General features: G+C 41.5%; 70 protein-coding genes and 1 tRNA gene (1 of these 71 only partly in view). 42 read left to right on the top strand and 29 right to left on the bottom strand.

Annotated elements, in window-relative coordinates:
- From KG118_RS06840 to KG118_RS06815, 6 genes are all read left to right on the top strand, one after another.
- Window positions 1–1133, top strand: a 1133-nt coding sequence (locus KG118_RS06840; RefSeq protein WP_213388388.1) for a fimbrillin family protein, incomplete at its 5' end; no start/stop codon positions are given.
- Window positions 1134–1376: 243 nt separating this feature from the next.
- Entirely contained in the window at window positions 1377–3707 is a 2331-nt protein-coding gene (locus KG118_RS06835) for a fimbrillin family protein (protein ID WP_117713271.1), read from the top strand.
- Between the two features lie 20 nt (window positions 3708–3727).
- Entirely contained in the window at window positions 3728–4549 is an 822-nt protein-coding gene (locus KG118_RS06830; RefSeq protein ID WP_117713270.1) for a hypothetical protein, read from the top strand.
- Between the two features lie 592 nt (window positions 4550–5141).
- The gene (locus KG118_RS06825; protein WP_117713269.1) at window positions 5142–7094 is read left to right on the top strand and encodes a site-specific DNA-methyltransferase; all 1953 of its coding nucleotides are present in this window, start codon (window positions 5142–5144) and stop codon (window positions 7092–7094) included.
- A gap of 2 nt (window positions 7095–7096) precedes the next feature.
- Window positions 7097–9970 (top strand): restriction endonuclease, encoded by a 2874-nt coding sequence (locus tag KG118_RS06820; RefSeq protein ID WP_117713268.1) that lies wholly within the window; start codon window positions 7097–7099, stop codon window positions 9968–9970.
- Window positions 9960–10868, top strand: a complete 909-nt coding sequence (locus tag KG118_RS06815) for a hypothetical protein (protein ID WP_213388387.1) — start codon at window positions 9960–9962, stop codon at window positions 10866–10868. Before KG118_RS06820 ends, KG118_RS06815 begins: the two co-directional genes overlap by 11 nt.
- A gap of 194 nt (window positions 10869–11062) precedes the next feature.
- On the opposite strand, the gene hepB is transcribed toward KG118_RS06815, so the two are convergent.
- The 9 genes from hepB to purU all read right to left on the bottom strand — a co-directional run bounded on the left by hepB (window position 11063) and on the right by purU (window position 20716).
- Window positions 11063–13405, bottom strand: a complete 2343-nt coding sequence (gene hepB / locus KG118_RS06810) for a heparin/heparin-sulfate lyase HepB (protein WP_117713266.1) — start codon at window positions 13403–13405, stop codon at window positions 11063–11065.
- Between the two features lie 290 nt (window positions 13406–13695).
- Window positions 13696–14856: a diaminopimelate decarboxylase gene (gene lysA, locus KG118_RS06805; protein WP_117713265.1), complete on the bottom strand. Its 1161-nt coding sequence runs from the start codon at window positions 14854–14856 to the stop codon at window positions 13696–13698.
- A gap of 88 nt (window positions 14857–14944) precedes the next feature.
- A complete protein-coding gene (locus KG118_RS06800) occupies window positions 14945–16261 on the bottom strand; it encodes an aspartate kinase (protein ID WP_117713264.1) in 1317 nt (438 codons plus the stop codon).
- 35 nt (window positions 16262–16296) lie between these two features.
- Window positions 16297–17004 (bottom strand): cell division ATP-binding protein FtsE, encoded by a 708-nt coding sequence (locus KG118_RS06795; RefSeq protein WP_117713263.1) that lies wholly within the window; start codon window positions 17002–17004, stop codon window positions 16297–16299.
- 6 nt (window positions 17005–17010) lie between these two features.
- On the bottom strand, window positions 17011–17619 hold the full coding sequence (gene hisIE / locus KG118_RS06790) for a bifunctional phosphoribosyl-AMP cyclohydrolase/phosphoribosyl-ATP diphosphatase HisIE (protein ID WP_117713262.1): 609 nt from the start codon (window positions 17617–17619) through the stop codon (window positions 17011–17013).
- Window positions 17620–17690: 71 nt separating this feature from the next.
- Window positions 17691–18449, bottom strand: a complete 759-nt coding sequence (gene hisF, locus KG118_RS06785; protein ID WP_117713261.1) for an imidazole glycerol phosphate synthase subunit HisF — start codon at window positions 18447–18449, stop codon at window positions 17691–17693.
- A 42-nt stretch (window positions 18450–18491) separates the two neighbouring features.
- The gene (hisA, locus tag KG118_RS06780) at window positions 18492–19214 is read right to left on the bottom strand and encodes a 1-(5-phosphoribosyl)-5-[(5-phosphoribosylamino)methylideneamino]imidazole-4-carboxamide isomerase (protein WP_117713260.1); all 723 of its coding nucleotides are present in this window, start codon (window positions 19212–19214) and stop codon (window positions 18492–18494) included.
- 47 nt (window positions 19215–19261) lie between these two features.
- The gene (gene hisH / locus KG118_RS06775; RefSeq protein WP_117713259.1) at window positions 19262–19852 is read right to left on the bottom strand and encodes an imidazole glycerol phosphate synthase subunit HisH; all 591 of its coding nucleotides are present in this window, start codon (window positions 19850–19852) and stop codon (window positions 19262–19264) included.
- Window positions 19853–19858: 6 nt separating this feature from the next.
- The gene (purU, locus tag KG118_RS06770; RefSeq protein ID WP_004289958.1) at window positions 19859–20716 is read right to left on the bottom strand and encodes a formyltetrahydrofolate deformylase; all 858 of its coding nucleotides are present in this window, start codon (window positions 20714–20716) and stop codon (window positions 19859–19861) included.
- Between the two features lie 393 nt (window positions 20717–21109).
- Between purU and KG118_RS06765 the strand changes: the two genes are divergently transcribed.
- The 3 genes from KG118_RS06765 to KG118_RS06755 all read left to right on the top strand — a co-directional run bounded on the left by KG118_RS06765 (window position 21110) and on the right by KG118_RS06755 (window position 23462).
- A tRNA-Asp gene (locus KG118_RS06765) sits at window positions 21110–21183 on the top strand.
- Window positions 21184–21647: 464 nt separating this feature from the next.
- Window positions 21648–22547, top strand: coding sequence for a helix-turn-helix domain-containing protein (locus KG118_RS06760; protein WP_117713257.1), 900 nt, complete (start codon window positions 21648–21650; stop codon window positions 22545–22547).
- A gap of 18 nt (window positions 22548–22565) precedes the next feature.
- Complete coding sequence (locus tag KG118_RS06755) at window positions 22566–23462, top strand: helix-turn-helix domain-containing protein (protein ID WP_117713256.1); 897 nt, start codon at window positions 22566–22568, stop codon at window positions 23460–23462.
- Window positions 23463–23477: 15 nt separating this feature from the next.
- On the opposite strand, the gene KG118_RS06750 is transcribed toward KG118_RS06755, so the two are convergent.
- Window positions 23478–23996: a hypothetical protein gene (locus KG118_RS06750; RefSeq protein ID WP_117713255.1), complete on the bottom strand. Its 519-nt coding sequence runs from the start codon at window positions 23994–23996 to the stop codon at window positions 23478–23480.
- Between the two features lie 268 nt (window positions 23997–24264).
- Between KG118_RS06750 and KG118_RS06745 the strand changes: the two genes are divergently transcribed.
- The gene (locus KG118_RS06745; RefSeq protein WP_117713254.1) at window positions 24265–25143 is read left to right on the top strand and encodes a PfkB family carbohydrate kinase; all 879 of its coding nucleotides are present in this window, start codon (window positions 24265–24267) and stop codon (window positions 25141–25143) included.
- A gap of 65 nt (window positions 25144–25208) precedes the next feature.
- Here KG118_RS06745 and KG118_RS06740 read toward each other — a convergent pair whose 3' ends face one another.
- Window positions 25209–29204, bottom strand: a complete 3996-nt coding sequence (locus KG118_RS06740; RefSeq protein WP_233514933.1) for a hybrid sensor histidine kinase/response regulator transcription factor — start codon at window positions 29202–29204, stop codon at window positions 25209–25211.
- A 279-nt stretch (window positions 29205–29483) separates the two neighbouring features.
- Between KG118_RS06740 and KG118_RS06735 the strand changes: the two genes are divergently transcribed.
- On the top strand, window positions 29484–32495 hold the full coding sequence (locus KG118_RS06735) for a glycosyl hydrolase 115 family protein (protein WP_233514932.1): 3012 nt from the start codon (window positions 29484–29486) through the stop codon (window positions 32493–32495).
- Between the two features lie 116 nt (window positions 32496–32611).
- Here KG118_RS06735 and hcp read toward each other — a convergent pair whose 3' ends face one another.
- Window positions 32612–34267: a hydroxylamine reductase gene (gene hcp / locus KG118_RS06730; RefSeq protein WP_117713273.1), complete on the bottom strand. Its 1656-nt coding sequence runs from the start codon at window positions 34265–34267 to the stop codon at window positions 32612–32614.
- Window positions 34268–34431: 164 nt separating this feature from the next.
- Between hcp and KG118_RS06725 the strand changes: the two genes are divergently transcribed.
- On the top strand, window positions 34432–35070 hold the full coding sequence (locus tag KG118_RS06725; protein WP_117713253.1) for a Crp/Fnr family transcriptional regulator: 639 nt from the start codon (window positions 34432–34434) through the stop codon (window positions 35068–35070).
- Between the two features lie 53 nt (window positions 35071–35123).
- A complete protein-coding gene (locus tag KG118_RS06720; protein WP_117713252.1) occupies window positions 35124–35813 on the top strand; it encodes a Crp/Fnr family transcriptional regulator in 690 nt (229 codons plus the stop codon).
- A gap of 1 nt (window position 35814) precedes the next feature.
- On the opposite strand, the gene KG118_RS06715 is transcribed toward KG118_RS06720, so the two are convergent.
- The 11 genes from KG118_RS06715 to KG118_RS06665 all read right to left on the bottom strand — a co-directional run bounded on the left by KG118_RS06715 (window position 35815) and on the right by KG118_RS06665 (window position 48420).
- Complete coding sequence (locus tag KG118_RS06715) at window positions 35815–37089, bottom strand: alginate export family protein (protein WP_117713251.1); 1275 nt, start codon at window positions 37087–37089, stop codon at window positions 35815–35817.
- Between the two features lie 6 nt (window positions 37090–37095).
- Entirely contained in the window at window positions 37096–37887 is a 792-nt protein-coding gene (ccsA, locus tag KG118_RS06710) for a cytochrome c biogenesis protein CcsA (RefSeq protein WP_117713250.1), read from the bottom strand.
- Window positions 37884–39197, bottom strand: coding sequence for a cytochrome c biogenesis protein ResB (locus KG118_RS06705; RefSeq protein WP_117713249.1), 1314 nt, complete (start codon window positions 39195–39197; stop codon window positions 37884–37886). The genes ccsA and KG118_RS06705 overlap by 4 nt, the downstream gene beginning before the upstream one ends.
- A 15-nt stretch (window positions 39198–39212) precedes the next feature.
- A complete protein-coding gene (gene nrfA / locus KG118_RS06700; RefSeq protein ID WP_117713248.1) occupies window positions 39213–40694 on the bottom strand; it encodes an ammonia-forming cytochrome c nitrite reductase in 1482 nt (493 codons plus the stop codon).
- 21 nt (window positions 40695–40715) lie between these two features.
- Window positions 40716–41306, bottom strand: coding sequence for a cytochrome c nitrite reductase small subunit (nrfH, locus tag KG118_RS06695; RefSeq protein WP_117713247.1), 591 nt, complete (start codon window positions 41304–41306; stop codon window positions 40716–40718).
- Between the two features lie 119 nt (window positions 41307–41425).
- A complete protein-coding gene (locus tag KG118_RS06690) occupies window positions 41426–42580 on the bottom strand; it encodes a PepSY-associated TM helix domain-containing protein (RefSeq protein WP_117713246.1) in 1155 nt (384 codons plus the stop codon).
- A gap of 5 nt (window positions 42581–42585) precedes the next feature.
- On the bottom strand, window positions 42586–43986 hold the full coding sequence (locus KG118_RS06685) for a DUF4374 domain-containing protein (protein ID WP_213388386.1): 1401 nt from the start codon (window positions 43984–43986) through the stop codon (window positions 42586–42588).
- Between the two features lie 52 nt (window positions 43987–44038).
- Window positions 44039–46336 (bottom strand): TonB-dependent receptor, encoded by a 2298-nt coding sequence (locus tag KG118_RS06680; protein WP_117713245.1) that lies wholly within the window; start codon window positions 46334–46336, stop codon window positions 44039–44041.
- A gap of 236 nt (window positions 46337–46572) precedes the next feature.
- A complete protein-coding gene (queF, locus tag KG118_RS06675; RefSeq protein WP_117713244.1) occupies window positions 46573–47028 on the bottom strand; it encodes a preQ(1) synthase in 456 nt (151 codons plus the stop codon).
- Window positions 47029–47032: 4 nt separating this feature from the next.
- Window positions 47033–47692, bottom strand: coding sequence for a 7-cyano-7-deazaguanine synthase QueC (gene queC, locus KG118_RS06670; RefSeq protein ID WP_117713243.1), 660 nt, complete (start codon window positions 47690–47692; stop codon window positions 47033–47035).
- A gap of 47 nt (window positions 47693–47739) precedes the next feature.
- Complete coding sequence (locus KG118_RS06665) at window positions 47740–48420, bottom strand: queuosine precursor transporter (RefSeq protein ID WP_117713242.1); 681 nt, start codon at window positions 48418–48420, stop codon at window positions 47740–47742.
- A 175-nt stretch (window positions 48421–48595) separates the two neighbouring features.
- Here KG118_RS06665 and KG118_RS06660 point away from each other — a divergent pair, with 175 nt between their 5' ends.
- Complete coding sequence (locus tag KG118_RS06660; protein WP_117713241.1) at window positions 48596–49879, top strand: DcaP family trimeric outer membrane transporter; 1284 nt, start codon at window positions 48596–48598, stop codon at window positions 49877–49879.
- 81 nt (window positions 49880–49960) lie between these two features.
- Here KG118_RS06660 and KG118_RS06655 read toward each other — a convergent pair whose 3' ends face one another.
- A complete protein-coding gene (locus tag KG118_RS06655; protein ID WP_117713240.1) occupies window positions 49961–51352 on the bottom strand; it encodes an OmpP1/FadL family transporter in 1392 nt (463 codons plus the stop codon).
- Window positions 51353–51758: 406 nt separating this feature from the next.
- Here KG118_RS06655 and KG118_RS06650 point away from each other — a divergent pair, with 406 nt between their 5' ends.
- The 15 genes from KG118_RS06650 (at window position 51759) to KG118_RS06580 (ending at window position 69259) form a co-directional block, all read left to right on the top strand.
- Window positions 51759–52760 carry a 2-hydroxyacid dehydrogenase gene (locus KG118_RS06650; protein WP_117713239.1) on the top strand — a complete coding sequence of 334 codons (1002 nt, stop codon included), beginning with the start codon at window positions 51759–51761 and terminating at the stop codon, window positions 52758–52760.
- A 96-nt stretch (window positions 52761–52856) separates the two neighbouring features.
- On the top strand, window positions 52857–53561 hold the full coding sequence (locus KG118_RS06645) for a pirin family protein (RefSeq protein ID WP_117713238.1): 705 nt from the start codon (window positions 52857–52859) through the stop codon (window positions 53559–53561).
- A gap of 80 nt (window positions 53562–53641) precedes the next feature.
- A complete protein-coding gene (locus KG118_RS06640) occupies window positions 53642–54373 on the top strand; it encodes an MBL fold metallo-hydrolase (RefSeq protein WP_117713237.1) in 732 nt (243 codons plus the stop codon).
- A gap of 11 nt (window positions 54374–54384) precedes the next feature.
- Entirely contained in the window at window positions 54385–55482 is a 1098-nt protein-coding gene (locus tag KG118_RS06635) for a DUF4468 domain-containing protein (RefSeq protein WP_117713236.1), read from the top strand.
- Between the two features lie 32 nt (window positions 55483–55514).
- Window positions 55515–55892, top strand: coding sequence for a VOC family protein (locus KG118_RS06630; protein ID WP_117713235.1), 378 nt, complete (start codon window positions 55515–55517; stop codon window positions 55890–55892).
- 57 nt (window positions 55893–55949) lie between these two features.
- Window positions 55950–56138: a hypothetical protein gene (locus KG118_RS06625; RefSeq protein WP_117713234.1), complete on the top strand. Its 189-nt coding sequence runs from the start codon at window positions 55950–55952 to the stop codon at window positions 56136–56138.
- 243 nt (window positions 56139–56381) lie between these two features.
- Window positions 56382–57659 (top strand): DUF3575 domain-containing protein, encoded by a 1278-nt coding sequence (locus KG118_RS06620; protein ID WP_213388385.1) that lies wholly within the window; start codon window positions 56382–56384, stop codon window positions 57657–57659.
- Window positions 57656–58810, top strand: coding sequence for a DUF5119 domain-containing protein (locus KG118_RS06615; RefSeq protein WP_117713232.1), 1155 nt, complete (start codon window positions 57656–57658; stop codon window positions 58808–58810). The genes KG118_RS06620 and KG118_RS06615 overlap by 4 nt, the downstream gene beginning before the upstream one ends.
- A gap of 10 nt (window positions 58811–58820) precedes the next feature.
- Entirely contained in the window at window positions 58821–60161 is a 1341-nt protein-coding gene (locus tag KG118_RS06610) for a fimbrillin family protein (protein ID WP_117713231.1), read from the top strand.
- A 53-nt stretch (window positions 60162–60214) separates the two neighbouring features.
- Window positions 60215–61777, top strand: a complete 1563-nt coding sequence (locus tag KG118_RS06605) for a hypothetical protein (RefSeq protein ID WP_158561017.1) — start codon at window positions 60215–60217, stop codon at window positions 61775–61777.
- A 246-nt stretch (window positions 61778–62023) separates the two neighbouring features.
- Entirely contained in the window at window positions 62024–63418 is a 1395-nt protein-coding gene (locus KG118_RS06600) for a fimbrillin family protein (protein ID WP_213388383.1), read from the top strand.
- A 27-nt stretch (window positions 63419–63445) separates the two neighbouring features.
- Window positions 63446–64486, top strand: a complete 1041-nt coding sequence (locus tag KG118_RS06595) for a fimbrillin family protein (protein ID WP_117711451.1) — start codon at window positions 63446–63448, stop codon at window positions 64484–64486.
- A gap of 9 nt (window positions 64487–64495) precedes the next feature.
- Window positions 64496–65071 (top strand): DUF3575 domain-containing protein, encoded by a 576-nt coding sequence (locus tag KG118_RS06590; protein ID WP_117711450.1) that lies wholly within the window; start codon window positions 64496–64498, stop codon window positions 65069–65071.
- Window positions 65072–65082: 11 nt separating this feature from the next.
- Entirely contained in the window at window positions 65083–67389 is a 2307-nt protein-coding gene (locus KG118_RS06585) for a hypothetical protein (protein ID WP_233514881.1), read from the top strand.
- 37 nt (window positions 67390–67426) lie between these two features.
- Window positions 67427–69259, top strand: coding sequence for an outer membrane insertion protein (locus KG118_RS06580; protein WP_117711483.1), 1833 nt, complete (start codon window positions 67427–67429; stop codon window positions 69257–69259).
- Window positions 69260–69272: 13 nt separating this feature from the next.
- Here KG118_RS06580 and KG118_RS06575 read toward each other — a convergent pair whose 3' ends face one another.
- Together KG118_RS06575 and KG118_RS06570 are read right to left on the bottom strand one after the other, a co-directional pair.
- Entirely contained in the window at window positions 69273–69806 is a 534-nt protein-coding gene (locus tag KG118_RS06575; protein WP_117711448.1) for a TlpA family protein disulfide reductase, read from the bottom strand.
- A 130-nt stretch (window positions 69807–69936) separates the two neighbouring features.
- On the bottom strand, window positions 69937–71370 hold the full coding sequence (locus KG118_RS06570) for an aspartate ammonia-lyase (RefSeq protein ID WP_117711447.1): 1434 nt from the start codon (window positions 71368–71370) through the stop codon (window positions 69937–69939).
- A gap of 332 nt (window positions 71371–71702) precedes the next feature.
- Between KG118_RS06570 and KG118_RS06565 the strand changes: the two genes are divergently transcribed.
- The 3 genes from KG118_RS06565 to KG118_RS06555 are packed head-to-tail and all read left to right on the top strand — an operon-like array spanning window position 71703 to window position 75319.
- Window positions 71703–73013: an anaerobic C4-dicarboxylate transporter family protein gene (locus KG118_RS06565; RefSeq protein WP_117711446.1), complete on the top strand. Its 1311-nt coding sequence runs from the start codon at window positions 71703–71705 to the stop codon at window positions 73011–73013.
- A gap of 44 nt (window positions 73014–73057) precedes the next feature.
- Window positions 73058–74119, top strand: coding sequence for an L-asparaginase 2 (gene ansB, locus KG118_RS06560; protein ID WP_117711445.1), 1062 nt, complete (start codon window positions 73058–73060; stop codon window positions 74117–74119).
- A gap of 15 nt (window positions 74120–74134) precedes the next feature.
- A complete protein-coding gene (locus tag KG118_RS06555) occupies window positions 74135–75319 on the top strand; it encodes a porin (protein WP_117711482.1) in 1185 nt (394 codons plus the stop codon).
- Window positions 75320–76190: 871 nt separating this feature from the next.
- Here KG118_RS06555 and KG118_RS06550 read toward each other — a convergent pair.
- From KG118_RS06550 to KG118_RS06540, 3 genes are read right to left on the bottom strand one after another with little or no spacing between them, the layout of a single operon-like run.
- Window positions 76191–77183, bottom strand: coding sequence for a response regulator transcription factor (locus KG118_RS06550; protein ID WP_016267084.1), 993 nt, complete (start codon window positions 77181–77183; stop codon window positions 76191–76193).
- Complete coding sequence (locus tag KG118_RS06545; protein ID WP_016267083.1) at window positions 77173–78630, bottom strand: GHKL domain-containing protein; 1458 nt, start codon at window positions 78628–78630, stop codon at window positions 77173–77175. Before KG118_RS06545 ends, KG118_RS06550 begins: the two co-directional genes overlap by 11 nt.
- A gap of 47 nt (window positions 78631–78677) precedes the next feature.
- Window positions 78678–79022 (bottom strand): hypothetical protein, encoded by a 345-nt coding sequence (locus KG118_RS06540; RefSeq protein WP_016267082.1) that lies wholly within the window; start codon window positions 79020–79022, stop codon window positions 78678–78680.
- 510 nt (window positions 79023–79532) lie between these two features.
- Between KG118_RS06540 and KG118_RS06535 the strand changes: the two genes are divergently transcribed.
- From KG118_RS06535 to KG118_RS06490, 10 genes are all read left to right on the top strand, one after another.
- Window positions 79533–80879, top strand: coding sequence for a site-specific integrase (locus KG118_RS06535; RefSeq protein ID WP_016267081.1), 1347 nt, complete (start codon window positions 79533–79535; stop codon window positions 80877–80879).
- Window positions 80880–80942: 63 nt separating this feature from the next.
- A complete protein-coding gene (locus tag KG118_RS06530) occupies window positions 80943–82010 on the top strand; it encodes a hypothetical protein (protein WP_016267080.1) in 1068 nt (355 codons plus the stop codon).
- Between the two features lie 277 nt (window positions 82011–82287).
- The gene (locus tag KG118_RS06525; protein ID WP_016267079.1) at window positions 82288–82605 is read left to right on the top strand and encodes a helix-turn-helix domain-containing protein; all 318 of its coding nucleotides are present in this window, start codon (window positions 82288–82290) and stop codon (window positions 82603–82605) included.
- Window positions 82595–84067, top strand: a complete 1473-nt coding sequence (locus KG118_RS06520) for a DNA primase family protein (RefSeq protein ID WP_032577546.1) — start codon at window positions 82595–82597, stop codon at window positions 84065–84067. The genes KG118_RS06525 and KG118_RS06520 overlap by 11 nt, the downstream gene beginning before the upstream one ends.
- A 78-nt stretch (window positions 84068–84145) precedes the next feature.
- Complete coding sequence (locus KG118_RS06515; protein ID WP_147331368.1) at window positions 84146–85141, top strand: DUF6371 domain-containing protein; 996 nt, start codon at window positions 84146–84148, stop codon at window positions 85139–85141.
- 668 nt (window positions 85142–85809) lie between these two features.
- Window positions 85810–86823 (top strand): hypothetical protein, encoded by a 1014-nt coding sequence (locus tag KG118_RS06510; RefSeq protein ID WP_117711444.1) that lies wholly within the window; start codon window positions 85810–85812, stop codon window positions 86821–86823.
- A 256-nt stretch (window positions 86824–87079) separates the two neighbouring features.
- The gene (locus KG118_RS06505; RefSeq protein WP_021936434.1) at window positions 87080–87379 is read left to right on the top strand and encodes a DUF4406 domain-containing protein; all 300 of its coding nucleotides are present in this window, start codon (window positions 87080–87082) and stop codon (window positions 87377–87379) included.
- Between the two features lie 48 nt (window positions 87380–87427).
- Entirely contained in the window at window positions 87428–87739 is a 312-nt protein-coding gene (locus KG118_RS06500) for an HU family DNA-binding protein (protein ID WP_021936435.1), read from the top strand.
- Window positions 87740–87886: 147 nt separating this feature from the next.
- Window positions 87887–88447, top strand: coding sequence for a metallophosphoesterase (locus KG118_RS06495; protein ID WP_021936436.1), 561 nt, complete (start codon window positions 87887–87889; stop codon window positions 88445–88447).
- Between the two features lie 149 nt (window positions 88448–88596).
- Window positions 88597–88847: the start of a helix-turn-helix transcriptional regulator gene (locus tag KG118_RS06490; protein WP_233514880.1), read on the top strand. It continues 559 nt past the right edge of the window; the window shows 251 of its 810 coding nt (coding positions 1–251); its start codon is at window positions 88597–88599; its stop codon lies off the right edge, out of view.

Raw genomic sequence — 88847 nt, 5'->3', positions numbered from 1 at the left:
TCTTGCTGACCATTACCATGCTGGCACTGGCAGCGTGTTCGGAAAACGAGATTACCGAACAAAACCCCGAGGTGAACAAGCCAATCGGATTTGATACGTATGCAAGCGTGCAGACACGCAGGCAAGAAACGGACATCGAGTTCATAAAGCAGCATGGGCTCGGAGTTATGGCATATAAGACAACCGGAGATTACAGTACAACCGGAGCCAAAGAAGAATTCATGAAAACCCAGAGAGTGACATGGGATAAGACCAACAGCAAATGGGAATATAGCCCCGTAAAATTCTGGCCTGCAGGAACCGATGAGAAAGTTTCGTTCTTCGCCTATGCACCATATACCTACGGTGGTCCTACCTACAACACCACACTGACATCCGCCGATGCAAGCAACAACCCTAAAGTAAACTTGACTTTACAAACCTTCCAATACTATCTGCATGACTTGGTAGTATCCAACCCCGATGATGCGACCAACGGAACAATGAATATGAGTTCGGGAACAGTAAACTTCAAGTTCCAGCATCCACTGACCAGAGTAGCTATGGAAGCCAAGACAGGCACGGACATCAGCAAAAACACTGATACAAAGGTATTCATCACAGGCGTATCGCTGATACACAACAACATACTGAACAGCAAGGGAACGCTCGACATGAAAACCCTGACATGGGCAGATAATAAAACGGACTACATAAAATCTCCGTATGTATTGCAAGCATTTAGCGATACGACCCCCGATTGCGGTTGCTTGAATCTGACGAAGGCTAATTTCGCAGGCTACAAAGAACTTTCCCTCGACATCTCCGCCGGAGGAACAAACACTACATCACTGTTCATTAAAAGTGTAGGCAAAGACTTTTACCTGTTCCTCCTCCCAGTAAACAATGGAACAGGAACAGCCAATGCCGGTGACGTAAAAATAAAAATCGCATACGACATCGTGAACTGGACAAGCACCACCACCCACATCAAATCTTCAGTCGAAAAGACAGTGGACCTGCCCGCCGGTGTCTTTAAGAAAGGCGCAGCCCACAGATTCATATTCACCATCGGTCTGAATGCTATCACATTCGATGTAGACACAGATATGGGCTGGGGAACAGTAACTGATAATGACATAACTATCCAATAACCAATCCTGTCAGAAGTGAAACAATCGCCCCTGTCAGAGGTGCCCCCCTTGTCAGGAGTGAGACACCCACTCCTGTCATGCAGAGCGCAGCGAAGCATCTCTTCTCCTTACATACAAGAGAAGAGATGTTTCTGAGCGAAACCAATGAAACGCCAATCAAAGTATTGACACACGCCCGAAGAAGGTTGAATGTCTTTCTTCGGGCACACAAAAAACTCTTTCTAATAAAAAAAGCAAGCAATAATGAGAAGAATAAAAGGTACATACATCCTCATTCCACTATTCTGCACCCTACTGTGCATCGGTTGTGACAACGAAGACACAACCCTAATGCCAACACAGCCCATCGGCTTCTCAACATCAGTAGACGACAGCAATACCCGTGCCGACAGCGATACCGATGCCGCCACCCGTGCCGAAGCCACCACAGCCAACCTCACGGAAATAGGCGTATTTGCATACAATACAGGCACAAGCTACATGGCCTCCACAGGTTTTGCCCCCAATCTCCTATGCAACCAATCGGTGAAGAAAGTAAACGGCACATGGACGTACAGCCCCGTAAAATATTGGCCCGCCAACCCCAACGATAAAGTCTCATTCTTTGCATATGCACCACACAGCGCCTCTGTGCCTTCCGGTGGTGACCAAATATCAGCAGCTCCCACCTCTGTCACCACAAATGGCAGCCCCGCCATCATATATGCACCCGTAAAAGGCGAACTCGACATCCTATACTCTTTAGGCGAACTGAATTGCACCAACAATCATGGCACCGTTCGGTTCACCATGAAGCACGCTACGACCAAAGTAATCTTTAAAGTGAAAGTGGAAGGCGGCGGGTCAAAGACGATAACCGGAGTCAGCACCGAGTGTGTCTATGCTACGGGAATCAAATTTAATGGTAGCGACACCGGAATCACTGTGAGAACTCTATCTAAAAATAGAACCACTTGCACCGCCACCAACCTCAACATCAACGCAGGCAGCACAGCAACAACCGTCAAAGAATTCTTCCTGCCGCCCGACCACATGACAGACACCAAAGTATCACTCACCTACCTCGACGGCAGTACTACCAAAACCATAGAAACCACCCTCCCCAATGCCGACGACTGGACACCGGGCAAAGCCATCGGCTACACCTTCACTATAAAGGACAACCAAATCATCTCCATCGCAGTAGATGCAGACATGGCATGGGATGCACAGGAAAAGCCCAAACCCAAATATGAGGGCTACGACTATGTCATAGCCACCGCCGAAGACCTTGCCAATTTCCGTGACGATGTAAACAACGGCAAAGCCACAAATAAGAACGCCATACAAATAGCCGACATCAACTTGCAAGACCTCGCGAGCAGCAGCAACAGCAGCCATACCACAGACGCCAATGACTGGTTTCCGATAGGAATAGCCGAAAAGCCTTTTAGTGGAACCTATAACGGGAATGGCCACACCATAAGTAATTTGAATTTGGGAGGTGCGAGATACCGTACTACCGCCGGTCTTTTCGGTGGTAGCAATGGCACCTTGATAGGCATACATCTACGCGCTGTAAATATTACACCTCTCGCAATCCTGCAATATACAGGGGCATTAGTAGGATATGCCAGCGGAGGAAATATAGCGGCTTGTTCCGCCAGCGGAAGCATAAATAAAGTTTCTTGCTATAATGTAATAAATGATGGCAAGGTATACGCAACAGGCGGATTAATAGGAAGTGCAGCCAATACCACCATATCCTTCTGTCGTTCTGATGTTAATATAGGAGAAAACGGAATTATCACCGATAGAGCAAGTACTGCACCTTACCTCTGTTATGTAGGAGGATTCATAGGAAAGATATCCGTATGCAACATCCTATCCTGCCGATCTTCGGGCTACATAAAATTGGGAACTTTTAATGCACCAAACCAACATATTATCAGGGTGGGAGGCTTCATAGGCAGTGATACTGATGGTAGTATTGGCAACGAGATTTACGGTTCTTATTCTTCTACTACGGGAGCAATAGAAGTCTCTTTCACAGGGGATTCCGGCTCCTCTTCCGGTTCAGTCCAAGAATTGCTCATAGGCGGTTTTATTGGTTATACCGGCTCTGCCGGCTCTAATACCTACAATTGTAGAGCTTGCTACAGCTATAGTCCTATCACTTTAATACATCCCCAATTAGAGAACAGCAGTACTCTTATGAGCAATTTCCGTATTGGCGGTTTTGTCGCTAAAATAGAAACTACCAGCAGAATAATAAGCTGTTATTACGGTCTAGACCTAAAAGAACTGAAGTCTGGGGTTTTTCAAAATGCTTTAACCGCTTACTTTTTCGCGCCCAGCAGCTCATATGTACAAAGTTGCTATTATGTCAGCCAAGGAAAAATAGCACAAAACATCATGTGGAATGGCGGTACATCAAACACAAGATTCAACTTCATAAAGTATGCCCCCGCCACCAATTCATATTTTACGGATTACATAACCAAGCCGTGGAATTCTCGAAAATTCTGGAAAGAAACCCCGGCCAATACAGCATATCCCGAAATAAACTACGATGAATTGAACATTACCCCCTAACCTGAAAAAACAGCATAACAATGAAAAAGTATATCCTACACACCCTGTACAGTGCGCTCGGCATATGCGGCATGAGCCTATTAGTACTCTGTGCCGCCTGCACGGAACAAGACGGGCTACCCTCTGCCGACCCGCAGCCCCTCACCCTCGCCATAGGCGAGACCATCCCCTTTGTGAAAGCAACAGGAGGTACCCACACCCGCGTCGCAGATTCGGGCACAGCCTTAACGTGGGAGAACGGCGACAAGATATATCTTGCCGCAACAATCACCGCAAGCGGAGGAGCCACTACGTATGCCTACTCCACCGCCACATACACCATCAGCGGCAGCACCGGCACTTGGAGCGACCCCGACCCGGCACTCTCCGCCCCGTCAGGCGCCACCGTCAATATAGAAGCCATCTATGCCAAAGGCACTCTGTCCGGCAATATCCTGACCCCCACCGCAAATAGCGTCATAATGAAAGCCACCGCCACGGGCATCACAGTTAACGCCTCTACCGCCGCCATTCCGTTAAAATTCAAAAGCGAACTGGTGCGGTTGGAGGTAACCGGAATAGTCGACGCTTCCAATACCGTTACTGCCAGTTCTTTCAATATTCCCCAAAGCATAGACACACAGCCCGCCAACGGCAGTTTCACCATCACTCCCACCGCCGCATCAAACACTCTCACGCAAAATGGAGTGTATTATGCACTCCCCGGAGACATATCCCTTACCACCCTTAATAAAAAAACCATAGACCTCGCAGCCGCCGATGTCAAAGCCAACCAGTCCTATCCCATCGATATGAGTTCTGAAAACGGCACCATACGTCCCGACGGCGAGCCTTTTGTATAGCTGACATAGGATATTGAAAAACAGAATCATAAAAAAGGGTTGTGTCAAAATGTAAAAGTCCTATCACTCTGTCATTCAGAGGAGCTTGCGACGAAGAATCTCCTCTCTTATGTATGCAGAGAGTAGATTCTTCGCTACGCTCTGAATGACAGACTATACCTTAGCGTAAAAATCAAAAGATGTTTTGAGCGAAGCTAATGTCACTAATGGCGCATATGATATAAATTTAATTTAAAAAGAAGATTAGTTTCCATAAGAATTTCGTAATCATCCCAGACAAGCGGATTTTAAAATCTATAAAATAGTCAAACTAACCCTCTTACCTAATCCTTCAAAGATACGAAAAAGAATGGAACTTGATTCGCAACGTTTACTATTGGCTCGTGAGATTCTCACCACAGACAATACTGAATTATTGCAAGAGATGACAAGAGCCTATAAATGTATCAAACACCGTTTGTCACAGCAAAGGATACCAAAAGCGGAATGTGAAGAGGATGCTACATGATTCTCCTCCATAGATATGTTCAGTTTTGCTTGGTGAGTTTTCACTTTTTGCTTAGTTTTGCACATGAAGTAACTATCATACCCTATGGATAAGCTTAGAATGCAAACGAATAATCAGGCTGATGTCAATTTTCGCAAACTCGCCGAATTATTTCCCAATATTGTAACTGAAACGATTGATGAGAATGGCAAAACAGTACGTGCCATTGACAAGGATTTACTGATGCAAGAGATTTCAACTGCTGTAGTTGAAGGTCGTGAAGAGCGCTACCAGTTTACATGGCCTGACAAACGTAAAGCAATTCTTGCAGCCAATGCACCCAGTACCAACACACTCCGCCCCTGCGAAAAAGAGAGTTTTGGAGAGTTCAATACTACCGAGAACCTCTATATTGAAGGAGATAATCTGGAGGTCTTAAAACTACTTCAAGAAAATTACCTTGAGACTATAAAGCTTATATACATAGACCCTCCCTACAACACAGGTAAGGAATTTGTATATCCGGATAAGTTTTCCCAAACCACCGCCGAATATATGGAGCGTTCCGGCCAATTAGATGAAGAAGGCTACATTCTGTCCCCCAATATGGAGTCCAACGGTCGTTTTCATACCGATTGGTTGAATATGATGTATCCAAGACTGAAGATAGCCCGTAATCTCCTTACCAAAGACGGTGTTATCTTCATCAGTATCGACCAGAACGAGGTGGAGAACCTGAAAAAGATATGTTGTGAATTATATGGCACCGGAAATTTTGTCGGTGAAATTATATGGCAATCGGCAACAGACAATAATCCCCGACAGATTTCAACAGAGCATGAATATATATTGTGCTTCGCAAAAGACATAAACAGCCTGAATCCATGGCTCATAGAATCCGATAAGGCGCAGGAAATTATTACACAGTACAAGCTCATCAAGCATCAAACTAATGACATTCAGGAGCAACAAAAACTGTTGCGCCAATGGATAAAAAGACATGAAAGCGAATTAAAAGGAGTGGCCCACTACAATAATGTTGATGCACGTGGAGTATATAGCAACTCTACCAACTCTTCGAATACCAAACCCGGAGGTTACACTTTCGACATTATTCATCCCACAACAGGAAAACCATGTGTGAAGCCTGTATTCGGCTGGAGGTGGACAGAAAGAACATTTTGGGATTACGATAAAAACGGAGATATAGAATGGGGTAAAGACGAAACCACGCAACCCCACGTCAAGAAGCGTATTGAGACTGTTAAGGAGCAATTTAAAAGCATCTATTATGAAGACGGACGTGCTTCTACCAAACAGCTTGAGCAACTTTTAGACGGAAAGAAGATTTTCGATAATCCCAAATCCGTACAACTGCTAAGCCGCATTATCAGTTTTGCAACCCAAGATGACGACTGCACCATTCTTGACTTTTTCTCAGGAACGGCAACAACCGCCCATGCGGTAATGGAAATGAACGCCAAAAACGGAACGCATAAGAAGTTTATAATGGTACAAATCCAAGAACCGACAGACGCGAAAAGCGAAGCCTACAAAGCCGGATTCAAGAATATTTGTGAGATTGGCAAGGAACGTATCCGTAAAGCGGCCGCATTGATAAAGAAGACATACCCTGGAGCAAGCTTCGACTCAGGTTTTCGCGTTCTCAAACTCGATACAAGCAATATGCAACAAGTGTGGTACACCCCCACCGAATATGTTGCCAAAGACCTTTTTGAACTAACAGTGGACAATATAAAGCCCGACCGCACCGATGGCGATTTACTCTTCCAGACAATGTTAGAACTCGACTGCCCTCTTTCGAGCCGGCTTGAGTCCTTTACGATAAATGAGAAAAAGGTTTATTCAATAGCCGACGGCTATATAATGGCTTGTTTTGAAACAGGCGTTACAGATGAAACCATATCAAAGATAGCACAAAAGAGACCCCGCTTCTTCGTTATGCGTGATAGCTCCATGGCGAATGACAGTATAGCTGTCAACTTTGAACAACTGTTCAAATCATACAGTCCGGACACTCACTTAAAAGTGTATTGATAATGAAGTTTAATTTTAAGATACAATCATATCAGACAGACGCAGTAGATAGTATAATTAGAGTATTTGCAGGCCAATCCAAAGACGACAAGGACTGTGAATACACGCGTAATGCCGACATTATTCTGTCGGACGAACAGCTGATGAGAAACATCAATAAGGTGCAAGCCCGGCAAAACATCCACCTGTCTACAAAGCTGTCATGCGATATGGGTCGTTGCGCTTTGGATGTAGAGATGGAAACCGGTACGGGCAAAACATATGTTTATATCAAAACAATGTTTGAGCTGAACAAGCAATATGGCTGGAGCAAGTTCATTGTGGTTGTCCCCAGTATAGCCATCCGGGAAGGTGTTAAGAAATCAATGGAAATGACCGTTGAACACTTCATGGAACATTATGGGAAAAAAGCCCGTTTCTTCATTTATAACGGCAAAGAGCTCAGCGCACTTGATAAGTTCTCCAATGACCCCGGCATCAATATTATGATTATCAACACCCAAGCCTTCGCCACTTCAATGAAAGAAGGCGCAAAGAACAGGGAAAGTCGTATTATTTACTCCATGCGGGATGACTTTAACAGCCGTCGCCCCATTGATGTGATTAAAGCCAGTCGCCCCATTGTCATACTCGACGAACCGCAAAAGATGGGAGGAGCCGCCACACAGACCGGCATCAGGAACTTTAATCCCCTCTTCACCATCAACTACTCGGCAACCCACAAGAACCATCACAACGAAGTGTATGTGCTCGATGCACTTGACGCATACAACAAAAAGCTCGTCAAGAAAATACAAGTCAAAGGATTTGAGGTGCATAATCTAAGAGGCACCGATCGGTATATGTTTCTTGAAAAGATTATGATTTCCAGCAACAAGCCTCCTATGGCGAGACTTGAAATAGAAGTCCGTCAAGCGAACGGAATCGTCAGAAAAACCAAGACCTTTGAAGTTGGCAACAGCCTGTTCCTTGCCTCCAACGGACTTCAACAATATAAAGATGGATATACCATTAATAATATAGACCCCGTATCCGCCACTATTGAGTTTGTCAATGGCAAGGTGATGCACACAGGAGAGGTGGTGGGCGATATCTCAGAAAAAGATATGCGCCGCATTCAAATTCGCGAAACAATTCAGTCACACTTTGAGAAAGAAGAAACATTATTTCGACAGGGTATAAAGACTTTATCCCTATTTTTTATTGATGAAGTTTCAAAGTACCGGCTTTATAATGATGCCGGCGAAGAACTTATTGGTGAATATGGCAGGATTTTTGAAGAAGAATATAATATCATTCTTAAAGAATACCTCCAACTGTTTGGAGCGGATGGCAGGTCTGGCGAGGAAGACGAATATCAAAAATATCTCCGCAAGTTCGATACGCGCAATATACATAAAGGGTACTTCAGCATTGACAAAAAAGGACACAGCATAAACAGTGAAATAAAAAGAGGTTCGGACATCTCGGATGATATTTCCGCTTATGACCTGATTCTAAAAAACAAAGAACGCTTGCTTAGTTTTGACGAGCCTACGAGGTTTATCTTTTCACACTCGGCTCTTCGTGAAGGTTGGGATAACCCTAATATCTTCCAAATATGCACATTGAAGCACTCTGATAATGCGATAGCCAAGCGTCAGGAAGTGGGCCGCGGACTTCGGCTTGCCGTAAATGGTTCCGGTACTCGCATGGATGCCCAGACAATCGGTGAAGATCTTGTACACGAGATTAACAAGCTGACCGTAATTGCCAGCGAAAGCTATGCCACCTTCGTTTCCGATTTACAACGTGAGATTTGTGATGTCTTGTACGACCGACCGACTAAAACAAGTATCTTTTCATACCTTAGTGACAATGGCTATATTGACGCCGACGGCTCGCATATCTTGGATAGCATGATTGAGAACGGGCATAAAACTATGGTTCAAAAGAATTCTTTAAACGAAAACTTCAAAAAGAAAGAGTTTCAGGAACTATGGAAAAGAATCAACCATAAATATGCCTATACTGTAAACTTCGATAGCGAAGAATTAATAAAAAAATCTTTTGAAGCCATCAATAAGGAACTTCATGTTTCCCAAATCCGCTATAATATCACATCGGGGCAGCAAGAGGATACGATTACCCAATCCCAACTCCAAAACGGCAGCACGTTTGAAAAGGTAACATCGCATTCTCAGAACCTGCGCAACGCACATGCGTGTACCTCCCCATACGACCTGATTGGAGATATAGCCAAAGGTGCACTTCTCACACGTCGTACCGCCGGCAAGATTCTAAGTAAACTAACCGCTGAAAAAAAGATGATGTTTGCGATAAATCCGGAAGAATTTATCACTAAGGTCATCAATATCATTAAAAGCCAAAAAGCAATAATGATTGTGGAGCACATATCATACAACCAAATTGAGGGAGAATATGACAGCGCCATTTTTACATCTGAAAAGCATAGTACAGGCTTTGACAGGGCAATACGTGCCAAACGGCATATAACCGATTATGTCTTTACTGACGGAACTGCCGGACAAAGCATTGAAAGAACTTTTTGTGAAAGGCTTGAAACGGCCGATGAAGTGGAAGTGTATGCCAAACTTCCGAAAAGTTTCCATATCCCTACCCCTGTGGGCAACTACTCTCCGGACTGGGCCATTGCGTTCAAGAAAGACGTTGCCAAGAACCGCTTTTATCTCATAGAAACAAATGGTTCAATGAATTCCATACAGTATCGTGAGATAGAGCAAGCAAAAATCAACTGCGCTTCTAAATTGTTTAATGAGATTTCTACGGAAAACGTTCGTTATTACAATGTGGATAGTTACGACGAACTCCTGAATATAATACAAGATACAAATCCGCAGAGCCATGATATTTAAGAATTATCGTAAAGAAACTTCCGAGCGAAGCGATGCCGGCAATTGGGCAAAGAAACTCCTTGCCGAAAAGACAGGGCTTTTCTTTGATTCTATTGAAGGCTGTAATGAAAACAACCGGAATATTGTTACTCATTTAATGGAACGTGCACGAGTTGATGCAACAGATGGCGAGTCTTCCGATGCAGATGTCTTGGCGGCTATCACTGCATTGGAAAGTACCGATGTACTCCAACGCAAGATTAATTTTGCAAAGGCATTCCGACTTCCCCTTACCTATGTGCTCTACTGTGATGAGATGCAATCTGTATGGGTATATACCATTACGGATGTAACGTCCTGTATCTTTAAGGCTTCTTATAACAGCTATCAAGCCTTCTCTGATTGGATTGCAGCTATCAAAGGATGGAAGTCTTCCAAGCCCTACCGGGAACAAGAGGACTTGCCTTTTTTTGATAAAGCATTAAGACGTGCCGGCACAGCTTGGCCTACAAATATAGATTGCTTTGTATCGACCAAACTGTTACAGCCTATAGGTATCATTGAATTTCAAAACGCAAAAAATACAGGGGTTGAGCGTCACTGTAACAATGAGTTCTTTTTAGGGAAATATGCTCGCACCAACCCTCAAGGATACACCTTGTATGATAATGACATCCGCAGGTGGCAGTCACAGGAGATACTCAGGCTTCAATCCGGATTGCGCTTGTTTATCATAACTTGGTCCCAAAAATCCAAGGATTTTATTTTAAAAGAAATAGACGTAATAACATTCCCCAATTTACCTTTCAGCTCTGATTTGAAGAAGCACAATGAGTATCAGCTGCTAATGCACAAGTATGCCAACTCGCGCGATAAAAAGGTTGCAGCTATTATAGCCTCCCCAATTCAGTACTTATAAACTTACATACTCTCCACCGCAAATGAGAAAAGATATTCAAAAACCTCCTCTTTGTGGCAGAGACAAGACATTCCCTCTTATTTATTATCGTTACAAGAAATTAGAACAAGGTCACGAAGACCGTCTTCCTGTCTTGTTTATGGATTTATTATCACGTACTTAACTCAAGCAATATATTTCTTCATTGACGGTTATTATCGGCAAAACCTGTAATAGCCCGCCTTACCCTCAAAAGTAAGGACACCATCAGACGCCTGCACTTCAGCCAGCGGAATAAAGATACGACCATCTTTCTTTACCTGCCAGTTGCCCTCTTTAAGGTCAGTGATGACAAACTTAAACACACCCGCACCTTTGACGGTAAGGGTAAAATCCTGAGATAGCTGTTCACTATTTCTGGCAAAAGTCACAACACGGTCGGCTAATTGAGCACCTACTATCTGTGCATTCTCAATACGCTGTACATCGTTCAGCTTATCACACCTGTCATCGGCAACCTGTATCACATTCAAGAAATTATCGGTAACGGCAGAGGCTGCAGGTGATACCTCTACTCTCCAGGCTCCACGCTCGTTGGCATTGTCAAGATAAGGGGCTACGGCATCATTGGGATAGTTAGTACCGAACACCCAGTTTTCCTTACCGGGGCCGCCAACCTTATCAATATGTATATTGTCTGCCCGAGGCAGAAGAACGGTATTATGCAGCATACCGCTGTCACCGTCTTTAGTACGTCGCACAGTAAAAGTATTACCCTCAAGCGTAGGCTCTTCAATACTATGCAGTAACCAGTATTTACGAAAATCGGGATTGGAAGCCGATACTTTATCATAAACTATAAGTGCGGCAGGTACCTTTTCAGACTTCAAATTAAGAAAAACGAAAGAACGCTTGGCTTCTTTTACTTTCCGGGTATATGCTTGAGTTATATCACCCTTCAAATAAGAATAGTCGGGAGTTTGCGCATCAGGGCCAAATCCATGAGCCAAAACTTTACCTACCGTATACTCTTCGGATAAAAGACTGTCAAGCGAGTTACAAGTTTTCCAACCGTCACCGCACATACGCTGCCCACCGTCATTGGATGCAAATCTGGTCTTTCCGCCACCACCATAGTTCCAACAGCCGAACTTTTCGTCAGGGTCGTATACCAATAAGGAATTATGGGCAATGGTACGTTTAAAATAGTTCTTGTTGTTGGGACTGTTATAACCGCCCGAACTACCGCTGTAAGCGCCGGCATCAATAGCCAAAGGGCCCTTATGGTAGATTTGGAAGCTGCCACCGTCCATATGTTGGTGGTTTCCCACAAACTGTTCGTTGATTTTCATCTCAGCAATCACACTGTTGGCATCCCAACCGGTACGGGCAATCATCCACCCATAAGGAGTACCGGAATAACGTGTCAACGGCAGGTCATCGGGAGCTTTACCTTTCAGATCATAGTCGCGCCACAACAATTCGTATATCAGGCAGTGGTTCATAGACTCATTGCCTGATTTATTCAAGTGAGGATTACGCTCAAACTCATAGGCCAGATATTCATCTTTATAATAACTGGAAGCTAAAAACATAGGCACAGGCATAGTGAGCAATGCGGGACGGTTCTGTGGATAATCATCTCCCGAAGGCAGCAACACTCCATCGGGCCGACGACGATAAACGATATCATAGAGCACAAATCTCGCCGAAGAATCGTAAATACTGCCGGCCCCCATTTTATCCAAAATCCACAAAGGGAATAGATCGCAGGCAAAACGGACATGCACATAATTCGTCCCCTGATGATAGTTCTGCCCTTCATAGAAATAGTTACGTGCCGGAATATAATCACGATAGAGCATCGTAATGACGTGGTTGTACATATCGGGATATTCGTCATAAATGGCAATACCGGCGGACAGCATATCACGCATAATCATCCACTCTGACGGATGCCCGGCTATGGGTTGATTATTACGTGGCGGATAACCGCATTCCATACTCTTTGCCAAGCGAATGAACTCTTTGATATAAGCTTGTTTTTCGGAACTCTTCATTTGGTCATAGCACCAATCATATACCATAGCACCCGTAATCAGCATCGCACCACTGGCTCGCGACAAGTCGGAACGGGTACCAAAAGTGGCACGCTGCAACGTATCAAGCATAGCGGTGATGGCACGGCGTGCCAAACGCTTGTCACCATCCAGCAAATAGTCGAGAGCCTGTAACTGTACTCTCGATGTAACACCACGCATCTCGTAATAGTAACGAAAGCCGCGATTTGTAACGGCAGCTTCTTCGGCGGGAGTACGGTCTTTGCTCAACTCTTTCATGAGAGAAAGTGTCTGTTGCGCTTGAGGCGTTTTCATACGCTCCTTCAATGCAGGCAAATCGGATGAACGAACGTACAAACGGGGGTGCGTTTGAGGTGGAATCGGTACATTAACTCCTTCTACTTCCTGCCAAACTACGTCTTTCGGTAACTCCTGCGCTGAGAGACAAAATAAGTTAAGTATCAGACTGATTGAAAAGAGAATCGTTTTGTGTTTCATTATGAAGTTTATATCAGATGTTAATGCCGTAAAAGTACAATAAAAAAATCAAGTAGCCATAAAAAACAAGAGGTTGTATCAAAATATAAAAGCCCTATCACTCTGTCATTCTGAACGTAGTGAAGAATCTCTTCTCTGCATACATAAGAGAGGAGATTCTTCGTCGCAAGCTCCTCTGAATGACAGACTATACCTTAGCGTAAAAATCAAAAGATGTTTTGAGCGAAGCTAATGATAGGGCTTTTATATTTTGACATATCCCCTTAATAATTCTTTATATATCCGTATACCTATACCAGTTCGTCCGATGTATAACCTTGCGGCAACTCTCGACAGTTATAGCCCGAGGCCATAATTTCACCGTAGGCTCCGGCAGAGCGAAGGGCTATAAGGTCACCACGCTTCACACCGTTCAAGTCGACAGCTTTACCAAAGACATCTGATGACTCGCAAATAGGACCTACCACATCGTAGGTCTGCTGTGGAGCATCTGAAGTAATATTTTCTATCTTATGGAATGCCTGGTAGAGTGCAGGACGAATCAAGTCTGTCATACCTGCATCCAGAATAGCGAACTGTTTGTTAGTACCTTGCTTTACGTACAACACCTTTGAAATGAGCGAACCGCACTGTCCCACTACCGAACGTCCCAATTCAAAATGGAGCGTCTGATAAGAACGAAGCTTCAGGCAGTTGTCATAAGTTTCAAAGTAGCGTTTGAAATCGGGTACCGGCTGACGGTTAGGATGTCCGTAATCAATACCGAGACCACCGCCGACATTGACGTGTTCAATACGTATCTGACGGGCTTCAAGCTTATCCAGCAATTCGTTGACACGATTGCACAGAGCCACAAAATCACCCATATCCAATATCTGAGACCCGATGTGGAAGTGCAGTCCGATGAACCTGACATTCTTCATCCCCTGCGCTACGTCTATCACACTATCCATATCCTCCATACTGATACCGAATTTGTTTTCCGCCAACCCGGTAGTGATATTGGCATGAGTATGCGCGCCTACGTTGGGGTTTATACGGAAAGCAACACTGGCTACCTTGCCCTTCGCCTCAGCAAGTTCATTGATAATTTCCAATTCGGGAACAGACTCTACATTAAAGCAAAAGATGTTATAGTCCAGTCCGAGGTTTATCTCCCAGTCGGCTTTGCCCACACCGGCAAATACAATCTTATCGGCAGGGAAGCCGGCCTTGATGGCCGCACGGATTTCACCGCCGCTGACACAGTCGGCTCCCATCCCGCTTTCACGGATAATAGTAAGGACTTTAGGATTGGCATTGGCCTTTACCGCATAATGCACCGAATAGTTATCGTATCGCGATGCTTCGGCACGGATACAGGTAAGGGTATCACGCAGAATCTTCGTATCGTAATAATAAAACGGAGTACGCAGTTCGCGGAATTTATCAATAGGAAATATTCCTTTCATATGATTATTATGGATTATATCTTTGTTTAGTTAAAAAGAGCGCTTTTATCAGGAAGGTAAAAGCGCTCATATCTATTGTATACTTTCATTATTCATTGAACAACGCATCACTAAGCGATTGTAAAGCCTGTTTCTTATCACATTCGCGGATAAGGAAAGAGATGTTATAGTTGCTGCCGCCGAAAGAAATCATACGCACCGGTATGTCACGCATAGCATCAAGGGCTTTGGCTTCAAAACCGACATTTTCCCATTCGAGGTCTCCTACCACGCAGATGATACACATATCCTTATCTACCGTTACCGTACCGTATTTTTTCAAGTCGTCCAAAATCTCATTGAGATGTTTGGTATTGTCGATAGAGACAGACACACCTACCTCTGAAGTACAGATCATGTCGATAGAAGTCTGATAGCTTTCGAAGATTTCAAACACTTTGCGCAGGAAACCATGGGCCAGCAACATACGGCTGGACTTAATTTTGATAGCCGTAATATTCTCCTTGGCGGCTACTGCCTTGATTTTACCCTTCTCCGTATCGTTGGAAATGAGTGTACCCGGAGCTGTTGGGTCCATTGTATTGAGCAAGCGTACAGGAATGTTAGCGTACTTGGCAGGCTGAATACAGGTAGGATGCAGAATCTTCGCACCGAAATATGCCAACTCAGCCGCCTCTTCAAAGTGGAGATGGCGTACCGGAGAAGTCTTATCTACAATACGAGGGTCATTGTTGTGCATACCGTCAATATCCGTCCAAATCTGAATTTCAGAAGCCTTGACAGCCGCACCTATCAATGAAGCGGTATAGTCGCTACCACCGCGTTGCAGATTATCTACCTCGCCATAGGCATTGCGACAGATGAAACCTTGTGTGATATAAATTTCGGCATCGGGATGCAATTCGAGCTGAACGTTAAGTTTATCTTTAATATAAACCGGATCGGGCTCTGCATTCTTGTCCGTACGCATATATTCTAAAGCCGGAAGCAGAACAGACTTCACGCCACATTCCTGCAGATAGTAGTTCATCATGGCGGTAGAAATCAACTCACCCTGTGCCAACACTACTTTCTCCTCGAACAGTGTAAAGAGGTCTTTGGTATAAGAACGGATATAGTCGAAATGAGATTTGATAAGTTCCAATCCCTTCTCTTTATATTCAGGAGTAGCATAAAGTTCATCAATATGCTGGCGGTATTTCGCTTCCAGTCTGTTGATAATCTCATTAGCACCTTCCGGATTTTTCTTGTACAGATAGTCCGAAATTTCAACCAATGTGTTTGTAGTTCCCGACATGGCGGAAAGAACTACAATCTTACGTTCACCATCGGTAATCAATTTGGCTACTTCCTTAATTCTCTGAGCCGAACCTACTGAAGTACCTCCAAACTTTAAAACTTTCATTTTCGTTCCTGTATTAAAATGTTATATAATCTTGTTTACTTTTCTTCTGCTGGCTCCGGAACAGAATACTGCTCCGTTACATCCGTTATCAAATGGTCGGCACAACGATATACGCGTCCCGGATATTCCCAAAGCAACTGCATATTGTGCGTAGTCATAATAACAAGCGAACCTGCCTCACTAATATTATGTAGAAGCTGGGTTATAGCAAAACCTGTCTCCACATCCAAGTTTCCCGTAGGCTCATCGGCAAGGATAATTTCCGGAGAGTTGAGTACGGCACGGGCTATCACGATACGTTGCTGTTCACCACCCGACAATTCGTTAGGATATTTATAGCCTTTATTATTCATACCCACCAATTGCAATACTTCGCTGATACGGTCTTTTATCTCCCCCTTGTTCTTCCATCCGGTAGCACGGAGCACAAACTCAAGATTGTCGTACACCGTACGGTCGGTAAGCAACTGGAAGTCCTGAAATACGATACCCAACTTGCGACGTAACTGCGGAATATGCTTGCGCTTGATATGCAACATATCATATCCAAGCACTTCGGCATCCCCCGATGCAACATCCAGTTCGCCGTAAAAGGTTTTGAGCAAACTTGTCTTACCCGAACCGACTTTGCCGATAAGGTAGACAAACTCTCCTTTGTGCAGCTCCAAATTTACATCGTTCAACACACACAGTTCCTGCTGGTGTATCTCCACGTCTTTATATCGTATCAGCACTTCGTCCATAATAACTTAATGTTTCTTCCAAGTCGCACTGTGCCGCTCCTCCAACTCGCGTGCCAAATCTTCTATACGATAACCTTTAGAGGTCAGCAATACGATGAGGTGGTACAACAAATCAGCCCCTTCATATATCAAGCGTTCGTCAGTACCATTACACGCTTCAATGACCGTTTCAACCGCTTCTTCACCCACTTTCTGCGCCATCTTATTAACACCCGACTGAAACAGGCTGGTTGTGTAGGAGCCTTCCGGCATTTCGGCATGACGCTTGTCGATGAAATCCTGAAGGAGCTTCAGGAACATAACGGGCTGTTCGTTTTTCTCACCCCAGCAAGTGTCCGTACCCGTATGGCAAACCGGGCCAACCGGATGTACTTGGATTAGTAGAGTATCCTTGTCGCAGTCCTCTTTCATGGAAACTACGTTCAAGAAGTTACCGCTCTCCTCCCCTTTTGTCCAAAGACGATTCTTTGTACGGCTAAAGAATGTTACCTTACCGGTTTTTACGGTCTTGTCATATGCTTCCCGGTTCATAAAACCCAACATCAGCACCTTAGCTGTGTCAGCGTCTTGTATAATTGCCGGAACGAGTCCGTTCATTTTGTCAAAATCCAACATCTCAAATATATTATTAGGTATTTATCACTTTATCACACTACCGCCTTATCATCTTTTCAAATTATCACTTTTCAAATCCGGCGCATTGCGATTCCCCGGGCGCAAAGATACGATTTTAAATCGGGAATTTTGATTTCTCCGAAATGAAAAACGCTGGCAGCCAAGGCAGCATCCGCTTTTCCCTCTAAAAAGACATCACGGAAATGTTCTTTCGCACCTGCTCCACCTGATGCGATTATCGGTATGGAAAGCCCATCGGCAAGGACAGCAAGAGTTTCGTTGGCATATCCGGTCTTTACACCGTCGTGGTTCATACTGGTAAAAAGCACTTCACCGGCACCACGCTCCTGCGCTTCTTTTGTCCAAGAAAAGAGCTCTTTGTCGGTTTCTACACGTCCACCGTTAAGATAGCACCACCAGCCCTTTTCCGTCTGTTTGGCGTCAACAGCCAGCACACAAACCTGCGAACCGAAATGCTTGGCTATCTCGTCAATCAATTCGGGACGGCGAATGGCTGAGGAATTGATAGATATTTTATCCGCACCGGCATTCAGCAACCGGTCTACGTCACTCAATTCATGTATACCGCCCCCCACGGTGAAAGGTATGCTGATGTTGGCGGCAATACGCTTCACCAGTTCGGCAAATGTTTTCCGCCCCTCGAAGCTGGCAGTAATATCCAGAAAAACCAATTCGTCAGCACCCTGCTCGCTATAAGCACGTGCCAACTCAACCGGATCGCCTGCATGACGTAAGTTCACAAAATTGGTTCCTTTTACGGTCTGCCCGTCTTTGATGTCGAGGCAGGGAATGATTCTTTTTGCTAACACTCTGTTTCCTATTTATGATTTATAAGCTATGATTTATGAATCTTAAATCATAAATCCCTCCAGTTCCTTGAAAGTTATACGCCCTTCGTACAGCGCCTTACCAAAAATAACGGCAGGTACACCCGCAGCTTCCAATTGATGAATATCATCAGCACAACTCACTCCGCCACTGGCTATAAGATAAAGACCCGAATGCACTTCCAATATCTCTTTATACAAAGAGATAGAAGGCCCTTGCAACATTCCGTCGCAATTGATGTCCGTACAGATAACTTTACGGATTCCTTTCTCAATATAATCTTTCAAGAAAGGGAATAATTCGCAAGAGCTCTCATCTTTCCACCCATTGACGGCAATCTTATGGTCTTTTACATCAGCTCCAAGGATGATTTTCTCCGAACCGTATGTTTGCAGCCAATGGCAGAAACGCTCCGGATTCTTTACGGCAATACTTCCCCCCGTCACCATTTGCGCACCATTCTCAAAAGCGATAATCAAATCTTCATCGCTCTTCACCCCGCCACCGAAATCTATAATCAAGGAAGTGCGGGAAGCAATCTGCTCCAACGTGCGGTAGTTCACCACATGATGAGATGCGGCCCCATCGAGGTCTACCACATGAAGGCGGCGAATACCATGCGCTTCAAGTTCCTTAGCCACTTCCACAGGGTTCTCATTATACACTTTCTTACTATCATAATCACCTTGGGATAGCCGTACGCACTTTCCATCGATAATATCAATAGCGGGAATTAACTCTATCATTTCAATTAATTACAAATTACGAATTAACAAATAGTGACTCCTTTCATCTATAAGTCCAAGAAATTCTGTAGGATACGTTCGCCTACGCTTCCACTCTTTTCGGGATGGAACTGAGTGGCATAATAGTTGTCCTTATGTAAAGCGGCGCTGAACGGAAGTATATAATCCGTTACGGCAGCCGTACAGTCGTTGACCGGAACGTAAAAGCTGTGTACGAAATAGACAAATTCTTCTTTCGTAAAACCTTTAAAAAGGTCGCTGTCAGTCTGTGAAATTGTATTCCAACCCATATGGGGCACTTTATCCTCATGCTTCTGTGATACAAAACGCTTCACGTCAACATCAAAAATACCGAGGCAATCTGCATCCCCTTCTTCCGAATGGCGGCACATCAGCTGCATCCCCAGACAAATGCCCAGCACCGGCTGGCGCAATTCCTTTATCAGTTTATCCATTCCTTCGGCTCTCAGGAAATTCATGGTTGTCTCCGCCTCGCCCACTCCGGGAAAGATGACTTTATCCGCAGCACGTAACACCGCTTCATCTGCCGTAATCTCCGCCTCAACACCCAAACGCTTCAAAGCATAGTCCACCGAACGGATATTACCTGCATTATATTTGACAACTGCAACCTTCATTCGCTACTAATTAAATATTACGGTCTTATTTTTGTATGCCAATACCTTACGTTCAATATGTTTCTGAACGGCACGAGACAGGACTATTTTTTCCAAATCCTTACCTTTATTCACTAAATCCTGCACTGTATCCTTATGTGTGATACGTACTACATCCTGTTCGATGATGGGACCTGCATCCAACTCCGTAGTTACATAATGGCTGGTGGCACCGATAATCTTTACACCACGCTCAAAAGCCGCATGATAGGGCTTTGCCCCTACAAATGCCGGAAGGAAAGAATGGTGAATATTAATAATACGATTGGGATAAGCGTTTATCATCTTCTCGGAGATAACCTGCATATAACGCGCCAGCACTATAAAGTTTACCTTGTGTTTGGCAAGCAATTCCATTTCTTTCTTCTCCTGTTCTTCCTTAGTCTCCTTAGTGATAGGAAACAGATGAAAAGGTATTCCAAAACGTTCCGCTACATGCTGCAAGTCGGGATGATTACTTATTATAAGAGGTATCTCCACATTCCACTCGCCCGCCGTATAGCGTGCCAGCAAATCGAACAAACAGTGAGACATCTTCGATACGAAGATGGCCATACGCGGTTTTGCATCTGAAAAGTAAAGGCGGAAACTCATTCCATACTTCTGCGCATACAATGTTTCAAAATAATCCTCTATCTTTTCTTGAGGAACCAGGAAATTTTCCAATTCCCACTCGATACGCATGAAAAAGATATTCTCCACATGGTCTACATATTGATCCAAATAGATAATATTACCCTTATTCACCGTTATAAAGTCCGTTACTTCTGCCAAAATACCCGGTTTATCGGGACAGTGAAGTAACAGTTTGGCTGTTTTCATCATCCTAAAATCTATTTTTTATCGTTTTCTAATTACAACATTCTTGTTTTGAGTTCGCAAAAATAACGATTTATTGCAAAATAACGAACTTTTCGAGCAAGAAGTTTAAAACTCGGTATAAAAAGTTTCGTTTTCTCCAGAAATAGGATTCTATCTGAAAGCTAAATGCTACCTAAATACTACCTAAATGTTACCTAAACACTATACAAGCATTTTCCTAAATAGTTGTTAAATCAAAGTATCTCCATTTTTTACAATATTCTCAATATGAGGACATAAAACAAGCACAATCCAAAGCTCTCAAAAAAAAGTTTATCACAGCTATTGCAGATTCAAAAAAAACGCCTACCTTTGCAACCGCAATCGAGAGAGATAGCGATGAAAGAATGAAATTCTGGTGCGTTAGTTCAGTTGGTTAGAATACATGCCTGTCACGCATGGGGTCACGGGTTCGAGTCCCGTACGCACCGCTTTCTTATGAAGCAAAATAAAGAAAAGTCCTGAAGTTCAACACTTTGGGACTTTTTTTTTCTCCAACCCCGCACCCAAAAGTAGCGGAACAGGGAGCAGTAGAAAATTTGCAGGGATTTTGTTTAATGTAATAATACAGTCTCATGCCACTCCCCTTCCACCCTTCCGAAACCTCCTGTTTATACGGGAGGCTTTGGAAGGGTGGAAGGGGTACAGGTGCAAACTGGAATCCAAGCATATTCCCTGTTTTGATGTATATCATAATCCGTTTTAATGTATATCAAAACGGATTATGATATACATCAAAACAGCTCTTTGGCGGCTGAATACTTCTTGCACAAATAGTGATAGGTTTGGATTGTTATTACGGACATTTGTAACCTATTTACTGATTCTCTACAAAGTGGCATACTACCTATAAATTTATTCTTTACATTTGTGCAGGACTAAATAATGATACCTTATGAAAGAAGTTATTAAGCTGGACACAGTAGATGAATACAACCAGTTCTTCGGGCTCGAAACATTACATCCGTTGGTGAGTGTGATAAACCTATCGGAAGCTACCAGATTTCCAACGCATTTCACGATGAACTATGGAGTGTATGCACTCTTTCTGAAAAACATAAAATGTGGAGATATTCGTTACGGCAGACAGGTGTATGATTATCAAGAAGGGACTGTCACCAGTTTTGCTCCGGGACAGGTTGTTGAAACAGAGATGCAGCAAGGAGTGAAACCAAGTGCTCATGGTCTTCTGTTCCACCCCGATTTGATTAAAGGAACTTCTTTAGGACAGGACATCAAACATTATTCATTCTTCTCTTATGCCTCAGCCGAAGCCCTACATTTATCCGAAGAAGAAAAAGGAATTTTTATGGACTGCCTTGAAAAAATAAAAATGGAACTTCAGCATCCGATAGATAAACATAGTAAACGTCTGATTTCACGAAACATCGAACTGCTGTTAGATTACTGTATGCGTTTTTATGAAAGGCAGTTCATCACCCGTTCCGAAAACAACAAGAATGTATTGGTCAAATTCGAAGCCTTGCTTGATGACTATTTCCAAAGTGACAAGCCACAGACAAACGGACTTCCTTCTGTAAAGTATTTTGCAGACAAGGTATTCCTGTCTCCCAACTATTTTGGCGATCTTATAAAGAAAGAAACCGGAAAAAGCGCGCAAGAATACATCCAGACCAAAATGATTGATTTGGCCAAAGAAATGATTGCAGGAACAGAAAAGACTGTCAGCCAAATTGCCTATGAGCTGGGATTCCAATACTCACAGCACTTCAACCGCATATTCAAGAAGAATGTAGGATATACGCCCGGTGAGTACAGAAAGTTGCAAATATAAGGATACAAGACTGTCTTAATGAAAAGCAAAATACTAAATATAGAGACTGTACATCAATGTAATTGTTGTATGGGGTATAAGACATTGCACCCGCTGGTGAGTGTCATCGACTTATCCAAAGCCAACTTGGAACAACACACTATCAGATGCAATTTCTATACAATTATTCTGGTAGAAGGAGAAGCCGGAGACTTTACATACGGACGCAAATACTATGATTACTCCAATGCTTCGATGATATTCCGTACGCCGGGAGAATCCATTAAACTGGATATAAGTAATGTACTAACACAGAAAGGGTGGTTATTGGCATTCCATCCGGACCTGATAGCGTCTACCGCATTGGAAGACCACATCAAAGACTACTCTTTCTTTTTCTACAATCTGAATGAATCACTGCATCTTTCACTGCGCGAGAAGATAAAAATCGTAAACTGTATCTGCAATATCGAAGAAGAGCTGCAACATCCCATAGATTGTCACAGCAAGACTCTGATTGCACGCTATATAGAATTACTGCTGGATTATTGTACACGCTTCAACGAACGCCAATTCATTACCCGTTGTGAAGCCAACAAAATAATTCTGCATAAAACCAATTTACTACTGAACAAGTACATCCTGTCCGGCAGGCTGGAAGACGGTGTTTTACCAACAGATGAATTTTGCGCCAATGCTCTCCACTTGTCTCCCAACTATTTCAGTGATTTGCTGAAATTTGAAACCGGAAAAAGTCTTCACGAATATTTTCAGCTAATGCGCCTGAATATTGCCAAGAAACTCTTGCAATGTAAAGACAATACAACTTGTATGGTAGCCAAGAAGCTGGGCTATGCAAACGCACAATATTTCACCTGTCTGTTCAAAAAGATAACAGGCATGACTCCGGCGGAATACAAATACAGACAGAACTAATCGTTCTCCTACTGATTATTCCTTCTGCACAGGACTGATATAGTCTTCTTTAATAAACTCATCATACACTTTCTTCGGATGATCGAACGGAGCAACCCCTGTCCTGTCTTCCTTAAAATTCTCACGGCGGAATTGTTTCAGTTTTACATTATCTTCTGCATATTCCCTCAACTTTTTCCTCTCACTACCATACAATGAGCTGTCAAGTACCTCATAATCCAAAAGACTCTCTTTGGGAGTAATGGTAGGCAACAGCCGCTGCTCCAACAAACCGCGATAAGCTCCATTATATTCACACCATACATTATCTCCCATTACAAATATACGATACTTGTAACTGGACCACGCTGTTCTAATACAAACTTCACGTGCGTAAATTTCAATTGATGCTTCCGAATCATAACTTTGGTCACGAATCACAACCACTTTCCGCCCGGAAATATCCTCCTTTACAACAGTCGTCCATCTCTCACAATTCAGAATCTCATCAATGATTTCTGATAGTTTTTCTCTGATTTCAAATTGTATTCTCATATTCTTTGCCTGTGGGTCAGGACTTATTAATACCCCCAATTACAACGTTCCAATTTAATAAAAATCCGTATAAAAAACAACTAAAATCCATTATTTTCATAGTTTCAGGCAAGAAATATAAATAATTAAGCATTATTACGAGGAACGCCGGAATATCTTTTTGAAAACAGACTACGGATGTTGTTGTCAATATTACTATTTTTCTCAATAAATCACTACCTTTGCGGCAAATTACAAATAAATAAACGAATAAAAACAACAGGGAACAATGAGTGTACACGATTTATGCTGTATCGGTTATATCACACAAGACAAGATAGTTACCACCAAGAACACGATATATATGCCGGGCGGTACTTCTTTTTATTTTGCACATGCCATTAAGCATCTCAATCCAAATGGCTTTTTATTGGTTACAGCATTGGCGGCCTCAGACATGGGCATCGTGGAAGAGATACAGAAAGAGGGCATTGAAGTAAAGACTCTGCCCAGTGCTCATTCTGTCTGTTTTGAAAATATATATGGAGAAAATCAGAACGAACGTACACAACGCGTTACGGCAAAGGCCGACCCGTTTACAATGGAAGGCTTGCAGGATGTCAACGCCCGGATTATTCATTTAGGCAGCCTGTTGGCTGATGACTTTTCATTGGAGGTCATCAAATATTTGTCTGGCAAAGGAATGCTGTCAGTAGATGTTCAAGGTTTTCTTCGTAAAGTGGATAATGAAAAAGTACTGCCCGTAGATTGGTCTGAAAAGAAAGAGGCTTTGAAATATATCCATATATTAAAAGCCAACGAAACCGAAATGGAAGTCCTTACCGGATGCAAGGATCCCCACGAAGCCGCACTGCTCATTGCAGATTGGGGAGTAAAAGAAATATTGCTGACATTGGGAGACAAAGGTTCGCTGATATATGCCAAAGGACAGTTCTATGAAATACCCGCCTATTCCGCCCTGCAAATAGTAGATGCCACAGGCTGCGGAGATACCTATATGGTGGGATATCTGTATATGCGCAACAAAGGCGCATCCTATCAGGAAGCCGGTTGCTTTGCCGCTGCCATGTGCACTATCAAGCTGCAAACGCACGGGCCATTCTGCGGAACAGAGCCGGAAATCAAAAGGATAATCAATCTTGTTTAAAAACCGGTTGCTTTTGCAGAACATACATATCTGTTCTGCAAAAGCAACCGGCCTTATACTCATTTCTAAGTATGCACATCCTTGTTCTTATTGGGTTGAGCATATTCCATAGGAGAAAGGCCATACATCTTTTTGAAAGCGCTCGAAAAATGAGTTTGGCTGGTGAATCCCACAGCATAAGCTATTTGAGTTATTGAGAGATCTTTATTCTTCAGTAAAATAGCTGCTTGCTGAAGACGTAGATTACGAATGAAATCGCTGGGGGTGGTTCCTGCCATCTCTTTCATACGCCGATGCAGATGGGTACGGCTAATTCCTGTTTTCTGTGCAAGCATCTCTACATTAAGTTCCGCATTACTCAAATTTTCATTGATAATCTTCATAATACGTTCCATTAACACTTCATCGTTTCCTTGTAATTCAACAGATGTTATTTTCCCCTCTTGAGCCTGGCTACCCGAGTATTTTCCTTTTAACCGCATACGGTTAGCAATTAAATTAGTCATAAGCGCCACTAATTCTTCTACATTAAAAGGCTTACATAAATATCCGTCCGCTCCTTGTGTCAACCCCTCAATCCGGTGAGCAAATTCAGCTTGTGAAGTTAGCAAAATTATAGGAATGTGATTAGTGTTGGCATTCTTTTTCAGTTCCTTCAACAGTTGTATACCATCCATGTTGGGCATGATGACATCTGAAATAATGAGGTCCGGCTGTTGGGTAATCGCCTTTTTCCACCCTTCTGTTCCGTCTACAGCTGTATCTACATGGTAATATGCCTCCAAATTTTCTTTTAGAAAGTTTCGCAATTCATCATCATCATCAATTACCAAAACACAATAATTTGTTTTCCTATATTTTACTGTTTTCTGAACCGGAAGATTAGGAAGATATTGATTTACCATTCTATTATACGAAATGGAATTTATCTTTTCTTTTACCATTTCTTCCTTTTTTAAATGCTTGTTTCCTAAAGGTATATGTACCACAAAACGACTGCCTTGAGTATCTTTCCTGTTTTCAGCGAAGATAATGCCATGATGTAGTTTCACCAGTAGTCGGCATAAATTCAATCCAATCCCAAAGCCTAAAGAGTTTGTAGTATGGTTCATATCACCTTGATAAAAACGGTCGAAGATTTTTTTCAGTTCTTTTTCGTTCACTCCCTTACCCGTATCTGAAACAGAGATTTCCATATATTGACACAAAGGACCTGTCTCTTTCAGATTAGTTCCTATATTTACCCCTACACAGACAGTACCTTTTTCCGGTGTATACTTAAGAGCATTTGAAAGCAAATTAATTAGCACCTTGTCGAAATTATTCGGATCAATCCATACATACGGAAGCATTTCCGGGAATTTTGCCTCCAAACGAATCTCTTTCAGACGTGCCTGCTCCTCAAACATATAAAGGCAATTATTGACAAAGCGCTGCATATCTATTTCTTCACAGCATATACGCATCTGGCCCTTATCTATTTTCCGGACATCAAGCAATTGATTAATAAGACTCAGAATACGATTAGTATTATACCTGATTGTTGCTAACATTCTATTGACATCGGGACTACACTGCATTGACTGCAACCTTTCCAATGGACTGACAATAAGAGTAAGCGGCGAACGTATTTCGTGAGCAATGTTGATAAAGAACTGTAACTTCATTTCGCTAATCTCCTCCCGCTGTTTTCGCCTGTAAACGATATACAATAAATAGCCGGCCCCCATTACCAATAAAACATAAATAGCTTTGGCACTCACACTTAGATACCAAGGTGGAGTTATATGAATCTGTACTGACCTGATGGGCGAATAAAGTCCATTTTCACAGGCACGTACTTCAAAAGTATAATCTCCCGGCTCCAAGTGATGATATTGTATCCGGCTTTCTCCGGGTTGTGTTTTATTCCAATTCTCACTAAACTCCTCAAGCCGATATTCATAAAGAATATTTCCGGCATCACGAAAGTCCATGGTCGACACCATAAAAGCAAAAGTATTATCCGTATAAGAGAGATTGAAACAGTTGGCATGAATCAGTTCTTCGGTAATAACCGGTTTCTTTCCCGAACGTGTCTGCATGGTCACCTTCTGATCTCGAATGTACATATCAGTGATAACGGGTGGACTATCCGGTCTAGTTAGTTGAATGTCATCAGGATTAAAGCCTGTGATTCCCTTACCACCTCCAAAATAAATCTTCCCGTCCTGACTTTGGGCATATCGTCCCTCTAAATATACTTTTTCTTGCAACCCGTTCCCGGTATAATAATTTACGACTTGTTTATCGGCTAAAAGCACATGACAAATTCCTTTCGTAGTACTACACCACAAATTGCCGTGTTTGTCCTGTACTAATCCACAAATTATATTATCCGGAAGCCCCTGTTCGGTAGTGATAACCGAATATTGATTCGTTTCCGGAACATAGCAAATCAGCCCATTTTTAGTTCCCATCCAAATATTGTGATCTTTTCCTTCGAGAATGGTATAGAACGAACCGGATTTTATTTCCGGATCAAAAGGCAGGTCAAGAAACCTTTCGTTTCGAACATCATAACAACTTATATTTCCAAAGTGTCCCAACCATACTCTATCTTCCGAATCACATAAAACAGAAATAATCCAATAGTTCGTAATATTACTTTCACCCCCAATCGGATTCTTTCTTGAAAGTAGCTGATACTTTCCGGTAGGTAAATGATAGCGTAAAAGCCCCTCTCCTAAGATAGCTACATACAGATTTTTATGTTTATCCTCTGTAATGCATCTTATACTGAAATCTCCTTGCAACGGATATTTTAACTCCAAATCTCCATTGGTCCGATTTAATGAGTACAATCCTTTCCCATTGATTCCTACCCAAAAAACGCCATCGCTATCTTCAAACATCGAAAAGACATCCCCGGCCGTATGAATGTGTCTAACGATATTTCCGTTACAATCCAATTGGTAAATGCCATTATCCTCTACAGAACACCAAACCGTATTTGCTCTATCACAATAAAGTGCATTAATCCAGCCCGGTATATCAGACAACATAATTGGCTGGTTCCAGAAAGAAAAATGCATTGGATGATGCGGCAACATAAGGAGGCCTTGATATAAACATCCAACCCATAAATTTCGTTGCCTATCCTCAAAAACAGTGTTGACCTTAGTCTGATTGACATTTATAAACGGATTGTAAATTCCATCTATATCCGTAATCTTTTCTTCCCCTTGTTTTATACACACAACCCCTTGCCCGTAGGTGCCCAACATGATATCCCCATCATCCGTAAGTGTAGCTGAATGAAAACGAATATCTTTCTTTTTTCCAGAATATGAAAGCGGCACAAGGTTATCGCTCTCTCTATCCCAAAGAAATACAGTTTGCGCAGTGGCAATGATAAGTCTTTTATCCCGATCTTCCAGTATATTTCGTACAACTATGTTCTTTAGCGGATATAGCTTCTCTTTCTGTCCGGCAGAGTCAACACGAACTACTCCTTGTCGGTCAGTTCCTAACCAAAGCTGTTGCCGACTGTCTTCAAAGCCACAAACTACATAAGGCGGATGAAAAAACTTACTTTCAGTGATCAAAGGATAAGCTGTCATTGTTTGGGGATTGACAGAAAAAATACCTGCATCAGATACATTACATAAAATTTCCCCGCTATTCCGTTGGAAAATACTGGTAATTCTCCCCTTTGTCCTCATAGTATGAAGAGTGACTGTCTGAAAATTATCTTTTTCAGGAAAGTAACGCTGCAATCCGTTGGCAGTACCAATCCAAAGATGATTCTCATCATCAATATATAAAGAGTGAATCTCATTATCAGCCAATGAAGTAGAGTCCTGTTTAGCATGATAATAAGACACAAATTGCGAACCGTCAAATCTACGAAGTCCGTCTCTTGTCCCAATCCATAAATAGTTATTCCGGTCTTGACATAATGCATTTATACATTGACTACCTATTGTTTCTTTATCATAAAAGAGTGCATTTTGTGCAAATACCGATTGTGCAATGCTGAACAGTAAAAATATCAGTTGATTTTTAATCATAGTTTCCATAGCCTTTTTCTCACTACAAAGTTATGCCTTTTCCCAAAGAAACACCTTTTTTTAGATAAAAGAAAAGGAACCATTTACTGTTTTTTTGTATCATGTGACAAAAATGAATGAATATAGTACATAAATATATGCATAGTTATAAGAACTAATGAATAAAGTATATCCGTTAACCCGACTTTATTTTATGTACCCTATCTTTGCTATGTAACAAAAAACATAAAAACACCGATAAGCTGAATTCTGACAAGAATCTTTTAATTATTGATAAATAAACTACTTATGAAAAGAAAATTTTTTTTTGAAGGAATATTTTTCTTGTTTGTATGTGCTGCATCACTCAATGCACAACAAACAATGAATGTTATCCCTCCCATTATCTACGATTGTGCTACTGATACCAAAGATTTTCCAGTAGTAGACACCCAGCAAAGAAGTGCGATAATCCGTTATGATGCAGATGACTACAAAGGGGTAATCCGCGCTATCAGCGATTTGCAAAAGGATATCGAACGTGTTACTGATGTAAAAATAAACACATCTGCTAACGGTCCTTTAGGGAAATATGAAATTATGATCGGAACTTTAGGAAAGAGTAAGGTAATAGATGAGCTTGTAACTTCAGGCAAGATAAAGCCTCGGAATCTGAAAGGGAAATGGGAAAGCTTTATAATAACAACCGTCGATAATCCTAAACCCGGTATCCGACAGGGCTTGATCATTGCCGGAAGTGATAAGCGAGGTACTATATATGGTATCTATGAACTGTCACAACAATTAGGCGTTTCACCATGGTATTGGTGGGCAGACGCTCCTATACAGAAACGCCAGTCGGCCTATGTAAAATCCGGGTATTATGAATCAGGAGAACCTAAAGTAAAATACCGGGGTATTTTTATTAACGACGAGTGGCCCTCGTTTGGCAACTGGGCTACAGAAAAGTTTGGCGGAGTCAATTCCAAAATGTACGTCCATCTTTTTGAACTGCTGTTGCGTTTGAAAGCCAATTTCTTTTGGCCTGCCATGTGGGCAAGTGCATTCAACGAAGATGATCCGATGAACCCGGTTCTTGCTGACGAATATGGAATTGTTATGGGAACATCACATCACGAACCAATGATGCGTGCCCACAAAGAATACACCCGAAGAAAAGGAGAAGTTGGTCCTTGGGATTATAAAACAAACAAAGAACGGTTAGACAACTTTTTCCGTGAAGGTATGGAACGGAATAAAGAGTTTGAGAATGTGGTAACCATCGGTATGCGAGGTGACGGAGACGTTGCGATGAGTGAAGAAGGTGATGAAGCTAATATGCAAGTTTTGAAAAAAGTCATAGAAGGCCAACGTCAGACATTGAAGGAAGTCTATGGTAAAGAGCCGTCAGAAATACCTCAATTGTGGGCAATCTTTACTGAAGTACAACGCTATTATGACGCAGGCTTTACAGTTCCCGATGATGTGATGTTACTTTTCTGTGACAACAATTGGGGATATATCCGGCGTACAGGCCCTGACAAAGAAAAGAAACGTAAAGGAGGAATGGGACTTTACTACCATATAGACATGAACGGTGGACCATGGAATGACCGTTGGGTCACCACTACCACTGTTCCCAAATTACGCGAACAACTCCATTTAGCCTATCAATCAGGCATCGACGACCTGTGGGTCATCAATGTGGGTGATATCAAGCCTAAAGAGCTTCCCATCGATTTCATCATGCGTTACGCATGGAATCCGGAAGCTATATCGGCAGAGAAAACAGGTGATTATATGATAGAGTGGGCACAAAGTATCTTTGGCACTGAATATGCCAAAGATATAGCCGATATCGTATCCAAATATACCAAGTATAATTTATTGCGCAAAGCCGAGGTACAACTCCCCGATGTCTTCAGTGTTGTCAACTATCATGAAGCTGACCGTATGTTGGCTGCTTGGAAAGAGCTGACAGCAAAAGCAGAAGAATTGGAACATAAACTCTCTCCTAAGGCTAAGGATGCCTATTATCAACTGGTACTCTACCCGGTGAAAGCATCTGCCGGAGTAGCTGAAATATATCTGTCTGTCGGAAAAAATCGTTTGTATGCGAAACAAGGACGCATCAGCGCCAACGATTATGCCGCACGCGCGAAAGAACTATTCAATCTTGACTGGTATCTAAGCAATCGTTACAACAATGAAACAGCCGATGGAAAATGGAAACACATGATGTCAGACAAACATATCGGCTATACGAAATGGTATATGCCCGAAAACAATGAATTGCCGGAGTTATCAATAATCAATCCACTTGGGATACCAACTCCGGGAATCGCGGTAGAGGGAAGTGAAGCAGCTTGGCCACTAATGACTGAACACCTTTCATTACCGGTATTTGATGCTCTGAACAATCAGACATATTATGTAGAGGTTTTCAACCGGGGAGTAGGAGAATTTGAATATACAGTCCTTACCTCTCAACCATGGATAAAAGTAGATAAGACAAAAGGCAAAGTAGCCAAAGAAAATCGTATGAATATCTCTATCGATTGGTCCAAAGCACCACAAGGCACAACAGAAGGAGTGGTAGAAATAGTTTGTGGAAAACATAAGGCAGAAGTAAAAGTACCTATTGTCAACGGAACGGTCCCCGACAGTAAAGAAGCTTTCTTTGGTACATTGTCCGACTCGGAATTCTCCATACCGGCATACGCTTATAATGCCAATATTCCGGGCAGACAAGCTAAGTGGAGCTTTATTCCGGATTTAGGCAGGGAAAAAGGCAATATGGGAATAGTACCGGCAACAGCATCAAGTACTCTGGCACACAAGAGTGCCGCCCGGCTGGAATACAAAGTATATCTGCCTTCAGCAGGAAAAACCACAATCGCTTTGGGAATTTTGCCTACACAGGATGTAAATCCGGCACGCGGTCTCCGCATAGCGATAGGTATAGACGGAAAGAAGCCCGTAGTATTGGACGCGCGAAAAGGCTTTGTTGATACATTTGGAGAGTACAACCCAAAGAATCTTGCATTGTCTAAAGTATTGAAGCCACTTCCGGAAAGAAGTACTTTAGCTTTAAGCGGGAAAGGTAAGAATCTAAGAAATGAAGTGTTTGATAATATGCGTTGGTTGGATGTTGAATTAGAGGTGGACAAACCCGGATTCCATACACTGAAAGTCTATATGGTTGATCCGGAAGTTGTGTTGGAGAAAATAGTGGTGAATCCCGATAACAACCGTCCAAGCTACTTCGGAGCACCGTCCAAGCAACACAACGCTGCAACTATGGAAAGCACAAATAACTAACATATAAATATATCTCACTTTTTATCTCAATCCGGTTAAGAATCAGGCAGCTATGGCCTCTGACTCTTAGCCGGATTAGATTATTTTTCAGGAATAGTTCCTATCAACTTACCTGTTTAAGAAGCCAAGCCAAATTTCTTCAAGTCCTCTTCTACACTACCGATACCTGCTATATGGAACATATCCACCAATACTTTAGCCACATTCGGAGAGAGGAATGCAGGCAAAGTAGGACCTAAATGTATTTCTTTCACTCCTAAGCTCAACAGTGCCAACAATACGATTACGGCTTTCTGCTCATACCAAGCTATGTTATAAACAATAGGCAGTTCATTGATGTCATTAAGTTGGAACACTTCTTTCAACTTCAAAGCGATAACGGCCAGAGAGTAACTGTCATTGCACTGTCCTGCATCCAGTACGCGAGGAATACCGTTAATATCACCCAAACCGAGCTTATTATAGCGGTACTTGGCACAACCTGCCGTAAGGATTACAGTATCCTGAGGCAATGATTTAGCAAACTCCGTATAGTAATCACGGCTCTTCATACGTCCGTCACACCCAGCCATTACAATAAAGCGACGAATCGCACCGCTCTTTACCGCATCCACGACCTTATCCGCCAGTTGCAAAACCTGATTATGAGCAAAGCCTCCGATAATCTCTCCGTGTTCAATTTCCGTGGGTGGCTGGCAATGCTTGGCTATCTCTATGATTTCGGAAAAGTCTTTCTTACCCGTTGCATCCTTATTGATATGCTTACAACCCGGATATCCGGTAGAGTTAGTAGTAAACATTCTTTCCTTGTATACAGCATTTGCCAATGGCGGTACAATACAATTTGTAGTAAACAGAATTGGACCGTTGAAAGCCGTAAACTCTTCACGTTGTTTCCACCAAGCATTACCGTAGTTACCTACAAAGTGAGAGTACTTCTTAAAGGCAGGGTAATAATGTGCCGGCAACATCTCACTGTGGGTATATACATCCACTCCGGTACCGTCCGTTTGTTTTAACAGTTCTTCCAAATCTTTCAAGTCATGCCCGCTAATCAAGATACCCGGACGACTCTTGACACCTATATTCACTTTGGTGATTTCAGGATTTCCATAAGTTCCCGTATTCGCCTCATCCAGCAAAGCCATAGTCTTTACTCCAAAGCTACCTGCTTCGAGAACCAACTGCGTCCACTCATCTGCCGAAAGCGAACGGCAGGCTATCGTAGCCAATGCACGTTGTATAAAGACATGAATATCGTCATCATTAAACCCTAAACGCATGGCATGTTCCAAATAAGCCGCCATACCTTTCAGGCCGTATGTCAGCAATTCTTTCAAAGAGCGAAGATCCTCGTCAGGCTCACGCAATACACCTACCGACTTCGCTTTTTCAGCATAAGCGGCACGCGTTCCCTGCCAGGCAAGTTCATCCACTTCCGGCAAAAACACATTGTTACGCTTGGCTTCATCCATTAACCGATTACGCAAAGCAAGTCCCTTATCTATTCGCTGCAAGATACTTTCATCATCGAAATTGGCATTTGTAATTGTAGAAAACAGGGCATCTACCACAAAGACATCGGCTTCTTCAGATACGGGGCATCCGGCTTTACGCAAAGCATCGGTAACCACCGAAACACCTCTTACTACAAACAGCAGCAAATCCATGGCTTGTGCCGTATGACTTTCTTTTCCGCACACACCTTTCAGCATACAGCCTATTCCTTTGGCTGTTTCCTGACATTGATAACAAAACATGTTCGTTTCCATTTTCTTATTCATTTAGAAGTTTATACCTACTTTCCGTCAACACTTTCCCCGTCGTTTAGTTTCTTATAAAGAAAGTGTTTCACTATCTTTGTGCAAAGATGAGGATTCGCACTTACGTAAAGTGTCACGTATGTTACACCAAACCACAAAAAAACAAAAAGAGAATGGAAATATACCCGTTACTGAGAATGCCGCCTTTCCGGGGAATCACGGAAGAAGAATTATTATCCCTTATACTCTCCCCCAAACACGCGCGCCGACTGTATAAACCGTCTGACTTTATAGCTATGCAGGGAGAGACATACCGTTCTTTGTTTATCTTGTGCAGTGGCAAAGTACGTACACAAATGGTCAATGCGGAAGGCAAGCAACTGACTATCGAAACGCTGAAAGCTCCGCAACTGCTTGCCCCTGCATTCGTATTTTCATCGGAAAACCGTTTCCCTGTCAATATCGAAGCAATAGAAAAATGTGAAATACTTGTCATAAGCCAAAGCGCTTTTTTAGAATTTCTACATCAATATCCTATAGTAATGCACAATTTTCTAAGATTGGTATCGGACAGAACTCTGTTTCTTTCCCAAAAGCTGAACGCATTTGCCTTACAAAGTCTTAAATCACGGATATTGAACTACCTGCGCATTCACGGCTCTATACGCAATCAACAGGAAGTGGCGCAAATACTCGGCGTGGCACGCCCTTCACTGGCACGGGCTTTATCCGAACTGGCCGGTGAGGGCTGTTTACGAATAGAAGGAAAAGAAATACAGATTAATGAAACCGATGCACAAAAGTATCTTTAAAAATCAGCCTATATCTACTTATTATTCCTACCTTTGTGAGAGATTTATATACTATGGAAAAAAAGCTATTGCAGGAAGAAGATAAGGAGCGATTGTTCAACATCCCTTTGTTCCGGGACTTACCGCATAACATCAAATTATCATTATTGGATAAATTGGATTATGCCGTCTATGATGTAAAGAAGAAAGATATTATAGCTACCCAAGGTATCCCCTGCAAAAAGTTATACGTTCTTTTAAAAGGAAAGCTACGGGTAGACATCATTGACGGGCTGGGAAACAGTGTAATGATAGAGTATATCATTGCCCCCCGTGCATTCGCCACACCACATCTTTTCGGTTCAAACAACACACTTCCGGCAACATTTACCGCCATAGAAGACAGTACATTGTTCACTGCCACCAAAGAGTCTACGTTCAAGCTTATCAGCCAAGACCCGCAGATATTACATAACTTCCTTTGCGTAAGCGGCAATTGTACGGCCTGTACAGTTTCACGTTTAAGAACCCTTTCCAGAAAAACTGTGCGCGAACGCTTCGTAGTCTACTTGCTGGAAAACAGAACTGCCAACTCAAACTGTGTCACAATAGCTCACACACAGTCCGAATTGGCAGAATATCTGAATGTAACCCGTCCCGCACTTTCTAAGGAAATCAACAAGATGACTAAAGAAGGCATCATCCGGATGACAGGAAAAAGAATCGAAATTCTTAATGAAACAGCCTTAAACGAATATATCTAAATCACCATTTTGCAAAGAATATCTTTGGATTAATGTTCAAAGACAGCCAGCCCCAGTCTTGCCAACGTTTGTGGTTGCCGCCTTTTACAATATCCATAGATTTCGTACCCAACATAACAGAGTAACCGGCAGATAATTTCACATCCTTCATCACATTCCAGTCTATCTGATAATCAAGTTCAGAGCCCAATCCTTTTTTTACCTCCTGCAACTTGGCTGCTGTGGCAAAGTAATGATAGTTCAACTGCATACCGACTTTTGAAGAAGCCTTATAATTCACTCCCAACTGTGCGTCTTGCAAACCGGGAGCCAAACCGTTTACAAACAATGAAGCGTAGAAATAATCCATTGCACCATAGAATTTATGATGTGTACCATACAAAGGATCAAACGCCTTGAACTTCAAACCTTTGTCATTATCTCCACTCAAATAGTCATACCCCAAATTCACACTCCATTGCTTGTCAATAGCATATGCAGCCTTTACACTCGCCATATAAGCCGATACACTTGCCGATGCCTTATTCTTTCCTGTCTGATAATAAAAAGCAGCCTGCATATTCCATGACTGCGGTTTGTAAGTAATGTAAGTTCCCACAGTCTGCATATAGCGGGTATCTGCTATCTGTGTTTCCGGGTCTCCTGTCTCCCATCCCAGATTCATAAAAAGAAAAGAAGCGTCCAAAGGCAATCCTTCGGCAGTGTAATGATACCACAAAGTCTGCATATTCTTATATGGTTGTCCTCCATTATTATAATAAGTGCCGCCTATGGTCTTTTCATCATTCTGATTAAACGCCAAAATAAAATGCAATTTATGCGCCCTGTTTTCATATCCCAACTTCAAAGCATCATGGTAACGTCCGGCAACATTCCAGTCCAAACCACCCAAAATACGTTCATCATCATAAGACAAAGTCTGTCGTCCCAATTGCGCAAAAAAGCCCGCACCAAAACCTAACTTTGCCCATGCCTCGTTCATAATGAAGCGTCCGTTCTTGTCAATCTGAGCATCTTGTCCCCATACGCCTACATGCTGTGCAGAGATTTTCATACTCAGATTAGTACGTTTGTATTCCATAGACAAGCGTGCACGATTATTGATGAAGGCAGCTGCTTTATCCCCTTCTTCACGCGGAAAGAGAGCACCGTTACGGTATTCCGCACGAGGTCTGATTTGCATGGACATTGAAAACTCATTTTCCTTTTCCGTCTTCTGTGCCCACAACATACCGGACAACAGCAATAATCCTAATGCTAAATAAACAGCTTTCATAGTATTCTAATTTAAATTATACGTATGTACACTCGCTCCTTGTGCTGAAGGCAGATAATTGATACCATACCAGCACATTTGTAATAACAGGAAAGATATAAGTAACCCGACCAATGCCTTGCGATATGCCAAAGGACGTCCCAAACGATAGTGGACATACCCCAGATAAGAAAACCATGTAGCCGCTGCCCAAGTTTCCTTCGGATCCCATGCCCAATAATGTCCCCACGCAGCTTTTGCCCAAATAGCGCCGGACAGCATACCCAAAGTCATAAAAGCAAGTCCCACATAAGTCAGGTTATCACACAAATCCATTTCCTGACGTTCAATTTCCTTTTTCTTGAACCATATCAAGTAAACAGCCATTACTGTAGCCGCCCCAAGCATGGCATACGCAAACATATAGACTATGACATGCGGTGTAAACCAAGGACTCTGCAATGCAGGCATCAAAGTCTTATTATGAATCTCCGGCTTGAAAAGATTAATACATATAAACACCAGAGAAAGAACAAAACTAAAACTTAATATCCACTTATATCTCCAACGGCTATAAGTGATAAGTCCGGCCAATGGAAGAAAGAAAGAATACCACAAACGCGTCTCCCCCATTGTACGCATCGGCGGGCGCTCCAAAGAAATCCACATCGCCACTATAAAACCCAAAAAAACTGCCAGTCCTGTCAGAGTAAAAGCATATACCGACACCGGACGTCTTCCGCGCAATGCGGCATATGCGCCTGCACCCCACAAAAGTGCCGCAACAACGGCAAAGAATACAAAGTAATCCCAACTCATACCCTATCCTCCTTTCTTGCTTTCGTCCGGCTATCATCCGATGATACTTCTTTTTCATCGGAACTTATTTTCTTTTCTCCAAAATCTTCCCTTTCTCTCTTCTGCGCATTTACGAACAGACAGACAGCTCCCAACATCATCATAATAATGCCGGTATACACATACGGAAGCCAGGGATCATACACCAGTTCAAACACACTGACATCACTCCAACGTCCTTTAGTCTCATCATAACTTAATTGATAGATATTCCAACCCGCCACTTTCAGCGGATGATTTACTTCAATAGTGTCATTCCTCACATCCCCCTGCCGCGTATAAACCGTTACGTCCGACAGGAATCTTTGCGGTTCCCTTTCGGGCATAATCAAACTTACCTTGTCATTCAGACGCAACGCCTTATAAGGAAACATAAAACTTCCGCAGCTCACCCAGCCTTCTTGGGCTTGCCCGTTTTTGATATTCGTTGCTCTCAAATATACAGCATAAGCTGCCCCCATTGAATGAAAATCCGTAAACTTCAATGTGTCTTCCGTAGCTACGGATGCTGCCATAGGAATGGATTTAAGAAGTGTAATGTTCCAATCCAGCAACCGCCCCTCTGTAACCTCGTCTTCAAGCAGCAAATGTTCCGGCACACCGGCAGGCAACACCTTGCCTGTTTCATTGTCTATCAACATTAGTTTCGGAGGATATTCGTCAATGGTAAATCCTTTCAGTTCAATAGCCAACGGAAGTTCAGAAAGGTTGCCGTTTTCATCCGTAGCGCGCCATTCGGTTTTACCCAATTGAGTAATCATCTTCAAACGTTGCAAATCGGCATTACCCAATGTGGCTGTCAGCAGAGCAATGAATAGTCCCGCATGATTCAGAAGAAAAGGTATCTTTCGCAAACGGAATGGAAAACCGGAACGAAGAATAGTCAATCCGAGCACCGTAACCATCCAGATATAAAGCAACACAAACGGCCAGAATGAAAGCATTTTGGAGAAGCCTAACCAATCTGCCGGCGGCTGTGTAGCGGGCACTTGACGTACCAGCCCCATTACCACCGTAATGGCTGCTACCCAAATAAGAGAAGAAACCGCAGCGGTATAATGTGTGAGCCATTCAAAACAATAAACCTTCTTACGCAACCCGTACAACACTGCCAACAGGAACAGATATGCTGCCAGTACAATTATATTCACCGGCCGGGAAAACAAATCCCAATGGATATTTCCAACAGTCCCCTGCAGAAACAGTCCCGTAGCAAATAGCCCGGCTCCGCATACCAATCCTTCTTTATACCCCCAAGGTCTCTTCCACATTGTTGCTGTTCTGTCTTATTTTTGTGCCAAACGACCGTTAGCCTTAGCTTTCTCCAACCAGGCAGGTACGGTAGTCTTCAAGAACTTCTCCTTTGCCGCCCTCTCGGCATCCATATCCAAACCGATATATTCCTGCGCTTTCTCCTTTGTAGAAATATCAGGCATGGGTACATCTCCTGTAAAACCATTCTTTGCCAACACCTTGGAGACAGCCAAACGAGCCTGTAACGCTTTATCCAAACCATGAGACAACACTCTCTGTATCTCCTGCGGAGCATGGAAAGCAGCCCCGTGAGACGCTACACTAAAATCCCAACGCCATTGTGCCTGACGGATTAATGCCAGTACATCCTTCATCTGGTCGTCCGTAGCTCCTTTGTCCCATGCAAACTTAGCTTCGATGTGCACCTTAGCCAGTTCCGCTTCAAGACGGTTACGAATTTCATTGGCTTTACGCTGACGCTCGTAAACATTGTTGCGCAAAGTTTCCTCGCTTTCACGATGACAAGTCTGGCAAGTACGATCTATCATAGCTAACGGACTCTGAATATGGTGATCGCTGAATTTCACTCCGCCTTCACTCTTGTAAGGCATATGGCAGTCTGCACACGATACCCCGCGTTGTCCGTGAATACCCATTTGTGCTATTTCAAAATCGGGATGCTGCGCCTTCAATATCGGAGTACGGCTCAGTTTATGAATATAATCATAGAAACCGGCCTCATCATAGTAGGCCTCCATCTCTTCCACTGTAAAGCCTTTATCCCATGGGAAAGTCAGATACTTTCCATCTCCCTTGAAGTAATACTCCACATGACACTGTGCACATACCAACGAGCGCATTTCCTGCGGCGTAGCTTTGGTAATATCTTTTCCCTGACGTTGAAAAGCCTCAATCAATGCCGGGCGACTGATATGCAGATTCATATTTTCCGGTTCGTGGCAATCGGCACAGCCGATAGGATTTACTATTTCATCGCCAAAAGCACCCCATTTATTGTTATAAAACGCATCTACCCCGATAGCCTCCATCATACGTGGCACATCCGGACTTTTGCAAGCCCAACAAGTAGAAGGCTGCGGGCCATCAGCCGCCGTGGCAGGAGCACCCGTGCGCAAACTTACCGTTATATCTTCAATGGCATGCATATGTCCGCGAGGTGTAGAATAATCTTTTGAGAATGCATATCCTGCCCACAAAACAACCATTTCCGGACGCTGTTCCAAGACATCCACCGCTATATTTCCATTAAATTCACTTTGGAAATCAGTTTTGGCAGTTTCCGTCCATGTCTGATATTCGCGGGGAAAATCATCTTTAAAGACCTCATTACGTGCTTCGATACCTTCAATCACCGTTTTGCGGTTATTAAACACACTTGCCAACTCCGACCTGCGTTCCATTAAAGCCGACACGCACAAGCCCAAGACAAACACAACGACCATTGAACCACCGAACAACAGCCATCCTTGCCATGATTTTAGTTTCTTTTCCATATCTATGAAGATTTATTGTTATTATTTCTTTATCAGATTCTGAAGCCATTCCGGTACAGGAGATTCCGGGTAGGGCACAAGTGCGGCCGGTGTAGCCGATAGACTGTTCTTTCCACCATGAGGCACATCCCTATGACAGTCCCAACAGGCTTTTCCATCCCCCACCAAAGTCATCATATAGTCTATCTTGCCGGCATCAACAAACTCATTCGTCAACTGCGTATGACAACGAATGCAATTATTCATTATGACTTGTGAACTGGCAGCCTCCGCCTGAATGACTTGCGGCTCACTTTTGGTAAGAAAGGCTCCTACATGTTTCATACCGTCCATTCCTTTGAATGTCCATTTCTTAACCGCATTTTCGTGCGGAACATGACAATCATTACAAGTAGCATCCCGGCTATGGGAACTATGAAACCAAGTAGCATAATACGGTGCCATAATATGACAGTTTACACAGGCTGCAGGATCGTCACCCAGATAAGTGTGCGCCCGGAGAAGATACAGAAACAAACCTCCTCCACCAATAAGGACACCACACACAACGAGCGCTGTCACTTTCCATTTGTAGGAAGTAAACAGTTTTCTTATGATAGATAGCTTCGCCATAGGAACTAATATTTTTCACAAAAATAAAGAGTTACTATAAAAAAAAGTGTAATATGTATTACACTTTGCTATTTATTTTTAAAGAAATTCACATTATACGAAGAGAAAGAGGAGATGACCTAAATGGATTTGCTCTCGATATTGTTCTTAGCCCTACGCCCAATACGCCGTATCCACAGATAATAGCCTGTCAGCGGAAGCGTTCCTCCTAATAATGCGGCAATAAATGTCAGTATTCGGGTGAACATACCGCCCCAACTGCCCACATGTACAGAGTATATCCAACCGCGTATTTTGCTCGAAGCATCGGTATCCTTATATAAGACAGCTCCGGTTATTTCGCCGTTACGCGGATTAAAAGTATAACGGTCGGCAGCCCGCTGATTACCGAAACCTTCAAAAGATACATTGGCAGAACCGTTGGAAACCGTAATCTGTTTATAACCGACATTACGTTCTTTCAGTTCCTCATATACCTGCTGCCAGCAAACGTATGGAGAGATATGTTCCCGGCTTTCGTAGGAAGATTTATGCCCGGGCTTGGCTCCATGAGCCGTTTGCGGTGCACCATGTCCTGCCCCTTGTTTCATCTCTACTCCAAACACTTTATAAAAGCCTGCACGATACCATGGGAAAGACCAAGTCAGCCCGGTCAGAGCCATCGCCAACAACAAGACAAGTGCATACATACCGCCCGCCACGTGCAAATTGTACCAAAAGCGACGCCAACCCTTACCAACAGTAATTTTCAAACTGTTTTTTAGTGCCTTCCCGGTACGGGGGCACCAAATGACGATGCCTGATACAAGCACAAATACGAACATCAGCGTACTTGCCCCCACAATCATCTTACCCCAAAATATTCCACCGTCCGGCTTCATGCTGTCTAACAGCCAACGATGCAATCTGAACATGGTGAGGAAGAACGACGCACGCTCATTCCTACCCTTTACTTCACCCGTATACTGGTCTACATAAACGGATGCCCGTCGCGGTTTCGACAGACTGACCTGATAGGCACGTTCCGCATCAGAAGAAATGGAGACGCCTGTAACAGTAACACTGTCCGGCAATGTCCCGGCAACTCTCTCTATCAAATGTTCCACAGGAAGCGGAACGCCGCTTACCTTTTCCACATAATAGAGGTCGTGCCTGCACAACTCCATTACTTCATCTTCAAATACCAATGCAGCACCCGAAAGGCAGATAACTGTAATAATCAGTCCGAAAGGGACGGACAGCCATAAATGCAGTTTACGAAATGCTTTCTTCATGATATTTAATTAAGGGGACTCAGCTTGCCGATACCTGTAATCTGTGTTGCCTCTACTGTGATGCCTTTTGTAGCAGTAGCACTGGACGGATCTATCTTATAAACAGCCGGATGCCCGTCTGTAGTTGTCACAGCCATATAGGCATAGCCATCCTCTGTATACGGGGTATTGCCGAAACCGGAAATCAAGTCTGCCGACGGAAGTCCGGTGACATACGTAAGCTTCTCGCTTCCCGCTTTAAAGACAGCCAGTTCTTTAGCTTCAAAGCCTTTCTCTGTCAGAGGACGATCGTACATCAATAACAGGAAGTAGTCGTCTGCAATATGCCAGCAACGCAGGAAAGATTTGCCGCCACTCTGTTTCTCCAAGTCACAATAGTAGTTGTCAAAATCTTCCTGGCCCTTAGGAATACGTACTACACCTGCCGGCAAGGTTGTCTGTTGGCGAGCATCACTCATGGTCTTGGCATAGCTTGGAGAGAATACATAAATATCACCGTTGCCGGCTTCCCAGATAGTCTGGTAATACTGAGATTTGAAACGACCGCAGGCATAACTGATTTTATCTGTCTTGATAAGTTTCTTTGTTGTCATGGCAGCATCATCAAAGATTGCCACCCAACATTCGTTGGGGTACTGCGTCCATTGCAATTCACCTTTTTTATAAGCGCTGCTGTTGGAACCGCCGTCTTCAGTCTTTACCAAAGTTTCATTACCCGGCAATATGTACTTGCCGCCGTCTACGGCAGCGCCATACTGGCTCAATCCCATGGGAACAGCCGCGCTATATATTTTCTTGTTATGCTCCAAGATGCCCGCCAATGTCACGAACTCACCGTTTCCAAGAAAATTCTCGGACATATAGGCTTTTACTTTCGTATCATTGGTCTCGAACGTTTCAGCCGCTACATCCAGATAAGAGAGCAAGAACATTTTAGGCAAATACCGGTTGCCGTCGGCATATTCCGTAGGGCCGTCACCGGTAGAGGCGGTGATGATATACTTATCGTAGATACCATAAGTAGTGAACCTCTTGACGGCAAACTCTCCCGAACGTGCCTGCACTTCATTATTGGAGTTCATAATATAAGAACGGGTAGTACCGGCATTTCCCTGATTATAAGTCAGTCCGTAGAGATACTGATTTTTATAGAATACCCATTGGGAAGCACCGTCGTTGACGAGTCCGTTGTTGACGGTAGAAATAGTCCCCTCGTCCAATGTCTTGGAAGTCAGCAAGACGTTAGTCGTATTACCCGAAGCTGCGACAGAGGAAGCGACTACAAAATCGCCTTTATTCCCGCTATTGTTTCCGCCGCCCGACACTTCTGTTTCTGTACAAGATGTCAATGCCAGTCCTGTCATCGCAGTCGCGAAAAGTCCGGCTAAAAAGAAATTCTTCTTCATGATGTTTTACCTTATTATATTATACTAATCGTTATTGATTCTATTCATTGATTTAATTACCGAAATATACGCGTACTTTGCCATAGAACGCCCGACCGGCTTTCTGCAGACTGAAGTTATCGTACAGCTGTTCATCCGTAAAGTTACGGCACTCGAACGACAGGTTGTAGCGTCCGCCATGAAGACTGTAAGAAAGGCTCAGGTTGTGGGAGAACTGGCTTGGAACTACATAGTCACCTTTATTCGCACCGATTTTGGAAGAATAGTAAGTAAAGCTATGCAAGTACTGATTGTCGTAAGATACGGTCAAGGCATTCCCCTTTTTCCCAAGGTCGCGCCAATAGAATGTCACATCGGAATCGGCAAAGATATACGGCAAGTTGGGCATACGTTCTTTATAAGCTATATTTTCCGCACTGCCGGATATAGACGTTTTCATATTATCACGTACATTCATCTGCGTAAAGTTGCCGCCTACGCTCACCCACTTGCCAAAACCGTAACGGGCGGAGATATTATATCCTTTTGTCAGTACTTTTCCGTAATTTATATAAGTAGCTGCGGATTTACCGCCGCTCAAGTCGGTAATGTTGCGCTGAATATAGTCTTTGGTATTACGGTAAACCAATCCGCCTTCCACATATACGGAGTGCCTGCCGAAAACCTTATTGTAACTCAGGTTCAGATTGATGTTATCGCTGTTCTCCGGACGGATACCGATGTCTCCCATTTCCAAATCCTCGTTACCGAACATTTCTTCGACAGTAGGCAGGCGATAGGCTTTTTCGTAGGACAGTTTGGCTTGCAGCCCCGGCAGGATGAAGTAAGTGCCCGCCGCTCCATATCCCATGGACTTTACGCTGCGGGTAGTGCGCACATAGTCGTCCTGATTGGTGTTGGTAGCTACCGGTCCGGCAACAAATTGATTGTAGTATTTACCGAATACGGATAAGTTCCAAGTTTCGGACGGCATCAGGCGGTAAGAAAGACCGGAGATGTTCTTGCGGGTTTCCTTAGCTATGGCATCCGACTGTTCTTCTTTGGTGAGCAATGAAGTATTGGAACGGCTGAAAGCATTCAGCACATGATTGAATGTCAGCATATGTATCTTTCCGAGACGGTAGTTGGCTGTAAACGTACCATTCCAGTTATTGTTATCGGCACGCGAATACTGATAGGACTGTTCGCCGGGAGAGTTCAACGGTTTCCTGGCCCCGTACCAGTTGTACTTATAGGAAGCTGTATCTACGTTCGTCGTCAGGTTCTTGTTGTAGTTGACGGTCAGTACCACATCCAATCCCTTCGTAAACAAATTGCGCTTGTTATACTCCAGCGAAGGCATCAGCGAATGTCCCTTGCGATGTTTCTGTCCGTACACTATATCCTGACGCACCCCGGTCTGTACATCCTGATACATATTGGAATAAGTAAAACCGAGCATCAAACGGTCCGCCCACTTCTTGTCGATAACGCCTACCTTACCGATAACCGCTTCATTATGGTAGGTATCGTTAAAACGTTTCACACGCACCTTCTTGTCACGGTCTATCCTACCCGTTTCAAAGTCTTCCACCGGAGCGTCAATGTAATAGTCATTGTCCGAATAGTTCTGGAACGCATTGATTTCATAGGTAAAACCGTTCTTAAAAGTCTGCCCGAAGTTCACGTTGGATTTATGCGTATTGAACGAACCGTAAGAATAGGACGCATCCAGAAACCAACGGCGGCGTTTCTTGTTCGTGACGATATTGATAACTCCGCCGATAGCATCCGTTCCGAAGCCCACGGGCACTACGCCTTTATACACTTCGATACGGTCGGCAAAATTCACCGGAATATTGTTCAGCCCGAACGAACTTCCAACGCCTTCCTGCGGAACACCGTCTATAAATACCTTTACGTGTTTCCCGCTGAAGCCGTCCAGCATGAGCTGTATGTCCGAGCCTACCCCGCCCGACTCGCGCAGTTTCATGCCCGGCGCTTTAGTCAATGCGTCACTCAAATTCTTGGTGGTGTTCTGCAGTTCTTTCGTATCTACCGCCACGGCATTAAATGCCGAGCGTTTGACACGGCTTACCCCCGTTGACACTACCGTTACTTCGTCCAGTTGCTGAGTTTCGGGAGTGATTGTGATATTCTGTCTCACTCTTTGCCCTCCAACCAGCGTTACCGCTTTCTCTACGGTCTTATAGCCGATGGCCGACACTACCAATGTGTAGTCTCCCGCAGGCGCACTCACATGATAAATCCCTTCTTGATTGGTTATCCCCCCGTAGCCGGTTCCTTTCAGGTAGACCGTTGCAAAATCCACGACTTCTTTTTCCGTAGACAAGATTTTACCGGAAACCATCGTTTTACCCGGCTTCTGTGCGTATGCCGAAAATGCACATACAGACAGGAAGAAAAGGAATAGGTTTGATATAGCTGTTTTCAATTTGAAATGATTATTATGTTGTTACTAATACCGTTTGCAAAAGTCATTAGAAAAAGAAAACTGCACAATCACCTGTTTTAGGTAATTACATCAACGCTATTCTAAGAAAGTATCATACCCGCAATCGCTATTGATAGGTATATTCCATCATTCTATTCGCGGTTCATCAAGCGATGTTCCGCCATTTGTTCATATTTCGTTCCGGGACGTCCATAGTTTGCATAAGGGTAAATGGAGATGCCGCCGCGCGGGGTGAAAATTCCCGTAACCTCAATATATTTGGGGTTCATCAAACGGATAAGGTCTTTCATTATAATGTTTACGCAATCCTCATGGAAAGCGCCATGATTACGAAAACTGAAAAGATAAAGCTTCAGGCTCTTGCTCTCCACCATTTTCACATCGGGAATATAGCTGATGCGGATTTCCGCAAAATCCGGCTGTCCCGTTATGGGACAAAGACTGGTGAACTCCGGACAATTGAAACGTACCCAATAATCATTATCGGGATGTTTATTGTCAAACGCTTCCAAAACTTCGGGAGCATAATCCTGCTTATATTCAGTTTTTCTTCCTAATAAGGAAAGCTGGTCTTTTAATTCGGTCATATTGTTATTTATTTATGATACGTTGATACTTCTCCAATCCTTCTCTGCGTAGCTTACAAGCCGGACAGTGTCCGCAGCCGTCACCGGGTATGCCATTATAACAAGTCAGCGTTTCGTGACGAATCAAGTCGAGTACTCCCAATTCATCTGCCAATGCCCAAGTTTCGGCTTTATCAATCCACATCAACGGGGTATGCAGCACAAACTGCTCGTCCATGGCAAGGTTGAGCGTTACGTTGAGCGACTTGATAAACGCATCCCGACAATCGGGATAACCGCTGAAATCTGTTTGCGACACACCTGTCACGATATGGTTGATGCCCCTCTCGCGTGCATATACAGCGGCAATGCTCAGGAAAAACAAGTTACGCCCCGGCACAAAAGTATTCGGAACAGTGCCTGCCGGTTTTTCCCGGTCCATCACCATGTCGGGGTCTGTCAGTGAATTATGCCCCAACTTGCCAATGAAAGAAACATCCATTACTTCAAATTCCACTTCCGCTTTACGCGCTATCCCCCGTGCCAGTTCCACTTCCTTCTGATGCTTCTGCCCGTACAGAAAGCTCAACGCATATACTTTCTTGAACTCACGCTTTGCCCAAAACAGGCAAGTTGTCGAATCCTGCCCACCGCTGAACACGACTAATGCTGCTTCTTTATTCATTTTTGCTATTGTTTATATGAACAGGAGTCAACTCCTCAACTAACATTTTAAATCTCAGAAATTTTCCACACTTTATAAGAGATTCCCTCATCATAGACATCGCTTCCGTCTATTTTTTTAATGGCCTTCACCACCCGGATTGTCACCGGAAGAATCATCACTTCATACAGAGATTTCAGCACAATCTGGATGCACATCATCACCAGCAATTCCTGCCACGCAATAATTCCTCCAAAGGCCACGGGGAAGAATATCAGCGAATCGGCAGTCTCGCCCACCACCGTAGACCAAATGGCACGTGCTGAAAAATGACGTCCGCCACTCGCTACTTTCATGCGGCTCATGACGTAAGCGTTGAGGAACGAACCTACCAGAAATGCCGACAGGCTTGCAACAACAATACGCGGCGCCATACCGAAAACAAAATTGAAATGGGGCGCTCCCTCCCAAAAAGGAGCGGCAGGCAAGGCTACGGCAATCAGCCCCAGCATCACCACAAAGAAATTCATGGCAAAGCCGCTCCAGATAATCAGGCGCGCCTTACGAAAGCCCCACACCTCGGCAATGCAGTCGTTGATGATATAAGAAACGGGAAACACTAACAGTCCGGCAGTAACGGTTATGCCGAAAACCTGAATTACTTTTGTCTCAAGAAGATTGGCTGCTATCAAACAGACATTGAACAGAATGCCCAGCAGCATAAAGGGTACAGATACTTTTTGCTTCATATTCCTGTTTTTTACGTGGTGTTCTAGAATACACGACCGCTATTCGCGGCATCATACATTTAGTTAATGATTTCACTCTTGTTAAATCGGGCGCAAAGATACGCTTTCTTTTGATGACCGCAAAACCATTTTAAATTTAAGTTGTTCAAAGCACATTCACCAAAACCTAACTTAAATGAAAACAATCTTAAAAGTAATGTTCCTGCTGTGCGGCACAGGCCTGTCAACATTTGCAGCCCATGCACAAAAAAAAGTGATTATTGAGGATGAGTCTCCCAAAGGTATCATATTGGTTACCATAGACAAGGCGGGCGACGAAATTATCCGTATCATGAACGAGTCTCAACTGCCCCACATCCATGAGCCGCAAGCCCCGCGCTTCCTGCTGACAGACAGAAAAGGCAAGTTTGCTTTGGGCATCGGCGGTTATGTACGCGCTACGGCAGAGTATGATTTCGGCGGCATCGTTGACAACATCGACTTCATTCCCGCCTACATCCCTAACGGAAGTAAAATCAGGAACCAGTTCCAAATGGACGCCAGCACTTCCACCATTTTCTTGAAACTGGTGGGGCATACCAAAATTCTCGGTGACTTCATCGTGTACACAGCCGGAAACTTCCGGGACGGTTCCAACAAAGGTTTCCAACTGCGCAACGCTTACGTGTCTTTTCGTGATGTAACGGTGGGCTACACCTACGGCGGTTTCATGGACTTGGGTGCATTGCCTTCCACCGTCGATTTCCAAGGTCCCAACGGAGCAACTTTCTATCGTGCCACCCAAGTGGCATACACCTACAAAGGACTGAAAAACTTCCGTTTCAACGCTTCCGTTGAAATGCCCTCTGTAGACGGTACAACCAATGGCGAACTTGACATAGCACAACAGCGTATGCCGGACTTCACTGCCTATGCACAGTACGGCTGGAACAGCCAAAGCCACTTTCGCGTGGGCGGCCTTATCCGCAGCATGACCTACACCAGTACACTGAGCGACAAGGCTCATTCCGTCACCGGATTCGGTGTACAGGCATCTACCACGTTCAATCTGGGCAAGCAATGGCAGGTATTCGGGCAAGCTACCTACGGAAAAGGCATCGGACAATACCTGAATGACATCAGTAACCTGAACGTAGACATCGTTCCCAATCCCGACAAGGAGGGAAAAATGCAGGCATTGCCTATGCTGGGATGGTATGCCGGACTGCAATACAATATCAGCCCGAAGGTATTTCTTTCGAGTACATACAGTATGTCACGCCTTTACTCTGAAAACGGCTATCCCGCCAACGAACCGTCCACTTACCGCTATGGGCAGTATTTCGTAGCAAACCTGTTTTGGAATGTCACCCCCAATATGCAGGTAGCCGCTGAATACCTGCGCGGCTGGCGTACGAATTTCGATAACTCCACCAACCATGCCAACCGCATGAACCTACTGGTACAATATTCTTTCTAATCTGTATAAAAAACGAAGGAGCCGCTCCAAGACAATACTTGAAGCGGCTTCTTCCATATATAAAGGTTGGATTATGAAATATCAGAAGCGATAGTCTATGCTAAGACCGAAAACTTTGTTTGTACGGCTATACACGTTTGTACCGGGCAGGCCTGTACCGTTATAGTTTTGGCTGGTTTTGGTATAGTCGTCATAATTGGTCCACATATAGCCCACATTCAAATCGGCTCTTTCCGAAAGCCGCAATTTTGCACCTATACCCAAAGAGTAAGAATCACAGGAGAAACTGGTATCTGTCTGGTAATCATCAGACAAGCCGTAATCGGTGAACTGCACGCCGCCGCTCAGGGTCAGCCTGCTGATTACATCCCATTCTATACCGGCCAGATATTCGTTTGTTCCTTTTGTCAGATGCTTCTGCTTACCGTCTGCCATACCTGCGTTCTTATCATCATAGAAGTGATACTCTACCGATGCACGCAACACAGGAAGAAATTCATAGGCAGCAGCTACCGAAAGCATGGAAGGAATATCATTAGGAGTATTTACACCGTGCTTGAAAGCTGCCAACGCACCGTCTTCATCCGTATTTTTCTTAGTATTGTTCTCAATGTTCAGATTAGTCTTAAACTCGTATTTCGCGCCGAAATTGAATTTACCGAACTTGGCATCCACACCGATAACCGGAGTCAGCCCCCAACCTGTCTGGTCGCAGTCCAGTTCCAGATTCATCAGTTCCGTTCCCCCCAGTTCCTTATTAAGGTTCGCGTTCAGATAACCTTTATATCCACCCGTAAAATAGTTCATGCGTCCACCTGCAAATGCAGAGAGCCATTCTGTTATTTTATAAGTCAGTCCCAACTGTACGGAGTAAATGTATTGCTTACCCTCCATAGCACTGTTGATGGTATACATATCGGGAGTCAGGATAGGACTCTTTCCTCCGCTCTGCGCATACTTGGCTACGCTTTCTTGAAAAATGCCCGCCATTGCCAGTGATTCGAACATAGGCAGCCCGTCGTCAAATGAAGCTTTTCCACCACCACCGGTAATAGCAAAGAAACCGGAAATAGTCCAATCTCCCTTTTTATAGGCAGCAAATACGCTGGGGATAACCGGTGCAGCAGCCTTACCTTCGTAATATTTGGTAAACGGCTTGTCTGAGGTAACAGGAATAGGTCGCTGAGTACTTGGATCAATACCGCTAATTCCTTTATACGTCATAAAACCGACATCAATATTTCTTGTTTGGAACGCACTCTGAATACTCAAGGATGTATAAAATCCATCTTTAGGCAAAAAAGCCAAACCTGCAGGATTAGACAAAGCAGCATCTACACTGGTAGTATTTGCGCCACGAGACAACATACGAAGAAAAGCAGGGTGTTGATTTGTATTTGTCAGGAGACCTCCTGCAAAAGTTGGAATTGAAACGATTAACATCGCAATGCTAATCAATGAAATTTTTCTCATCTAAATCTTTTTTATTGTTTTCGGGCGCAAAGGTACAATAATATTGCACATGAAAAACTGTTTTGTGCATTTAATTTATAACAAGTAAAGATATTAATTGAAAATATCAATAGTTTCTATTGAAACATTTACAAAACACATATATTAAAGAGTAAGAGAAAATCTACTAATATTAAATCGTTCCACCACGGGGTACTTTTCGTTCCTCCACGGTGGAACGGAAAGTTCTCTGTGGAGGAACGAAAAGTACCCCGTGGTGGAACGATATGAGCAAAGCAAGCACAAGCGATAATCGCTGAAAGAGGAAACAATGAAAACAACCTGCAACATATATCCTGAACCTTATTATCTTTGTATGTGTTATTTATTGAAGTAATAAGCGAAATATTCTAAAACTTAAAAACTCATGGCATATACTATTGCATTCTTCGGCAGCAAGCCCTACGACGAGGCTTCATTCAATGAAAAAAACAGTGAATACGGTTTTGAACTCCGTTTCTATAAAGGGCACCTCAACCTGAATAACGTTATCCTAACGCAAGGCGTGGATGCCGTCTGCATTTTTGTAAACGATACAGCCGACGCGGAAGTCATCCGGCAAATGGCGGAAAACGGAGTGAAACTCCTTGCCCTGCGCTGTGCCGGATATAATAATGTAGACTTGAAAGCGGCAGCGGAAAACGGTATCACCGTTGTACGCGTCCCCGCCTACTCTCCTTATGCGGTAGCCGAATACACGGTTGCCCTCATGCTCTCCCTTAACCGGAAGATACCCCGCGCCACTTGGCGTACACGTGACGGCAACTTCTCCCTGCACGGCCTTTTAGGATTCGATATGTACGGCAAAACCGCCGGTATCATCGGAACCGGTAAGATTGCCAAAAAATTAATCACCATCCTGCGCGGTTTCGGCATGAACATCCTTGCCTACGACTTGTATCCCGACCATAACTTTGCCCGTGAGCATCAAGTTGTGTACACCACGCTGGATGAATTGTACCACAGTTCGGACATCATCTCCCTGCACTGTCCTCTCACAGAACAGACCAAATACCTTATCAACGACTACTCCATCAGCAAAATGAAAGATGGTGTAATGATTATCAATACCGGTAGAGGGCAACTCATCCACACCAACGCTTTGATAGAAGGACTGAAAAACAAAAAAGTCGGTTCTGCCGGACTGGATGTGTATGAGGAGGAAAGCGAATATTTTTACGAAGACCAGTCGGATAAAATTATTGACGACGACACGCTGGCGCGTCTGCTGTCTTTCAATAATGTAATAGTAACTTCACACCAAGCATTCTTCACCCGTGAAGCACTTGCCAACATCGCAGCTACCACTCTGCTGAATATAAAGGACTTCATGGAACATAAGAAACTTGAGAACGAAGTCAAGCTGTAAAAGACTATTTATAAAACATTAATGATTCGCGGTCTAAACTTTCCGGCTCACTTGCTTGTTACATACAGATAAATCATTTTAAAAAAAAGACTGATTATGAAAAAAGTAATAGACAAAGCCGAAAGCCGCGGACATTCTCTGTACGACTGGCTCGACAGCTACCATACATTTAGCTTTGACGAGTATTATAATCCCCGCCGTATGAACTTCGGCGCCCTGCGCGTATTAAACGACGACCGGATAGCTCCCGGACAAGGATTTGGCACTCATCCGCATAAGAATATGGAGATTATCACCATCCCCCTGAAAGGCGAGCTGAAACATGGTGACAGCAAACAGAACAAGCGCACCATCACCGCAGGCTACATCCAGACGATGAGTGCCGGCACAGGCATCTATCACAGCGAAATGAACGGCAGTGATACCGAAACAGTGGAGCTTCTCCAAATCTGGATAATGCCCGAAAAACTGAATACACCGCCTGCCTATCAGGATTATGACATCCGTCCTTATCTGCATAAAAACGAACTTGCACTCATCGTATCTCCCGATGGCAACGCTCCCGCCAAAACGCTGCAACAGACATGGTTCTCTTTGGGAGAAGTAGAGGCGGGAAAGAAATTGGGCTATCACCTGCACCAATCGCACGCAGGCGTGTACATCTTTCTAATAGAGGGTGAAATAAAAGTAGACGGCACAGTACTGTCCCGCCGTGACGGTATGGGAGTGTATGAAACCAACAGCTTTGAAATAGAGACTCTGAAGGATTCACACATCCTGCTGATGGAAGTACCGATGTAGGACTTTTGCATAAAATAACAGCTAAACCGGAAGTTTGTGTAGCGTTTTTTGTAATATTGCGCTATAATTGAATCCGTACAATGAAACTTGATTACATCTACCATAGCGGCTTCGCAATTGAAGCGGACGGCGTGACGGTCATTATCGACTACTACAAGGACTCCTCGGAAGAGGTACCGAACCGGGGAATCATACATGACCGTCTGTTAAAAAAACCGGGAATACTCTACGTACTCTCCTCGCACTTCCACCCCGACCACTTCAATCGCGAAGTTCTTTCATGGAAAGAAGAGCGCCCCGATATCCGGTACATCTTTTCCAAAGATATTCTGAAACACCGGCGTGCAACGGCGGAAGATGCCACCTATATTAATAAAGGCGATGTCTGCAAGGACGAACATATCCGTATCGAAGCTTTCGGCTCTACCGATGTCGGCATCTCTTTTCTGATAGATTTGCAGGGCATCCGCCTGTTCCATGCCGGCGACCTGAACAACTGGCACTGGAGCGAAGAATCCACACCGCAGGAAATACGTAAAGCAGAAGGAGACTTTCTTGCAGAAATAAAAAACCTGCAACAAAAGGTCCCTCAGGTAGATGTAGCCATGTTTCCGGTGGACAGCCGCATCGGAAAAGATTATATGCGCGGTGCAGAACAATTCGTGGAACGAATAAAAAGCACTATATTTGCACCTATGCACTTCAGCGAGGACTATCAGGGCGGCAACGCATTCCGTACTTTTGCCGAAAGCAAAGGTTGCCGTTTTCTCACAATTTCCCGCCGAGGCGAAAGTTTTGATATTACTAAATAAAACATAGCATTATGAAAAATTTTACACAAGTTTTTATTGCACTATTCTGCCTCTGTATGCCTGCCTTGCTGCACGCCCAAAGAGATGACAGTAAATATCTGGCCGGCGCTGTTCCGGAAGTGGAGGGTAAAGTGATATTTACCAAGGACTTCAGCATTCCGGGTATGTCTCAAGATACAATCTACTCCCGCCTGTTGAAATGGATGGATGCACGACTGGCAAAAAATGAAAACAACAGCCGCATAGTTTTCTCTGACAAGGCTAAAGGACAGATTGTAGGCATGGGTGACGAATGGATTGTGTTCAGTTCTACAGCATTGTCGCTGGACAGAACAAAAATACTTTATCAGCTCACCGTTACCTGCCAACCGGAGAAGTGTATCCTTGAAGTAGAGAAAATCCGTTTCAGCTACCGCGAAGGAAAAGAAAAATATATCGCCGAAGAATGGATTACCGACCGGTACGCTTTGAATAAGTCCAAAACCAAACTGGTGCGCGGCCTTGCCAAATGGCGCAGAAAGACGGTGGATTTTGTAGATGACCTGTGCATCGATGTCACAGAAGCCTTAAGTGCCACTACAGCCAAAGCCCCTGTAGAGGAGAAAAAAGAAGAGAAGAAAGAGACCAAAGCACTCGTCAATTCCGGTACAACAGTGATTACTCCAAAAACACAGGTCACAATAAAAGCTCCCAAGACCGCTGCAACACCGGTCACCGTCACTACCATGCAAACAAATGCACCGGCATCCCCGGCTGCTTATAGAGAAATAGCGCCGGATGCCATTCCGTTCAATACTATTGAAACCGGAAACGGCAAATTAGTAATTGTGATTGGCGAAGAACCTTTCAACATGACTATGATGACTGCCAATGCCGGCGGTTCGTTAGGAAAAATTGCCGGTAACAAACCTGTCATATTCACTATTCTGTCACCGGAACAACCTTATGCACAAATGGATGCAGCCCAAAACTACACCGTGCGCTTCTATCCCAACGGCCAGACAGAACCTTCCGTCATTTTGGAATGCAAGAAAGTTCCGTCACAAGCTATGATAGAAGGTATGCCGCGTACATACATCGGCGAAATCCTGAAAGCAAAAATCAAATAAACCGATAATTTAAACCTAAATAAGTAACAACAGTGGAAATAAAAAGCAAATTTGATCATTTTAATATAAATGTTACCGATCTGGAACGCAGTATCGCTTTCTACGAGAAGGCGTTGGGACTGAAAGAACATCATCGGAAAGAGTCGGCAGACGGCTCTTTCACGCTGGTTTACCTCACAGACAGCAGCACAAGTTTCCTATTGGAACTAACCTGCCTGAAAGAACACCCCCAAGCCTACGAACTTGGTGAGAATGAAAGCCACCTCTGCTTCCGTGTAGCCGGAGATTACGACGCCATCCGTCAATATCATAAAGAGAACGGCTGGGTATGTTTTGAAAATACCGCTATGGGATTATATTTCATCAACGACCCTGATGATTATTGGATTGAAGTACTGCCTGCCAAGTAAGCATCCGATACATCCCACAGCACAGTAATGAACATTAATACTTAATACATTAATAACGTGAGTATAGAAGAAGCAATGATGGGCGGTATTGTTTTCAAAGGCAAAAAAGACAAGCCTAAAGAAGAAAACAAAATAAAGACCAAAGCCAAAAAGAAAACCTACATTACCGGCCAGCACGGTTCCGGTGCAGCAAAAATGAAAGCTGAAATTCGTAAGAAACGCGCGAATAGACATAAAGAGAAGTAAAAATTATTTTTCAAACGAACAGGTGTAAGTTCTACAAAATAGAATTTACACCTGTTTTTCTTTATTATATGCTTATCCACATCATATAAAACCACTATAAAATTATTCAACGAGAACAGTTATTAGCTATACAGTGTTAAAAAATCGCTTACTGATAAAAAAAGTTAATAGAAAACTTTGTTTTTACGTTCTTTACATATATTTTTGAGGCAGCAAACGAACAAATAATATTTTTGAAGAAAAGTGATTTTATCACAAAAGCATAAAAAAAATCACTACTTTTTTTTGTTTAGAAGAACTGTAGTGTATTTTCTTATATCAATAACTTTGAATAACACATATGCCCAGGTACAACGCGGCAAAAAAGATGATGCGAAAGCAGAATTAATATCTTTTAAAGACCGCTGGGGTATCAAGACAAATGCTGTTGATTGGTTATTGACCATCCCTAATATTGGTGTGGAATTTGACTTAGGCAACACGATTCGAAACAAGCGTACGATTGGAGCCAACCTAAAGTGGAATTGGAACACCTCGCAGAAATACACTCCTTCCCTTATCTTCAACGTATTCGATGCACGGGTAGAGTGGCGTCAGTATTTTCGTACCCGCAAAAGAGGCGGTGTTACCAAAGATGCCAATCTGATGACACGCCTTAAAGAACAAATATTCACCACCCAACGTGAAAATCCGCGTCAGGAGCGAGCCTATTACTGGGGAGTTTACGTCAATGCCGCCAGCTACAATTTCAAGATAGGTAAGGAAGGTAAACAGGGCAATGCCTATGGCGCCGGTATCAGCGTAGGCTATACTGCTCCGCTTTATGGCTATCGCAATAACTACATCGACATTGAAATGGGCGGTTCTATCGGACTGTTATACACCTCTTATGACGTCTACACTCACGACGCGGAAAGCGGATGCTACCCACGCATAGCCGAGAAATGCAAAGGCGGGCACATCGTGCCTTTCCCCCTGATAACAGATTTACGTGTAGCTTTCGTCTATCGGTTTATGTCCGCGGGCAGCAAATACAAAGAATCGGTCTACCGCCGGGTACAGCTACGTGACTTTGCCCGTCAGGCACTCAACGAAAAGATAAACAAAATGCGCGAGCGCATCGACTCCATTAATAATGCTGTACGCAAGCAGGGTTTCAGCCGTCCGGACAGTTTACTCAATAAAGAAGAACTGAAGCAATGGAAATTAATGCAGCAAGAGCGTAAAGAACTTGCTCTAAAAGAAGCTGCCGACAAACTGCGTAAAGAAGTTGCAGATTCTTTAGGAATACAGCTTAGTGACAGCCTCACTTCCGAACAAGAAAAATCGATACGCAAAGCATTGAAAGTACGTGAAGAACAACTGAAACAAAAATCTGAAGTACAAGATTCTACCAAAATATCCAAGCGCACCGAAAAAAAGAAAAAGAAAAAGAATAAGAAGGCGAAAGCCGAAGCTACCAAAGAAGATACAGAAACTGTTCAGGGAGAAGCAACTTCGCCCAAGAAGGAGGATGAATGATGAAGCACAAAGTACTGACATATCTAACTCTCAGTCTGCTGTGCGGTATCTTTGCCTGCACCTCAGTAGAGCTCTGTCCGGAGACAGAGCATCCGCATGCCGCAACTATCCAAGCGCAGTTCAATTGGGGAAAATATGATAATGAAAAACCCGGTCAGATGAATATCGTAGCAAGCCGGATTCTCAATACTTGGCGCGCGCATGGTATTTCCGAAACCGGAGAAGAAAAGAACAGTGTGATAAACGGTATATCAGCACCAATCGTCTCCGATGAAACAAGCGACGCCCCTATCCCATTCCGTCTGAAAGGCGGCGAATACAAAGTTTTTGCCATCAATACCCACGACAGGTTGGTTATTGATAGTCTAAACTGTTACCTCACCCATCCGGAGGCCACAGTAGATACACTCTATCTGCATATGCTTGAGACCTCACGCGATGATATAAAAGAATTGCAAGGGCTTAACCTACCCGACTTTAATCCGACTTATAGATATATCAAAAATCCGGGACGCATCTTCTACGGAATAAACAAGGACGTCACTATAGAAACCGGACAGCCCCAAGTGCTTCATTTCGATATGCAGCCGGTGAGCCAGGAAATACAAGTGAAGTTCAGTGTCAAAAAGGCCGGAACCCTTAAAAATGAGATTAATATAGAACAGGTTGTAGCAGAAATATCAGGAGTGTGCGGACGCCTCAATATTGCCGACGCTTATTTGGATACAGACCGTCTTTACCGCATGGTTTTCTCATTCGACAACTTACAGATAGAAACCAACGGAGATGTCAGCACATACTCTACCACATTTTATACCATGGGAATAGTGCCCAGCCCCAAAGAAAATCTGCTTGTAGGGCAAGGAATCCTGCAAATAGCGGTAAAGGCCTCTGTCCCGAAGCCGGGAGATAATAAAACTTTATTAAAACGCTTTTTCTATGCAGCGGGCAATCCCCGACAAACTTTAGTCGACGCACAATTGATAGAACAGAGGGAAAATGGCAAAAGCTATTTGCGCTACCAAGAAAAACCGGTAGTAATAGAAATGGGAACTATGCTGGAAATAGATTCACAGGAAATAATCGACCATAAGGACGAAAATACCTGGGAGGATCAAGATAAAGATGACGACATAGATATAGAAATGTAATAATTACGGAATGCTATATAATAGAAAGGCCATACACATTTATTTAGGCTTCCTGCTCATGTTGCTGTGCAGCTGCGGAAACCTGTTTACGGGAGACGAAACGCCTACCGAAACTGATGTGGTGGACCCGGAACCGGACTCCGGCATTGACGATGACTACAACGAAGCACTCCCTGTTATGATTGCTTTCAATCCACCTAATTATACCATACTGACGCGTGGGCAAGGCGCGCTTTCCCCTGATGACGAAGGCTATCTGGAGAAATTGGAGAATGCCGACTTCCATGTTTATGCATTCCGTTCTGACACTCCCAAAGGAGGCATGAATTATGGTATTACACGAGAGAGTGACAAAGAGATTTGCCTCATAGACGGAAGTACGGGTATACAAGGACAAGATGCCAGCCTTAATATGCACGGGAAAAAAGCCAGCTATACAAGTGTCACCTCATTTGCCCAATGGCAGGATGAGAATGACCAACCTATGTACAGCCAATTGTCAACGGTGACACCTTTCGACTTTTTCGCATATTACATAGATGACCTTAAACAAGCCGCAAGCAACAGTGATGCAGATTTCTTACCCGGAACCTACCGTAACTTTACCCGCAATGAACAAGGTATCAGTTTTGAAGTGGCGGTAGATGGTTCACAAGACTTAATATCTGCTGTTGCAGAACTGACGGAAGACGAGAAAACCAATATAGCCGCCATGCCGGAGGAGGAAAGGAATAATGTAATGAAATACTATTACAGTACTTACACAGCTCGTCGTAACATCACTCCCGTATTCAACCTGCGTCATCAACTTGCACACGTACGATTTAACATTAAGGCTAACATGAGACAGGATGTCATGATAAAGAGTATCGGTATCGAAAGCATTTACAAAGGAAAATTCACCGTTGCCGGACATGACTTCTCGCAAATAGGCGTCAGCTTCAATGAAAAGGCGGGAACGCACCGGCTCGAACTAAAAGAAGCAGACGGCAGCCGGTTCGAGCCACGAGAATTGAAAATAGGAATGACCGAAATTATACCATCACTGAAAGGAACTTCACTACTTGTACCGCCATCCAACAGTGCAGTACTTATCGTCGAAGCCGAAGCACGTACGAAGATACAGGATAATCCGGAGGTATGGGATGACCATTATCCCTATACACTCACTTATCCGCTAAAAGATATGGTCAAAAACAGCTCCCAATCTTCTTATGGATTCCTGGCGGGTTGGAGATATACCATAAATATCACTATTTCCGGTCCGGAAGAAATGGAAATCAAAGTCGAAATAGAGGGCTGGGAGAACGGTGGCGATATTGAAGTAGATGGAGAAGATATGTTTGAATGAAACTATAAAAAGAGAATTATATAAATTGATTTATTAATTAAAATTTAATGATTATGAAAAAGCAATTTTTCTATGCAGCATTGGCCATCGCATTGATGAGCAGCTGTTCAAAAGACAATGATCCGGGGACAACAACCGATCCGACTGATCCGACCGTTCCGGAAGTAATTGATGACACAACTCCGGCAGCAATCCAATTAGGAATTGGAAACCCGACCATTATTGCAACAAGAGGTACAGGTAGCGTAGGTGACTTATCTACCAATAATGCAGCAAATATTTGGAAAGGGCAAGCCCTTCAAATATTGATGGTGGCTCAAGGAACTATGACAGATGCACAAGACAACGGTGCCAATATTTTTGCTGGTGAAACTTTCACTGCACCGACCGGTGCCGGATCCGGATTTATAAAATTCAATACCGGTAACGTTAAATATTATCCCATGCAGGGAAAATTTGACTTCTATGGGTATCATATGGACACAGATCAAGCTCCTATCGAAGATAGAAATACAGTAGGCAGTATTATTGTTACAGCCACGATTGATGGAACTAATGATATTATGGCAGCAACAACTAAATTTTCATCTGAAGATAGTATAAAACTAATTAATAATGCACTTACAGCTACGGGAGAAACCTATAAATATCAAGTAGTTGCCAATAAAACGATAGAAAGGAATGATAATAATAGCGCTATTACAGACCCGGCTAACTCAGCCGACTTGACTTTATTAGGTACAGAATTAGCCAAAGCGTATAGTTCTTATGCTGCTCGTAGAGGTGTTCAGCCAACTTTAATATTCAAACATTTGATGTCTCGCTTGAAGTTCCATGTTAGAGCCGGAGAAGAAAAGGCTGGATTGGATTATTATAAAGCTAACGCAACAGCAGCTCATTATTTTCCTACTTTTGCAGCTGGTGAGATTGCGGACGGAGAGTACGATGCAAGTACAACACCAACTTATGATGGAGAAGTTGAAAAAACAGATGGTGCTGTTTATATTAAGAGTATCAAAGTTACCGGACAAAAGAGTGGAATTTCTTTAACATTCACTCCCGCTGCCGGTCCTGTATTAGCAGGAACAGGAGAAGCTACAGCAGAATTCACCCTCATGGAACGTGATAAAACTGAAACTAATACTGCAAAAAAATTGGTAGCATTAACTCCAATTGCTCCTGCCAATGGACCAGCAGGTGCTGCAACAGCCATAGGTGAAAGTATGATGATTTTGTCTAACGAATCAAGCTTTAACATTGAAATAAAGGTCATGCAGTATGTCATGACGAATGATGGTCAGGGCACGACTGAAGGTGCACCTACCAATCCCGTTTACAAATGGAAAGTATCAAGCCTTAAAACAACAGTTAATGCTCCCAAAACTATGCCCAACCCGGCATATACTGATGGAAGCAACGGACAACCCAAAAGCATACCTTCAACAGACAAGATTGGTGATAACTTTATCTTTGCCGTTGGAAAATCATACAATATTAACGTTACCGTATACGGCAATCAACCCATTGAGGTCACTGCTGAGCTAACGGGATGGATTTCTGGTGATGATGTTGAAGTAAATCCTGAAGATGACGAATTCAATAAAGTTAATCCGTAACATTTACATTTATTATTTGATTGTATAAGTAGTACACTCTATTATCATCACTCAAATAAAAAATACATCAAAAACACCCTGGCGAGGTGGAACTTATTTCACCTCGCCAAATAATCTTTCTTGTTCACTCGCAAAAACCTATCAGCAAGGTAATGCGGGAAATAATAATAAAACAAATGAAAGATACAAACATACACTTTATGTAGAGATATAATAAATACGTTTTACTAAATACTCATTATAATTATGAAAAAGAATATATGGATTTTGGCATTGGCAGTAACCGCACTTTTTGCCGCCTGCTCTAAAAATGATGATCCTACAACCAATCAAGATTCACAAGAACCGGAACAAACTGTAACTGAAAATGATTTCGAAGGTCCCAACGGAGAAGTCGTTGTACAATTAGGGGCACTTAGTACACCATCGGCAATCATCACTCGCGGTACGGGCGTTATTACCGGTACTGATATCACTGTATTGGATAATTTAGGAATTTTTGCTCTGGCTCAAGGTGCAACCTATACAGCTGATGATATAACCAACTGGAGTACTGAGGCATCAAACAACAACTGCATTCTGATGAATGTAAAAGCTAAAGGTACTACAAATGATCCGTACGATACAGAGGTACACGGAACTACCGTAAAAAGATTAACCCTTTTTGATCCTAAAGCTACAACTGATGGGGCTGTATACTACTATCCGATGCAAGGTGCGCAAAATTATAATTTCCATGGGTATTTTCCTCGACAAGATGACAGCAAAGTAAAAATCACCAATGGAGAAGTATATGTAGAGTTCAGCGGCCTGATCGGTGATGATGATATTATAACCGGTGTATCAACTCCCGCTCCCGTTATTACCTCATTATATGAAGATGAAAAGAATCTCACTCCTACCACCGGACTGAGTCTGAATGGGTATAATGCCAAATATATCCGTAAGATTAAGTACAGCAATTGGATTATAGACCAAAATAGCACAATTGCAAAAAATCAGAAGCACCCGTTTATTCCAAGTATATCATTTGACCATAAGTTAACAAAACTCAACTTTCAGATTATCACAGCACAGAAGCAGGCTGACGGTACAGACATACCATATAACGACCGTGTAGAAGCTGCAAAACTAAGAATCAGTGACATTGTAATGACCGATATTTCCAACCAGGCAAACTTGAAAGTATCTACAGGAGAGTTAGAATGGAATGATGCCAGCACGGCTGCATTAGATATGATTAAAGCTAATCCTGATGCAACATTCACCGTGGATGGTACAACAACCAATCTCTGGGATAAAAAAACAATAGACGCTACAACCAAAGATGTCATTGCACCACAACTCTACAAGACAAACGAAGAATTAGTACAAACGCCTTACATATCCGCCGGTTATCTGATGGTAAGACCTCAAAACAACTACACCATCACACTGAACATTATAGCAAACTTGGCCGGGGCTACACCTCAAATTCAATCCGTTACTTTACCTATCAAATTAGCGAACAACAATCCTTTCGTTGCAGGAAGCGAATATGATATCCGCATCGGTGTCTATGCTTTACAAGCAATATTTATTGATGCAAGTCTGAAAGATTGGAACAAAAGTGACGAAAATGTAGATGTAGATATTGAATAAAAACATATTCAACAAACATTTATGTAAATGAGCAAACGAGTAAACATATCGTATCTCTTTAGTATCATACTCCTGCTGCTGACAGGGTGTGAACAAGAAAATTCACAGACTCCTTCCCCAAATAACGGGGAGGAGCCGGTGGAGATTCTTTTGAGCGCCAATGTCATGCAAGTAAGCGCCTCTATTATAACCCGAAACGACTTTGTAGACGAGACATCTTTCAAAGACGGTACAAAACAAGTCGGAGTATTTGGTTTACGAACGCAAGACGGTTCTTTCAATAATCAACCTTATGTGGATAATTTTGCCTTTACCAATACCAATGGCAAGTTATCCGGTGACGGACATATCTATTTTCCTCCAGGCTATGGAAAGATTACAGCATACTTGTACGGATATTACCCATATACCGACGACACAGAATTGTACCGTCAAGGCAATGAAGTACTTATCAGAGTGAAAGGCGGACTTAGCGGAACAACAGATGCCAAGTGGGCAAATGCCCAGACAGATCCGCTTCACGCTACAGCTTCGCACACTATTGAAAGAATTGAAGGTGCTACAAACGACCGTTCACAGATAACTCTTGCCTTACCCTTTTACCACAAAATGGCCCAACTGCAAATTACAGTCGAAACCCAAAGTGGCAATGAAGGCAAATATCAACTACAAGAGATTATCACAACTTTCAGTGAACACCAGCATGGATATATGAATGTACGTGACGGAGTGATAATTTCTGCCGATACCGGTAAGACAGAAATATGCACAGAGATACTTCCTAACGGGGGAGAATTCATCGGTGTATCTACAATTGAAAAAACTGTCGCTCCACAAAGCAAACATAGTGTACTGCCCGGCACCAATGCTATCAAGAGAATTCAAATCAAAGTAAACGGGAAAGAGTATGAAGCCTTCAATGCCACTACAGCCGGTAAAGGCATAAACCTGACAGCAGGCTACATTACAGCCATAAAAATTAATTTCAATCCAAGTACCGATGTTCAGGCTACTCTGGACGATACGTGGAACACTAAGGAAGAACATACTTTTGATACTACTAACTAAAAAACACTTATGCTAAGACACTACTATACTATCCCCATACGCGGTGTGCTCCTCTTGCTGCTGCTTTGCAGCCTACCCGCCTTGCACTCCCAACAAGTAGCCGTAAAAACCAATGGACTGATGCTTGCTGCCATGATGCCCAATGTTGGTTGCGAATTTGTCGTAGGCGAACGGAGTAGTATAGACCTTTCCGCTTTCGGTTCAATCAATATCTATGGCAACAAAGCCAAAATGATAGGCTTTCAGCCGGAATACCGTTATTGGTTCAACGGTCGCCCCATGACCCGCGAGTTTATCGGCGTAGCCGCTCTCGGCGCATCCTACGACATCACTTGGGGACGCCACATTTATCAAGGAGACGCAGCCGGAGCAGGTATAACCTTCGGCTATTGCTTCAACCTGAACAAACGTCTCAACATAGAATGTTACGGCGGCTTCGGAGCTGTCTATTTCAGACAAAAACAATATTACGTCAACGATAACTATGAAGACTATCAAGAGAATGGAACCGCACACGCTAACGCCACCGGCTATAAACTGTTACCTATTAAAATAGGAATTTCCATATCATATATTCTCAAATAAAAAACATCGCCATGAGAAGTTTCATCCAGACATTAGCTCTTTGCGCCGCAATGATGTATATGGCTTCCGCACCAGTCATGGCGCAACAAATATCTATCGTATCCGGTAAAGTACTGAACTTGCCGGAAGGAGAAAAAAAAGCACGCCCGTTTCCTGTAACCGAGAAAGTCTATGTTTTTGCTTTCAACACCGTAGCCGCAGCACGCGACGCACTTAAACAACTGGAAGGCGGTGGCGGTACTATGATGTCTGATGCAGATGCTGTGGCCGGTCCGGACGGATATTATGAAATACGAGTAGCAGAAAATGGCGCTCTCATCTTCCGCGTAGCCATGAAAAGCGAACTGCTGGAAGTAAATTATAAACAAACCATCGACCTCTCCATCGATGGCGGCATTGCCTTGGATGAAGTAGAAGTCGTAGCAGAAAGTAAGCGCCCGCAACCCAAGCCGGTAGCCGGAAAAATAGTGGGCAACAAACTCATTGTAGACAACTCCGTCACTATTCCCAACAATTACGGAGCTGCAAACCGCCGGCTCATCATGCAACCCTACGTACTGGACTGTACCACAGAAGATACAGTAAGATATATAGACCCTACTGTAATAGACGGTGTAGAATACGGATTGACGCAAGACAGACGTATGGCATATAACATGAAGAATGATATACTGGCACCTTTCATCAACCAACGACGTGCACTGAATGAGGAACGTTTTGACCTGATAGTTAAAGATTCCGTACCCGTACCCGATCCGCGCCGTATCTACAGTGTACTAACCAAAGTTATTATCGCAGATTATACACATCCCACCTATCAAGACGAATGGAAACTAACCACCTGCAAAATTAAACGCCCTTTGCAGTTTCTGGAATTCTCTTTTCCGGACTTTGCACTGGATCCCAATAAATATAAAGAGACTCCGCGTCGTGAACGACGGAATACAGCCGGAAATATCTCACTCACCTTTCTTGTAGGCAAAGCACAGCTTGATCCGGAAGACCCGAATAACGAGCTGCAGATGAACAAACTAAAAAACAATTTGCTGGAAATCATCAATGGAGAAGGTACTACACTGAAAGAATTCAAGATTACAGGTGTATCATCCCCCGAAGGTCGGTATGCCAGCAATCTCGCATTGGCAAAGGAACGTACGAACTTTGCTCTTCAACAGATAACTTCTGTAATCCCTGCCGAAAAATGGAAGCGTGTATACAAACATCCCACTGAGACGCGTGTAGCAACATGGGACGAAGTGGCAGACTTGCTGGAACAGGATTCTTTATTGAATGAGGCCGAAGAAATACGTGCCGTCACAAAGAAATTTAAAAATCCAGATGCCCAGTTTGCTACCATTTCACGTCTCCCTTACTACGCAACAACCATAAAAGAACGGTTGCCAAGACTACGTACCGTCCAATATGAATATAAACACGAGATTTTCCGGGAATTGAATCCGGATGAAATTCTGGACCGCTACCAAAACGATCCAAACTATCGTGAAGGGAAAAAACAATTCACCCGATACGAATACTGGCACCTTTTCCAAATGGTTAAAGACCCGAAAGAAGCGGAAAAAATATTCCGTCGCGCTTATAAGGAAACAATGGCCTATGATCTGAAAGGGAAAGAAAAGCCCTGGATTTTGGCCGCAAACAACCTTGCCATAGCATTGTTGCGCCGAGATACATTCGATATAGAAGTTTTGAAACCATTGGTAGACATTACACGTAAGGTGAACCTTGTTGATCGTTTCAACGATGGTATCAGTGTTATAGAAACAGAAGTAAATCCCGAAGTTGTCGTAGCCAATCAACTGGCCATGTACATACGCGCCTATAATTTTGATGACGCAAGTATATTGGCCGGGTTATTGCCCGATACGGAACGTTTCCAAATGATAAAGGCTTTTGCCAACTGCCTCGGCGGATATTATGACTACCGAGGTGCAGCTAACGTCAAAGAGTCAGAAGAACGGAAAAAAGTTTTCCAACTGGTAAAATCATCATCTCCCATGAACAACATAGTAATGTGTATGGCTATGGAAACTGACCTTTACAATCGAGAAGCGGAAAAAATTCTAAAAGAAATGCCAGTCAATGCACTGACTAAATACTTAAAACTCGTCCTATTTATACGCGCCAACAAACTATATGAATGGAGTTACGACAATGCGCTGGCATTTGACGAAGCCTGTAAGATGCTTGATGAAATCATAAAAATGGAGACCAAATATCACAAGATTGCCGAAAATGACGGTGAAATCAGCAAAGAATTCATGGAATACTTCGACCAGGGAGATTGGAAACTTTATTAAGGTGAAAGTTGAGAGTTGAAAGTTCAAGTTGAAAATTATGAGAAGACTACTAACAGGATTAATACTACTGACTACGGCATTGACAGCCACAGCACAGCAAAAAGACACAACGAATATTGGATTCGATGCGACAAAACGCGCTTTTGTCAAACGTTACAAACACCCGGATGCCGTTCCCTTTGATTCATTGTGGAAAAACAATGTCTATATTTCCATTTTGGGAGGAATGGACAAAATGATACCGCGCGGCGATGCCGACTTCAATATAGGACCGGTAGGAGGAATTGCCGTCGGTTGGCAATTCGCTCCCTCCCACTCCTTACGAACTACATTACTGGCGGGAAACTTCTCCCGAAAGATAGACAACGAAACGCTGACACGCATCGGCTTGCAAACTGACTATCTGCTAAATGTCACTTCCTTTATCAGTGGATACAATCCCGGAAGAATTTTTGAGTTCTCTACATTAGCTGGGCTTGGTTATCAATGCTCATCATTCGCAGGCACCACCAAACACATAGGCGAACTACATTTGGGGATGCAATTAAAGCTGCATCCGACAAGTCATGTAGATTTTTATATAGAACCACGTTTCACTATCCTGACTGACGGGATAGATCATTCTTTCCAAAAAAATTGGCACAAATATGATATGACTTACGGTGCAGTAGTAGGTATGAACTATCGCTTCAAAGCATGGAAACCTTTTGGCAAAATCCGGACTTTGGAAGGCGACAAATTCATGGATAACACCTTTATCAGTATCGCGGCAGGCGGACAGTTTCAAGCTTCTCGTCTGACTAACGAGATAGGGCTCACCAAATCTATCGGTCCTCATTTCAGCCTGTCAGTAGGTAAATGGCTGATACCGGCATTGGGGTTAAGGTTATCCGGATTCAGGTCTGATGATACATGGCACAAAAAGGAGATTGTCGCAACAGATGACAACCCGGGAGAAGAGTTTTATGAAATGTCCACCTATACAGGCGGGCGTCTGGAAGGTATGCTGGACGCAACTTACTTTTTCAATGGGCATCAACTGCATCCTCGTTTCTCTGCCAACATACTTGCCGGCGGAGAACTGGGTTACATAAAGAAAGAAAACGGATATCATCCAGCCAAAGGCGGGTATACAGGTTTTACAGGTGGAGTTCAACTCAAATATCGGTTCGCCGATGAGATTTCACTATTTATTGAGCCACGTACCACCTTTGCCTCTTACTCTTTAAAGACAAGTGAAAAAGAACAAGGACGAAACGTTGCTAAAAAGTACACAGACAATCTGTTTAATATCAATATAGGTATTGAGATACAGCGTGCCAATGAAGAAAATCGTATGGCTCGCTCCCTGAACCGAGAAGTATTCACACCCTCTTTCTTTGTTAGCGGCGGAATAGGTTTTTCCACTCCGATTCAAGTCAAACGTTATGCCCTTAAACGATACTTCGATTATCAAGCCATAATCACGGCAGGACGTATTTTCACCCCCTTATCCTCACTTCGTTTAGGAATTGATTTCGGTCCTTTCTCCGTAGACTTGAAGGAAGGAGAAGCAAAATATAATATGCCGAGCGGAAGTCTTGATTATATGCTGAACCTAACCAATCTGATGACGGGATATGACCCTGAACGTAAATACGATGTACAGCTATTTGCCGGAATAGTGGCATCTATGCGGCTGAAACAAGAAAATAGTTTCTTCATTGGCGGAGAAGCGGGACTACAAGCCTCTTATCAAGTAAGTCGCCGCTTCAAAGTTTTTCTTGAGCCCAAAATCCGCATTTACGGAAAGGAATTGTTGATGCAAAATAATGTACAGGGAAAAGATATCATGATGTCCCTGCATACCGGAACCTGTTTCTCTTTTTAGTCAGAAAGAAAGTTTATTTCAGAAGTTCATCAATCTTCTTAACCAATGAAGAGAACTCTTCCGGATTGTAAAGACGGGTAAGCATTACAATCTGCCCTTCTTTGTCTATTAAAACATTACGGGTTATACCTGCCTGACGCAACGCATATTTGGCAAAGATATCGGCTCCCGGATCCAATCCCAATGGGTATGTAACACCTGTAGCTTTACCGAAAGCAACAACCTTCTTCAGCGGTTCGTCACGATCGATACCCATTAACACAAAATTCGGATTGGACTTATGTTTCTGCCAAATATCTTTTTCAATAAAAGGCATTTCTTTACGGCATACACCGCACCAACTGGCAGTGAATTGCAGCATTACCACTTTGCCGCGAAGCTCAGAAAGTTTAACTGTCTTACCATCTGTCAACGTTACGGTAAAATCAGGAGCCATCTGTCCTACTTTCACAATATAACCGGCATTGTCCGCCTCCACTTCCTGTGCCATACTTATCATACTGCACAATGCAAACAAGCCGAACACCAATAATCTGAATTGTTTCATTTTCCTCTCATTTTAATAATTCATAAATATACATTTTATCGCAAAAGAAAGGAATTGGACATAACAAAACAAATAGAACATAAACTCTTTGTAAATCTTTAACTCATATTTCTAATAGAATTCCCGTCCCTTAGATATTAGGTTTTATATCCAACTTTACCGGCTTAACCATATTTTCCGGTTTCAGAATCGTATCCAAGTCTTCTTTGGAAAGAATATTGTGTTCCAAGACTAATTCATAAATACCTTTTCCCGTTTCAAGAGCTTCCTTAGCTATCTTGGTAGAATTTTTATAACCGATAACCGGGTTGAGGGCAGTAACTACACCGATACTATCATGTACATATCTGCGGCATACTTCTTCATTAGCGGTAATGCCATCGATACAAAGAGTACGCAAAGTATCGAATCCGTTCATCAACAAATCGGCTGATTCAAAACAACATTGTGCCATAACAGGTTCCATTGCATTCAGTTCCATTTGAGCCGCTTCACCACTCATGGCAACACAAAGATCATTACCTATTACTTTATAATCTATCTGATTCATTACCTCAGGAATAACAGGATTCACTTTGCCCGGCATAATGGAAGACCCCGGCTGCATAGCGGGAAGATTTATCTCTCCCAACCCGCAACGAGGACCGGATGCAAGCAGACGAAGGTCATTACATATCTTATTCATCTTCACAGCGACCCTTCTCATTGCTGAAGAATAACCTACCAAACAAGAAGTATCAGAGGTGGCTCCCACCAAATCATCAGACAGCTTAATATTCCATCCCGTAATCTTCTTTAAAGCCTTCACACATTTCTCAGCATATCCCGGTTCAGCCGTAATGCCTGTACCAATGGCAGTAGCTCCCATATTAACGGTAAGGAAATCCTCGGCTACAAAATTCAGATTCTTTATTTCATCGCGCAAAATACTGGCGAATCCATTGAATGTTTGTCCGAGAGTCATAGGTACAGCATCTTCCAACTGGGTGCGCCCCATTTTGATAATATGTTTAAACGCTTCCGCTTTACGCTGGAACGCGTTAATCAATTCCTCAAAATGTTTCACAAGTTTGAGGTGAGTATAATACATACCTATATGTATAGCAGTAGGATAGGCATCATTTGTTGACTGTGAGCGATTTACATGGTCATTCGGAGAACAATATTGATACTCGCCACGGTTATGTCCCATGATTTCAAGAGCACGATTGGCAATTACCTCATTGGCGTTCATGTTGGTAGTCGTTCCGGCTCCTCCTTGAATCATGTCTACCGGAAACTGCTCATGATGCTTTCCTTCAAGGATTTCATTACATGCCTTCAAGATGGCATCAGATTGTTTCTCGGTAAGCAAACCAAGCTCAAAATTAGCCATAGCCGCCCCCATTTTAGTAATAGCAAGAGCGTGGATAAACAAAGGATATTCGTTTAGATGAAATTTGCTAATACGAAAATTCTCAATACCTCTAAAGGTTTGTACTCCATACATAGCAGACTCGGGTATTTCACGACTGCCAATTAAATCACTCTCGACACGAGTTTTTTTGGATAGTTCCTCTTTCATAATATATATTTATTAACTGTTTTCACAGATAGTCATCAAAGGATAACCAAAGATATAACAAATTGTTTTGTAAACACACCATTCAAATATTTAGTTAACAAACTTTAATAACAGACGATTAATGCACATAACTTTATATATAGTATATCAAAAAGAAACAAATCAATCCAAAATGCAGATGCTTAACAAAAAGTTAATAAATATTTTATTTAGAAAATATAAAGTAATATATACAACTATTCCACCCTTTTTTTGTTATATATAGAATATTTTTAGAAATTAGCCAAATCAAAACTTAGATAACCTTTCTCTAATCTTAAAATAACAAGTGTATGATCTTACAATTATTATTTGTACTGACTGCTATTATCATAGGCGCACGCTTAGGAGGCATAGGTCTCGGAGTAATGGGCGGCGTAGGCTTAGGTATACTAACTTTTGTATTCGGGCTACAACCCACGGCACCTCCAATAGATGTTATGTTAATGATTGCTGCCGTTATTTCCGCAGCATCTTGTATGCAAGCTGCTGGAGGGTTGGACTATATGGTAAAGTTAGCTGAAAAACTCTTGCGCAAAAATCCGTCCCAGGTAACTATCCTTAGCCCTATCGTCACATATTTATTTACTTTTGTAGCCGGAACCGGACATGTTGCTTACTCTGTCCTGCCTGTCATAGCCGAAGTAGCAACTGAAACCAAAATTAGACCCGAACGCCCATTAGGCATCGCAGTAATTGCCTCACAACAAGCCATTACAGCAAGTCCCATTTCGGCAGCCACAGTCGCATTGCTTGGTCTCCTTGCCGGATTTGATATCACTTTATTCGATATATTAAAAATAACAATCCCGGCAACAATTCTCGGTGTACTGGTAGGTGCATTTTGCTCCATGCGTATAGGAAAAGAGCTAATTGACGATCCAGAATATCAAAAACGTATGGCAGAAGGTTACTTTAACGGCAGAAAGGTGAAAATTGATGACGTAAAGAATAAGCGCCACGCCATGCTTTCAGTGCTTATATTTATTCTCGCTACTGCATTCATTGTTCTTTTCGGTTCATTTGAAGGTATGCGCCCCTCATTCCTGATTGATGGAAAAACGGTTACTTTAGGTATGTCCGCTATTATAGAAATTATCATGCTTTCAGCAGCAGCCATTATTCTATTGGTTACTAAGACTGACGGAATCAAAGCGACACAAGGCTCCGTTTTTCCTGCCGGAATGCAAGCTGTAATTGCTATTTTCGGTATCGCTTGGATGGGTGATACATTCTTGAACGGTAATATGTCCCAGCTTACCGCCTCTATTGAAGGCATTGTACGCCAAATGCCCTGGCTGTTCGGTATTGCTCTGTTCGTTATGTCCATTCTGCTATACAGCCAAGCAGCTACAGTACGCGCTTTAGTTCCACTGGGCATTGCTCTGGGGATATCACCATATATGCTGATAGCCATGTTTCCTGCTGTGAACGGATATTTTTTCATTCCGAACTATCCCACCGTAGTCGCGGCTATCAATTTTGATCGCACAGGAACAACCCGCATCGGTAAATATATACTCAATCATTCTTTTATGATGCCGGGGATTGTTTCTACAGTAGTCGCAATTGCCTTAGGATTATTATTCATACAAATTTTCTGATATAATATACTTCAACCTATTTTTTAATTTAAACAATTAAAGTTATGAAAAAATTAGAAAGACTTAGTATGGTAGCCGCTATGCTACTGTTTTCTGTAGTAATGGCTTTTGCACAACAGAAGCCTAACATCCATATCCTCGCCACCGGTGGAACTATTGCCGGAACAGGCACATCTGCAACAGCCACTAACTATACAGCCGGACAAGTAGCAATCGGAACCCTGCTTGATGCCGTACCCGAACTGAAAAACATAGCTAATGTAACAGGTGAGCAAATCGTTAAGATAGGTTCACAAGATATGAACGATGATGTTTGGCTAACCCTTGCAAAAAAAATCAACCAACTACTGAAACGCTCTGATATTGACGGGATTGTAATAACTCACGGAACTGATACAATGGAAGAAACAGCCTATTTTCTTAATCTGACGGTTAAAAGCGACAAACCGGTAGTTTTAGTCGGAGCCATGCGTCCTTCTACTGCCATCAGCGCTGATGGACCTCTCAACTTATACAATGCCGTTGTAGTGGCCGGAGCAAAAGAATCTAAAGGGAAGGGTGTCTTAGTGGCAATGAACGGAAGTATACTTGGTGCGACAAGTGTATTGAAGATGAATACCGTTGACGTACAAACATTTCAGGCTCCCAATGCCGGTGCACTCGGATACATTCTGAATGGTAAAGTTACCTATAATATGTCATCGGTAAAGAAACATACAATCCTGTCTGTATTTGATGTTACCAACTTGAATGCACTTCCCAAAGTAGGAATCGTTTACAGCTATTCGAATATTGAAGCTGACATGGTAACTCCAATGCTGAATAACGGATATAAAGGTATTATCCACGCAGGAGTAGGCAACGGAAACATCCACAAAAATATATTCCCCGTATTAATGGATGCACGTAAGAAGGGTATCCTTGTAGTGCGCTCATCAAGAGTGCCAACTGGCCCCACCTCCCTTGACGCAGAAGTAAACGATGCACAATACCAGTTTATCGCATCACAAGAATTGAATCCCCAGAAATCACGCGTTCTTTTAATGCTTGCATTAACCAAAACCAATGATTGGAAACAAATTCAGGAATACTTCAACGAATACTAAAAACAGATAGAAATGATAAAGAAACTAACATTTATACTCTTGATAGCGGGCTGTGTACAAAATACGTATGCTCAAGATGCGAAGAAGAGTGAGAAGTTCCTTGAGAATAAAACTCTGTTTGAAGAACTCACCAACGTAAAGAAAAAGCAGGATAAATTCAACTTATTCCTCAATATGCAAGGTAGTTTCGACGCAAATTTCCGCGACGGCTTTGAAGAAGGAGCTTTTAAAATGAAGCAACTTCGCATTGAAGCCAAAGGAAATATCAATCATTGGCTTTCATACCGGTACAGGCAACGGTTAAACCGCTCGAATGACAGCAGCGGTAATATAGATAACCTACCTACTTCGATTGATATTGCAGGAATTGGTGTAAAACTTGGAAAAGGATTTTCCATCTTCGCCGGCAAACAATGTACCGCATACGGTGGTATCGAATTCGACTTGAATCCTATCGAAATATATGAATATAGCGATATGATTGAGAACATGAGCAACTTCATGACCGGCTTGAACATCGGCTATGACATTAATGCCCATCAACAGTTGAATCTGCAAATTCTGGATAGCCGTAACGGTTCTTTCAACAAAACATATGGAGTTGAGACAGAAGAAGGTGAACTCCCCACAATAGAAACCGGTAAACTTCCGCTTGTATACACACTGAACTGGAATGGTAACTTCAATGACGTCTTCAAGACACGCTGGTCTGCCTCCATTATGAATGAAGCAAAGGACAAGTATCTTTATTATTACGCATTCGGTAATGAATTAAATTTAAACAAGTTCAATATGTTCCTCGACTTCATGTATTCCAAAGAAAGCATTGACCGCAAAGGAATCATGACGGGAATAACAGGCAGTATGGAGGGACACAACGCTTCCGATGTCGGCTATTTTTCAATGGTAACCAAGTTGAACTATCGCTTCCTGCCGAAATGGAATGCTTTTGTAAAAGGAATGTACGAAACGGCTTCGCTCTCCAAACAACAAGGAGATTTAGAAAAAGGTAAATACCGCACTGCATGGGGTTACTTTGCCGGTGTAGAGTTTTATCCTATGGATACAAACTTACACTTCTTCCTTACTTATGTAGGACGCTCATATGATTTCACAGCTCGTGCCAAAGCACTTGGACAAAACAATTACTCTACAAGCAGGGTATCGGTAGGGTTCATCTATCAGTTACCGATGTTCTAAACGGGCTCAATAGAAATTTAGCGGGGATAAGCATATATACATTCTGTGCAAGAAGTATTCAGCCGGCAAAGAGCTGTTTTTGATGTATATCATAGTTCATTTTGACGTGTATCAAAATGAATTATGATATACATCAAAACAGAGAATATTCTTGGATTTCAATCTGCACCTGTACCCCTTCCACCCTTCCGAACCCTCCTGTTTATAAGGGATAGCGGGTGGAACCTGCTTTTTACTCCCCCAATGACGCATCTCGGCTTCCCAAACCTCACACCTCAGTTCCCTTAACCACGGACGTTTGTCCTGCAAACCACAGGCATTTGAGGAGCTAAGGTGTGAGGTTTGGGAAGTTGAGGTGCGTCATTGGAATTACCGGAATTGTAGTCTGCGATATGGGGTTCCACCCGCTATCCCTTATAAACAGGAGGGTTCGGAAGGGTGGAAGGAGCACAAGTACAAACTGTATTATTACATCAAACAAAATCTCCACGGATTTTCTACTGCTCCTGCATCCCCTTTACATTATTAGAAATAGAAAACTCCGAAATATCAAAATAGATATTTCGGAGTTTCTTCGAGGTTCCTGGCGGTCACTAAATGCTGTTATCTAATGATATGCCCTGCAACCTCTTATTTCTTTAGCCCGGATTAGAAAAACAAACTCTTCATCTCACTAAGTAACGCAAAGACTCATTATAGATTATTAAAACGGTCTCTATATTGGTCCCTGCAATAATGAGCCAATAAAAACTTCCATTACTATAAATCTAAATAGAACAATTAAAAAAACATATAAAAACCCACAATGCAAAATAGAATAGAAAATAAAAAGTTTTTTGGGCAGAAGCCCTAAATACATAAACTATATAAATCAATTTTCATAAACACCATGAATCCCCAAATTTGTGACAACGTGAGTATTATCACTAAAGTAGTCTATTTGTTTAGAAGCAAACTGATTTGTCTGTTTAGATACAACTGTGGTATAAATTTTTACATCTTTACACAACAAACATTGTCTAGCTATTATGACACGAAATTCTTTGTACACAGGAGAACGTTCAATAACCCTTCTCAAAATATACTTCACATCAGGATTTACAGGTTGTTCAGGTAAACGAAATTTCTGCTGAGACTCCTTAACATATTCAGAAGCAAATGTGTATGATTTACTATATTTACTAACAAGTTCAGAATTAATTTTTGACTTCATTTCTCGAATTCCAACAGCAGAAAGGTTCATTTCTGCTTGCAATTTACTCTCTAGCGAACTTTCTAACTTAATTGTATCTTCATACTTATACCTCTTAGCATCTTCTATATCTTGTCCAACTACTATATCAAGAACTACTTCTTTTTCTTCTTCCCTAATGATATCTCCATTTATAGGAAATACATTTATAAGAAGATACTTTATGCTAAAAAGTTGTTTCCAATCTCGATAAAGTAAAACTGATTTTTCTAGAGAATATTTCTTTAAGATATCTATTTCATATTGAATATATAAGCTTAATACAATTTCCGGCAACTTCAAGATTTCTCCTTTATTCAAATAATTAGAAAAGCCTAGTCGCATAGCAAGCCCAACTTCATCACTGGAAGCCTCTCCTGTCAACATAATAGCTTTAATAGACGGATTTATATTCTTTATTTCTTTATACAAGTCGGTTCCTTTCTTTCCCGGCATAACTTGATCTAAAACCACAACTCTAATATTGTGTTTTTTCACAACTTCAATAGCCTCTACTGAAGTACTAACTGCAATTACATTGAAGCGTAAATTAGCTTTTATCAATGCTGCAAAATCATTAGCAGCAACTTCAACATCATCAACTATCAATATTTCCGGTTCCCTACTTATCATATATTTTATTAAGCTTTATTTCGAAAGTAATCTTATTATCACTAATCTCAAAATTCAACTCTCCACTTTTTCTTAACTGAAGAAGATGCCTTACAATTAGCAGACCTGTACCTGTATGATTTTCTTTAGAAGAATAACCTACCGTATTTAACAACTTTGCATCTGGTTTATCTATACATATATTTGTTATTGTTATACTATAGAAGCTACCTTGTTCCTTAATAGCAACTTCTATAAATCCATAATCAGGAGACGCACATACTGCATTTTGCAATAATGGCGACATTAACGATATTATTAAATTATTAGAATATCCTGGTACTGTATCATTTGCTTCAATTTGAAAATTCAAATTTGGCTTAGCATATTCTAATTGAAATAAATCAAAAGCTGCGGATAAACCCTGCTTTATGGTTTGAGATGAATCTACAAAAGAGTTGGAAACCTGTGTTATTTCACGATATGCCTTAATCACACATTGACATAAGTGAACACTACTAATGATTCTATCAATATATAATGTTGCACTTGTTATGTTTTTCTTCTGTAGTATTTGCTTTCTTAGCAATTCCCCATTAGTTACAATCGATGAAAAAGGAGTAGCAAGAAAGTGATTTAACTCTCTTATTATATCTAAATTGTTAAACCCAGCTATATCAAATTTAGAATCTTTGTATGATGAAAAAGTAGCAAAAGCATCTTTTAATTCTTCTATTTCACCTTTGATCTCATAAAATAAAGGACGAACATCATCATATTGCTTATTATTCCCCTGTCTGACTATTGAAGAAACATCGGTTAAAGTTCTTAAATCCAACGAGGTTTTATGTAAAGTTCTCCTAAAATCATTTGTAACTGAAGTTAACTCTTCTAATAACATTTTCTCATATGGACTTCTAAAAGATTCAATCCTGCTAGAATTAAGATTCTCAGCATCTTTTACAATATTAGACAAATGTTCAATAGACTCCAATATTGTCCGATTCTTTCTTATCAAAAGTCGAGCTACCATATATAAAAGTATAGCAGCAAAAGCAACAAATGATATTATTATAACATCTAACGAATATGTATTCTTTAACGATGGCAATAACACCTCCGACGGAGTTATGTTAAGATTTATAAGGAAAGGAATAATTCCCAATAACAGAACCCCGAGAAATGAAAAAATATTATTAACACTCTTTCTTTTGTAAAAAAAACAAATTATTAGAATTAAGCAAAGAGGAATAATAGATAAAATTTTCCAAACAAAAACAGCCGTATCTATCAAAAACAGCTCTTTCAATAGAACAAAAATAGCAGATGATAAAACACAAGACAAAAGATATAAATAACTTATCTTCGCATCCTTTTCCGCTGTATTTAAGGGTGTTATTAAAGTTGCAATATAAGAAATCCCTAAAATAACTAATAATGTCCAAATTACAATTTGTAAATATAGCATACCAACATAGTATAATTCATAATCTTAAATAAAAGATATCTAAATCCTCATTTAAAGTTATTTCTATTTTCCTCTTTTCTCCAAAATTCAAAACACTTATTTTGCATTTCTTTATAATCTGTTGAAACATTTAATTTAGCACATAATTCAAAATATCCAATACCTGGAATTTTTGTATCTTTTTGCACTACAAGAGAAGACAATAACAGTTTTCTATCTTCCCATTCTACCTCAGAAATATAAGTTAAAATTTTACTCAAATGATTCATATGCCGATTGTCACATAGTACATTAGGAACAAGATCACTATAGCATATAATTTTTGATTGAGCAGCACACTCTATAAGTTTTAAACGAATCTCGTTAGCAAGCTTTAAATCCAACCCTTTCATTATCATAATATTTTTGTTATAACAATATACAAAGTTAAGAAAAACAAACCAGAATTTCAACTTTTGTGACACAAAAGAATAGATTACTTATACCTAAACATTAATTTAATATGCTTTTTTTATCAAACAAGGGCTTCTGCCATAAAGACATAAAGAGTTTTCTAGTTAGTGTCAAATTGACACAATAACAAAGAAATGTTAATAGGTGTATTTCTATTGTATTTTCTTAACTCTTTAACTTATTAGTACAAGACAACACATCACATTGATTATCTGACAATTATACATCATACAAGTTTAATTTAATAGACAAAGTAAGCACTTTGGCACGCTACGGAGGTGCAATCTTTGTGAACAGGTTACTGACAAGTGGTCCGATCATTTGACAGAGCGTCATATTCTGCAATCAGATAAAAAGCAGCAGAAAATCACTCATGACGCTTCGTCATATAAGAATGTAACGGAACGACCCTTGAAAAGTAATAATGGAATAATTAATACGTTGAATATATGATTAAAATTAAAACATGCTACACCGTAGCAAATCCTAAATTCTCTCTTAAAGACTCTAATGCAGAGTTCTCCGCAATAAGAATGCGTGTATTTATTAATAAGGTAAGATTAAACATTCACCTTCCGGCTGAATACAAAATCAAACCATGCCATTGGGATAACGCCACAGGAAGAGCAATCGAAGATCCGAAGCGGAATCCAAACTTAAAAGGAAATCCATTATTGCAGGTACAATTGCGTAATATCAATAAAGAGATAGAAAGAACACTTAATCTCTTCATTTGGGTAATGGAAAACTTCAAGTTACACAACATACAACCAATGGCAGACCAAGTGAAAGCTGAAATGATGAAAGAGCTGAATAGAGTGCAAATAGAAAGCAAACGCACCTTTACAGATTTCATTTCCTATATTGACTTCTTCATAACCTTATGCAGAGAGGGTTCAATTTTAAATGATAAGGGGGCAAAGCTAGTTCCGGGTTCAATACGAAACTACGTTTCAACGCAAAGTGCATTGAAAAGATACTCAAAAGATCGTAACGTGAAATTAACTTTAGAATCTATTAATATGGACTTCTATAATGACTTTGTTAGTTATTTAAACGAAACCAAGCACTCTCGTGGGTTGTATCGCCCTAGTGTAATCGGTAAATTCATAAAAAACATCAAAGTGTTTATGAGATATGCAAACGAGAATGGATATACCATCAATGATGATTTCAAGAAAAAAGATTTCAAAGCGTTTCGTGAAGATGCCGAATCAATCTATCTGAATGAAAGCGAATTAGAGAAACTCTATACTTTAGAACTCCCAGACAATCAAGCACAGGTAAGAGATGGCTTTCTAATAAGTTGCTATACAGGACTTAGATATAGTGACATTGCCCGTCTTGCAGCAAAGCATATTAATTTCCAAGAAGAGACTATTACAATTGTTACTCAAAAGACAGCCACAAAAGTTGTTATCCCAATTCATCCCGTTGTAAAAATCATCTTAGAGAAATATGGCAATAAGCCCCCTGTAATACAATGTAACCAAGCAACTAATCGTATGCTTAAAAAGATATGTCGCAAAGCTGGAATTACTGAAAAGATTAATATAATGGAAACAAAAGGAGGAATACGGCAAGAAGTTACCTATGAAAAATGCGAAATGGTAACATCTCATACAGCAAGAAGAAGTTTTGCTTCCAACGCTTCAAAGAAGGGGATCCCCTCCTTAGCAATCATGCAGATTACAGGACATAAAACCGAGAGTAGCTTCATGCGTTACGTTAGAATAACCAAGGAAGAAAATGCAAAAATGCTATTAAATCATGATTTTTTCAGATCAACAATCTAGTTTTACAACCAAAATGTTGATGGTTTAAAGCAAGTACAGTATCTTAGAACAAAATATTATATTATGGATTCAACAACGTTAAAAGAACTACTAAAGTATGATGGGGCAGAATTTCCCAAGAAAGAAATAAAACTCCCTCTACAGTCAGTATGGGAGTATCTGGGCTATCTTGAAATTTCCCTTGATTGTTTCAAATTGGCAATACAACATTTAGATGCTGATTTTTTTATGATTACTTCTCAAATAGGCTTCTTCTCCAAAGAAAAAATAGAGGATTTCATAAGTAATAACGGGTATCAACAATGCAATGAAGAAATCTGTTCTTTTGAACTCTTTAACAAACAGATATATTACGATGGAAATCTACTTTATAAGTTGTCATGCGAAGATTTGATGGAGAAGTATCTTCTTGAAGAGCATAAACAAATACTTGGATATGATGCATTAAACGCTCCCCTAAAAAAGAACATAATTGAAAACGGATACTACAGAATAGATGAATTTCCCCATATTAAAAATCAAAAATATAAAAATGATTTTTTCAGATTCTTTACAGACAAGGAAATATTCCAAGAATTGTATGAATGCGCAAAGTCTGAAAAGAAAGAAATTACAGACTTTAGTACCTTATTAAATAGCAAACTTCAACTGCTTAACAGCAAGCTATGTGGATTCTCCGAAGAGCTAATCTCACATTTAACTAATCAAACCTTAATTCATTGGTATATTCTGCTACAAAAACACATTGGAAATGCCATGTCTTTATTAACAGATTCCTCAGTCAATAAAATAGATACAAAACAAATAGTTTATATTATCAAATCTTTATTTGAGTACTATTTAGATGTTGACACAAAAGAAGTTTCTTTCGTTGAATTTACCAGAAACTTAGTTGGAACCACCTACAGTACAGCAGAAAAATATCTCCGTTCTCCTACAATGGGTTATAAAGAAACACCTTTTACTAATAATTGGATAGAAGTAATAGAACTACTGGATAAATTGGATACAGAAAATCCAAAAGTACGGGAGTTTATTCGATTCATTCTTGAAGAAAAGTATCGTCAGAAAAAAGGATTGAGCCATGATTTGCAAACAAAAATAAATGGCTTCATCGCAAAATACCCCTAATCTAACGACATTCCATTTTATAAACTACACGATGGCATATCCTCACACAGTATGCCATTTTTATTTCTATAAATCAAATACTTACCTAAAGCATTCGACTTACTTCTACATAAACCTTTTTTTTGCCTCAGAATAAAACTAACGAAATTCAGAATAAACCAGCCATTTTACGGAATAAGCTTATCCCCTGTAAACCTGCACTTTGCCATACCTTTGCATCGTTGAAGTTGCGCAACTCTTCAAATCAAAACGATTAATAATAAAAAATAGAAAACAGATGAAAAAGAAAATCTTTATTCTTGAAGACCCAGAAGAACTGATGATCCAATTCGGTTCACAGGTAAGGAATACTATCAAAGAAGAGTTAGCCGATGCCCAGAAGAGAGCAACAAAAAAATCCACTACTAATACTTATATGAGTAGACAAGAAGTCTGCGAACTTTTACACATATCTTATTCAACTTTACATCGGTGGGTGAACTTAGAGATTCTGGTATGTTACAAAATTGGTAGACGTTCTCTCTTCAAAGCAAAGGAAGTTGAAGCTACTTTAGTCAAATTAAACGTGGGAGAAGGGCTTGGATATGGATACTAAACAACAATCAACTTCTATGCTTGAAATGGTAACTCAAAGTATTAAGAACTTTGAGCAAGCTACTCAGCCAACTATACTGCCGACCTCTTCAAGTCCAGAAGAAGTTATAGAACATCTAATCAGTTGCGCTCGTCCCATCGATTTTGATGCGATTGCAAATAATCCGGATGGTAAAAAAGCCAATGTAATACAAAAAACAGTTATAACAATAGACGAATTCAAAAAGATAGCTGACCAAAATAACCGCAATATAACAATTATAAAAGGAGAGATATTCATATATAACGGAGTGTATTGGCAGAATCTTGAAGAAAATGAAGCTAAATATCTTCTAGGAAAAGTGGCAGAAGCAATGAACTATGATTCCATTGATTCACAATTCTATCGCACAAGAGATCGCTTATATAACCAACTGCACTCTGCAGCTTACACCCCAGAAGATTCTTCTGAAACCAAATGTGAAACAGTACTCGTCAATTTCCGCAACGGGACATTGGAAGTGAACGAAACGGGCGCAATTCTTAGAGAACATAGACCAGAAGATAAATTGACCTATTGCCTAAAGTATGATTATGATCCAAATGCAAAATGTGATAAATTTTATACATTCTTAAATCAGATGCTTCCGGATATAGAATCGCAAGTTATCTTATTTGAATATTTGGGATATACCTTAACCAAATACTTAAAACTAGAAAAATTTCTTTTACTTCTCGGGGAAGGGAAAAACGGTAAATCTGTTATCTACGAAATAGTACGAAAATTATTTGGTGAAGAAAATGTATGCAATTTGTCACTAGAAGAGGTTACAAAGGATAAAGGATATTGCAGAATAGACTTGCATAACAAGCTACTAAATTATGGTAGTGACATTGGGGGCAGATATGACCCCATCGTACTAAAAAAAATGACTTCGGGTGAGCCTATATACGCACGGGCAATTAGAAAGCAGCATATTACGATGTGCAATTATGCTAAACAAATGTATAATGCCAACCAATTGCCTAAAGAAAGCTCTGAATATACCCAAGGATTACTTCGTAGATTTTTAATTCTAAAATTCACTATAACGGTAGAAGACAAAGATGTAAACGTAAACCTTGCTAAAGAAATTTGCGAAACTGACCTCCCCGGCATATTTAATATGGTACTTGAAGGTCTCCAAAAAATTCTCAAACAAAAACGTTTTTCCCCATGTGCTGCTTCCGACAAAATCTTAAACGAATTTGTAGAAGAAGTAAATCCTCTATCCGAATTTCTCGAATATGAAAATTACACTCATAGTACTAAGAGCTATATGGCGTTAAAGTTTCTGTATGACGAGTATGCTAGCTTTTGCTCACGTACTCGTACTATTCCAGTTGGTTACAAAGTATTTTCCCGACTACTTAAAAAACAGAAATTTAAAGTAGAAGCTATCGGTGGGAAAGCACGGCAAGTATTTATAGAAAAACAAAATTAATAACTTAAATCGTCATTATCGTAATAACCACAGTATGGAGCATTACGATAATGACGATAATAAATGATAATCTTGAATATGGAAAAAGAATATCGCTATTCTTTAGATAACAGAAGGGGCGCTAGTTTCATACATATTTGCCCCAACTGTGGAAAACGTGAGTTTAAAAGATATATAGACAATACTACAATGGAATACATTGCAGAAGATGTAGGAAAGTGCAATCGACTTATCAAATGCGGTTTTCATAAGCCCCCTAAAATACATTTCCAAGAACATCCAGAAGAAAAAACAAAAAGGAATGAACTGTACAGAAAAAAAAGGCAGCCAAAATCCCCAATTAATATCAATGAAAAAGACTATGATATAATTGATGAAAAATACGTTAAGATATCAATGTGGAATAAACGATACATTAACACATTTACCATATGGCTTTTCAAATTAATAGGAAATGACCCTCATTATGGCATAGAAGCAATCAAAGACGTTGTACAAAAATACGATTTAGGTGGTTCGCATAGAATCAATGGAGCAGTAGTTTTCTGGCAGAGAGATTATAACAACCAAATACGTACAGGAAAAATTATGCTTTATAATCAACAAACAGGAAAGAGAATCAAGGATGAAAATAGACCTAATATGATAAACTGGGTTCATTACTACCTAAAGAAAGAGCATAGGCTAAAAGCTGATTTCAAACTAAAGCAATGTTTCTATGGAGAACATTTACTTAAAAAATATCCTAATGCGATTGTTGCCGTCTTTGAAAGTGAAAAAACAGCCATAGTAGCCTCCATTATATTTCCGGATTTAGTTTGCATCGCAAGTGGAGGATTAGGAGGATTGAATTTACAAAAATGCAAGGTATTAGCCCACAGGCACGTTATTTTCTTTCCCGACTTAGGATGTTACCAGCAATGGAAAGCTAAAGTTGAAGGTATATCCAAACATATCTTCTTTGCAAGCTACTCTATAAACGACGTATTAGAGGATAATGCAACTGAAGAAGAAAGAGCTGGTGGATTAGACCTATGCGATTACATCATTAAATCATTGACTAACAACAATTAACCATATTATTAATTTCATTTTTTTAAGTTATGAACAACAAAAGTAAATCAAAGAGTGAGAGCATTCAAGAAATTCTAGATGTACTGTGCAAAGAAAAGGTAGCACGGTGTTACTCAATAAACAGTAATTGTGATTTTTTTACCTCTGAGAAGAAAAACGACAAAGAGACTGCATGGCTCTTCAATATCTTATCCGATAGATTATCGATTCCTAACGGAGAAGTTATAGAAATGTCGGACACAAACATCACAATTTGGTCATCTAAGAGTTTTAATTCCATATTGAGGGTCTTATTAAACAAAAAAGAGCCAATATATCATATAAGCACATCACCAGAAGAGCCTACCGGGGTAAAGATATTAAAGTGGTCAGAGTATAAACTACTGCATGAACCATGTAAAAGAGCACATCTGACTACAAAAAACGATTTGCTTTTTATGCCTCATGGTTTCAGAGAATCTTGTCAGCATAGCAAGTTTAATACTTATTTGGAAGAATCCAAAACGATAACTCGGCTTACTTAGAACACCGCTAAAAGCCGAAGTCAAAATATTACTACGAGAAAGAGCTGGGCTATTCATAGTCTGGCTCTTGCCGTATTCGCTCTAACAAGTTGGGTTTTGGAATTCAATCAGGCAACCTTGCTAATAAATATTATAAAAGTTAATATGAGCAATTTAGACAAGACAATTACATTTGACACAGTTAGATTCGTTACTTATAGTGAGTATATATCCGATGTAAATGATGAATTCTTTGATAATGATATAGACTTAGCCAGTGGAGAAGCAAGAAAAGTAGAATTTCATTCTCGTAAACACACAGATATAATTCCTTTTCAATTGTATATTAGAGTGAATTACAAATCTAAAAGAATGACGATAGAGTTCTCATCTAAAATATTATTCAAAGACTATCCACTATTAATCTCCGCACAAACATTTCGGCAATGCTTACTCAACATTGAAAACCTTAATATTTGCAAATTAGATATTGATAAGATTATTGAGAACTGTTATTTCAATAAGCTACATATAACCAAAGATGTAGATTTAAAATTGACTAGTGAAATACTTGATAGACTCAACCAATATAATGGAGAGTATAGACGATATAAATGGCACAGATACACAGATGGAATTTTGTTCACTAAAGATGTAAAAGCTGTAGATTGCAGAGAGTCAATAACCATCTATAATAAAGAAGCAGAAATTTCATTATATAGGAATAAGACATTCCTAAAGCAAACAGGTGCGGAGCAATCAATCCTCAACTATTTTCAAGGTAAAACCCGATTTGAGATAAAATTAGAGAATAAAAGAAAAATAATGAAGGAGTTAGAAATCTCCAACACAGATTTCCATTCAGTAATGAACACTAACAAAAACATCTTACTATCTTTATTCAACAAGATATTTGATGCAGATACCTCACATAAATCTAATACCATACAAATAAACAATATTGTAGACTATGGATTATGGTGCATTATCCGTTATCACAAATTCGATTTGAGAAGCATTGAGCAAGAAATTAAAGATATATCTCTTTACTCAAACAAGACCAAAGGAGCGTTAGGTAAACAAATGAAGAAAATCAAAGCAATGATGCAGATTTTTCTTAATCAAGAACATAATGCCGATTTTATCCTATCCCAAATTAGAGATAAAATAAAAAATTGATACTTAAATTGAATAACATATGACAGAAACGTCATATAAAGAATATTGCAGAAATTCTTTATTTAAAGTGATTTACAAAGAATAAAGAATTGATTTATAGAGAAATACTATTCAACAATCCCTATCCTCTATTTCTAACCACTTTAAGTATCCATGCTGTATGACAAGATATGACGCCTCGTCATAATATGCAAAAACGGAACAATTCTTGAAAATGTTTATTAGACAATGGATGTAAAATTATAAACAGAATCTAATGAAAATATACATTTCAGGACAAATTACAGGATTAGGAGTAGAGGAAGCCAAAGCTAAATTTGATAAAGCAGAAAAAGCACTGACTGTACAAGGATATATCCCTATTAACCCTATAAAAGTTAATACACCGATTGAGGGAAAGACATGGAAAGAGTATATGCTGGATGATATAAAACTCCTATTTGACTGCGAAGCTATCTTCTTGCTTAACAACTGGCAAGCCTCCAAAGGAGCAAGAATAGAATACTTAATAGCCAAAGAAATAGGAATGACAATCCTTATGGAAGCAGAACAATAAATTGTATAAGAACTATAATATATTGAGTAATATTTAAACTGTAAATACATGAATAAGAAAGAATTAACAAATGCTATTGCGGAAAGAACAGGATTAAGCAAGTTTGAATCAAGAAAAGTGCTAAATGCAGTAATAGAAATCATTACCGAAGAAATGGTAAGAAATGGAAGGCTGCTTTTGATTGGTTTTGGAACATTCTCAGTGAAACAAAAAGCTGCGAGAAAAGGAATGAACCCTAGTACATTTGCTCCGATTGATATTCCGGCTAAAAAGATTGCCAGTTTCAAGCCAAGTATCTATCTGAATTTCCTATTGAACAGAAAGAAAAGAGGAAGAAAAAAGAAAGAAGAGAGGGAATAATTTACAATACAACGATGATATAATCATAAACAAGCCTTTAGGATATGTAGTGTAACATAGATTTCAAGATTATAAATAGATTATACTTGATATTGTTTGTTCCTATTTGGCAATCTCGTAAATTTACAACCTAAAAATACAAAGAATATGATTATACCATTTAAGAATCATAAAATATTCGCATTCTCTGATACTCATGGGATGCACTCTCAACTGAGAATACCGTCAGAAGCTGACATCTTGATTTGCGCAGGAGACGGAGTAGAAGGTATAGAAGAACAGGAATTATCCGATTTCCTCAACTGGTATGCTGTTCAACCTGCGCAATTACGTATATTTGTGGCTGGTAATCATGAACTGTTGTTCGATTTATGCCCAGAAGATGCACAATTGCTAATCCCTAAAGGTGTTACATTGCTGGAAGATTCTGGGATAAAGTATGATAATATTCATTTCTATTCTATCACAGCACGCCCGTGGTTACATCATAAACAAGAAATTCCATCGAGCATAGACTTTCTGATAACCCATGGACCAGCAAAAGGAGTACTGGATGAAGGTACTGGATGCTCTTTATTAAAAGATGTGATCGCTAAATACAAACCTCGTAACCATGTATTTGGGCATATTCACTCTTGTGGTAGCCAAATGATAATTTGTCCAAATACTGTTCATTACAACGTTTCTTATTTCGAGAGTCTACTCTAATTCCATAAGTGATATTGAATATCAGTAATCACTTTGACCTACAAATATAAACATTTATGCCAACCAAAAATACCATACGAAGAAACTATCTAATCATTCGTAGAATTCTACAGAATGATTATCCCAGCAAGCGTACACTGCTCGACTACATGAAACGATATGACGTAGAGATTGGAGAGAGGACATTTCAAAGAGATCTAGCTGATATACGAAGTAATTTCGATATAGAAATCATATACGATGAACAAAAGAATGGTTACTATGCTCAAACAGATAGTACATTCGATTTCGATAAATTGCTCTATTTTATTGGACTAGCTGAAAGTTCTGATATTATTCTCTCCACCGTCAAAGACAGAAACAAACTCCTAGAGTACTTATCTATTAGTCCTACCCCTCA

Origin of the sequence: Bacteroides propionicigenes (assembly GCF_018390535.1) — a bacterium.
GTDB lineage: Bacteria > Bacteroidota > Bacteroidia > Bacteroidales > Bacteroidaceae > Bacteroides > Bacteroides propionicigenes.
Note: the sequence above shows the minus strand (reverse complement) of the source record. Positions and strands in the feature narration are given on the sequence as shown.

What these genes read in the sequence shown, in the direction of transcription:
- KG118_RS06570 (WP_117711447.1), bottom strand. Translation starts at nt 71,370, where the DNA reads ATGAAAGAGGAACTATCCAAAAAAACTCGTGTCGAGAGTGATTTAATT.
- KG118_RS06500 (WP_021936435.1), top strand. Translation starts at nt 87,428, where the DNA reads ATGAATAAGAAAGAATTAACAAATGCTATTGCGGAAAGAACAGGATTA.
- KG118_RS06645 (WP_117713238.1), top strand. Translation starts at nt 52,857, where the DNA reads ATGAAAAAAGTAATAGACAAAGCCGAAAGCCGCGGACATTCTCTGTAC.
- KG118_RS06800 (WP_117713264.1), bottom strand. Translation starts at nt 16,261, where the DNA reads ATGAAAGTTTTAAAGTTTGGAGGTACTTCAGTAGGTTCGGCTCAGAGA.
- KG118_RS06505 (WP_021936434.1), top strand. Translation starts at nt 87,080, where the DNA reads ATGAAAATATACATTTCAGGACAAATTACAGGATTAGGAGTAGAGGAA.
- KG118_RS06650 (WP_117713239.1), top strand. Translation starts at nt 51,759, where the DNA reads ATGGCATATACTATTGCATTCTTCGGCAGCAAGCCCTACGACGAGGCT.
- KG118_RS06565 (WP_117711446.1), top strand. Translation starts at nt 71,703, where the DNA reads ATGATCTTACAATTATTATTTGTACTGACTGCTATTATCATAGGCGCA.
- KG118_RS06825 (WP_117713269.1), top strand. Translation starts at nt 5,142, where the DNA reads ATGGATAAGCTTAGAATGCAAACGAATAATCAGGCTGATGTCAATTTT.
- KG118_RS06725 (WP_117713253.1), top strand. Translation starts at nt 34,432, where the DNA reads ATGGAAATATACCCGTTACTGAGAATGCCGCCTTTCCGGGGAATCACG.
- KG118_RS06655 (WP_117713240.1), bottom strand. Translation starts at nt 51,352, where the DNA reads ATGAGAAAAATTTCATTGATTAGCATTGCGATGTTAATCGTTTCAATT.
- hepB (WP_117713266.1), bottom strand. Translation starts at nt 13,405, where the DNA reads ATGAAACACAAAACGATTCTCTTTTCAATCAGTCTGATACTTAACTTA.
- KG118_RS06525 (WP_016267079.1), top strand. Translation starts at nt 82,288, where the DNA reads ATGAAAAAGAAAATCTTTATTCTTGAAGACCCAGAAGAACTGATGATC.
- KG118_RS06720 (WP_117713252.1), top strand. Translation starts at nt 35,124, where the DNA reads ATGGAAAAAAAGCTATTGCAGGAAGAAGATAAGGAGCGATTGTTCAAC.
- KG118_RS06580 (WP_117711483.1), top strand. Translation starts at nt 67,427, where the DNA reads ATGAGAAGACTACTAACAGGATTAATACTACTGACTACGGCATTGACA.
- KG118_RS06680 (WP_117713245.1), bottom strand. Translation starts at nt 46,336, where the DNA reads ATGGTTTCCGGTAAAATCTTGTCTACGGAAAAAGAAGTCGTGGATTTT.
- KG118_RS06705 (WP_117713249.1), bottom strand. Translation starts at nt 39,197, where the DNA reads ATGTGGAAGAGACCTTGGGGGTATAAAGAAGGATTGGTATGCGGAGCC.
- hcp (WP_117713273.1), bottom strand. Translation starts at nt 34,267, where the DNA reads ATGGAAACGAACATGTTTTGTTATCAATGTCAGGAAACAGCCAAAGGA.
- ccsA (WP_117713250.1), bottom strand. Translation starts at nt 37,887, where the DNA reads ATGAGTTGGGATTACTTTGTATTCTTTGCCGTTGTTGCGGCACTTTTG.
- KG118_RS06745 (WP_117713254.1), top strand. Translation starts at nt 24,265, where the DNA reads ATGAGTGTACACGATTTATGCTGTATCGGTTATATCACACAAGACAAG.
- hisH (WP_117713259.1), bottom strand. Translation starts at nt 19,852, where the DNA reads ATGAAGGTTGCAGTTGTCAAATATAATGCAGGTAATATCCGTTCGGTG.
- lysA (WP_117713265.1), bottom strand. Translation starts at nt 14,856, where the DNA reads ATGAAAGGAATATTTCCTATTGATAAATTCCGCGAACTGCGTACTCCG.
- KG118_RS06835 (WP_117713271.1), top strand. Translation starts at nt 1,377, where the DNA reads ATGAGAAGAATAAAAGGTACATACATCCTCATTCCACTATTCTGCACC.
- hisIE (WP_117713262.1), bottom strand. Translation starts at nt 17,619, where the DNA reads ATGTTGGATTTTGACAAAATGAACGGACTCGTTCCGGCAATTATACAA.
- ansB (WP_117711445.1), top strand. Translation starts at nt 73,058, where the DNA reads ATGAAAAAATTAGAAAGACTTAGTATGGTAGCCGCTATGCTACTGTTT.
- KG118_RS06820 (WP_117713268.1), top strand. Translation starts at nt 7,097, where the DNA reads ATGAAGTTTAATTTTAAGATACAATCATATCAGACAGACGCAGTAGAT.
- KG118_RS06600 (WP_213388383.1), top strand. Translation starts at nt 62,024, where the DNA reads ATGAAAAAGAATATATGGATTTTGGCATTGGCAGTAACCGCACTTTTT.
- KG118_RS06685 (WP_213388386.1), bottom strand. Translation starts at nt 43,986, where the DNA reads ATGAAGAAGAATTTCTTTTTAGCCGGACTTTTCGCGACTGCGATGACA.
- KG118_RS06755 (WP_117713256.1), top strand. Translation starts at nt 22,566, where the DNA reads ATGAAAAGCAAAATACTAAATATAGAGACTGTACATCAATGTAATTGT.
- KG118_RS06595 (WP_117711451.1), top strand. Translation starts at nt 63,446, where the DNA reads ATGAGCAAACGAGTAAACATATCGTATCTCTTTAGTATCATACTCCTG.
- KG118_RS06605 (WP_158561017.1), top strand. Translation starts at nt 60,215, where the DNA reads ATGAAAAAGCAATTTTTCTATGCAGCATTGGCCATCGCATTGATGAGC.
- purU (WP_004289958.1), bottom strand. Translation starts at nt 20,716, where the DNA reads ATGATGAAAACAGCCAAACTGTTACTTCACTGTCCCGATAAACCGGGT.
- KG118_RS06530 (WP_016267080.1), top strand. Translation starts at nt 80,943, where the DNA reads ATGGATTCAACAACGTTAAAAGAACTACTAAAGTATGATGGGGCAGAA.
- queC (WP_117713243.1), bottom strand. Translation starts at nt 47,692, where the DNA reads ATGAATAAAGAAGCAGCATTAGTCGTGTTCAGCGGTGGGCAGGATTCG.
- KG118_RS06545 (WP_016267083.1), bottom strand. Translation starts at nt 78,630, where the DNA reads ATGCTATATTTACAAATTGTAATTTGGACATTATTAGTTATTTTAGGG.
- KG118_RS06495 (WP_021936436.1), top strand. Translation starts at nt 87,887, where the DNA reads ATGATTATACCATTTAAGAATCATAAAATATTCGCATTCTCTGATACT.
- KG118_RS06750 (WP_117713255.1), bottom strand. Translation starts at nt 23,996, where the DNA reads ATGAGAATACAATTTGAAATCAGAGAAAAACTATCAGAAATCATTGAT.
- KG118_RS06610 (WP_117713231.1), top strand. Translation starts at nt 58,821, where the DNA reads ATGCTATATAATAGAAAGGCCATACACATTTATTTAGGCTTCCTGCTC.
- KG118_RS06585 (WP_233514881.1), top strand. Translation starts at nt 65,083, where the DNA reads ATGAGAAGTTTCATCCAGACATTAGCTCTTTGCGCCGCAATGATGTAT.
- KG118_RS06795 (WP_117713263.1), bottom strand. Translation starts at nt 17,004, where the DNA reads ATGGACGAAGTGCTGATACGATATAAAGACGTGGAGATACACCAGCAG.
- hisA (WP_117713260.1), bottom strand. Translation starts at nt 19,214, where the DNA reads ATGATAGAGTTAATTCCCGCTATTGATATTATCGATGGAAAGTGCGTA.
- KG118_RS06575 (WP_117711448.1), bottom strand. Translation starts at nt 69,806, where the DNA reads ATGAAACAATTCAGATTATTGGTGTTCGGCTTGTTTGCATTGTGCAGT.
- KG118_RS06540 (WP_016267082.1), bottom strand. Translation starts at nt 79,022, where the DNA reads ATGAAAGGGTTGGATTTAAAGCTTGCTAACGAGATTCGTTTAAAACTT.
- KG118_RS06535 (WP_016267081.1), top strand. Translation starts at nt 79,533, where the DNA reads ATGATTAAAATTAAAACATGCTACACCGTAGCAAATCCTAAATTCTCT.
- KG118_RS06520 (WP_032577546.1), top strand. Translation starts at nt 82,595, where the DNA reads ATGGATACTAAACAACAATCAACTTCTATGCTTGAAATGGTAACTCAA.
- KG118_RS06510 (WP_117711444.1), top strand. Translation starts at nt 85,810, where the DNA reads ATGAGCAATTTAGACAAGACAATTACATTTGACACAGTTAGATTCGTT.
- queF (WP_117713244.1), bottom strand. Translation starts at nt 47,028, where the DNA reads ATGACCGAATTAAAAGACCAGCTTTCCTTATTAGGAAGAAAAACTGAA.
- KG118_RS06615 (WP_117713232.1), top strand. Translation starts at nt 57,656, where the DNA reads ATGATGAAGCACAAAGTACTGACATATCTAACTCTCAGTCTGCTGTGC.
- KG118_RS06550 (WP_016267084.1), bottom strand. Translation starts at nt 77,183, where the DNA reads ATGATAAGTAGGGAACCGGAAATATTGATAGTTGATGATGTTGAAGTT.
- KG118_RS06690 (WP_117713246.1), bottom strand. Translation starts at nt 42,580, where the DNA reads ATGAAGAAAGCATTTCGTAAACTGCATTTATGGCTGTCCGTCCCTTTC.
- KG118_RS06830 (WP_117713270.1), top strand. Translation starts at nt 3,728, where the DNA reads ATGAAAAAGTATATCCTACACACCCTGTACAGTGCGCTCGGCATATGC.
- KG118_RS06635 (WP_117713236.1), top strand. Translation starts at nt 54,385, where the DNA reads ATGAAAAATTTTACACAAGTTTTTATTGCACTATTCTGCCTCTGTATG.
- KG118_RS06660 (WP_117713241.1), top strand. Translation starts at nt 48,596, where the DNA reads ATGAAAACAATCTTAAAAGTAATGTTCCTGCTGTGCGGCACAGGCCTG.
- nrfA (WP_117713248.1), bottom strand. Translation starts at nt 40,694, where the DNA reads ATGGAAAAGAAACTAAAATCATGGCAAGGATGGCTGTTGTTCGGTGGT.
- KG118_RS06665 (WP_117713242.1), bottom strand. Translation starts at nt 48,420, where the DNA reads ATGAAGCAAAAAGTATCTGTACCCTTTATGCTGCTGGGCATTCTGTTC.
- KG118_RS06735 (WP_233514932.1), top strand. Translation starts at nt 29,484, where the DNA reads ATGAAAAGAAAATTTTTTTTTGAAGGAATATTTTTCTTGTTTGTATGT.
- nrfH (WP_117713247.1), bottom strand. Translation starts at nt 41,306, where the DNA reads ATGGCGAAGCTATCTATCATAAGAAAACTGTTTACTTCCTACAAATGG.
- KG118_RS06740 (WP_233514933.1), bottom strand. Translation starts at nt 29,204, where the DNA reads ATGGAAACTATGATTAAAAATCAACTGATATTTTTACTGTTCAGCATT.
- KG118_RS06760 (WP_117713257.1), top strand. Translation starts at nt 21,648, where the DNA reads ATGAAAGAAGTTATTAAGCTGGACACAGTAGATGAATACAACCAGTTC.
- KG118_RS06515 (WP_147331368.1), top strand. Translation starts at nt 84,146, where the DNA reads ATGGAAAAAGAATATCGCTATTCTTTAGATAACAGAAGGGGCGCTAGT.
- KG118_RS06640 (WP_117713237.1), top strand. Translation starts at nt 53,642, where the DNA reads ATGAAACTTGATTACATCTACCATAGCGGCTTCGCAATTGAAGCGGAC.
- KG118_RS06715 (WP_117713251.1), bottom strand. Translation starts at nt 37,089, where the DNA reads ATGAAAGCTGTTTATTTAGCATTAGGATTATTGCTGTTGTCCGGTATG.
- KG118_RS06590 (WP_117711450.1), top strand. Translation starts at nt 64,496, where the DNA reads ATGCTAAGACACTACTATACTATCCCCATACGCGGTGTGCTCCTCTTG.
- KG118_RS06815 (WP_213388387.1), top strand. Translation starts at nt 9,960, where the DNA reads ATGATATTTAAGAATTATCGTAAAGAAACTTCCGAGCGAAGCGATGCC.